This is a genomic window from Polynucleobacter sp. JS-JIR-5-A7, from assembly GCF_018687935.1.
Classification (GTDB): Bacteria; Pseudomonadota; Gammaproteobacteria; order Burkholderiales; family Burkholderiaceae; genus Polynucleobacter.
Genome location: NZ_CP061308.1, coordinates 1,610,592 through 1,724,581 on the forward strand (window position 1 = coordinate 1,610,592; position 113,990 = coordinate 1,724,581).

Below are 113,990 nucleotides of genomic sequence, written 5' to 3' on the forward strand. Positions count from 1 at the left end.
AACACTCAGTTACCAAATTACGATGGTGGCGGTGGGTTGGCATATTTATGAGATTACCAATAGCGTAGTTTCCTTAGGCCTCATTGGTTTAGCTGAATTGGTACCGTACTTTCTGCTGGCACTCTATGCGGGCCATGCGGTAGATCACTACTCTCGCAAACTCATCGCAGCGATTGCCTGTCTCATTCATATTGGGGTCGCTTTATTTCTGACGGCGATTGCGCTTGGCTGGGTTGCACCACCCGTTCCTTTAATTTACACCGCGATTGCCTTGATTGGTGCAGGCCGCGCCTTATTAAGACCCGCCTATACCGCTATCTTTGGACAAATTATTCCTAGAGAGCATTTACCACGCTATACCGCCTACGCATCTTCTGCATTTCAAATTTGCGTAGTCGCTGGTCCTGGCTTAGGCGGTCTGATGATTGGGTTTGCAGGACTAGAGTGGACCTATCTTCTCGCCGGGCTTTGTGGGGCTATTGGTTTGTATGGCATTACCTTCATACATGCACCACAAGAAAAAATGAGCCAGCTCTCAGGACATTTCTTTAAAAGCTTCTTAGAAGGGTTTGATTATGTTCGTAAGCATGAACTCATCTTGAGCATCATGGCATTGGATATGTTTGCCGTATTGTTTGGTGGTGCTGTTTCAATCCTGCCAGCTTTTGTAAAAGAGGTTTTGGATGCGGGACCAGAAGCTTTAGGCATTCTGCGCGCTGCGCCAGCAGCGGGCGCAGTCATTACTGGCATCTACTTAGCTAAGCGGCCATTACTAACAGATTCTGGCAAGCACTTGTTGCTCTCAGTAGGAGGCTTTGGTTTAGCCATTATTGCTTTTGGTCTTTCCAGTGATCTATGTGTTTGTGCCGTCTTCCTATTTATTTCGGGCTGCTGTGATTCAGTCTCGGTCGTGATTCGCGGCAGCATTATGCAACTCACTACTCCGGATCACATGCGCGGTCGAATCAGCGCCATTAATGGGATCTTTATTGGATCCTCAAATGAATTAGGCGCGCTAGAGTCAGGCATCGCAGCGAGCATGATGGGCTTGGTACCATCGGTTGTATTTGGAGGGGTTGCGACCATTGCAATCGTACTGATTACCTATCGACTCGCACCACACCTCAGTAAACTCCATCTCAAAGATATTTCCTAAAGATGGAGTTTGGGTTAGCTAAACTTATTTGATTTCTGGCAAGTCTTTTTGAATAATCTTCAGACCTTCACGCAAGGCATCTTGATATCGCTCACGTTCAGCTTTAATAGATTCAGCAGTCCATGAATAAAAACCTTCACCCGTCTTCATGCCAAACTTTCCACTCTCTACCCGCTCGCTTAAGCACTTAGCAATCGTAGTTGAGTTATTTAGCGTGGGATAAATCGTCGCTCCACCAGCAGCATGAATCTCTAGACCCGCATGGTCTCTTTGCATAGCCGGTCCAGCGGCAATATAACGGAAGCCAAACCCATAGCGTACTGCCTTATCAATATCTTCTGGAGTGCAAATACCAGCATCGACCATCGAAAACGCCTCACGCGACAAAGCATGTTGCAAACGATTTGCTAAGAAGCCAGGCAAATCTTTTTTGACCGTTACAGGCACCATGCCACATGCAGTCATCAAACGAGTCAGGCTATCGCCAACTAGGGGTGAAGTTTTTGCACCGTAGATCACTTCCACGCAAGGAATCAAATGGGCCGGCATAAAAAAATGTAAACCAATCATGCGCGCAGCTGTTTTTAATCCGCTAGCGATTTCGCTAATTGGAAAACTCGTACTATTGCTAGCCAATACTGCTTCTGGCTTTGCGTACTTCTCTAGCTTAGCAAATAATTCACGCTTAATATCTAGACGCTCCGGAACACACTCAATCACCAGGTCAATCTCTGCCCAATCGACCTCTTCCAGAGATCCAGCAACAGACAACAAGTGAATACGATTTTCATAACCCAAATCGGTCATGGTGCTCACAAAGTAATCTGGTAACAGGGCACGACGCTCTGTGGTCGGCTCGACTACTTGCACAGCACAACCACCACGCGCGCAGACTGCGGCGACATCGGCCCCCATCGTTCCGCCGCCGACGACAACTACTTTGGTTTCAGCTGGGGTAAACAACATGACATATTCTCCTAGAGGGGAGGACTTTTCTGCAAAAATCCTCATACAATGGAATCATTATTCCAATAAAAAATAGAGACAGACATGATCCCCGTCAATTCGGTGCTGCAGGTCGGCCATTTTCCTGAGATTATGCAGGCGGAAATCGATCGCCGCTTTACGCCAATCCGACACCCCGATATTAATGCGGCACCCCCCGCTGGAAACTTCGAGGCTATCTTGATTCGGTCTAACACCAAATTACCTGAAGCCCTGGTCAAACAAATTCCCAGTATTAGACTGGTATCCACCTGCGGCGTGGGTTACGACAATCTCCCCCTAGGCTACCTTCAAGCACAGGGAATCAAGGCCACCAATACCCCTGGCGTTCTGAATGATGCCGTTTGTGAGTTGGCAATTGGCATGATGCTCAGCCTCATACGGCGCCTTCCTGAATCCCAAGAGTATGTCAAAAGCAATGCTTGGGCTAAAGCCCCGTTTCGCTTGACCACCACCTTGGCAGGCAAACGGGTTGGGATCGCTGGTATGGGTCGCATCGGCCAAGACCTAGCCAAACGTTTAGAGCCATTTAAGGTCGAGATTGCGTATTCTGGGCCAAATCCAAAGCAGGTTCCTTATACCTATTTCAAAGAGATCACAGATTTAGCTAGGGCTTGTGATGTTCTGTTTTTGGCCTGCCCAGCAACACCTGATACGGATAACTTGGTTGACACTGCCGTTTTAGAAGCGCTTGGACCCTCGTCATACTTAATCAATATCGCTCGCGGAAGCGTGGTTAACGAAGCCGCTCTTTTATATGCACTGCAGCATAAACAAATTGCTGGCGCCGCCCTGGACGTGTTTAATAATGAGCCCTGCCCTAATCCTGCCTTTCTGGATCTGGATAATGTTCTACTGACACCCCATATCGGTAGCGCTACCTTGGAAACACGAGTAGCTATGACTAACTTAGCAGTAGATAATTTAGAAGCTTTCTTTACACAACAACCACTTCTTTCAGAAGTTCATTATTAATTGGAGTCAGCATGACCATTTCTTTACATCCCTCTACTTTGCCAGCGGTGTTATCACCAGTTTTGACGCCATTCAAAGCAGACGGTAGTCCAGATGCCCAGAAATTACTAAAGCAATGTCAATGGTTAGAAACCAATGGCGTAGGTCAAGCCATCTTTGGTACAAACTCAGAAGCAAATTCTATGTCTGCTACGCAAAAGATGAATACGCTCACTGCGCTGATTGAAGGTGGTTTAAATCCAAAGCATATGATGCCCGGTACTGGTTCTACCTCGATCGAGAGTACTTATCGGATGACTGCTCATGCATTGAGCTATCAATGTGCAGGCGTACTAATGTTGCCACCCTTCTATTACAAAGACATCAATGATGATGGTCTGTTTGCTTATTTCTCTGAAGTGATTCAGAAGGTAGGCAGCTCAGGATTACAGATTTACATCTATAACATTCCGCCAGTCACTAAAATCAACTTAAGCTTGTCACTACTCGAGCGCTTGACAAAAGAATATCCAAAGACAGTCGTTGGGATGAAAGATAGCTCGGGCGATTGGGAATATACAGAGTCCGTGATTAAGCTCTTGGCGCCACATGGCTTCCGCGTCTACGCTGGTAGTGAAGTATTCTTAATGCGCACCTTGCGTGCTGGTGGCGTTGGCTGCATCTCTGCTACTGCAAACGTTAATCCACAAGCGATTGCTGACCTTGCCACACATTGGAGAGAATCTAATGCAGATGAACGTCAAGCAGGCTTAGATAAAGTGCGTAGCGTCTTTGCAAAATATCAAATGATTGCCGGTATGAAAACAGCGGTAGCACACTACAGCAACGATCCAGAATGGTTGCGTGTACGCCCACCACTAATGCAATTGAGTGCGGAACAGCAAGCTCAGCTGCTCAGTGAGTTAAAGCAAATTAACTTCAGCATGCCAGGTCTTTAATCAATACCTCTTCATAAGATCAATAGGAGACACCAATGAAATTACTAAAGCTCATTGCCTTATCGCTCAGTTTTATATGGGCTAGCGCATATGCACAAAACATCTCGATTGCAACCGGTGGTACTGGTGGCGTTTACTACCCAATGGGTGGCGGCCTTGCTGCCATGCTCTCAAGCAAAGTACCGGGTATGTCAGTTACGGCGGAAGTCACTGGTGGCTCTGTGGATAACTTAAAACTGGTTGGCACTGGCAAGCCTTACGTTGCCTTCTCTATGGCTGATGCCGCCAAAGATGCATCAGTGGGTGATGATAAATTTAAAGACAAGCCAGTCGATTTACGAACCTTGCTTATACTGTATCCAAACCTCATGCACGTCGCTACCGTTGAGTCTACTGGCATCAAAACTATGAAGGATTTGAAAGGTAAACGCGTTAGTACAGGTGCTCCAGGAAGCGCCACTGAAGTCATGGCCTTCCGCTTGCTAGAGGCTGCAGGTCTAGACAAAGATAAAGATGTAAAACGTGAACGCTTGAGCGTTGCTGAATCTGTCAATGCAGTAAAAGATCGCAAGATTGATGCTTTCTTTTGGGTGGGTGGCTTACCCACTGCAGCTGTTACTGATTTAGCGAATAGCCCAGGCATGAAAATCGTGATGGTTGATACCGCTGCTGAAGTTCCTGCTATGAACAAAAAATATGGCAACCTTTACTTCCCGGCTGTGATTACCAAGCAAACCTACAGTGGTATGGCGAAAGATAATAATGTTGCCGCCGTTGCAAATCTGCTGGTTGTAAACTCATCTATGCCTGATGCAGAGGCATACAAAATCGTCAAGGCTATTTTTGATAATCAACTTGAACTAGTGCGCTCACATGCGGAGTTCAGAAATATTAAATTAGAGAGCCAAAAATCTAATGCAACACCAGTTGCTTATCATCCAGGCGCATTAAAGTACCTCAAAGAAAAAGGTGTCAAGGTAAACTAAGCCATATCGGGGTGAGTTAATCTCACCCCTTCTGCTTTTAAGTGGTACATCAATATAGGTTGAAGCATGAATCAGAACGTCATCGACAATGAAACCCAAGAGAAATTAGACGCTTTTATTAAGCAAGAGGAAGGCGACTCTAATGACTACAAAGGCTTATTGGCCAAGTTCATTACTTTAGTTGCCGTCGGCATGTCTTTGTTTCACCTGTATGCCGCCTACTCGATTGTTCCAACTCAGCAGTTACGGGTTATTCACGTTGCCTTAGTGTTATTCCTGGTGTTCTTAAGTTTTCCGCTGGCAGCTCGCTTTAAAAATAAGTTGATGTTTTGGGATGTATTGTTTGCCCTAGGATCAGTAGCTATTTCTTATTACATCCTGAGTGGGGGTGATGACTTCATGGATCGCAATACCGCCCCAAATCCTACTGACGTCATCATCGGGATTGGCCTCATTCTATTGATCCTAGAAAGTGTGCGCAGAACAAACGGCATGGTTCTAGTGACCGTTACAGTGCTCTTTTTACTTTATGCCCTTTTTGGTAACTACCTGCCTGCACCATGGACACACAAAGGCTATGGCCTCGATCGCTTAGTTGGTTACATGTATATGAGTCTTGAGGGAATCTATGGCACTGCGGTTGATGTCTCTGCAACCCTCATTATTCTCTTTACGATTTTTGGCGCCTTCCTGCAATTTACTGGGGCTGGCAAATTCTTTATCGATTTCTCTTTTGCTGCAATGGGTGGCAAATCCTCTGGTGTAGGCAGAACCATTGTTCTCTCTTCTTTCTTAATGGGTGGTCCATCAGGATCCGGTGTTGCAACTACCGTTACCGTAGGCTCTGTTGCCGCTCCCATGCTGGATAAAGTTGGTTACGAAAAAAATGCTGCTGGGGGACTGTTAGCTGCTGGTGGACTTGGCGCAATCATCTCGCCACCCGTTTTGGGTGCCGCAGCCTTCTTGATTGCAGACTTCCTGAAAATTTCCTATTTGGATGTTTTGCTCATGGCAACCATCCCCACCGTTTTGTTTTATCTTGGTTTATTTGTAATGGTCGAAATTGATGTTCGTAAATATGGCATGAAGAACATTCATTTTGAATCTGCTGAATCTGCTTGGGAATTAACAAAAAAATATTGGTTTCACTTTTTCTCGCTGATCTCGATTGTGGTGTTTATGATGTTTGGCTTCTCACCAGTCATGTCGGTATTTTGGGCGACCGTAGTGTCCGCCTTCTCCAGCATGTTGCGAGAAGATACAGCCATCATTCCTTGGGCTTGGTTTAAAGGCAAGGAACCTATCTTGGCAGGACTGTATAACTCCAACCTCACCAAGGCTCTGGCCTCAGGCTCCACCGGCGTATTGGCCATTGCTGCAACCTGCGCTGGTGCTGGCCTGATTGTAGGTACAGTCACCTTAACGGGTTTAGGACTGAAATTTAGTTCGATTGTGATTCAGTATGCAGGCGGCTCTTTATTGCTCACCGCCATCTTCACCGCCTTAATTGTTTGGATTGTGGGTCTGGCCGTTCCAGTCACTGCTTCTTACATTATTTGTGCAGTGATTGCCGCGCCAGCCTTAATTAATTTAGGGGTGCCTGCATTTGCTGCTCATATGTTCATCTTCTATTACGCTGTTCTCTCTGAGGTGTCTCCTCCAACTGCTTTATCTCCGTTTGCAGCCGCCGCTATTTGCAAAGGCAATCCTTATAAGACGACATTACAAACCTGGAAATATGTTGCGCCAGCCATTCTGGTGCCATTCATGTTTGTTTTAGATAAATCTGGTGTGAGCTTGCTCTTGATGGGATCAAGCAGCGCCCTCGAACAAGCAGACTGGATGCAGATTGCGTGGATTTCTTTCACTGCAGTGGTGGGCATTATCTGTTTAGCTGGTGGCCTACAAGGCTGGTTTATTGAGAAAACCAAATCCTTCGAACGTATCATCATGGTGATCTCTGGCGTGGCTTTAGCTTATCCATCCACTGAGGCAGATCTGATTGGCTTTATTGGTTTTGGCTTGGTCTTGGTTACCCAAATGATGACTTATTACAAGCTCAATCGAAAGCCTTCCTAAACACTGTTGAGCATCAATATGAATTCCCTAGTTTCATTTATAAAGCCCGCAATTGCGGGCTTTATTTTTACTCAGTGTATCTAGCTTACTTTAATGTGACTAAGCTCAAGAGATCTTGGTCCAAGGTGTTTTGCCAGCATACTTCTGAACTGCAGCTTCATCAAACTCAAAACCCAGTCCCGGAGTCTTGTGCAAAATCAAATCGCCATTCTTAAATGTTAATTGCTTATTAATTAAGCGGCGGAAGTTCAGCACTTGATCATCCAAGAAAAACTCAACAAAGCGAGCATTGGGTGTTGCAGCTACAAGAGGAGCATGGAGATCATGCATCCAATGAGGGCAAACAGTGATGCCCTTAACATCGGCATAAGCAGAGATACGGCGCCACTCCGTAATACCGCCACAAACCGCTGCATCAGATTGCAAAATCGCTGCACCACCAGCATCAATCAACTCTCTAAAGCGCCAACGACCTGCCTCCATCTCACCGGTCGCTACATTGATCTTGGTTTGACGTGCTAAAGCAGCATGCAGATCAATCGCGTCAGGTGAAAAAGGCTCTTCAATCCAATAAGGGTTGTAAGCCTCAAAGCGTCTGACATACTCCAACGCAGTAGGCAGATCACGCCAAGCATTATTCGCATCCAAAGTCAGCAGAATGTCGTCTCCAATTGCTTTGCGTGCAGCCTTGACGCGCGCCTCTTCTTCAGCAGGAGAGAGGCGCCCTACTTTCATTTTGACTGCTTTAAAGCCCTGCTTAACGTAGGATTCCATTTCCTTACCAAGCTTGGCAGGGGTCTTACCTTCTAAGTAATAACCGCCGCTGGCATAAGCGGGTACGCGATCATCTACTACTGAGCCAAGATAATGATGCAAAGGCAAACCGGCAGCTCGAGCATTGAGATCCCAAAGTGCCGTATCTAAAATAGAGATCCCGCGCATCACAGCACCAGTGCGTCCCTGCAAAATGGATTCGTTATACATATCCATCCACAGGCCTTCGCTCCGATGACTATTTTGACCAATCAACTTGGGCGCAAGTAATTGCTCAACAGCAATCTTCGCAATATCACCGCCAGCGCTACCAACATAGCAAAAACCAATTCCCTCATTACCATCCTTACCGCGAACTTTAACTAAGCAATAGTGACGCTCAGAGACGGTCCGGGTTGAAAATGAGGTGACTTTATCCAAAGGTACAGCCACTGAGGTGACTTGCACAGACTCGATGATCGGCATCCGAACTCCTTCATAAAAAAAATATTGTAGCCAGTATTGAAATACTGGGTTTACGTCATTTGTGGGGTTAATTTATTGCAGCACAACAAAATTATCAGGGTGGCGGTCCACATTATTAGATAATTGCATAGTGAATAGAAAAGTAACCGCTCATTACCGCCTCGTCAAAGGGATAGCGCTCCTACTGGGAAATGGCTTACTCAGCCTCTCTATTGGATTGAGCTCCATAGCACATGCGCAGACTAGTCAGACCCAAAAGTCAAATCAAAGCCGTACCAAAGTGTATGTTCAAAACACGAAGCAAGTAGGATTTAAAGATAAATCCGCAGGGTCTAGCTCAAAGATCAATAGCATGAGCTTGAATCCATCGGTTATCCAAAGAAAAGATCCTAGTGAACTCATGCTCGATAGCGATGCCAACCTAGACTATCGAGTCATGCAGGGATGTTTGCGACGTAGCTTTAATGATGCTAATTTGCCATCAAGCATCGGTATTGATAATCGCCAATTTTCTGAGTTCTTTAAAAATCAGACTAAAGGATTTTTTGATAAGATGCGGGGCGATTGCATTCCGTATGCAGTGGCATTTACAACGCGCAATCGTTTTGATTCATTAAGCATTATGAATGGTCCTGTACAGGATGATAAAACGGAAGTTTGGACATTTACACCATCTGCTTTTGGTGGATTCTTAGTACAACAAGATCTTCTCAGAAATGAATCCAAAAACCTAACAGAAATTCGGGTGCCTTTAAGAGAAGTTTTATATGACCCACGCAAACTAGGCGATAAATTACCAGTGGAATTAGTCTGGGAGCTGAACTCCATCATCAAGCAGATTTACCCAGAGGACAATAATTCGCTTGAAAATACTAATAGCGTTGTGCGACTCATTATCGACTTTGGCGACCGCGAAAGATGGGCGCAGATTTGGGCTGTTGAGATTATCGATCCGAATAATAAAGAGGTATTTGCTAGCGCCTTTTGGGTCGAACGGAGTGATATACCTGGTGGCTTCTTTACCAGTGGCGGTGAATCCCTTGAGCGCTCTTTCTGGACTAACCCACTAAGCTATCGACGCATCTCCCGCGGGGTGGGTATGGTACGCGCCGGCAAAGCGAAACGCCCCAAGAGTAATACTGCCGTTGTCCAACCAGCACCAGCCAAGCAGCGCTATCGCACCCATATGGGAATTGATTACGCAGCGCCGATTGGCACACCAATCTTCAGTGTAGCCAACGGTAAAGTAGCGCATCTTGGCTATAACGGCGCATTTGGCAATCTGATTGTTTTAGAGCATCCGGGTGGCTATCGCACTTTCTATGCGCACTTAAGTAATTACAATCCAGAACTTGAGTTGGGAAATGAAGTGCGTCGTGGCCTTGAAATTGGCTACGTTGGATCTACCGGGCGATCAACTGGACCCCATCTCCATTTTGAACTGAGAAAAGATGGTGTTTACATCGACCCCTATTCAAGCAAAACACAACTCGATCTATGGTCAATGCGGGATAGCGAAAGTGGACAACTCACAAGAGAGGTTTTACTACTAGGCAGCCCACTTGCTTATCAAGCTAAATAATCCTTAGCTCTGCAAACAAATAGGGTCCAATGGGACCCTATTCTTTTAACAACATTCTGAGTTCTTAACCAAGCACGAGCACAGGCAACTTAGAGTGCACAATGACTTCGTGGGTTTCGCTACCCAATAAAACACCTTTGATACCAGTGCGTTTATGAGAAGCCATCACAATCACATCTGCTTTTGCTTTTTTGGCACCATCTAAAATACCTTCAGCAAGATTTGTATTGGAGATATGCAAGGACTTAGCCTTGATACTTGCGCCAAGGCTGGTAGCTGCCTTTTTGAAAACATCTTTTGCATAAGCTTCACAAACTTTTTGATGCTCTTTTGCAGAGACTCCGTAGCCCATCGAGCTGTCGGAATACACCAAAGGAGGTAATGGATCAGATACGTATACCAAGGTTACGGCAGCGCCATCTGCCTTAGCAAGTTCTGCAACCTTTTTTAAAGACTTTTTGCTGACCTCTGAACCGTCAACCGGTACTAATAAATGCTTAAACATATCTACCCCCTTAAATTGAACTAATAACGTTCTCTTTCTATGATAATACTTATTATTAATCTATAAAAGATCAAAGGGGAACTTAATTGCTCAAGTATCTAGGAATCTACTTTACTTTTTTAATCACCCTCCTTGCGGTGGATTTAACGTGGCTTTTAGGAATCGCAAAGAACCTCTATCGCGAGGAAATGGGCGATCTCATGGCTAGCGAACCCAAGCTCATTGCCGGCTTAGCGTTTTACCTTCTCTATGCTTTAGGCGTCTGTATTTTTGTTATTGCGCCTGCACTCTCAAAACAGTCTCTGATCTATGCACTGCAATATGGTGCCCTCTTTGGATTTTTTTGCTACATGACCTACGACCTGACCAATCTAGCGGTCATTCGAGACTTCCCTACCAAATTAGCATTCGTTGATATTGCCTGGGGATCTGTAGTAACAGGTCTCTCTGCAGGATTGGCGTATTGGGTAGGCGATCGACTGTCTTAAATCAAAGATGTTTTTTCATCCCAGAATCCTAGACTCATTTAAGGGCTATAACAGCACCTTATTTACCAAGGATGTTTTAGCAGGCTTAACGGTAGGTGTCGTAGCGCTGCCTTTGGCTATGGCTTTTGCGATTGCCAGCGGGCTTAAACCCGAAGCGGGAATTTTTACCGCCATTATTGCTGGCGGTCTCATTTCACTATTGGGAGGAAGTCGCGTTCAAATCGGTGGACCAGCCGGTGCATTCATTGTGGTTGTATACGGCATTGTTGAACGCTATGGCATCCCTAATTTATTGCTAGCTACAGCAATGTCTGGGGTGTTCCTTTTATTAATGGGAATATTCAGACTGGGAACTCTGGTGCGATTTATTCCGATTGCTGTCATCATTGGCTTTACAAATGGCATTGCCTGCTTAATCGGTCTATCGCAAATCAAAGATTTCTTTGGTTTAAAGATTGAGAAAATGCCTGCTCAATTTTTTCAGTCGATTCACGCTTTATACAACGCAGCAGATACGGTCAACCCCACTGCACTAAGTTTGGCCTGCGGAAGTCTAGCCATCATTATTGGCTGGAAAAAAATTCAGAAGCATTTAGGCTGGCTCTGCCATCTTCCAGGCACAGTCGTAGCAATGTTTCTAGCTACTCTCATTACCGCTCTCTTTAACTTGCCAGCCGATACGATTGGTAGTCGATTTGGTGGCATCCCTTCGAGTCTCCCCCATTTTGAATGGATCTCAATTGGTTGGGGCACAGCACAATTTATGGTGGTCCCTGCTTTAACACTAGCGCTACTCGGCGCTATTGAGTCTCTACTCTGTGCACGCATTGCCGACAGCTTAATACATGATCGTCACGAATCCAATCAAGAGCTGATGGCACAAGGTATTGCTAATTTAGTGACCCCATTTTTTGGCGGAATGCCCGCAACTGGCACTATTGCCCGGACTGTCACCAACATCGAAAGTGGTGGCAGATCGCCGCTAGCAGGCGTTGTTCATGCGCTTACTTTATTGCTTGTGGTGCTGTTTGCTGCTCCTCTAGCAAAAAATATTCCTTTGGCTAGCTTGGCTGCAATACTAATGTATGTCGCTTGGAATATGGGTGAATGGAAAAAGTTTGTGGACTTAAAACAATTCCGACTACCTTATCAACTCACTATTGTGAGTGTATTTTTGCTCACAGTGATTTTAGATCTTACTGTCGCAGTACAGGTAGGTCTACTCTTTGCCTTTATCACTTTTATCTATCGCATCTCAAGCCTATCACGTTGCGAGCTAGCGGATGCTAGCAACTTCAGTCAACTCGAAAATCAACAGGGTCGTATTGATGCCTATCGAATTTACGGTGCTATCTTTTTTGGAGCAGTCAAATTACTAGAAAAGATTGAAGAAAAATTACCTTCTCAAGTTTTATTAATTGATCTGAAGAATGTAATCTATGTAGATACTTCTGGGATGGAAACTATTACTGAATTAGCGCATCTTTGCAAAATACGTAATATCAAACTGATCATCTGCGGTTTAGAGCATCAGCCTTATGAGATGGCACAGCGTAGTGGTTTCTTACAAACTTTGCCATCAGATTGTCTGTACCCAGATTTACTCTCGGGGATTGCTGCAGCAATACAGCACTAAGCGATATAAATTAATGCCGCCTGCAGTAAATAGTAGTGATAACAAATCGCTTTAATACTGTTTGTCATTACTCATGAACTTGGTTTATCTATCCAGCCATTGCGACGCTCATAAATCACAAAAAGAACTCCCCACATCACAACGGCAACATAAGCCCATACCCAAGCAATTTGAGAAGAACGCGAACCAGAAATATCCAACACAAAACCAAAAATGGCGGGGCCCATTAAGCCACCACCAAATCCCATGAGCGAATGCAATCCCATGGCAGCACCCTTAATATTTTCTTGAGCACTAATGACTAAGCCAGCTGTTAAGGTAGCAGAGTCAGCCATGATAAAAATGGCATGCCCAATTGCTAAAGTCACAATTAACCACCAGGAGTGGCCTGTGGAGGAAGCAAGCGCAACACCCAGCACTGCACTTGTCAGCATCACAATACAAACCCACTTTTGACGCCCCACTCGCAGAGCAATCTCATTACCCAAAATCGAGGAAGGCACCCCAAAGAAATTGATGACTCCAGCTAGGGTAGTGGCAGCTAGAAAAAAGGATTCCCCAGATGCCGCTGTACAAAATGCAAAGAAAGCCACAAGCCAACTTCGAGAGGCAAATAATTCAAGGGAGTGAGCGGTGTAACCAAAGATAAATCCAGAGGCCTTTTTGTTTTGCAGCACTAACTTCCACTTATCCACTGGAAAGATGTCGCGCAAACGGATTTGGATGGGCCCTTTCCATTGCTCATGCGCAAGTGGTGGTATGAGTATCAAGACAACCAGAAATGCAGTAAACGGCCCTAGAGCAATGATGCCAAATACATAGTGCCACCCTAGTGCACTCAATATCCAGCCAGAACATAAATAAGAAAAGCCAGTACCAATTCCAAAGAAGGCCGTATAGAAAGCAATGTGACGTGTCAACTCACCAGACTGAATTCGGTCAGACAAAATTTTAAGGCCTGGCATATAGGTCCCCGCAAGACCTGCACCATTGATTGCCATAAAGAACATCGCTGTCCAAAAATTACTGGCAAAGAGACTCATTCCCAATAAACCAGAGGTCGCAGAAAGACCACCAACCAGATATACCTTACGAGCATCTATGCGATCGGTTAATGCTGTAGCCAGAGGTACGGCAAGCATATAACCAAAGAAGAAAGCGCTGGCAATTAAGCCCGATTGAAGATTACTTAAATGCCATTCCTCTTGCAACGGGGTGAGGATAACGGCATAACAGGCGAAACCCAATAAAGCACAGGTTTGCGCCATAAGCATAAGAGGGGTATAGCCAGCCGATCGAAAGCGCATAAAGTATCAGTAAAAACGTGAACCTATTCTACTCGCCCAAGCCCTCCAAGACCCGCTACACTAATGAAAAGAAGATGGAGACAAGATGAAAAAAATACGGATTCTGAGCGGCTACATTGGTCTTATCCTTGGCTTTACCAGCACTTTAGTATTGGCTGATAACTACCCCTCAAAACCCATTAAGGCTATCGTTCCATTTGCACCCGGTAGTGCTACCGATCAAATTGGACGAGCATTTGCAGCCAAAATGGCCGAGTCTCTCGGACAAGCAGTTGTCATCGAAAATCGCCCTGGAGCAAATGGCATGATTGGGGCAGACGTAGTGGCCAAATCTCCTGCCGATGGATATACCCTTTTATTTGGCACGAATAGCACTAATGCAGCGCTCAAAAGTTTGGTCAAAAATTTACCGTATAACCAAGACACTGCATTTACGCCAATTGGTTACTTTGGTTCAGTGCCACTCATCGTCGCAGTCAATAATGATCTTCCAGTGAAATCTCTCAATGGCTTTGTCTCCCTAGCAAAAGCAGATCCTGGAAAAATGACCTTTGCTTATGCCAGTACATCACAACGGGTTTCATCAGAAATGTTAGCCAATGCTGCTGGCATCAAAATGACTGGCGTCTCTTATAAGGGCGGCCCCAATGCCATGACCGATTTAATTGGTGGTCAAGTCAATATGTTTACTGCTGACTTTGCAGTGACCTTGCCTCAAGTGCAAGCAGGAAAAATTCGTGGTCTAGCAGTGACCTCACTCAAGCGCTCGCCTGCTATTCCAGAGTTACCTACCGTGAACGAAGCATTAGGAATCAAGAACTATGAATTGATTGCTTTCTTTGCAGCCTTTGGTCCTGCCGGCATGCCCAAAGATGCGGTGATGAAGCTCAATAAGGCTATCAATGATGCTGCTAAATCTAAAGATTTAACTGAACGATTTGCTTCGATAGGTTTTGAATCTCAACCTGGAACACCTGAGGCACTCGGTCAAAAAATCAAGTTTGAAACTGCCAAGTGGGCGCAAGCTATTAAAGCAGCTGGCATGGAAGCAGAGTAATTTACTGCTGACTACGATGCGGTGAGTCTTGAAAACCGTTTGATCTATAAGTGAGGACTAAGGTATCGCGATAGCCATAGTCTGCCAGTGGCTGAATTGGCGTGGATTCATGGATCATGCGCTCATCATTCATGAGGAGCAATGACCAGGGTTGCGTCAAAGTAAAGCGTAAACCAGCAGAGCCTTTAGCATCGAATATCCTGGTCTCACCACCTTTGATACCAACCCGATCTAGTAAAAATACAGCGACAAAATCTACGCCATCACGGTGCGCCCCCTCTGGCGTTGGGCGCCCAATTCCATCGGTGGTATCAATCCGAAATTGATGGGCTTCCACAAACCAAGTAGTGACGGGCTTTATGCTACTGAATACATTTGCCAAGCCAAGTAGTACAGCCTGCCATGCTGAATCATCAAGGACATTTGCCTGAATAGGTTCAAACCAACGCTCAAGGCCGCCATGTAATGCGTTGTAGTCAAGCGATTGCCAATGCGCACGATGAGGCACTAAAGTCAGTGCATTATTTTTAATCTCGTAACTGGCGTGACGACGAAAACGATAACGACCGCCATCTTTGAGATAAGGGTCACGTGGCAAGCCTTCCCAATACTGAGTGAGATTCTGTAAATTAACTAAAGGGGCTTTACTAAGCTCTGCAACCGATTCAGCAGATACTACTGCAAAGCCATCATCCCGCAGTGCCTGCGGGATGTCTTTAGCTAGAGTTAACGCAGGAGATAAATGGGCTGAAGTCATCGTTTCATTTTAGGGCAATCAGCCACCAGAGATTAATCCAGCTGCGCACCTGATGCCTTCACGATTTTTGCCCATTTAGCCAACTCCTCCTTGAGCAGGCTACTGAGCTTTGCTGGTGGTACGGGACTTAAATCTAAACCCTGCGCAATCAACTTCTCACGCACATCTGGCTTAGCCATCATCTTATCCATTGCCACCTGAATCTTCTTCACCGCGTCTGCTGGCGCACCAATCGGTGCAAATAAAGCGACCCACACTTCGCCTACGCAATCAGGATAGGTTTCTGCAATGGTTGGAATTTCTGGGGCAGCACTAGAACGTTTAGCTGAACTAATTGCAATAGCTTGCAGCTTGCCCGCCTTGATGTAATTTAAGGCGGATGGCAGGCTAGCAAATGCCAGTGGCACCTGACCTCCTAAGACGTCATTAATTGCCGGTGCTACACCTTTATAAGGAATGTGCTGCATATCCACACCTGCGCTGGTATTGAGCATCGCGCCCAAGAGATGGCTGATAGTTCCATTGCCAGCAGATGCATATGAAAGTTCACCGGGTTTCCTCTTAGCAGCAGAAATCACATCAGCGAGTATTTTGTAAGGAGAGCCAGGTGGTGACACTAAAACGTAAGGCGTAGCCCCAATATAGTAGAGAGGAACAAAATCATTGATCGGATCAAAGCCAGGGTTTTTGTAGAGGGCAGGATTAATCGCTTGTGCACTATTAATCGTGAGCAACAAGGTATAACCGTCTTTTGCTCCACGCGCCACACTTTGCGTACCAATATTACCGCCAGCACCAGGTCTATTTTCAACGACTACTGAAGAGCCAATAGCGTCTCCAAAGGCCGGTGCAATTAAGCGAGCAACAATATCATTCGTGCCGCCAGCCGCCTGTGGCACAACCAATGAGATTGGCTTATTAGGGTAAGGCTGGGCAATCGCCAATGAAGATAGTAAGAGCCCGATGAGCAGGCCTGCTAAAGCAGTGTATTTTTTATACATATTGTCTCCGTTAAGCATATAGCTGTTTTAAGCGAGCTCTGACATCTCCAACATGTCCCTTGAGGTCATACAGCTCTTTTGAATCCATCATAGATACTTTGATGTTACCCACCCGCCTTTCAATTGCCTCAAGATCTTTCATATTTTTATCTTTGAGATCTGGGTTAAAGGCGTTTTTCTCAAGCTCTCGTAGCTCTGCGTAGACTTGCGCGAGCTTCAGTCGTAGTAAAAAGTTTTTAGCTGACGGAATATAAGTAAATAAGGGAATAAAAATCACCAGTAGCGGGATCACAATCTTGACGAAGCGCCCGACCCATACTGCTGTCCAAAATGGGAGATGGCGGTGCAAGAAAGATGGTCCATCTTTTAAGTAAATTTCAGCATCTACATGTAGTGGAAAGTCCATGCCAATACTAGAGGGAAACTCTCCTGGCTTTTGTAAACGTGAATAAGACTTCAAAATATCGTAAGAGGCGCTGAGCAATAGGGAGATCATTGCGGGACTCACATTGTCATGCGCCACTAAAGTGGCTGTCGGAGCTATCACCTGAATCTCCTGGCGAGGGAGATCGTATTCAATACTAAGCAGACCGCGTGGAACACTGACTTTAGATAAATAAGTTAAGTTACGAGTGTATGCATCTGCCTGATCAAAGCTCATTAAACGAATGCCTGGGATTTTGTAAAACTTTTCCAAAATCGGAGCTTCGGCAGCGGCCACAATAAATGCTGCGTCTAGTTCCCCACTATTGAGTTTTGCTAAGGCCTCATCTGGCTTTAATTTTTGCGCAGAAAATTCATTTTCAGAAATGCCGCTAATTTTTAAGAGGGCTGTACTAAGCGCCAGTGTTCCACTACCCTCATTACCGATGGCAACACGCTTACCCTTTAACTGCCCCAAAACCTGCAGTCTTCCGCCATCATTTTTAAATCCTGGCTCCCGGTACCAAACCCAAACAGGTTCATAGAACATTCCTGCGACAGAAACTAAATTGGGATATTTACTAACATCCGCAACACCACCTTGAACCATCGCAAAGTTCACGCCAGACTTGGGGTCACTGAGTAAGGCTAAATTATCGATCGTTCCACCAGTACTTTTGACTTCTAAATTCACACCGTCGGCTGCAAGCTCCTTCTTTAAGCGCTCACCAAACTGGTAATACAAACCCGTTGGAAAACCGGTAGCCATTTCAATTGCTTTGGGTGGCGGCGGCACCAGAATCCACAAGACAGCAAAAATAGAAATCAGCAACACGCAAAAGCCAATGGCAATTGCTACAGGATTGTAAATTTTTTGTTTTAGAGAATTCATAAGGCCTCTATGGTGTATTGCTTGCGGCTAACTGCCACGCTATCAATTTATTGGCGAACTTGATCGACTAATAGCTTAACTTGATTTGATCCGACTTTAACGGTTTGAACTGCAGAGATCAAATCTCCTGCCTCAGCCCTAGCCATGCCCGTTTTAGAAATTCTCACTTCAATAGAAACTTCGGATAACTTTGAGATAGGCGCGCTTGGATTCATGGCCAAGGCATCAGTTAAAGCAAAACTCATCGGAAATTCAGTCACAGGCGCTTTCAGTACGGCAACTGGCATCCGTTCGCCCAATGGGCGTGCGATTACCAGCACTATATCGCCAGGATTCACTTTAGATTTAAGGCCAGCAACGATCTCAATCTTCCCACTAACGCCCTTACTACTAACAACCGCAGTATTAGTACCCACTAAACCACCCTTAGAGCGTGCCTCGCTAATAGAACTTTCAATCGCCCGCGCCTCTTCAGAGCCCGGCGGCAATTGTTGAGCCAGCTTTTCCCAAGTTTGCACTGCCACCTTGTAATTGCCACTAGCAAAGGAGGCTGTTCCCGAAAGCCAAAGTGCTAATAAATTCTTGGGGTCGAGTTTTAAGGCCTGATTGATCAGTTGCAATGGCTTTCCTGAGAAGTTGCCGTTTGCATTGGCTACTAAGGTATCTGCATACTCTGCCAGAAGCTCTGGATCATTATTGATAAAGCTGCCTGCGCGACCATATGCCTTTGCAGCATCCTCATTGCGCCCCAAGATTCGATAGGAACGCCCTAACATTGCCCAACCCTGCAGGTTATCTGGATCTTTTTCCATCTTGAGGGCAAAATCAGCAACCATTTTTTCAACGCCAACCTGGCTCATGGGTTTTTGATCGCCCTGTTGAGCAATACGAACAACATCGCCCAAGGAAAAATACAAGCCAGAAGATAGCAGCACAATAAAGGCGCAAACACCGATGACTACTTTTTTAGTAGAGCCCATGACCGCCTTGTCATCTTCTTCATTGGTATCTTGAAAAAGACGCTGACGCATTTCTGCATGGCTCATCTCGTACTCTTGCGCATTAATCGTTCCAGCAGCTTGCTCAGCCGCTAGTTTATCAAGCTCTTCACGATAAATCGCAGCATTCATCTGGCGGCGAGAGGTGCCCTCATTTTTTCCTGAGAAGATAAATGGTCGCAGCAATAAAAACAATACCAGCGCAAGCAATAAAAAGGCAGGGATGAAGAAACTAGCCATGGATTCCATCCCGATCATTTTTGCCAAGTGTATTTAGTAAGGCATCGATTTTTTGATTATCTGCTTCAGATAGCACCTTAGTCGCAGCCATCGTATTTCGACGACGCAAGTAAAACATTAAGAAGGCGATGCCAATGGCTAAGATCACAAATGGTCCAATCCACAGCAGCCAAGTAATGGGCTTTACCGGTGGGCGATATAAAACAAAATCACCATAGCGCTCAACCATAAAAGCACGAATTTGCTCATCGCTCTTACCCTCTTTAATGAGGGTGCGGATTTCTCTGCGAAGATCATTTGCCAAATCCGAACGGGAGCCAGCTAAAGATTCATTTTGACAAACCAGGCAACGCATTTCTTCAGAGATACTGATAAGACGTTGTTCTGTTACCGGATCATCAGCCAATGGTGCGGCATCATTTGCATAAGCGGCATGCAAATACAACACTGACGCGAGCACTAAAAAAATAGATTTCATGATTTTTTCAGCTCGGCCAATAAAGGGTAAATCTTTTGGTTCAAAATAAGCGGGGTTAGCGGACCAATATGCTTAAAGCGAATTACGCCCGCTTGATCAATCACGTAAGTTTCAGGAACACCATACACACCATAATCAATACCCACTCGGCCGTTGGCATCGAATGCAGAAAGCATATACGGATTACCCTGTCTTTCTAACATCACTAGAGCGTCTTCACGTTTATCTTTGTAATCAAGACCAATCAAGGGTGCCTGTCCAGACTTTGCTAGTTCCACCAAGACAGGATGTTCTTCTCTACAGGCTACACACCAAGAAGCCCAAACATTCAAGATCCAAACTTGACCCTTCATGCTTGCTGGTGAAAATGTTTTATTCGCTTGCGCTAACTGAGCAATGTCAAAAGCGGGCGCAGGCTTATTAATCAAAGGGGAAGGAACTTCATGCGGATCACGATTAAGACCAATAGCCAAAAAGATCACGAGCACCACAAACAGCAATAAAGGTATTAAAAATTTAGCCTTCATGGTGTCGCTCTTTTTAAGCTCATCCGATAGCGCTTATCGGAGATGGCGAGAATGCCGCCTAAAGCCATGAACAAGCAACCACCCCAGATCCAATCTACGAACGGCTTGTAATAGACCCGCACAGCCCAAGCTTGATCGTCTATAGCCTCACCCAAGGAAACATAAATATCTCTGGTTAAACCCACATCAATAGCAGCCTCGGTCATCGGCATCGTAGAGGAAAAATAACTCCGCTTTTCTGGATAGAGGGTTGCTTCAGTGCTACCGTTCTTAGTTAATAAGAATGTGCCACGCATGGCTTGATAATTCGGGCCGGGCACCTTATTAACACCAACGAGCTGAATCTGATAACCGCCCACACTGACAGTATCACCAGCCAGCATGCGTACATCTTTTTCTTCCTGATAGGCACCAACCATCGTGACCCCAATCACAAAGATCGCGATACCCAAGTGAGCAACTTGCATTCCGATAAATGAACGGGTTGGTTTACCCAGCTTTGCTTGTCGAGCGATTTGCATGCACCCAGAAGCAATCACCCAAAAAGCCAACAAGAAACCAAGCCCAGCGAGCCAAGTAAATTCACCCATCATCAAAGGAATACCTAAACCAGCTAGAACTGCAACCAAGCCAGCGAGCCATAAACGCTTGATCACTGTCAGAAGATCAGTATTTTTCCAATGGGTCCACGGGCCAATACCCATGAGCACTAATAGTGGAATCATGATCGGCACAAATACGCTATTGAAATAAGGAGGGCCTACTGAAATCTTTCCCAAGTGGAGAGCATCAATTAATAAAGGATAGAGAGTGCCCAACAATACTGATCCTGCTGAAACCACCAAGAATACATTGCCTAATAAAATAAAGGTTTCTCGAGAACTCAAACTAAATTTGCCGCCCAAGGTATTTTTAGGAGCGCGCCATGCATACAAAGCCAACGAAGAGCCAACGACAAGTGATAAGAAAATCAAAATAAAGATACCGCGCCTTGGATCAGTCGCAAATGCATGAACTGAAGTCAACACGCCTGAGCGCACCAAGAATGTTCCCAACAAGGAGAGTGAGAAAGCAGTAATAGCGAGCAGCACTGTCCAACTCTTAAAGCCACCGCGCTTTTCAGTTACCGCCAAAGAATGCAATAAAGCAGTGCCAACCAGCCATGGAATAAATGAAGCATTTTCCACAGGATCCCAGAACCACCAACCGCCCCAACCTAGTTCGTAATAAGCCCACCAGGAACCCAATGCAATACCAAGCGTCAGAAATACCCATGCAGCAGTTGTCCAAGGGCGTGACCACCGTGCCCATGCGGCATCTAATCTACCGGACAGCAAAGAGGCTATGGCAAAGGCAAACGCTACCGAGAAACCAACATAACCCATATACAACATCGGTGGATGAAACACCAAACCCGGATCTTGTAATAAGGGATTGAGGGAGCGACCGTCTTGAGCTGCAGGCAATAAGCGCTCAAATGGATTAGAGGTAGTTAATACGAACAATAACAATCCACTGGTTACTAAACCTAATACGCCAATCACTCTAGCAACCATGAACTCATCTAAGGCTTTAGAGAGTTGAGCTACTAAAATAGTCCAGGTACTCAATAAGAAGATCCAGAGCAATAAAGAGCCTTCATGACCACCCCATACAGCACCCAAGCGATAGATGACCGGCATTTGCGAATTGGAATGCTCAGCAACATACAGTACTGAAAAGTCATTCGCATAAAAGCTCCATGCCAAAATGACGAAGGCAGTTGCCAAGAGCATGAAGACTGTTTGGGCAGCAGGTCTAGCGAGAACTAAGAATTCTCGGCGACCATAATGAGCGCCTACAAGCGGCAAGACCCCTTGAATGAGGGCGATACATAAAGCCAAAATGAGCGCGTAATGCCCAAACTCAGGAATCATTTATTGCTTCCATTTTTTTGCGCTTGCTCTAGGGCATGCTTTGCTTCGGGAGGCATATAGTTTTCATCATGCTTTGCTAGCACTTCACTAGCAACAAATTCACCATTGGAATTAAGACGACCTTGGATAACTGCGCCCTTACCCTCTTTAAATAAATCTGGCAGGATTCCGGTATATGACACGGGAATATCTTTCACAAGATCAGTAATCACAAAGTGAACTGTCAAGCCATCGCGCTTTACAGAGCCATCCTTAACCATGCCACCAATGCGAAAGGCTTGGCCTTGTGGCGCCTTACCAGCAGCCACTTCGCTTGGGGTGACATAAAGTGCAATATTGCTATTGAGCGCATTCAAAATCAACATTGCAGCGCTGCCAATAACCACTAAGGCAGCAACAATCATGAGTGCACGTTTATATCTAGGCTTCACTGACTACTTTCTTGATCAAACTGTTCTGCTAAACGCTCTTGCTGAAGTCTGCGAATAATTGCTTTTTTGCAGACCCGAATACTCATAGGCTCCCACAATAAAACCGCTGCACAAACACCAAAACTACTCCATACATAGAGTGCGTAGCCACCCATTGCAAAAAACTCTGCTGGACTATTCCACATTAGCTTTTCACCTCTTCTAATTGTCTCACCCAATCCGTATGGGCTTCACGCTCCAGGATAATGGTGCGGACGCGCATTAAGCCTACTGCAATGGAGTACATCCAGAAGCACAGAGTCATTAATAACATTCCTAGCAACATGGTCTGTGCCATGGCTGGAGCCTTAGTCAAAGACACTGAGGCGCCTTGATGGAGGGTATTCCACCATTTCACTGAAAAATAAATAATGGGCACATTGACCACACCGACCAAAGCCAAAATCGCGCCCGCTTTATCTGCTCTGCGCGGATTATCGATTGAAGCCTGTAAGGCAATGAAACCTAAATAGAGGAATAACAAAATCAGCTCTGAAGTGAGGCGGGCATCCCATACCCACCAAGCACCCCACATGGGCTTACCCCAGAATGCACCTGTCCACAAGGATAGAAAAGCCATCCAAGCACCAATGGGTGCTAGCGCTTGTGCCATCATGGCTGATAGGCGAGTATTAAAAATCAGCCCTAAACCTGCCCATGCTGCCATCACTACGTAGATGAACATCGACATCCAAGAAACTGGCACATGAACAAAGATAATTCGATAGCCCTGGCCTTGAACAGCATCCACTGGTGCCACAAAGAAACTGACCCAAAGACCGGCTACCCCAAAGATAGCAGTCAAAACCCAAAAGAGTGGAATCAGCTTTCCCGCTAATGGATAAAAGGTACTGGGGCTTGATAACTTAAACCAGTTCATCAGGCGGTTATTAGAAAAATTATTTGTATCAGTCATTCAATCGCAATCTTTACAGCGGTAGCACTAACCCAAGGGACAAATGCTAAAGCCAAAATCAATAAAGCGCCCAACAAGGAAAAATGTCCAGAAGTCTCTAGTCCCACACTACTGGCATATACTGCCCCAGCGCCAAAAATCAGCACGGGAATATAGAGGGGCAGGATCAACAAACTCATCAATACGCTCCCACCCCGGACACCCAGAGTTAAGGCTGCGCCAATAGAGCCCAATAGTGAGAGTACTGGGGTGCCCAGCAACAAAGTTCCCATTAATACATATAGGGAGCTTGGATCAAGATCAAACTGAATTCCAATCACTGGCGCCAAAATGACCAATGGCAAGCCACAAACAAGCCAGTGCGCAATGATTTTCCCAGCAATCAATAAAGCCATCGGCTGCGGTGAGAGAACGATTTGCTCTAAAGCCCCATCAGCGTAATCGGCCGCAAACATCCGATGCAAGCCCAGTAAGGTGGCCAACAATGCAGCAACCCAGATTACGCCTGGAGCGATTTTGCGAAGGAGCGCGGCATCCGCACCAATGCCTAAAGGAAATAAACTTGTCACCACGACAAAGAAAAATAATGCCGTTAGCACCTCACTCTTGCGACGCATTACCAAGAGCAAATCTCGTTGAATCATGGCAAATAAGGCGCTCATAAATCCAGCACCTTCACATGAGGGAGGTTTATAGTCTGGTGGCTCGTCAGTACTAGCAAGCCACTAGCAGCAAGATGCTCGGCAATCAGGTTCTCTAGTTCAGTAACGGCATTGCTATCTAAGGCATTAAATGGCTCATCCAAAATCCATAGACGCGCTTGACGCGTCAACATCCGCGCCATGACGACTCTGCGCTTTTGTCCTGCTGATAAATAATGCACTGGTAAATTTTCACGGCCACGCAAACCAATACGCCATAAAGCAGCCAATGCCTGATCAAGAGAAAGCTTGACATCATCGAGTGCCGCATACATTTGCAAATTTTCGAGAGCGCTTAACTCCTCTTTGAGCGCATCACGATGACCTAAAAATAATAATTCGCGATGATAGTGAGCTGGCTCAGAAAAGATGGATTGTGTATTCCACAACACTTCACCAGACTCAGGCTTAGATAAGCCAGTCAAGAGACGCAATAGACTCGTTTTACCAACCCCGTTTTCACCACGAACATGCAGGCAGTCACCAGCAACAAGCCGAAAACTCAGACCAGAAAATAAGCTTCTGTCGCCACGCACACAGGCCAAAGCGCGTGCTTCAAGCGCTTGACTAGATTGACTGGAAGTTGGGGAAAGATGGGCTGTCATGAGTGTTTTGGCATGAATCAAACCGCCAAACGCATTGTCCAAGAGCCCCTACAGGCTGTCAAACGTACAGAAAGGGATTTTTGAGAATAATCTCTTTTAATTCAATTGCTTACGAGATTATAAGCGGAGTTTAACGGCAAGTCTCTAAATGCCTAAAACGCTATTCTGGCTTGATACCCGCGCTTTTAATAATTTTCCCCCAGCGGGCTGACTCTTTCTTTTGGAAGACCCCAAATGCCTCAGATGTCATAGCGTAATACTTGGCACCCTCAGACTCCAACTTTTTTTGCACCGCTGGCTGCTGCATAATTTTGCTCACATCATCATGCAGTTTTTTGACGACAGCGGGTGGTGTTCCTACTGGCGCAAATAGACCAATCCAATTTTTAACATCAAAACCGGGAAGGGTTTCGCTAATGCTCGGTAAATCGGGCATCGATGGATCTCTGGTGGCACCAGTCACCGCCAAGCCCCGCAACTTATCACTCTTCACATATGGAAGAATGGTGGGCATGGTTGCAAACATGACTTGAGTTTGCCCACCGATTAAATCGGTAATCGCCAAGGCATTTCCTTTGTACGGAATATGCGTCATGTCCACCTTAGCAGTCATTACAAAAAGTTCACCTGCTAAATGACTAGCAGTTCCAATACCCCCTGAACCATAAGATACTTTTCCTGGGTTCGTTTTTAAATAGGCAATCAGCTCACTCACATTTTTCACCGGAAGACTTGGGTTAACAGCCAATAAACCTTCAGCATCGAGAACAAAAACTACTGGAACAAAATCTTTCAGCGGGTCGTACGGCATATTTTTTACGAGGTAAGGATTAACTGCATGCGTACCGATACTTCCCATAATTAAGGTGTAGCCGTCAGCTGGAGACTTGGCAACAAAGTCAGCGCCAATATTGCCACCGCCACCCGTCTTGTTCTCAACAATTACTGGTTGACCATAAGACTCGCTTAATGCTTGCGCGATGATGCGTGAGAAACCATCGGCGATTCCGCCAGTAGCAAACGGTGAAATAATTTTAATTTGACGATTGGGGTAATTTGCTCCTTGCGCACAAGCAAGTTGAGCGCTCAAAAACGTTAATCCCAGAACACAGGCTAGTGCAATTTTTTTCACGTTCAATTTCTTAAGAAGATTTATTCAGGGGTGCGGGTGCCAAACCCTGTACTTGATATTTCTGAATCAGATCAGCTACCAAACCCGTACTAATAAATTCCTCTACACAGGCAGTTAAAAATTGAACTGCCTCATGATTGGCATTCTGGGTTGCAATCGCTTGTTGGATTCCAGTAAATTGGCCATCGAGAACCCGTGATCCAGGAATTTTGTGAGCAGCAGTTATGAGGCCTGTTTTCAAGCCTGCTAATGCATCGAGCTTTTCATTCACAAATAAATCATTGCTTGCTTGAATGCTGTCAGCATGAACCAAGGTGGCATGTTGCAGATTACGCTGCAGCCAAAGATCGTAGGCGCTCTTAAAAAAAGAGGCGATGCGGATCCCAGGACGGTCTACTTGTGACACATCGTGAAGGGGCGAATTGTCCAATACCAGATAGGTTGCCTCCAACTCAACGTAGGCAGGCGTGAAGGTCACTTTTTTAGCGCGCGCAGGATCTGAGCCCAACAATACAATTCCACACTTTCCACTGGCAGCAGATTCAACCACCTCATCCTGAGTTTCAAGGCCAACGAGTTTGAGCTCAACATCTAAGCGTTTGGCGATCTCACGACAGATATCAGGGGCGATGCCAGTAGGCTCACCCGAAGGTGAGCGCCCAGTCACAAGCAAAAAGTTTCCAAGATAGACTGCGGCCGAGAGAACGCCGTGAGGAGCAAGTTGACTCCTCACTTCAGGTGAGATGAAATTCAAGAAAATCCTATCTGCTATGAATACGATTTAAAACTGGACTGTTTCACCTTCTGTCATCGGAACAATCTTGATATTGCTTCCCTTCATCGCCTCCTGGAATTCAGCAAGCGTGCCTTTTGTCATCGGATTGGAGTTGTAGTGCATTGGAATCACCATCTTAGGTTTGATCCAAGTTTTTAATGCATAAGCCGCATCGTCTGGCGCCATAGTGAAGTTGCCACCAATCGGAATCAACACTAAATCTGGTTTGTAGTGTTCGCTGATGAACTTCATATCGCTAAATAAACCGGTATCGCCCATATGCCAAATCTTGAAACCATTTTCAAGTTCAATAATGTAGCCCATTGCTTCGCCTGCGGGATGTGATTCCATCTTTTCAGTAGCGGGATTTTTCCAGACCAACAAAGAGGAGTGCTCAGCCTGAACTGCAGTTACCTTCACTCCCGGCAAAGGAGTTACGCGACCAGTTTTATTAAAACGCCAGCCGAGATCAGCAGGCAAGATCCCCAATGTAATTAATGGTGTCACCATATCAGCAGGGCCGTACAACTTAGTGTTATTTGCTTTAGCTACTGCGGGTGCATCACCAATATGGTCTACGTGCGCATGAGTTACCAATACCAAATCAATTGGACCAATTGCAGCCAAATCATTTTTGTACTGTGGGGGAGTTTTTGGTCCACCAGTAATCCACGGATCAATCAAAATCATCTTGCCCTGAGGAGACTTAATCCGAAATCCGGCCTGACCGAACCATAAAAGCTCTGCCTTACCTTGTGCGCCTGCGCTTGTAGCAGTTTGAGCCAAAGCAAGGCTGCTGCCAGCCAAAAATATTGGCAGCAATAAAGCATTTGCAATCGTTTTCTTAAATGAAGCGCTTCCCATGGTTTTGTCTCCTAAAATCTTTTATGTGAATAAGAAAACTATATCCGAAATCGGGTATCAGGGCTGAGCAAGCCTCTTATACGGCACTGCACCAATTCTTAGGGCCAAATACTTTGTATTTTTGTGACAAGCGTGCTTTGATACAAATGAAAAGCCCCGTAAGAACGGGGCTTGTGCTAATCAACTTCTACTTCCACTTAAGGAATCATCACAATGGCGCCAGATACTTTTCTGCCTTCAGCGGCACGATGTGCATCAGCCGCCTGCTCTAGTGGGAACTTCGCACCGATCTGCACTTTGACATAACCCTTAGCAATGGCATCGAATACCGCTTTAGCGTTCTCTTGCAACAACGCATGAGTCGCGTTATGAGGAAACACTGATGGTCTTGTTAAGAATAGGCAACCTTTTTTATTAAGAATCTCTGGCTGAATTTCAGGGGCAGGACCGGAAGCGGCACCAAAGAGTGCAAGCGTACCAAAAGGGGCTACGCAATCTAAAGAACCCAAGAACGTATCCTTAGCCACAGAGTCATAAACCACATTGGCTTTTTTGCCACCGGTCGCCTTCAATACTTCCTCCACCCAATTGGCATTGGAGTAATCGACAACAGCATCACATCCCGCTTCCTTAGCTGCAGCAACTTTTGCTTGAGAACCAACTGTGCCGACCACAAAAGCACCCAAACCTTTTGCCCAGCCAGCCAAAATTTGGCCAACACCACCAGCAGCAGCATGTACCAATACGATGTCACCGGATTTCACTTTGTAAGTCTTTTGCACAAGGTATTGGGCAGTCATGGCTTTAAAGAAGACTGCAGCAGCAACTTCATCTGAAACATTGTCGGGCACTGGGACTAACTTATCAGCAGCAACATTACGTGCACTAGCGTACGCACCAATACCTGCATTCATATACATGACACGGTCGCCTACTTTTAAACCAGTGACACCCTCACCCAAAGACTCAACTACACCAACAGCCTCATGACCAAGACCCGTAGGTAATTCAAGCGGGTAGAAACCAGAGCGCTGATAAATGTCGATGAAATTAAATCCAATCGCTGTCTGACGAATCTGCACTTCGCCCTTTGCTGGTGGAGGTAATTCTTTATCAATCACTTGAATGACGTCTGCGCCACCCAGTTTATCCAGACTCACTACTCTTGCTTTTGTCACATGTCACCTATTTGTATTTGTTATGAGAAAAAATATCATACAACAAGGGCGCTTTCTTCTATCACCGCCCAAGTACTGTCTCCCAACTTCTTTACAGCCATGGCATATGTCCAACCATCCGGAATGCCGCAGCTCCACTCTTTAGGTCCATTCTGTATCAAAACGTTCGTTGAATTTCTGCTGTCGTAATACAGGTGGTAAATTTTTCCATGAATGGGATTGAAGCTAAATTTTGCACTGTGCACCATCTCTGTTGCATCGAGCCTTGCCTGCAAGGCCCTCGCCTGCTTCATCAACACCTCAGCCTGCTCCATGATGCGCTCGTACTCTTGCTTGGCATTTTGACGTGCCACATTTACCGCTTTATCTTTTTCTTCGACTACTTTGATAGGGGCGAAAACAGGGGCGCCAACCTCCATTGGGTATTCGATACCCGCGTGTCTTGCTGGGTCGGTGTCTTCGATTCTCATTGCTTGCCCGTGAAATCTGGTTTTACTGCAAAATTGGTTTTAGTCAGCGATATTGACCGAGAAAGTGTGACACAAAAAGGGAAATTTTGCCGAGAGGTAAAGCAAGCTATTGAATACAGCAGCTACAAACACTAATAAGGAAAGAATTAATGAGTAATGATGTCGCCCTTAACGTTTTAGGGCAGCCCTTGGTTCCCTGTTCTTTTGATCCTCTAACCGGATTCTTGAGGGATGGATGTTGCAAAACCAATGCAGAGGATGTGGGTAGTCATCTAGTCTGCGCAATTGTGAATGATGACTTTTTGCAATTTAGCCTCAGCCGTGGCAACGATCTCATTACACCCATGCCTGCATATCGCTTTCCTGGTCTTGTTGCCGGAGACCAATGGTGTCTATGCATCAACCGCTGGCTCGAAGCAGTAGAGGCTCATTGCGCACCGTTAATTAAATTAGAGAGCACCAACATCAAAGCCTTAGAAAAAGTATCCCTAGATTTTCTAGAGCAATACTCCAGCGATATTTAGAGAGTTCTCAGAAAGCGTCTTTGAAAGCTTATTACTCAGACCATTTTGTATTACCACTGCCATCGGGACATCGCTTCCCAATGGAGAAGTATTCCCGCTTGCGGGATTTAGTCGGCTCGCTTGCTAAGCTGGAGTTACTTGAAGCACCTGCCGCAAGCGATACACAACTTCTCTATGCACATGACCCGAGCTATCTTCTGAAAGTCATCGAGGGCAAACTGAGTCCTGAAGAGCAAAGAGAGATTGGCTTTCCTTGGAGCGAAAAAATGGTGGAACGCTCACGACGTTCCGCTGGGGCTACTATCGCTGCAGCTAAGACTGCTATAGGTGAAGGCATATCTGGGAATCTTGCTGGAGGCACACACCACGCCTACCGTAATCTTGGCAGCGGGTTTTGCGTATTTAATGACTCCGCAGTTGCCGCTCGCACACTCCAAAAAGAAATCAGCCCGCACCTCAAGATCGCTATTATTGATTTAGATGTTCATCAGGGTAATGGCACCGCATCTATTCATCAGCACGATGCCTCTATCTTTACTCTCTCGATACATGGTGAAAATAATTTTCCCTTTAAAAAGGAAAGTAGCGATCTTGATCTGGGTCTTGCCGATGGATGCGATGATCAAATTTATCTTCAATCCCTCAATCAATGCCTCGACAAATTAGACTCTCGCTTTAAAGCAGACTTTGTTATTTACCTTGCAGGAGCTGATCCTCATGAAGGAGATCGCTTGGGCAGACTAAAGCTCAGCAAAACAGGTATGCGTCTCAGAGATGAAACGATCTTTCAATACGCCCTAGATAAACAAATACCCCTGGCATTCTCGATGGCTGGTGGTTATGGCAAGGAAATCGAATCTACCGTCGAGATTCATTTTCAAACCATCCAAACCGCACTTCACTTCCAACAGCAATATTAGCGTTAGGGCTGTTTTGAACACCCCTTCTAAGACTTCTTCTTGGAAGCACCTTGAGCAGTCGTCAAACTAGTCATACTCTCGACGCTTTTTTCAAAATGACTAAATGAATCTGCCATAGCAGCACGGACTAATTCGAAGTTTTGCAGAGCGTTATTAAACGAGGTTTTAAATACCGAAACATACGCTTCACTACCAGCGGGTGCATTGTTAGTAGCATCATTCACAAAATGAATGAGGTCCGTCTTGGAATCCTGAATCATCACTTCCGCGATATCTGCCATTTCTTTATTACCACTTCTCAATACATCGAGTAGCTGTTGGTGATAATGGGCCACTTCTTTTGCAGCATCTTGCAATACTTCAGCATGAACAAAGTCAAAAGCTGTTTTAGGATCCTGAGCTTTCATTAACTCAGCAACCCGTTTCTGAATAAGCTCTGCAAACTCTTCAGTAGCCTTTTGATTGATTTGTGCAATTGCTTGCGCACTCTCCATGGCTACGCGACCGACAACCCTAGTTGCATCAATAGCCTTTTGTGGACTTTTGCTCATAACAACCCCTTTCAGTGAGAGAGACGCGATGGATATTGACACCAATCTACTCTCGTTTTGGGGTCTTGCTATAGAGAAATACCAGTAGATCCCAGCATAGGCTTTCGTGCTTATTTTGCTGCGGGGACCTTACTCGTCAGGCTCTTGAGCGTAGCGGCGTCATTCAACTGCTGATCTACTAGATATAAGGTGCCGCCATAGTTAGCCTGCAAGTCATAGCCGGAGAGACCGACTGTATAAAAGGTGATATCTGGGTTGAAAGAGCGAATCGTTCCACCAGAGCCTGCTGAAAAATTAGCATCCACATCGATACCGCCTTTTTGCCCGTCAATCGATGTTAATAAAAATTGGTCAATTGCTGCAGTCGTTTTAAAAACCACAATTTGATATTGATCTTGATAGCCCGCACCCAATCCTTCGCCTGTTTTTAAAGCCTGCATAAATACTGGCTCTTTGCGACGTTTGTCATACAAGACGCCCTCACCCCGCGCCACTACGATCAAGACAACATTCACATTGGTAGTGCTAAAGACGGCATAGCCCGGTGCTTTTTCAATATCTTCTTTTACTTTAGGGTTTTGCTTGATCAAAGCATCCAGACCCGTTTTAGCCATCTGGAGCGTTGCCTGACGTTTCTGAAGAATTTCAGCTTGAGTTAGCGGCTTACCATCCTTACCGGTCGATTGGCAGCCTGATAGCAACAATAAGACACAGGCAATTGCTGAAATAAACCGGATGAAAGCTATAAGTTGAATTGACATGTCGAGAAAGATCTTTCAAAAGGCGTTGAGATAGGCATTTAGGCGCTTAGGATGCCATTATCTGCGCATTGCATTATGGCGATGTTTTATTATCAATAAAATCGATTATTTCTATCTAAATTATTCATTATACAAATATACAGATAGCCCCTAGAATGGACTCCGTTGTCAAAACATTAGCAGTTTGATTAACCCAATTTATTCAACAAGAGGAGCACTATGTCTATTATCAACACCACCGTAGCACCATTTAAAACCGAAGCTTTCCACAACGGTAAGTTTGTCACTATTACTGATGAATCTCTCAAAGGTAAGTGGTCAGTTTTGATTTTCATGCCAGCAGCATTCACATTCAACTGCCCAACAGAAATTGAAGATGCGGCTAATAACTATGCTGAATTCCAAAAATTAGGCGCTGAAGTGTATATCGTTACAACAGATACTCATTTCTCACACAAAGTTTGGCACGAAACTTCTCCAGCAGTTGGTAAAGCCAAGTTCCCCTTGGTTGGTGACCCAACTCACACATTGACCAATGCATTTGGCGTACATATTCCTGAAGCAGGCTTGGCATTGCGCGGCACATTCGTTATCAACCCAGAAGGCGTGATCAAGACTGCTGAAATACATTCCAATGAAATCGCACGTGATGTCTCTGAAACATTGCGCAAGCTCAAAGCTGCTCAATACACAGCGGCTCACCCAGGCGAAGTTTGCCCAGCGAAATGGAAAGAAGGCGCAGCGACTTTGACTCCATCTTTGGACCTCGTAGGCAAGATCTAAATAGATCTCACTCTATAACCAATCAGACTCTCTCCGGAGAGTCTATTGGAGAGGATCAGATCCTGCCCAATAGACTCACTGAAATTGAAATAAAGGATGCACCATGTTAGATGACAATATCAAAACCCAATTAAAAGCATACTTCGAAAAAATCGTTGCTCCAATTACGCTCACAGCCAGCTTAGATGAAAGCCCTGCGGCCGTCCAGATGCTAGAACTTTTAAATGAAGTGGCTGAGCAATCAGACAAAATTACTGTCAAGACGGATGGTAAAGCGGCAAACGTGCCTAGCTTTACTGTCAGTAAGACTGGTGAAGACGCACGCATTACTTTTGCGGGCATCCCAATGGGTCATGAAATGACCTCGTTTATCTTGGCAATTTTGCAAGCCAGTGGCTACCCGCCTAAAGTCGAAGAGGACATCATTGCGCGTGTACGCAAGCTAGATGGAAAGTTCCGCTTCCAGACTTTTATTTCTTTGTCATGCCATAACTGCCCTGACGTGGTTCAGGCCTTGAACTTAATGTCAGCCCTCAATCCTCATGTTGAGCATGAAATGATTGATGGCGCCATCTATCAGAATTTGGTAGATCAATACCAAATCATGGCTGTCCCCACTGTTATCCTCAATGGCGAAGTATTTGGTCAAGGGCGTATGGGCGTAGAAGAGATTATTGCCAAACTCGATACTGGCAGTGCCGAAGAGGATGCAGCCAAACTCAATGCTAAGGATAACTTTGATGTGCTAGTCATCGGTGGCGGCCCAGCTGGTGCTGCTGCTGCAATCTATGCGGCGCGTAAGGGCATCCGCACTGGCATTCTTGCCGAACGATTTGGCGGTCAAGTCATGGATACCTTGGGTATTGAGAACTTTATCTCTGTATCTCATACCGAGGGACCAAAGCTCGTGCAAGCATTAGAGCAGCACGTGAAAGACTATGAAGTGGACATCATGAACTTACAACGTGCTAGCGCTTTGCGTAAGACAGGCGATGGCATTGAAGTAGAGATCGCTAATGGCGCAGTATTGAAAAGCAAATCTGTCATCATCAGCACCGGTGCACGTTGGAGAGAAATGAATGTTCCAGGCGAACAAGAATATCGCAACAAAGGTGTCGCCTACTGCCCACATTGTGATGGCCCTCTATTTAAAGGCAAACGTGTAGCAGTGATTGGCGGTGGCAACTCGGGTGTTGAAGCCGCGATTGACTTAGCTGGTGTTGTAAGTCACGTTACCCTGATTGAGTTTGATAACCAATTGCGGGCTGATGCCGTGTTGCAAAAGAAATTATTTAGCCTGCCTAACGTCTCCGTCATTAAAAGTGCTTTGACAAAAGAAGTGTTGGGTGATGGCAGCAAGGTGAATGGCCTGCGTTATCAGGATCGCATTAGCAATGCTGAGCAAACTCTTGCGCTGGAAGGCATCTTTGTTCAAATCGGCTTGTTGCCAAATAGTGAATGGCTCAAAGGCACAGTCGATCTTTCGCCTCGTGGTGAGATCATCGTGGATGCAAGAGGAGAAACATCAGTACCTGGCGTATTTGCTGCGGGAGATTGCACTACCGTTCCTTATAAGCAAATCATTATCGCCATGGGTGAAGGTGCCAAAGCGTCACTGGGAGCCTTTGACTATCTGATTCGGCACTCCGTTAGTGAAGAGGTACCCAGCAAAATTGCTGCTTAGGTAAATGTAAAGTTCTGAGTCGGCCCGAGCTCAGCAAATAAAAACCCCAGAGCAATTTCTGGGGTTTTGTCTTTCCGGGTGATGAAAAACTTAATTTAGCTTACGAGGCATTCCAAAACGGGGTGCATCTTTATATACAGGAGTTGTGCTCACTGGGCCCATACCCATGATTTGGATCTCTGTAGCCCCCTTCATAGCACCATCAAAATGCACTACACCTGCAGGATGAAACATCATACTGCCTGCTGGCAAGCCAACCGTAGTCGCTGGATCCCAACTAGCATCAGTACCTGCATACCAAGTTCCCTTGATGACTGTAACAAAACGATCTTCAGAATGAGAATGGGGTGAACTCATAATGCCTTCGGGAAAGATATTACGAACAACATACATTCCGGGCTTACTAGGATCACCGAATAACACTGCAGTCTTTACGCCTGCAGGCAAATCGCCCCACATCACTTGATCGGGTTTGACAATCACAAAATTCTTAGCAGCGGCTTGTGCGGAGACATGCAGAGATGCAAAGCTCAGAACCGTCATGGCGAAGATTTGTATTGCTAAAGAAAGTCTTTTCATCTATATCTCCAAAATAATTATTATGTGATGTGAATTACGAGGATTAATCTAGCATGGGCTTATACAGAAGGCTCTAAGGGATTACGCCTAACGTTTATAAAAACTCAGTGTGACTTCGCCTAGATTGATACCAAACTTGCTCATTTGGGCTTTATTAATCATGACTTTTGGTGTTACGAGATACATCCAGTCATCAAACTGAACATGGTAAATGGTGCCATCAACTGGCAAAGCTAAGGTGTATGCCCAGTTGAGAGCATTCCCAGCAGATGAGCCATTGGCCTCACCTACTACGTCATCTGCCTTACCAGTATATTTTCCAGGAGCAACTTCGGTTAGCTTCCAAATGCGTTTCTGCTTTGTGCCATCAGAGTATTCAAAGCTTTCATCTAGAGTACCTACTTTCTTACCATCGACGACCTGCCAGTTCGCTTGAATCAAGACCGTAAAACGTTTGACCACTACTCCGCTGCGATCGGTGAAGATGCCGTAGGCATCAATCGTGCCTGAGAAATACTCACTCAAATCCAATACGGGCTTTTCATTAGCGTATTGAGATACTTTTGGGCCAGCGCAACCCAGCAAGAAGCTGGCACAAAGGATAGCTATACTGAATTTGCTAAAGAATGATTTCATTATGGACAAGCCTCTTGGAAAAGGGGTGGTGGGCAATTCTGCCCAAGTAGTTGCTCACGTAGTTTAGGAGCACTCGTTTTAGGATCTAACCAAATACCAAAAAAAGCTTTAGAAAAATCCGCTCCCGGAATCTGCGCAAGGGGTTTTCCTTCGAAATAAAAAGTAGTTCCCTGGTTGGGTGCATAAATTGCAGTGAGATTTTGACCTGACTCCACGTTTGGCATAAAGGTGGCCAATTGTTTCTCCCAAGCCTGTGCCTGTGTATCTGGTACACCAAGCTTTTTCATCTCATCTGCTGAGCTCTTAGCGATTGCCACACCAGTGAATGATTTTTGATACCGCAAGTCCAGTGCAAATGCTGAAGCATTAGCACTTGCACCTCGATAAAAATTGGCATCATAAATATGAAAGCCCCACCAAGTTAATTTGCCACTGCCCTGAAGTTTGGCAGGATTCAAGGCTTCATTAATATAGGTCAACTCTCGGGCATTACTATTGGCACTGAATAAACAGGCAAGAGTACACAGTTGGATGAATAGGGTTTGGACTTTCATAAGGTGCCTGATACATTCTTACTTTTAGATGTGGCATTGACTAGTTGCAATGCACCTGGACCTAATATTCGTGAAATCGCATGGCGATGCTTAGCAAAAAATTGATAACCTAGGCGCAAGGGAGGTTGTACGATCTTTCTGGAAAACAACCAGGCCAGAAAAGGAAGATTAGCTCTGCGATATGCCTCTGGAAAAACAACCGCGCCACTAATTAATGAGCCGTCAGCATATTGACCATACATAGCAGCTAGTGCTTGTTCACATGACACGCCGAGGGCTGATGGGTCATAGCGATCTGAATTGATGTCGACAAAGCCAAGTAAACCAGCTTGGTTACGCCCATTAAGAAACAATATCTCCGCCTGACACAAAGGGCACGCGCCATCATAAAACAGAGTGAGTTTTTGTAAATCATGAGCCATGAAGCAAGTGTAAGACTTATTGACTAAACTAGCTTACAGCACAGTCGTCATTAAAACCCCTTTGAAAATACTCCCTAATCCCTTTCGCGCTCTGGTCATTGGCTCATCTGGCACGATTGGGTCAGCTTTTGTAGAGCTCTTCAAAAATAACCCCTCATGCTCAGGGGTTGTGGGTATTCACCGTCATTCAGAGCATCCGCTTGATTATCAAAATCCGGTATCTATCGAAGCTTCAGCTAATGCGCTAGCAGCAGCAGGACCCTTTCAACTGATCATCAATACCATTGGTGTATTGCACAGCAAAGACTGGATGCCGGAGAAAAAAATAGATGACCTCAATGCCGAACAATTCATTGAGCTCTTCAAAATCAATACAATTGGTCCCGCCTTAAGCATTCGATATTTCTCCAAACTATTGGATCCAAAAAATTCTATTCTGGTTACCTTATCTGCCAAGGTTGGTAGCATTGAAGATAATCGTCTCGGTGGCTGGTATAGCTATCGAGCCTCTAAAGCAGCCTTGAATATGCTGATTAAAACGGCGTCCATTGAGCTTGCTCGCACCAAGCCCAATGCTGCACTCATTGCTATGCATCCAGGTACTGTCAATTCCAGCCTTTCAAAGCCTTTTCGGGGTGAGCAAATTGGGAGGCCCGCAGAAGATGCGGTGTCCGATATGTTTCGAGTGATGCAAAATCTTGAGAAAGAGGATTCTGGCAGTTTTATTTCTTACTCAGGTGAAAAGCTACCTTGGTAAAAGTCAAAGGTGATCAGGCTCGACTACATCTGACTAATACGCTTGACTACTACACCTGACTTTTAGTTCCCTTTTTTCTACAGGCATCAGAGCAGTATTTCACTGACTCCCAATTTTTTGCCCATGACTTTCTCCAGGTCATTTCCTTTTTGCAAACAACACAGATCTTGCTCGGCAAATAGCTCTTATTTCCTTTAAAGGAAGTGCTCATATCAAACCCTAGAGATCATTCAAGTGATTTAACAACTGCTTTGCATGCTTTGTAATCGAGCTCTGATCTTCATCGCTGATTCTTTTCAGATTCGCTGTCATCAAACGCGTTCGTGGGCTTGCCTCAAACTGAGCGCGATGCTTGATTAAGAAATTCCAGTACAGTGTCGTGACTGGGCAAGCATTGTCTCCAAAGCGAACATCTGGCTTGTATTGACAGGAGCCACAGTAATTACTCATACGCTTGATGTAGGCTCCACTAGCAATATAAGGCTTACTCGTAAAGCGTCCACCGTTAGCAAACAAGGCCATACCAGCAGTGTTCGGTAACTCTACCCATTCTATAGCATCAACATAAATTGCCAAATACCAGTCACAGACTTCTGAGGGCAGGATCTCAGCCAACAGAGCAAAGTTGCCGGTCACCATCAGGCGCTGAATATGATGAGCATATCCATACCTCAAGGTCTGACCAATGGCATCTTTCATACAAGCCATATTGGTTTGGCCAGACCAATACCACTCAGGCAAAGACCTCTGATGCTGGTAATAATTATCCTGAGCCATCTTTGGCATATCTAAGTAATACATCCCTCGAACAAATTCTCGCCACCCCAAAATTTGGCGAATAAAGCCCTCGACCGTAGATAAATCTAGGGAGTACTTTTTCCAAGCATTAATAACAGCTGAAATGACCTCACGGGGATTAAGGAGCTTGAGATTCAGGGAGCTTGAGAGCATAGAATGCCAACCATATGGCGTATCAGTCCACATAGCATCCTGGAAGACACCAAAGTTTCGCAAACGGTAATCTACAAAATAATTCAGCGCTTCTAAAGCTTGCTCTCGAGTTACCGGCCAACGAAATGCCTCCAGTAAGCCAGGATGCTTCGGATAGGTTTTCTTGACGAATGCAATCACCTCTTGAGTGATGGTGTCTGGCTCAAACAGAATGGGTTCCTCAATGATGCCGGGCCCTTTTTTGGGATAGGGCTTACGATTGTCTTGATCAAAGTTCCATTGACCGCCTTCTGGATTACCATCAGCATCCACCAGAATTTGATGGGTCTTCCGCATCAAGCGATAAAAGTACTCGAGCCTCAATTCTTTTTTACCAGCCACCCAATCATTAAACTCTTGATGGGAGCAGAAGAAATGCTCATCCTCACGCATCTCTAATTGCAATCCAAGTTCATTGGCTAATGCTTCAATCTCCTGCTTTAAGCGCCATTCGCCTGGCTCGACGCAAATGAGATGGGTAATTTTCTCTTGCTGTATTTTCTCTTTTAAGGCGTCAACAATAGATAAAGGAGTGCTTTTGATGTAGCTGATTGGGTAATGCAAGCTTTTCAAAGTCTGGGCAAAGTGCCGCATAGCCGATAGAAATAAAGCAATTTTGGCCTGATGCGACCAAACATATTGAGCCTCATGCATAGACTCCACCATGAATACCTCATCGGTTTCATGATGAAAGTTGTGAAGTGCTGCACTCTTTAAATCCAGCTGATCCCCCAGAATCAAGACCAGCCTTTTAGGGGATGTCATTTATTTTTATATTGGGTTGGGCAATAAGCACGGTCCACTAGCTTGCTTCGCAGAGCGACATGTTTTGTAGATCGACCTGTCACGCGCTTACGCCATAGCTCAAATGAAGCTCTCTTGAGTTCGTGTCGCATTAATTGAATTACTTGAGATTCAGAGAGGCCAAATGACTGCTCAATCGCATCAAACGGAGTACGGTCCTCCCAAGCCATCTCAATGAGACGAGATATATCAGGAGCAGAGAGTGTTTTTGGAGAGGATCTTGCCACCGTGCAAGTTTAAGACTTATTTAATAAACTGGCATGACCTCACTAAACCCGAATACTCATGCTTGGAAAAATTCGTCAGAAACTCATTTCTTTAGAGCCCAAGACACTCCCAAAGGTACTGGAAATTATCTGCCCTATTTGTGATCGCCCTATCCCAGAATCACAAAAAGATGCTCATCATCTAGTACCCAAATCGAAGGGCGGTAAGACTACGGAATATCTGCATCGCATTTGTCATCGGCAGATTCATGCTTTATTTACTGAAACTGAGCTAGCCATACAATTCAATACTGCTAGTAATCTACAAGAGCATCCTGAAATGCAGCGATTTATTCGTTGGGTCAAATCCAAGCCCAACCACTTTTATGAGAAAACCCGCAAAAGTACGCGTATTAAAACCTCATAAGAAAAGCTTCAACTAAATTAGCTTTCTTTCATCACCATAGATGATTGAATAGCGGCAATATTAGCGGCACCCATCTGCTGCATGGTTGATTTAAATTCAGTTTGCAAAATTTCCATGACGCGCTCTACGCCGGGTTGTCCAAAAGCACCCAAACCCCAGAGATAAGGACGACCCACACAAACTGCATTCGCTCCTAATGCCATTGCTTTAAATACATCGCTACCTCGACGTACACCACTATCAAATAGAATGGGTACCTTACCTTTTGCCACTCTGACAACTTCAGGCAAACACTCAATCGAACCGCGCCCACCATCTTCACTTCTGCCGCCATGGTTTGATACATGAATTCCATCAACGCCATATTTGAGGCAAAGTTGCGCATCCTCTTCAGTCAAAATTCCCTTGATGATGATTTTCATTTTGGTGGTATCGCGCACCTGCTTAATAAAGTCCCAAGTCATATTAGAAGAGGTCATCCTGACGCCAGTCATATCAATACCATCATAGTTTGGTCTTTCTTGCGCACTGCCAAAGCCATGCACATGGCAGCCTGCACAATTTCGCGGATCCAATTTCTTAAGACGGGCAAAAGTTTCTTGATTTCTTCCGCCATTACGATCAACAGTAATTTCTAAAACAGGTGCTCCAGCTTTTTCAACCCGTCGAATAACTTGCTTAGCGACTGCAGGGCTAGAAGTTGCATATAACTGAAACCAAACCTCACCTTGACGAGCAGCAATGACATCTTCAATTGTGGAGGCTCCAGCATTTGACAGGATATTTAAGAAACCACCCGCTCTCGCTGCTCTCGCAACGGCTACCTCTCCCTCTGGGTTATATGCCTTATTGCCACCAGTTGGGGCAATAATGATGGGAGAGTTCCACTTAGTTCCAAAAAGCGTAATAGAGGTGTCAATTTGACTCACATCGCGTAAACGACGAGGACGTAATTGGTACTTTAGAAATGAAGTGCGATTTGCTCTTAATGTCACCTCATCATCAATGCCTGATGCCATATAAGCAAAGTGTGCTGGAGGCACTTTCGTAAATGCTACTGGTTCAAAATCAAAAACATTGATTGCTTCCTTTGGATTGGATATCAGATCCAAAGGAGTATTTGGCGCCCAAATCATGGGGTCTGGTCGCTTCGTGAAATTTCTGATTAACTCTCTAGGATCTTTTGCTTCTTGAGCAAACAAATCTTGATTAGCGCTAAGGGCAAACAAGGGGCTGGCTGCAAGCCATGTTAAGAGCTGTCTACGTTGTTCATTTCGGTCCTTGCGATTGCTCATGTCTCCTCCATCTTATTTTTTGAGCTACAGGTATTTCAACCACTGTATTACATTACCTCAAAGCCTCTAATACTGCTTTTGCCATAGATGCAGTATTTCCTTTGCCATTGATATCCCCGGTTCTAGCATTTGGATTAGCAAGCGCTACTGTAGTTGCCTCTGACATTGATCTTGCCATCGCTACAGCCTCTGGGATATTCCGGCTATAGCCAAGCCAATCAAACATCATGCGAGTTGATTCAATCATGGAGTATGGATTGGCAATGCCTTTGCCTGCGATATCCGGAGCTGATCCATGAGTGGCCTGTGCCATCACCACATCACCATCACCGATACATAAACCTGGCGCCATTCCCAAACCGCCAACCAGACCTGCAGCTTCGTCTGACAAAATATCGCCAAACATATTCGTAGTCACAATCACATCAAAGTTTTGGGGGTCACGCACTAAGCGCATTGCCATAGTGTCAACGATCACATCATCAACGAGGACATCTGGATATTCTGGTGCTAGTTTTTTACACTCCTCAACAAACATACCGCAACCTAGTTTAAAGACTGTATCTTTATGGACGTAGGTCAAATGCTTCTTGCGTTGACGCGCTAATTCATAAGCTGCTTGGGCAACGCGACGGCTACCAGTTCTGGTAATCACGCGCATAGACAGAGTCATTTCATCGCTTGGACGAAACTCTGCATTGCCTACCAACATATTCCGATCTGGCTGAAAGCCCTCGTTGTTTTCACGAACAATAATTAAATCAATATCATCACGAAGACACCCAATATCTGGGTAAGAACGTGTTGGTCTCACGTTTGCAAACAAATTAAATTGCTTACGCAAAATTGGGTGGGGATTGATGGCGTTAGCCTGCTTTGGATAAGCACGATGACCAATCGGACCCAAGATCCATCCATCCAGAGTATGGAGAGTTTCTAAAGTTTCAGGTGGCAGAGTATGGCCATGAGTATCGAGCGCGCGACGCCCAATGGGTAAAGGTACCCACTCGATATTCACTTGATGCAGTTTTGCAGCTGCTTTGGCAACCTCTACTGCAATCGGCACAATCTCATGACCAATGTCATCGCCTTCTAAAATTCCAACTCTTAATTTCTTCGACATGACCTACTCTTCCAATTGAATATTGCGAGCTTTTGCCAAGGCAGTCCATCGCTTAGTTTCATTTTTAATAAATTGACCGAATTGTTCAGGAGACATCGGCATAGGCTCAACTGCTTCAATTAATAACTTCTCCCGCATCTCCGGTAACTTCAGTGTAGCAATTTGCGTTTCATTTAAACGCTTCACAATATCCGATGGAATTCCAGCAGGGCCTACCGTGCCATACCATTGCATTGCGTCAAAACCCTTAAAACCGAGCTCTTCCATAGTTGGGACGTCTTGTAAGACTGAGCTGCGTTTTGATCCCGTAACCGCTAATGCACGGACTCTGCCTGTTTGTATATATTGCAAAGCCGCAGCTAGGCCTGGGAACATAGTCTGCGTTTGACCGCCTAATAGATCGTTAATCGCTGGGGCAATGCCACGATATGGGATATGCAGAATGTAAAGACCAGTTTCCTGCTTAAATAATTCCATGGTCATATGTGTCAAAGATCCCTGACCAGCAGTACCGTAACTTAACTTCCCTGGGTTCTTGCGCGCATAGTCGATAAATTCTTTCATGTTCTTGACTGGAACCTGACTATTCACAATCAAGACGTTTGGGGTCGCACCAATCATCCCAATCGGCGTGAAATCCTTAATAGGGTCATAAGGAACTTTTCTTGTCGCAGGATTTGTACCATGAGTGGCCACATAACCCTGCATCAAGGTATATCCATCAGGCGGCGCTCTCATGGTGGCCTGAGAGGCAATGACTCCGCCCCCACCACTTTGATTCTCCACTACAAAAGTTTGGCCCAAAACTCGCCCCCAGCGCTCAGTAACGACCCGTGCAATCATATCGTTACCACCACCTGCCGCAACAGGAACGATATAACGAATGGGTTTTGAGGGGTATGCCTGTGCCCTCACAGAAAATGGCAGAGACAGAGCTAGCGATAAACCTAAAAAATTGCGGCGCTTCATATGTGCACTCGTATCTTGATAGAAAATTAGGATAACTGAATTTAGGGCTTGCTGTATATTTAAGTCATCCATTAAGTAAAAAAATATGAGCAAAAATATTCTGGTTGTTGGAGAGTACGGCAAGATCTTCCTTGATCCACTCAGCGCAGTACTTGGAGATCAGTGGGCAATACAACATTGGACTATTGAACAGCCCAAAGCAGAGCTATTTGACTTAGCATCTAAAGCCAGCATTCTGGTAGTAACAGCAGAGCTGACCTATTCAAAAGATAAGCAACTGATTGAAGATCTCATTAGGGCCGGCAAGCAATTACAGTTGATTCAGGTGCCATTTTCTGGAATGGAATGGCTACATCCAGATTGGCTACCAGCGGGCTGCAAGGTCTGCAACACCAACCAACACTCTGAGCCAATCGCTGAATATGTCATGCTCGGCATCTTAGAGTTTGCTGTCAATATGCGCTTAATGGATCGCGAGCTACGTCAAGGTCGCTGGACTTATGGCGGATCGATTGTGCGAGGTAAGAAGCATAGTGAAATTCAGAATAAAACCATTGGTTTTATAGGCTACGGCCACATCGCAAAGCGTGTTACTGAATTAGCCACTCCTTTTGGCATGAAGTTTCTGGCCATTAGTCGTAACCCTAAGCAAGACTCAAGACTGGCATGGTGGAAAGACAGCTCGCATCTTGATGAATTACTTTCTGAGAGCGACTATATCCTCATCACCTCTCCTCTTAGTGACAGTACGAGAGACCTGATTAATGAACGTACGCTAAAAAAGATGAAGCCAACAGGTGTCATCATTAATGTGGCTAGAGGTCCTATTATTAATGAAGAGGCTATTTATCAAGCCCTGAAGCATCGTCAGATTGGTGGTGCTCTTCTTGATGTTTGGTATCAATATGCCAGCACTGAAAACTTAGAGATGCAGCCATCGGCCTTTCCGTTTCATGAACTCGACAATGTCATCATGACGCCACACACTGCCAGCTGGACGGATGATCTCGATGCGAGACGTATCGAATCGGTCACGCAGAATATTCAAAACTTCATCAATCAAAAACCACTAGTAGAGGTTGTGTTCTAGCGGTTTTGAGCTTACTGAGGTACTGGATTAATTTTTGTAGCCAGGATCTAGTTTTTCAACAATACGTAACATGGCAGGCCATTCCATTTCACCAAAAGGCCTTCTGACGTTTGGCTGATAGAGATGATGCGTCTTCTCTATCACCTCTTTTGAGGGCATGGTGAGCTTCACTCCTGAAGAGAGTGCATCCACCTGAGCTTTGCAGGCCATCTCCAACCAATATAAGGTATTAAATGCTTGCGCTACGCTAGGCCCTACTGCTAGCAAACCATGATTCCGCAAGATCATGGCGGTTTGATCGCCCAAGTCCGCCACCAAACGGGTTTGCTCATCAAGATCTATCGCAACACTTTCGTAGTCGTGATAACTAATGCCATGAAAGCGCATGGATGTTTGCGTAATTGGTAAAAGGCCACACTCCATAGCAGAGACTGCCATACCAGCACGTGTATGCGTGTGAATAACGCAGCTGACATTTTCTCTTGCACGGTGCACCGCACTATGAATCACATATCCTGCTTGATTAATACCAAAATCAGGATTGGGGTTATAAATTACTTCGCCATCTAAATTAATCGTGACTAAATTAGAGGCGGTGACTTCGTTGTACATCAATCCATAAGGATTAATCAAAATATGATCGTCTTTACTATCTGGAATTCTGGCAGTGATGTGGTTATAAATCAGATCACTCATTCCAAAATGGGCAACCAGTCTGTAACAAGCGGCTAAATCAACGCGTGCCTGGCGTTCTGCAGCTGAGACAACATAATTACTCTTAGTCATTACTTCATTGCTCCATTGGTTTGATATTGAAATCACGGATCAGCTTACCGGTATTTTCATTATCATTTTTTATGAATAGAGCAAACTCACCCGAGTTAGTTGACATCCGCACCTCAGCGCCACTCTTAGCTAACTTGGCACGAGTTTCAGGCTCTTGTAAGATTGCGTTGATTTCATTGAGTAAGGTTTTTTGAATCGCAGGCGGCAAGCCTAGCGGACCAAAGAGGCCGAGCCAAGCACCAATTTCAAAGCCCGGAAAGCCCTGCTCTACTACTGTCGGTATTTCCGGAGCAAGTTCTGTCCTCTTCAGAGTCGCTACAGCAAGAGGCTTTAACTTACCAGCCCTCACCATTGCAATGCTAGAAGAAAGCGTATCAAAGGTCACAGGTAATTGGCCACCAATCACATCTGCTTGCGCTTGGCTACTTCCTTTATAAGGAATCTGAGTCATTTCAACGCCAGCTCGTTTAGCTAAAACTGACATCACTAAATTACTAGTTGCGCCATTACCAGTTGAGCCATAACTCACTGGAGTTGAACTCTTTTGCGCATTTGCCAAAAATTGCTGCAAGGTATTGGCAGGATCATTGGGGTTGACCACCATCAGATACGGCAACCATACCAACATGCCAATCGGCGTGAAATCAGTCAGCGGGTTATAAGTCAGATTCTTATAGATATGTGGATTAATTGACATGGGTGCAGATGCACTCACCAATAGGGTGTAGCCGTCTGGTTTCGCTTTCGCTGCAATGCCCGCACCAATACTGCCAGCAACACCTACTTTGTTATCCACCAAAAACTGTTGACCCATACGCTGAGAGAGTCGATCAGCCATGATGCGAGTCACAGTGTCTGTCCCTGTGCCCGGCGGAAAGCCAATGATGATCGTTACGGGTCTATCAGGATAGGCGGCAAATATTGATACAGAACTGCTTAATAGGAAAGCTATCCCAAAAAACTTCATAAAGAGTTTCAGTTTCACAAGATCTCCAGATATTTTTATAAACAACAATGAACCAAATATTAGTTCAATAAGGCATCAGTAGCCAAATGGGGCAACAAAAGGCCTGCCAAAAGGCCTTCCCGCCCGAATAGTTTGCACCGGCACCAAGCTATACATTCCTGGCCGTTTATTACCCCGTGTATCCAACCATTCCACTGGCTTTTCGACTAGATCTAATATAGAAATATCTGCTGAGGCATTTTTCTTAAGCGTACCTAATAATGGATCCCGATTGATGATCGCTGCAGGCCTATTAGTGGACATAGCGATTACCTGATTTAAGCTAAAGCCTAAAGTTAAAAATTTACTCATGACGTTTGGTAAATAGGGAATACTAGGAGAGTTTCCGCTAAAGGCATGCAAATCACTGGAAATCGTATCTGGCACTAAACCCTGTTGAATTGCGGGCTCAGCAACTGTGAAATCAAAGCTTCCACCGCCATGACCAACGTCAATAATGACGCCACGTTTTTTAGCCTCTAAGGCTGCAGCAATCAGTTTACCGTTTTGCACCGTATTGTTGCCAGCGCCGCTATAAGCATGGGTCAGGATATCGCCAGGACGAAGAAGATCTAGCAACTTACTAAGATCGCCAGGTGCGTTACCAATATGACACATCACTCGCGCACCTTTCAACCCAGAGCGCTCAGCAGCCTCTCTTGCTCTACGCAGAGGCTCGATACCATTCTCTCCGACTACATCTAATGTTTCTCTAACTTTAATTCCAAGAACGAGATCAGGGTTCTCATTGACTACTCTTGCAGCTAAATCAATATTAGCGTAATCAATATTTCTCATCTCACCAACTGGATAACCAGCCAAACCAATTGAAGAAATATGCACAAAGGCAAACATACGGCTACGTGCTTGAGCCTGAATGTAATGCTTAAAGGCTGAGAAATTATTTCCTCCAGCATCGCCAGCACTGACATAGGTGGTTGTCGCGGTAAAGGGAACTAGCTCATCAGCGGGCAAACCAATTGCTGAGGCCTGAGGATAGGTATGGGCATGTAGATCGACTAGTCCAGGAGTAATAATTTTTCCAGAAGCATTTATTTGCTGTGCAGCTTTATCTCTTAGTAACTCTTTTTGAATATCTACAATACGACCATTTCGAATGCCAATGTCCATAACAGCATCGAGATTTTGCGATGGATCAATCACTCTCGCACCAGTTACCAATAAGTCATATCCCCCTGGGGCAGATAAGCCCTGCTGAGCGAGACTTGATCCAACGCCCCCAATAACTGGAAGGGCTGCAGCCCCAAGGGTGTATTGCAATAACTTGCGTCTTTGGTGATCCATGTTTATCTCCTAAAGTCTTTTTTATAGTGCCGCTTAGATGATTCTTTATTGCTATCGCTTATATCCAGCCTTTGATCCAAAGATCTTTTCTCGTTGAGACCAATCATGAGTCTCATTCCACAATGCCAACACTTTAGGTGCCTCGATCTCAAATAATGGATACATAGATGTATCGCAAGTATCTGCCGTTAACTCTAAACGATGCCCAGATGGGTCAAAGAAATAAATAGAGCTAATGAAATCATCATGATTGGTGGGTCCTAAAACTTCAACACCTTTTTTTTCTAAATCTTTTTTAGCTTGCAGCAATACCTCTAGACTTTCAACCTTAAATGCAAAATGTTGTATCCAGTCAGGCGATTCTTTATCTTTGATACTTCCAGGATCTTTTGGACACTCAAAAAAAGCAATGCAACTACCATCTTCCATCTGAAAGAAAATATGGATATGTGGGCTATACAAACCAGTAGAAGGAACATGATCTTCTCCCATCGCATGAGAGAACTTTAAGCCTAATATCTCGGTATAAAACTGAACCGTCTCTTTAGCATCAAGACAGCGATAAGCAGCGTGATGAAGTCTTTTACAAAGCATTTGAGCCCCTCTATATATCTACTGTTTAGGAATGTTAGCCATAGCTAATACCTTTTTCCATTTTGCAATCTGAGTGGCTACATATTGCTTCATTTGTGCCCCCGAAGATGAAGGGGTCACTAGACCACCCGTATTCTCAAGCTTTGTAATGACCTCGGGGTCTGATAGGACCTTGAGAAGGGCTGCATGTATTCGCTTAAGTACTTCTGGATTCGTTCCTTTCGGGGCAGCAACTCCAGTCCAAGAAGTTACTTCATAGCCAGGTATAGCATCAGCAACCGGAGCAACACCAGACAATAACTTATAAGGTTTCAATGAAGTAACCCCAAGAGCTCTCAACTTTCCTGACTCCATTTGAGCTTTTGTAACAGTGATCGAATCAAACATGACATCCACCCTACCACCCAGAACATCCTGCAATGGACCTGCGCCACCTTTATAGGGAACATGCATCATCTTGATGCCAGCCATAGAGGCAAACAACTCGCCAGACAAGTGTTGAGTAGATCCGATGCCAACGGAGGTATAAGAAATGGAATCAGGCATTGCTTTGGCTGCCTTTATAACGTCTACAAGAGACTTGAATTTACTTTCTTCACTCACAGAAACCGCAAATGGAAACTGAGTTACCAAAGAAATCCAGTCAAAATCCTCAATGGGATTAAAGCTCAGCTGGTTATATAAAGCAGCAGATACCGCATGACCACCCGTCAACAAAATCAAAGTATTGCCATCTGGCGGCGCCTTTGCAACTGCTGCACTAGCAATATTTCCGCCCGCCCCAGTCTTTGCTTCGACAATCACTTGCTGACCTAGCTCCTTGGATAAACCAGGAGCAATAATGCGAGCTATTGTGTCAGAGTTACCGCCAGTGCCAAAACCTTGTACCAAAGTAATTGGCTTATCAGGCGATCCAGTTTGCGCACATACCGATCCCACCATCAATACTGATATCAAAAGAGTTTTAATTAGCATAGGAATTTATAGAGTTTTAATTTTTTGACGAATTGCACCAAAGATCGATTGACCATGATCATCAAACATGTCTATATACACTTCATCTCCATTCTTTAAAAAAGGAGTGCTGGCTTTCCCATGAACCATTTGCTCATGAATACGGGCTTCGGCTACACAACCAAATCCACTGGCCTCATCCTGATTCGTTACTGATCCAGCCCCAATAATAGTACCGGCACTTAAAGATCTAGTACGACATGCATGCTCAATCAAATCAAGATAAGTAAAGAACATATCCTTACCAGTATTTGGTTGACCCATGCGTTTGCCATTGATGCCAGAAATTAAAGGGAGATGTAATTTTTCACCATCCCACTTATCTCCTAGCTCATCCAAAGTAACTGCTACCGGTGAAAATGCACTCGTAGGTTTAGCTTGCATAAACCCAAACCCTTTTGGGAGCTCTGTTTTAGTTAGAGATCGCAAAGTGTAGTCATTTAATAGCATCACCAATTTGATATGTTTACCAGCATCAGCCTTGGATGTACCCATGGGCACATCGCCAACAACAATAGCCACTTCAGCCTCATAGTCTGGCTCCAAAGTAGCATCTGGAAACACCATAGTTTCTGTTGGGCCACAGAAGCGATCTGATAAGCCCTGATACATTAAAGGCTCAGTTTTGTAATTAGGGGGCATTTCAGCTCCCCTTGCCTTACGGGCTTTTTCCATATGATGGAGATATACAGAGCCATCTAAAAACTGATAGCTTCTGGGGAATGGGCTCTCCAACCTCGCAACATCAAACTCAAAAGCATCATTCAATGTATTAGCATTCAACTGCTCATAGACCACCTCAAGGTTTGGTTTAATAGAAGCCCAATTTTCAATTGCTTCTTGCATAGTTTTTGCAATCTTCGTGACTAGGACTGCGCGGGTCAAATCCTTGGACACCATCAGCAAAGCTCCATCACGGCCGCCGGTCTTCAGGCTAGCTAATTTCATTCCATCCCCCAAACTCTTTTAATGTGTAGTCTTATTTTTCTGGCTTAAATGTACTATCCAAAAACTCCTGGACACCAGTAAACATCAACATGCGATTCTTTTCCATAATGATGGTGTGAGTACCTTCGCTGATTTGCAACATGATTTTATATGGTGCATTTTCTAGCTTAGTAAAGTACTCATACATCATGTAGCTTGGCAAGTCCGCATCCCACTCTGCGTGAACCAGCATGACTGGCACACGAATATCTTTAGGCTCATAAACCGGTATGCCTGCTGTCCAGAACTCACGTGCATCCTGAATGGTTCCATTAGGTGCACGCAGTTTTTTAGGGCTCTGTGTTTTTCCCCAAGGATCGGTTTCAAAGGTGGCTACAGCCCACTTCTCAAACCAGCCATCGGGAATCAATGTGGCTTTGGCACTCTCTGGCACACCAGTCAACCAACGATTCTTGGCATCGGCAACCGAAGCGACACGATATGCGCCTAAAGGACCGCCTTTGTCTGTTAATGGCGCACCGCCTTGACGTAACCATTGCGGTGCATACAGCACTAACTTGTTAACCTTTTGATTATTTTCAGCTGTGTACTTACCCATGATGGTGGTACCCCATGACCATCCAAGTAAATTCAACTTATTAATGTTGCGCTTCTTCAAGATGTAATCTACGGCACTGGATACATCACTTACGGCAACATTGGTACGGACTATCGGTGGATTTTGCTCAGCAGGTTGATCCATCTCTGGTGGACGGGTCGATTTGCCATAGCCACGCAAATCAACTAGCCAAACGTCATACCCCCTAGCAGCGATGTATTCCATCCATGATGTGCCACCTAAAGATAAGTCAAACGCTGTCTCTGCGGGATAAGTTGAGCCATGTACATAAAGCAATGTTTTTTCAGGGGAAAACTTTTTCATTCCCGCTAAATGCTTATTGCGGACATACAGAGAAATACCAGGGGTATCACTCTGAATCATGTATTCATTCATCTCGATTTTGCCAGCAGCAAAAGCCTGAGAAAAACCCAAAAAAGCGAGTAGACCAAGGAATAACTGTTTACTTGATTTCATTACGTCTCCTGATACTTTTTATTGATATGTTTTATACGATGCCATGACCCTCGGCTTCTGACAAGCAGGGCTTTCACCATATTTTGACTATACCTTAGCTCAGGATAGTGGACTCAGAGTCCATGAGCACCACCTATACCGACAAGTGAGTGCAACGTAGTAGATATTTGGTGGAGTAGATTGGCAATAAAAAACCCGCCGAAGCGAGTTTTTCATCAAAGCAAATGTGACTAATTAACTCACTTACTCACAATCAATCTTCGCATCTTTAGCCTGAAGACTATTTAACAACAGCAGATGAAACAAGCTGCTTGATCATGCGGCGATAGTACGGACGAATTGGGCCTGGAACCTGACTCATGACAACTACTGCCATTTGTTCTTTGGGATCAATCCAAAAGAAGGTGCCCGCTGCTCCAGCCCACATATATTCACCTGCAGAACCATCAACCGATGCTAAACCTTGTCCCTGGCGAACCATAAACCCCAAACCGAATGTGTAACCATCCACACCCATCAGTAATTGGCCAGGAGCTAGTGGAACAGTTGATCTGTTACCCAACATATCTGATGCCATCAAATTAACAGTCATGGGTGACAAAATTCTTTGGCCATTTAACTCGCCACCATTGAGCATCATGCTAGCAAAGTTTAAATAGTCGCCAGCCGTACCTGCAGCGCCGGCCCCACCTGAGTCATTATTAGGCTTGATGGTGACATCCAATAATTTATTTGGCGCCTTAGTAAATGGGTCTATTGGAAATGGTTCAGCAATTCTTGATTTTTTATCCGCAGATACAGAAAAGGTGGTGTCCTTCATTTGCAAAGGTGTAAATAAACGCTCTTGTAAAAAATCCCCTAAACGCTTGCCTGAAACAACTTCAACCACGCGACCAAGTAAATCTACTGACATACCGTATTCCCAGTTTGTTCCTGGCTGGGTATTTAGGGGGGACTTTGCTATTCCAGAAATCATTTCCTGTGGAGTAACACGACGCTGATCATAGTCAGTACCACCGGCTACATAAAGACCTGCATCGGTATAAGCTTTTTTGATATTTGGATTAGCAGTAATTTCTGGATAGCCAATGCCAGAAGTATGACGCAACAAATCTTGCACAGTAATTGGCTTACTTGCAGGCACTAAGGTGTATTCAACATTACCACTGCTGTCTTTGGTTGCCACGCTCACTTGCATATTGGCAAACTCAGGCATGAATTTGGAAATGGGGTCGGCTAATTGCATCTTTCCATCTTCCACCAAAATCATAGCTGCAACAGAAGCAAGTGGCTTAGTCATCGAGTAGATTCTAAAAATAGAATCTTTGCTCATAGGCTTATTAATACCTTTATCTTGATAACCTACTACCTCTGAATACACTAATTTACCTTTACGGTTAATCATGACTACCGCACCAGGGATATTGCCTTTATCTACCTCTGCCTGTAGCGATGCCTTAATATTTTTCAATCTTGCAGATGACATACCAACATCCTCAGGTTTTGCCGTTGGAATATTTTGGGCAATAGCTAGACTACTAATAAAAAAGCTTGCTACTAATAGCGTATTCATAAGATTTTTTTGGTATTTCATTTCAACCCCTTCGTAATATTTATTTTGATAAAAATCATACTTAGCTTATGAGTCTTTATACGGCAATTTGATGCACTATATGAAAATATTCAGCTTGATTTGATTATTCAGCGCTTATTTTCGCCGAACGTACAACTACACCCCATTTTTTAATTTCTGATTTTAGAAACCGGTCGGCATCGTCTGGTGAATTGCCAATCACCTCCGATCCGCCATCGATCAAGCGCTGACGAACCTCCGGCGTATTTAAGATTTTTACAATCTCGATATTTAATTTATTAACAATATCTTTGGGCGTCCCTGGCGGGGCAACAATCCCAAACCACGCAACAGCCTCAAACCCTTTTACCCCAGCCTCAGACAGGGTTGGAACATCTGGTAACTGTGGGTGGCGCTTGGATGTAGTAACAGCAATAGGAATCAATTTTCCACTTTTAAAATGCGGCATCAGTGCGACTAAATTATCAAACATAGCCTGAATTTGTCCACCCATAAGATCTAGATGCGCTGGTCCAGAGCCCTTGTAGGGCACGTGAACCATATTAATGCCGGCATCTAACTTCAACTTCTCAGCAGTGACGTGATGAGAGGTGCCCATACCTAGTGACCCAAAGTTTATTTTTCCTGGATTAGCTTTTGCATACTCAATAAACTCTCGGGCATTTTTTGCAGGAAAGTCTGGGTTTACTGCCAGGGCTAGAGCGGAGTTTGTAAAAACGGTAATTGAAGTAAAGGCTGCCGTGTCATACTTCAAATTTGGATATGCACTAGCGCCAATTGGTAATGCTGCTGTAGAGATCAGGAGGGTATAACCATCGGGAGCGGCCTTAGCTACATAATCATTAGCGATAGTACTTCCAGCCCCAGCACGATTTTCAACTAGGAATGGCTGCCCCATAGCAAGCGTTAATTTATCAGCAACACTTCGAGCTACCGTATCCGAAGCGGATCCAGGAGCAAATGGAACAATCATCTTTACGGGTCTGGATGGATATACATCCGCAAAAGATGAATGTGAATAAATGAAAGTAATTACAAGAAGTGTCTTCAATATAGTTGACATAGAGATTACACTTTTCATGATTCAGCAGTCGCAGTCATTAATTCTCGCTCCAGAGTTGTCGTTCTTCTTAAATCTCTTCGAATGGATAAATCATAGCGAGTACCGCGGTGAAGAGTAGCCCTGTTATCCCAAATTACATAATCTCCAGGACGCCAGTCATGCGCATAGACATACTTCGCTTGAGTTGCATGCTCAATCAATTCCGCTACCAATAATCTACCTTCAGGAACAGACATACCACTCACCTCGGATATATGAACACTAGGAAAGAGAACTTTTCTACCAGAACCAGGATGAGTACAAACCAAGGGGCGCTCAACTGGTGGAAATTTAGAAAGTTGCTCTGGTGTGTAATCCTTATCACCCAAGAGAATTCGTGAATGAAAAGCAGAATGCCATCCCGTTCTTTTTTCTACATGTCGTTTGGTTGATTCGGGCAAATCATCCCAAGCAGCCCTGAGGTCTGCCCACTGCGTTTGCCCTCCCTCATCAGGAACGACTACGGCTGATAGCATTGAATATTTCACTGGCAGGTCTTGAAATGAACTATCGCTATGCCATAGCTGGTTTGCAAGAACGCCAATGAGTTTTTTATTATCTTTATCAGCAACAGAACCATCCATTGCAACATTGCCGATATCAATGAGCTGATCATACTTAAAGCGCGTTGGCGCTCCAGTAGCCTTGCGCAGTCCTGAGTCAAGAGGCCCAAACTGGATCGAGAAATCAATCTGCTCATCTTGTGTTAGCGGTTGATCTCTAAAAACCAATACTGCATATTGATTCATACCATCATCAATAGCTTTGATAGTTTGCTCATCCAAAGGGCGTCTCAAATCTATTCCACTGACCACACCAACAAAATTTGGATTTGTAGGATTTTGGGGATTTATCACCAGGCTCATTTTGTCTCCATTTTTACCGCTTCACGAGTAAAGAATAGTTAATTATTAACTTCTCAAGATCAAATGTAGCAAGGCCCATCAATTAATGGGTGATCTTTTACAAAATCTAGGTTTATCTTCATCCCGATTCCTATGCCCTCATATGGTTTCACATATCCCTCTGAATCAAGCTCATAGGCAGCTTTATCCATCATCTCATCTCTAAAGGGGTTTAGTGAAGTGACGTCTCCCTCAAAATATCCAGGATTATCAATAGCGGATAGAAAATGAATGGTCGTCCCCATATTGATTGCGGTAGCAGAAGTATGGGGATTAATGGTTAATTTGTTAGCACTCGCCATAGCGGCAATTCTCATGGACTCAGTCACACCGCCCGTTTTTGATAAATCCGGTTGAATAAACTGCACGTCGCCATCGTCCAATAGCGTTGAGAAATCGTAGCGGGTGTAGTGATTTTCTCCAGCCGCAAATGGGACTCGACCTAAACTACGCGCCATGCGATAGGCTTTTCTGTCCTGCGGCGGAAATGGTTCCTCCAACCAACTCACTCCAGCCTCATCAAATACAGGCATCACTCTGCGTACATCTGCCAATGTGTAATTAGTATTAGCATCAACCAGTAAATCAATATTACTGCCTACCGCTTTACGAACAGCCAGGACTCTTGCAATATCTTTCTCTGCGGTATCTCCCACTCGCAACTTCAATGCGCGGTATCCTGTCGCCACATGCTCTTGCGCCTCCTTAGCCAAGGATGCTGGCTCTTGCCAGCCCAATGCAATGCCACCTGCATAGACTTTAATCTTTTTAGAGGCGCCGCCTAACATCCGATACAAAGGTTGTTGCATGATTTGAGCGCGTATATCCCAGAGTGCAATATCAATACCACTCAAGGCCAATACCGCAGCTGCGCCCATCCCATGGCTAGAGATTTGCATTTTATAAACTCGGGCCCAGATGCCATTAATATCCATCGCATCACTATTGAGAACCAGCTCCCGCATCGTTGTATCAATCAGCTTAGCAATTGCGCCTGGAGCACGTCCATGATGCGCCTCACCCCAGCCAATATGGCCATCTTCAGTTTCGATGCGAACAAGTACTGAGTCACGTTTTACACATTTACCAATACCGAGTCGCACAGACTTATTTTCGGGGACAGGAAAAGAAATGGCTACAGCCTCTAACTTAACGATACGCATTGGATTACTTGTCATAATTTTCTCAATGAAGGAAATACTTCTGGGTTAACAACATTATCGGGACGATGTCCATTCAGAATAGCAAGAATTGTCTTAACAGAGCCCTCGCTCATGCCGCGCATGCTACTAGCAGTAATTGAAGCTATATGGGGAGTGAGCAATAAATTTGGACAATCAAAGACAGCCTCCTCTCCAGACAGGGGCTGCTGATCATGTACATCCATCGCCGCACCCGCAATTGCATTCGTTCTGAGTGCATTGATGATCGCCTGCGTATCCACCACTGGACCACGAGCAATGTTAATGAGAATAGCGTTAGACTTCATCATAGAAATTGAAATTTGATCCACCAGTCCACGCGTTTCTTCATTTAAGGGGCAGCAGACTACTATCACGTCCGATTGGGAAAATAGCTCCGCTTTTGTAGCTGAGCGAACTTCACTTGGTAGCGCCTCTGGTCGTCTAGTAAGTGCAATGGTTTTCATTTGTAAACTAGTTGCTGCATTTGCTAATTTGCTACCTATAGCCCCAAAGCCAATAATTCCTAAGGTTGTATTCGCTATCTCGGTTGAAGGATCTGCTAGCGGACGCGCTTTTGCCCATCCCTGACTACGTAACTGGGAATCAATGAAATCTAGGCGACGACGGAAATGAAAAATGACGGCCAGGCAATACTCAACAACCGCATTTGTATTGGAACCTGGCAAGTTGGCAACCAGTATCCCTTTCTTAGTGGCGGCATCAACTGGAATGAAATCTAATCCTACGCCATGGCGCACTACTACTTTTAGTTGCTGCGCATGATCAAAAATATCTTGAGGTAACTGACTACGAACAATTAAGCCATCACACTCCAATATCAGCCCTTTTAATGTCTCGGGCTTTGCGTCTGGAGCCACGACTACATCACATTCTTGGATGAGCGACTGATGGCACTCAGGATGTATTGGGTTGGTTAAAAGAACCTTAAATCTTTTACTCAAGAAATGGCACTCCCTTTTTAATTGGATTATTCAGTACTCCTAAGCCCTCAAGCTCTATATGGACAGTTTGCCCAGGTTCAAGCCATGCAGTTGGCTGATGCACCATCGCCAATCCTGCTGGAGTTCCTGTTGCGATGATATCCCCAGGCTCTAGTGGCATTTGCTTAGAAATATAAGAAATTAATTCTGCGATTTTGAAAAGCATCGTGCCGGTTGTTCCATTCTGTAACAACCTACCATCCACATCCAATTTAATTTGAATACCATAAGGATTTGTTACCTCATCAGCCGTAACTAGAAAGGGTCCAAAAGGAGCAGAAGCGGGCATATTCTTACCCCTAACAAAGTTACCGTTATCTTGCTTGATCATGCCACTACCGCTGATATCGTTATGTACTGTATAACCCACCACACAAGCCATCGCATCTTTTGGCTCTATGAACAAAGCCCGTTTACCAATAATGACGGCCAACTCCGCTTCGTAACCTACGTTACCAACATCCGGCGGAATCAAGATGGGATCATTGGGTCCTATAACGGTATTTCCAGAGCGAATGAAAATAACAGGCTCAGTTGGATAAGGCATTGAACGCTCATCTAATGCATCGGTAAAGTTATATGCGGCACCAACAATCTTTCCTGGGTTAGGAATTGGAGAGCATATCGAAATGGAATCCATATTCACCACGGCATCCTGGTCATACCGACCACTCTCAATTTTGTTGGTGATTTTCTTGGTGATCGATGGCAAGCCTGCCTTGACCATCTCGAGCAAACTAAGGCTGACTCCCCCCACAATGTCACTGCAACTTGCATGTGAAAGATCAAGAACACGCAAAGAGTCCTTCAGCAGAACACCTACTTTGGGTGCTTGACCATTTGCTATAAATGTTAAGTAACGCATAACAGGGGCCTAGGCTACTCGATATTGATCAAGAATATGACGATTGATTTCAATACCAAGACCCGGGCCCTTAGGTACGCTTACCTTGCCATTGTGCTGAACAATAGGATCAACTGATAATAGATCACGGAATGGATTTTCACATTGCTCAAACTCGAATAATGGCGGGTTGCCTTTAAAGCTAGGGGGCTGATCTGGAAGCGCTGCCAAGAAATGTAAAGTGGCAGCCACCCCAATCACCGATCCCCAGGCATGCGGAACGCACTCCACTCCATGCGCACTCGCAAGGGTTGCAATCTTGCGACACTCACTGATACCGCCGGCAGCACAAACATCTGGCTGCACAATATCCATCGCCTTGCGTACAACAATATCTCTAAATCCCCAACGGGTAAATTCATTTTCACCCCCCGCTACAGCCATATCAAGGGCACGAGTAACTTCGACATAACCATCTAAATCCTCAGGAGAGATGGGCTCCTCAAACCATTCAATATCTAACTTCTCAAGCTCTCGACCAATCTTGATGGCTTGGGGTACGGTAAAACAGTGATTAGCGTCAACCATGAGTCGCATATCATCTCCTACTGCTTTTCGAACCGCCTCTACTCGTCTGATATCTAGCTTTATGTCACCTAAACCAATTTTCATCTTGATAGCAGTAAAGCCATTGTGCTTAAATTCAATCGCCTCTTCCACTGCCTCTTCGATCAAGCGATCCATATCAATAAAATATAGACCTGTAGCATAAGGTGTTACCTCATCACGATAAGAGCCGCCAATTAACTTATGAATTGGCTTTCCGCAAGACTTGCCAATAATGTCCCATAGGGCAATATCAATTCCGCTAATAGCCGAAATTGCCATACCGGTAGTGCCGTAATCTTTAATGCGGTTATAGAGATCTTCCCAGATCACTTCGACGTCAAAAGGATCTCTGCCGATAATGCGAGGACCAAACTGAGTATCAATAAATGCTTTTGATACAGCAGACGGCCCATAACACTCTCCCCAGCCCACTATGCCATCGCTTGTTTCAATCTCAACAATGCACGATCCCCTGGCTTTATAAATCCAACCTCTAGAGGAGGTAAAAGGCTTTTCTACTGGAGCGGAAACAACATGACAGCTTACTTTTTTAATTTGACTCATCAAGCTTCTTTCAATTTCAGATCATTATTTTTTTTCAGAAAATACTTTTTTTCCAACTTCAGCCAAAGTATTTGTCACGGCAGTAATTTCAGCGCCCAAAGCTTTCCCAGTAAGGCTGTCGACTCGCGCACCACCATCTTCAGATGCCGCCTTAAAACGGGGATCCTGAATCGCCTTATTAAAAATAGCAATTAATTTTTCTTGAATTTCTGGTGGAGTCTTTGCAGGAGCTACAAGATATGCCATTTGCACTAATGGTCCATATGGAAAAACGTTATAACCCTTCTCCTTAAAGGTAGGAACATTGGGCATTGATTTAATTCGCTCATTTGCAAATACACCTAAAGGTATCACCATATTGGAGTCAATCTGCGCTTTACTTTCAGACGGTTTTAATACTGCTGCATCCAGTTGTTTACCAGCTAAATCAATAATGACTTTAGCGCCACCGGTATAGGGAACGGTAATAATTTCTGAGTTGACAACATTTCCCGTCATCACTGCAAATATATGATTTAAATTATTACTACCAGGTGTGCCAATCGATATCTTCCCCGGTTTCTTTTTAACCATTGCCTCAAAACTATTCAAGTCTTTAGTTGGGCTATCTTTAGGAACAAGCAGTAGCAATTGATCTGTGGTCACTCGCGCTATTGGTGAAAATTGCTCGTTTTTCAGCGGCGTTAAGCCCTGCGCAATCATTGCCATCGTAGAGCTAGTGCCCATGCCGATGGTGTAGCCATCAGGTTCTGCATTGGCAACTTTAGTCATGCCGATAGTGCCAGTTGCACCGGCAACGTTGTCCACGACTACTGTGATTCCCTCATCAGCCATAATTTTTGAAATCAGTCGGGCAGAAATATCGTTTGAACCCCCAACATTCCAGGGCACCACTAACTTTATCTCCCTAGCCGGGAAATCAGCAGCCATGGCAGATCCAAAAGCTGCAAAAACACCCAAAGTAGATGCCACCATTGCACTGAAAACGGTTTTAAATGCCTTCATATTCACTCCTTTCGCTTCGCAATATGTCAATGTTATAACAAATAACATTCATGAGGGGAAAACACTATTAACCCTTATTTAAACAACGGAACTAATCTAGCAAATTACAGATATCCAGTCGAGCACTATCAATATCAGCACGAATAGCTTGGGCAACCCCAACACCATCACCCTTTTTTAGCGCATTTAGAGCAGCCAAATGATGTTTGTGTCTTTTTTGACCGGGCTTATACTCCGGTAGCGCAAGATTTAAGGTAGGCCCACAGCGCAGCCAAGCGCCTTCGATTGCCTGCAAAAGGATAGATTGCTTGGCTAACTTATAAATCCCAAAATGAAACTTGTAGTGAGCATCCAAATAAGAGGCTAGATTTCCGGTTTCAGCCAAATCTCTCATTTGAGTCAATAGTTTTGAAATTTCAGCAATTTCAGCTTTGCTTGCATTTTTTGCAGCTGCTTCAGCTGCCAAGGGCTCTAAGCTACTGCGTATCGACATCAGTTGATCAAACTCATTGGCATTCAAGAGGGGTACTGATGCACCCCCACCTTGGCCAACCCCACCTCTTTCAAGTACATTTTCAGCAGCCAAGCGATTCACGGCATCACGAACAGGCGTAAGACTAATACCGAGATCCTGAGCCACCTTTCTCAAAATGATGCGCTCTCCAGGAACAAACTTACCAGCTAACAATGCACTTCGTAAAGACAAATAAGCCTTATCCCAAAGAGTATCTTTGTTGATTAATTTAAGGCCGCCCTTTGAGTCACTTGGCATGAGGAGTTTTTTCGAAGAAATAGAGGTAAGGGTTAATATAAATCAAAATCTCAACGTTATTTAAAGTAATCCACTAAAAACATCCAAAAGGGTTAGCATAAACCCAGAACTAAAACAGGGAAGATACCAATACAAAATACTGCTACAACATCTAATATCAAATAGCTAAAAAATAAATGGGAGACAACATGAATAAAAAAACAATCTTCAGAAATCTGGCGCTTACAACAACAAGTTTAGTAGTGACAACCAGCGCTTATTGCGCAACTTATGTTTACATTTCCAATATTGAGGATGCTGACATCACAGCATATGAACTCACGGCTGGGGTAAGCCCCCACTTAACTTCAGTCGGTCGTTTCCCCGCTGGAAAATTTGTGATGCCAATGGCGGTGACACCAGATAATAAAAATTTGTATGCCTCCGTGCGCTCCAAGCCCTTTTCTTTATACATGTATCAAATTGATCAAGCCAATGGACAGCTGAAATGGACTGGTGCAATCCCATTGCCCGATAGCATGGTTAGCGTCTCGACTGATAAAACCGGCAAATGGTTATTGGCTACCTCTTTTGGAGGCCACAACAATAGCGTTAACCAAATTCAAGCAAATGGTTACGTCAATCCCGTTCCAGCTGAGGCCTTCCCAAGTGGTGGAAAGAATCCGCATGCGATCGTATTTGATCAGTCCAATAAGTTTGTTTATGTTCCACAACTAGGTACCGATGAGATCAAAATTCATAGCTTTAATGCCTCTCAAGCAAAGCCCTTATCAGAGACAGCCAGCTCAGTAGCACTTCAAAAACAACAGGGGCCAAGACATATCGTCATTTCGACAGATAATAAATTCGCCTATGTCATTACCGAGATGACTGGTGAAGTAGTTGTTTTCTCTAGAGATATCAAGACAGGAGCCTTAACTCAAATTCAGGCTGTATCCAGTCTGCCAAGTGATAGCAAGTTAGTGCCAGGTAGACCAAGGCCTCCTACCGGATCCCCAGAAGCCACTGCTTTTGATGACTCTAATATGATCTTCTGTGCCGAAATTAAACTGACACCTAACGGTAAATTTCTCTACACATCAGAGAGAACAAAAAGCACTTTAAGCGGCTTTGAAGTGGACACCCAAACTGGCAAAGTAAAGTATCTATTTACCACCCCGACAGAGGAAATGCCTAGAGGATTTAATGTTGATCCGAGCGGACAATTTTTGGTTGCTACAGGCCAGAAATCTGACAAGGTTTCCCTTTACTCTATTAACCAATCTTCAGGGGAACTGGCTCTGATCGAGAGAGTTCCTGGAGGCAAAGGGGCGAACTGGGTCACTTTTGTAAAAACAAAATAAGCTTCAGAATTCTTTTTTTGATTGAGACTAAATACCGCCTGCAGGCGGTATTTTCATAAGACTAAAGGTGACATCATGAAAGTGATAAACAATAGAAAACGTCAATTTTTACAATATGGGGCTAGCCTGATAGGTACCTCGGCTGTGAGTATTATCAGCCAACCCGCGTACTCTCAAGGGGCAAAATGGGTAGGCTCGCAGTACCATAATCAACCTGCAGTCAGCCACCAACATTCTTTTTTGGTGGATATGTGGTCTGCTGTCGCTCGTGAAACCAATGGGCAATTACAAATTACAGTTTATGCCCAGAACAATCAAATTTCAGGATCAGACCCTCAGGCCTTAGATATGCTGCAGCGTGGAGATCTGGAGTTCTTTACTCTCATGGGCGGAATCTTAGGAAAAGTAGTGCCCATTGCAGAGATCCAAGGCATCCCCTTCGCTTTCCAAAATAACGCTCAGGTCTATGCTGCTAATGACGGATCCCTAGGTGAATACATCGCAAAAGAATGTGCAGCAAAAGGAATCTATCGATTTCAATACGGACTACTAGAAAATGGATTTAGGCAAATTGGAATGATTGATAAGGCAATCTATACTCCAGCCGATTTATCTGGAATGCGCATTAGAGTTCCCGATGGTGAAATGTTTCGCGATCTATTTAGCTCTCTTGGGGCAACACCTGTCACCGTAAATATTCGAGAACTCTATGAATCAATGAAGACTCGTAAGGTTGATGGACAGGAAAATCCTCTCGTCATCACTGAAGTCAATAAGCTGTATGAGGTCAGCAACAATCAATCTATTACAAATCACATGTGGTCTGGATTTAATCTCTTGGCAAATCAGAAATTCTGGAAATCGCTGCCAGGTGACGTTCAAGAAGTAGTTCTCAGGAATGTCAAAAAATATGTGTCCCTACAAAGAACCTATACCAATAATTTAAACAAGCAACTTGAGGTCACTCTTACAGAGCGCGGTCAAAAATTCAATCAAGCCAATATCCAAAGCTTTAAAGATAAGCTAGGCGATGGCTTCTACGGAAGATGGCGGGAGCATTTTGGAAAAACGGGTTGGAACCTATTAGAACAATCTGTTGGAAAGTTATGAATAGGCTCTAAACTCTAAAATAGTTTGTTAGCAGCTTTCAGTTGAATGATTTCATGCTTTAGCTGATGACTGCTCCTTCATTGCGGTCTTGACCGACTCTGGCGTAAATGGAATCGTTCTCAGTCTCACACCTACCGCATCAAATACTGCATTAGCAATGGCTGCAGGAACGGTTGTTGGGGTTTGCTCTCCCGCGCCCCATGAAGGTGTACCAGGTTGGTCAATCAACACGGTATGGATCTTAGGAACTTCATTGAAGCGAATAATTGGGTAAGAGGCCCAGTCAACACTCTCAATATCGCTGCCCTTCCACTTCACTTCCTCCATTAATACACGGCTGACCGTTTGTATTGCACCACCCTGAATTTGATTTTGCACACCATCAGGATTAATGATTTGACCGCAATCATGTGCAACATACAAATTCTTCACCAAAATCTTGCCAGTCTCTCGATTAACCTCTACATCAGCAACTGTAGCAACATAGGTAATAGCGTTGTTATATCTCACATAAGCAATGCCACGACCCTTAGCGATATTGCTGGCTTGATTAGACTTATATGCTGGATCCCGACTTTGCCAGCCCGAAGACTTCATCGCCGCACGAATCACTGCAATGGCTCTAGGATCCGTTAAATTCTTGATACGATACTCCGCAGGATCAGCATTACTAGAGATAGCGAGCTCATCAATAAAAGATTCATTACCAAAGCTATTCTCAATTCTTCCGGGGCTTCTGAGATGGGAAGATCTTAAGAAAGTTTGCGCAATATGTTTGGTATTGACTGAAATATTAGGTACTGCATAGGGTGCCCCAGTATTTTGAAAGAGGAAGCCTACCCAATTTCCAGGACGAGGAACTCCCGTATCGGTAGCAGCAAGCAATGGAAAATCTAAAGGCTTCATAAACGCAATGTGATTCAGGGCGATATAAAAATCACTCTTCCAGCCAATAATATTTCCCTTGCTATCCAAACTGGCTTCAAAGTCCATCGTTCTTGGTGGGCTCTTTGGTGCGAGCGCAGTTTCATCATGACGCATCCACTGCATGCGCACTGGCTTACCTAGCGCAATAGCAGCTAAGGCAGCATCGGCAGTAGCATCTTCATGCCCATTGCGACCGTAACAACCAGAACCATCTAGATAGATCAGGCGAATTGAATCCTTTGGTAAACCAGTAATGACTGCTAACTCATGCTGCATCGAATGGGTTGCCTGAGAGGCGCTCCATACCGTCAGTTTTCCATTCCGATAATCAGCTACCGCACAAGATGGGCCAATTGAGGCGTGTGTCTGCACAGGAAAATTGTAGGTAGCTTTGATATTTTTAGCGCCTGAACCAATCACGCTATTAACATCTCCCACCTTCTGAGTTACCTCTTCCTTTGCAAGCGGCATTTGTCGCCACTCTTGAAAGATAGTTTCTTTCTTTGGTAAATCGGGTCCCTTTTTCCAAGATACCTTGAGATCGCGAGCCGCCTTGACAGCACCCCACTCTGTGGTCGATATCACAGCGAGGTAATCGCCTTTGCGGACTGTTTGGACATAGCCTTTAATGTTCTTCAAGGATGCGTCGTCATAGCTTTCTAATTTAGCGCCAATCGAGTCTGGACGAATAACGCGAGCATGCAGCATGCCAGGCAACCTGAAATCATGCATATATACATATTCGCCGGTGACCTTGCTCGGAATATCAACGCGTGGAATAGATTTACCCACAACTCGGTATTCAGTATATTTTTTCAAGGGAACTTTAGTGTCAACCTTAATCTTGAATCCCTCACCAATCAGACTACCGTAAGTCGCCTTTTGACCTGGATTGCTGATGGGGAAAATAACGCCATCTCTCACCATTAATTCTGAAACGGGTATTTGCCATTTAGCAGCAGCTCTCTCTAACAGAGCTTGTCTCGCATTAGCAGCAGCTTGACGCAATTCAGTGCCGCCCTGAGAAATAGAAATCGCACCACCCGTAATCCATTGATCTGGAGTGGTGGCTGTATCACCCATCACCATTTCAATACTACCAAATGGAACATAGAGCTCATCCGCCGCCATTTGCGCTAGAGCAGTCTTCACACCAGTCCCTAAATCAACTTTGCCAGAAAAAATAGTGATCTTGCCTTTTTGATCAATGCTCAACCAAGAGTCAACGGCCTCTCTACTGACTTCTTTAGGATCTCTTAAACCATACTGATTCGTCGGAGCAGCCTCTAAACTCAAGGAGAAGCTGACCATCAATACACCAGCACTGCTGGTCTTTAAAAATTCACGGCGTGTAAATGTATTCATATAAATACCTGATCTCAAGGAATTGAGGAAATTAAGCTGCTAAATAGCGCTTCACGGCTGCAACAATGCGCTGATGGGTACCACATCGACATAAATTACCGGACATCGCTTCGGTAATCTGCGCATCGCTGGGGTTTTTATTTTTGGCCAAAAAGGCTGAGGCCGTCATAATCATGCCATTCAGACAGTAGCCGCACTGTGCTGCCTGCTCATCAATAAAAGCCTGTTGAAGTTTGCTGGGTTTTTGAGTGCTACCTAAGCCCTCAAGCGTGGTGATTTTTTTGCCGCTCACACTCTTGGCGGGAGTAACGCAGGACCTCACCGCCTGCCCGTCTACCTGCACCGTACAAGCTCCGCACTGACCTAAGCCACAACCAAATTTGGGGCCCTTCATACCAAGGTCGTCACGTAATGCATATAACAATGGAATGTCATCATCTACATTAATAGATTTACTCTTTCCATTCACTAGTAAAGTAATTTGTGTCATGTGCTTCATTTCCCATGATGAAATTTTAAAAAACAGAATGCCTCACGTCCTCCTAGATCGCTCAGAATCAAGTCTAGGTTTTTTTCTAATTAGCATCAATTTATACAATAAAGAGGATGGGGTATCACTAGTAAATACCCGCACTCAGCGAGACGATGCTGTTTGAATACATCAGAAAACTACCCGCCATTCAATAAATGGTCTTTTTAGGTATTTTTAAAGTCTCACTTCTTGAGTGCCGAAATGAGGCATTTAGATAATTGTTCATAGTGGTTATCTGCTTTGGCCGTTAAGTGAACGAGCTTTCTACGGCCATCCTCTTTATCTTCAAGTAGACGTATATAGCCTTTTCTAACTAAATTCTTTAGGCGACCATGTAAGGTGGCTTGCGATCCAAATTGCTTTAATAAAATTATCTGACCTACTAACAAACGTTCGCCTCTGGCAGTAGCAAGAAAGATGTAATTTAACAATTGCTCTTCAAGCCAATCTAATCTGGTACTAGGACTATTAGTAGGTAAGGAGGTAACCGCATTTAAAAAACAGGCAATGGGTGTGGAGTGAATTAATTTCATTAGGAGGGTGCTTATGCTTTCTATCCCATAACAGATCATCACCAAAAGGATGAAAACCACTTTGAACGGGGATTACGTCAATAAGCACTCTCAGTATCAGAAAGCTTCTAGTTATTAGCAAGAATATAAAGATGCTTAAAAAAGCTTTTAAATTAAAAGCTTTTTTCACTACCAATTAAGGGTTATTAGCCTTAGAGTAAGGTATGTTCAGTAAAAACCATCCACTTCTGATCGAGTCTATCTTTAGATTGCGGAAGTGGGTCCAAGAAAATCTTCCGATTGAAAATTCTTTGATTGCCTATGATCTGATTTTGCTACTCTCGATTCATAACTATGCCAATGGGCATATTACGATTAAGCAGCTCTTTGCATCTCTGCCTCATTCTTCGACAGCAGTTAGATCTCACTACCAACGCTTTATCGATGATGGCTGGATCGAGCATTACCCTGATCTACTGGATAAACGGATCAAATACGTTAAACCGACCAAAAAATTTATCGACATTATTAATGCCTTTACTGAAACCACGGAAGAGATTTTTATCGTTAAAGATAAAGAAAAAGTATGAGGTAGCTTGTATTTTTGATGTTAATCTCTAGCAGCGATTAAAAAGCACCCCGGAGAGCGCCATGAATCAAAGTCTTGAACAGGTTTATCAAAAATTAGAAACAATGCAAGCAGATTTAGAAGATCTGCGTAATACCTATAAAGGCGTGAGCAAAAACTATCAGGAGGCGCTCTCATCCCTTAAAGAGCTCACCTTGCAATCTGCAGAGGCATCTAAGCGAGCTGCCAAAGCAGCTGAGCAATCCAGACTAGCCGCTTTAAATGCCATGAATGCTGCAGAACTCGCCTCTAAAGACAAATCCTTTTTGGCGGTAGTGGAGTCTTCAGTTAAAGCAGCAGTATCTGCCGCAATAGCGGCGATCGAGTCAGCTGGAGCAGCTGCAGCCGCTGCGGCAGCTGCAGCTGCTGCGGTTTCTCAACACGCTGAAGAAGCGCTTCTCAAAGCCTCGAGTGAAGCAGCTGATGCCTCTCGGTTGGCAGCTGATTCAGCAGCAGAAGCGGTCAAACTATCGAATCAAGCTCGCGAGATCAGTGATTTGATGAAGAAAAGTGTTTAAGAATTACCAACAGCAATACTTGTTGGCCTAATGATTCTTTTCGAACGCTGCTAATTTTTCTTTGAGCTTGCGCTCTTCTTGGAATCGTTCTGTTTCATCGCGAATAATGGCTGCAATCGCCATAGGCTGATACTGATCATCAAAAATCATCGTGACTGAAAAGGCAATTGAAATAGATCTGCCATCTTTATGCACTGCTGGAACCCGCAGCAAAGTATTGCCATACTTCGTTTTGCCCGTTTCCATGGTATGAAAGTAGCCCTTAGAATGACGCTCTCTAAAACGCTCAGGTGTAATGATGTTGAGTGTTTTTCCTAAAGCCTCTGCTTGGCTATAGCCAAAAATTCGTTCAGCGGAAGCATTCCAGAACAAGATATTTTCATCTCGATCCGAAATAATCACTGCTTCACCAATATGGCTCACCAGTGCCTTGAAATCAATCCCATCTGACATGCGTAATCTCTATTGTTAAGTCATTTCTTACTAAGAATACTCCAATAAAAAAGCCACCCGAAGGTGGCTAACTAAGAGACTAGCTTGATTAGTAAGTCTTATAAGAAAGGTACTTACCTGATAGCACTACCTGCACACGATCACCTTTAGGATCTGGTTCGCGTTGGATATCCATTGAGAAATCAATCGCACTCATAATCCCATCGCCAAACTCTTCATGAATCAACTCTTTAATAGTGGTGCCATATACACTCACAATCTCATACCAACGATAGATCAGTGGATCGGTTGGCACTGCAGTTGGTAAAGAGCCTTTATAAGGAACAATTTGCAACCAAGCCATTTCTTCATCAGTCAAGTCAAATAACTTACCAGCAGCTTCAGCCTGTGCTTTAGTAAAGGTCATTTGGCCCAAGCAGCCTGCAGTAACCCATTCCTTTGACTCGCCAATAGCTTTGGCAATATCACTCCACTTCATGCCTTTGCGAACTTTGGCTTCGATAATTTTCTGTGTCACTACTGAACGATCCATCTTTTTCTCCTAAGTTTTAAGTTTGAATTTATTGAGTCACTGGGGTTTGTAGACCTGGGCATACCAAGATTGGCTGGTAGCCGTCTAAACCTCCAGCAGATCCTTTAGCCTGCAAATCCTTAGAACGATTGACTAAAAAATCAACCAAGTGATTTCGCATGGGGTAATACATCGGATCATGGTGCAAGCTTGCCCTCTTTCGATCCTTAGGCAATGTATTGATGACGATTTCGGCAATCCGTGCATTCGGCCCATTACTCATCAACATAATTTTGTCGGAGAGCAAAATCGCTTCGTCCACATCATGCGTAATCATGAAGACTGTTTGCTTAGTTTCGCTACAAATTTTGAGCAACTCATCCTGAATCACCCCACGCGTCAGGGCATCCAATGCACCAAAGGGCTCATCTAATAAAAGCATTTTTGGTTCAATTGCAAAAGCCCTGGCGATACCAACCCTTTGTTTCATGCCGCCAGACAACTCAGAAGGCTTCTTATTTTCAGCATTAACGAGCCCAACCATTGCCAAGTACTTTTTAGAGTGCTCTGAAATCTGCTGCTTTGACCAATCTGGATACTTAGACTTCACCGCGAAAGCAACATTTTGCAAGACCGTCATCCAAGGCATTAATGCGTGCCCCTGGAATACAACGCCACGATCAAGGCTTGGGCCATTAATTTCTCGACCCAGCATATAAGCATAACCACTGCTAGCATCTTCAAGACCAGCCAGCACGTTCAAAATCGTTGTCTTGCCACAGCCCGAATGGCCAATGATGCAAACAAACTCTCCGCGCTCAATTTCAAAATTGATACCCTCGAATACTGGTGGCGCATCCGTCTTGTATGACTTACTTAGACTCTCAACTTTTAAAAATGAATTTTCATTCTGCATAAGAAACTGCCTTCTGTAATCTTGCAAATGCCATATCTAAAATCATCCCAACTAGTCCAATCATCACAATGGCAAAAATTACGCTGGAGATAGATAGGTTGTTCCATTCATTCCATAAGAAATAGCCAATTCCGGTGCCACCAACAAGCATCTCTGCGGCAACAATCACCAGCCATGCAATGCCCATTGAGATTCGCATTCCAGTCAAAATCGTTGGTGCAGCTGCTGGCAAGATCACTAAAAAAGCTTTTCGGAAAGGAGAAACTTCCAGAGTCTTAGTGACGTTTAATAATTCTTTGCGAACATTGGCCACACCAAATGCTGTATTGAGCAGCATGGGCCATACTGAACAAATAAAGATCACAAAGATGCCGGAGATGGATGAATCTTTAATCGTATACAGCGCTATTGGCATCCACGCTAAGGGAGAAATAGGCTTTAGGATTTGGATAAACGGATTAAATGCCTCATATGCCAATGGCGACATCCCAATTAAGAAGCCGAAAGGAATAGCTACTAACATTGCAAGCAAAAAGCCAAGCCCAACTCGAGCTAAGGAATATGCAAGCTGAATACCAATCCCCTTGTCGTTAGGACCATTGTCATAAAAAGGGCTTGAAAGTTGCTTATAAAAGGTTTCTCCCATTTGGGTTAGCGTTGGAAATCCAGACTTCTCCACAGAAACCCCGCCACCCTGCCCCATCAGGGCTTGATACTCACTGGTGCCTGTACTGACTACTGGAGTAGAAACTACTTTTGGGGCAGTTGCGATATGCCAAAGCAATAATGCAAAAACCAAAATGGCAACCGAAAGTATGGCTCCACGAACTTTGATAGAAAGCTTATTCATGTTTATCTCTGACTCACTGGAAAGATTTCAAATAAGCAGCAGGCTGACTTGGATCAAACTCTTTGCCCATGATCTTGTCTTTTTTATAACCTGCTTTTGCCAGAGCTGGAACAGCAATGCCAGTCTCCCCCATATACTTTTTAGCATCGGTCAGCAGGAATACTTTTTCAGAGATGTCCTTGTAATTGACATCTCCCTTGACATAACCCCAGCGCTGCATTTGGGTCAGCATCCAAGTCGCCATTGAGTACCAGGGAATTGGGTTGAAATCAATTCGGTCAGGAACGTTTTGAACATTGCCAAGACCATCAGCAAATTTTCCGGTTAACACTTGCATCACAACTGTTTCTGGTTGATTTAAGTAGTTGGCTGGCGAAATCACTTTTGCAATGAGCGGTCTGTTAGCGGGATCGCGCGCCATGGTTGAGGCATTCAATACAGCACGATAGAGCGCTGCAAAGGTATTTGGATTTTTCTTAATGAAATCTTCAGATGTTCCAAATGCACAGCAAGGGTGTCCATCCCAGATTTCTTTAGTCAAGATGTGGATGAAGCCAACCTCGTCATAAACAGCACGTTGATTAAATGGATCAGGTCCCAAGAATCCATCAATATTGCCAGCACGTAAGTTGGCAACCATTTCTGGAGGTGGGGTAACGCGAATCTGGATATCTTTATCAGGATCTAATCCAGCTTGAGATACGTAGTACCGCAACAAGAAGTTATGCATCGAATATTCAAATGGAACAGCAAATTTCATACCCTTCCATTTTTTTGGATCACGATTATCTTTGTGCTTATTCGCCAAAGTAATAGCCTGGCCATTCACGTTCTGAATAGTCGCCACCCGCATTTGAGTGGGATCAGAACCTAATCCCATAGACATTGCAATGGGCATTGGTGATAAAAAGTGAGAGGCATCATGCTCTTTGTTCAGCATCTTGTCTCGAATTAACGCCCAGCCAGCCGTTTTATTCAGTGTGACATTGAGACCCTGCTTCTTATAAAAACCTAGGGGATCGGCCATGATAAGAGGGGTGGCACAGGTGATCGCAATAAAACCAATTTTGAGATCAGGCTTTTCTAATGGGGCTTTTTCTTGAGCCATCGCCTGCAAGGTACCTACAGGCAAGAATCCAGATAAGGCACTCATTGCACCGCCAGCACCAACCGCTTTTAGAAATGCACGGCGGCGACTCTCTTGCGGGAACAATGCCTTGACAAGACTTGCCTCCACAAAATCAGCACTCATTTTCTCTTCGTCGACTCTCGCAGACAAATCAAGGGCATGCTCAGCATCGGATGCATGACGACCACAACTACAACGACTACTAAATAACGGCCTATCAGGATCAAAGGGGCGATATGAATTCATTTGAATCTCCTAGAGGTTTTAGTCATTAAAAATAAGCAAAAAAGTTAATAAGTCATTTTTAACCTGCCAAAATCACACGGAGATACAGCAACGCACCAAACCACTTCCCATGAAAATGATTCGCACCAAAATGGTGATTATTGAATTGGGATCAGAATTTTAAGGAATGGGACTCAAAACATGCAGCAATGCATATTGAGTCCAAGGAAGGCATTTAACTCATGCCCCAAAATTGTGCGGAAGATGAAATTTATTCAAATACTCAAAGAATTTTGGGCATGCTGGCTACATTAATTCAATTTAAAAATACGGGGAAAAGAGTGGCTAGTTATTAGCGTCATGTCAGTAACTATGCAGTGAAATTTCACATCTTTTAAGAAATGCTTTCTCACTCTTTAGTTCTGCTTTAGGCAGCACTGACTTACCAAGCACTTCACTACCAATAGGCTTGTAGAATCAAATGATGAAACCAACCATCAAAATTGATTATGTATCTGATATCGCCTGCCCATGGTGCGCAGTCGGTCTAGGCAATCTAAATCAAGCGATTGATCAGCTTAGTGATCAGGCAAATTTTGAGGTGCATTTTCGCCCCTTCGAACTCAACCCTAATATGCCTAAAGGCGGCCAAGATGCTATAGAACATCTCACTGAAAAATATGGTTTAACTGCAGAGCAGGTCAAAACCAATCAGGCCAATATTCGAGCCAAAGCTTTAGAGGCAGGATTTGAATTTCATCCAGAAGGTCGCAAAAAGGTTTACAACACGTTTGACGCTCATCGTCTTCTGCATTGGGCAGGTCAAGAGTTTGGGCTGGAGAAGCAAGCAATCCTCAAGAAAGAATTGCTCAATACTTACTTTTGCTTAGCAGTGAATTTAGATGATCAACATAATCTACTAGATGCAGTGACTCATTCTGGCCTAGATCAAGATAGAGCTCTAGAGGTTCTCAAGAATAATGAATTTGCCAAAGAAGTCCGCACAGAAGAAGCTACTTATACAAATGCGGGAATTAACTCTGTTCCTGCGATCATTCTGAACGATCAGTATCTTATGCAAGGAGCTCAGCCTCCTGAGTCATTCGTAAATGCATTCGCACAACTGATTGAGCAAAGTTAAAGAAAAACTGTAGACCCCATCGAAACTTGAATAGATCAAGCGGGTGCTAGCCGGCATTCCTCAAAGCAATTAACAACGGATGGCCCGCTGGAAAATCAATATCCTCAATAGCGGCACTCACTTCTGGCAGAGTTTTAGCAATCTCTTCGCTACCTTGAAATACCATCGTCCATTTGCTAAAGCTACGCTCACTGATGGGCTTAGATTCTATTAGGCGGACATTTTTATGCCGGCCGTCTTTTTGAATCTTTTGCCATAAGGCTTCAATATCTTTTTCAGGCCCCTCAATCACTTGGCCGAATTTATTGTCCTCATAGATGAGCGCCCCAGTAATGCCCAATGCTTGATTATTTGAATAGGAGTGATACAAGAGTCTCATCAAGCCCAAAAAAGACATACTTTGAGCCGGCTCACTCACATAAGTTAGTTCGATTAGCTTAGACATATACCCATACTAGATAGCTCGAAAAATAATTACTCTAGGCGTTTACCCCAGCATCACCCAAAGCAATGCTTAAGTAAAAAACATTACAGCTGAATCACTTGATTTTTAATCAAAAGAATATGAGAGCAGACGTCCAAAGAAAAGTACTAGGATTTCTAGAGGTTAAGTCGCCTATTTATCAGTATGTGAGTTTTTTGCATGGCTAATTTAACGTGGCCACCAAAAATACTACATCACTCTTTGGTTTTCAAAATCAAAAACTTTGGAACAATGACCTAAACACATGTCGCACTCGTAGGATGTTTTAATTTTTTTGCGCGTGTTCTATTTTGCTAAGAGCTTCCGCTGGATTGCCCGATAAGTTCGCTTTAAGAAATCCTGGTGTTTCTGGCAAAGCGATTACCAGATTGTCTGCGTCCATGACTTGCAATTTTAGATTCTGTGCCTGAATACCTAGTACGTGACCACCATGCTGATGATCATCAGAGAGAAAATGTAGATGATAGCCTGGAATATTCAAGGTTGACGCATAAGAGGGTGACCAAAAGCCAAGCAAGGTTCCAGAGATATTTGAAAACTTAAAGTTCGCCTGATGACTTGTCGCAGTGACAAGATCGGTGCCGGGTGCAGATTTACATGCAACTCGGTATTGGATTTCATCAAAGATTCCATCGATACGAATCGCAGTAAAGAGATTATCCGAGCGGCGCAGGGCATCAATATGAGTACAAAGCCCTGCCCAATCGCCAACAGAGTCAATCATTGCATTTCGATCAGCCTCAAACTCAGCACTCACCCAAAAAGGAGCGGAGGCAGAATCAGGGGGCTCAATAACAGAACCATCTCCCAATGCCTGGTAAACGTGTCCATCAAGCATAAGACCTTCACCATTAAGGGCATCGTAAGTGCCTAGGCCAAAATTACCATGCGCTTTAATCGTACCCACCGTTACACAACCCTGATAAACACCCTGCACCAAAGCATTTGAAGTTGATGCCTGATATAGCGTGTGATGCTCTACACCAAGCGCCTTTGCTAAGGAATCTTGGACCAAATGATCAATAGTCTCGCCAGTCCCAAGACAGCGCTCTTGTAAAGCGTTGTAGAGCGATCCAGACATATTAATATTGAAAGTCTGGCTGCCTGGTATGTTTGACTTTGACATGATAGTTAGTTGACAAAGCTCTGAACAACATTTTCAAAGAGAAGATCATTCAGACTGTAATCAACTGGTACGTGGATAAGAACGGGCACGTCTGATTTAAAAGCCTCTTCAAAAATACCTGGAAGCTCGTCTGCAGATTTAACACTGTAACCCTTGCAACCAAAAGATTCTGCAAACTTCACTGGATCATAATGGCCAAGCTTAATACCTGCGGTTTCGCCGTACTGCGCCCTCTCCTCAAAACCAACCATATCAAAGGAACCGCTATCCCAAATAACATGGACAAACTTGGCGCCAATACGCACAGCAGTAGCTAACTCGGTTCCAGTAAATAAGAAGCCACCATCGCCAGATGTAGAGAGAATTCTTTCACCAGGATAAAGAAGGCTCATAGCAATCGCCCAAGGAATGGAGACACCCAGTGTTTGCTGACCATTACTCACTAAAAAACTACGTGCGTGGTCAGCAACTGAATAACGATTCATCCAAATATAGTTTGAGCCTACATCCAGAGCCACGTGAGTATCAGGCGTCATTTGCTTTTGTAGCTCATAGACAAGACGAAGAGGTTCTACTGGGAAGTTATTCATTGACTTGCCCTCATCGATAGTGTCCTTAAGTGCTTTGACAGCAGCCTGAGCATCCAACATAAATGTCGGATCAATTTGTGTCGTAACTCCAACTGTGAGTGCGCTCAAAGACTCGCCAATGTCACCAATTAATTCTGTAGAAGGTAAGAACGCATTATCTTGGTATGAGGGAATCACATCTAGGCATATAACTGGACGACTCGAGTTAGTATTCCAAATAGAAGGATCATATTCAATTGGATCATAACCAATAGTGAGTATTGCATCGGCTTGATTCAGTAATTTATCTGCAGGCTGATTTCGAAATAAACCAATACGCCCTGCGTAAGTTGCTCCACTAGACTCAGCAACCCAAGCACCTGCACCCTGAAAGGTTGAAACATATGGGATCCCAGATTTCTTGAAGAAATTGATGAGCGCATCAGATGTATTCTGAGCAGATGACTGCATGCCAAGAATAGCAATAGGACGCTTACTCGCTTTTAGAATATTGAGAGCTTCGTTGATGGTTGACTTTGCTGCAGAACCCATTGGAAGTTTCTTACCCCAAATGGCATCAATATCACCAGGATAGTCTGCCAAACTTACATCTTTGGGGAGCGATAAAAATACAGCTCCAGGACGTCCACTTTCAGCAACTCGGATAGCATTACCCATCAACTCGCCCACCTGATCAGGAGTTACTATCTCTACCGAGAGCTTGGTTGCTTCTTTCATTAAATCTGTGGAATCAAGTGACTGATGCGTTTTCTTTAAACGCTCGTCAACAGGTACCTCGCCACCAATAGCTAAGACAGGATCACCCTCGCTTGTAGCTGTCGCCAGTCCAGTCGTAAGATTAGTAGTGCCTGGTCCAGATGTTGCGATACAGACGCCCACTTTACCGGTCAAACGCCCAAATGCTGCTGCCATGAAAGCTGCATTTTGCTCGTGCTGGCAAACAATTAATTTAATTTTAGAATAATTAAGAGCAAGGAAGAGGCTATCAATTTTTGTACCGGGAATACCAAATACATGAGTAACTCCATGATTTTCAAGAATCTTTACTATTGCATTAGCGCAGTTTTTGGGATTATTAGGGTAAGTTGTCATATTGGTTGAAACTTTGATTTGGCAGGAGATATTAATTAATGTTGTAATTAATAAAGCTAACCATACTTATCTCAAGCTAAGTGATCAAGGCGAATCAACTCTTATTTAAATATTGAATATTTATTACTTATATAAAAAGTAATACTATTATCGGATTGGTAATGTGGATAATGAGAGAACTTGAGAAAATGCTATTAGCCGGAAGCAGCCCGACAACCGTTACTTTAAGTAACGCTCAAAAGACAAAACCCCCACCATTGCTGATGAGGGTTTGCTTTTCTGGTGGGCCCACCAGGACTTGAACCTGGGACCAAAGGATTATGAGCTAAATCTTATTTTTGCAAGATGATTCTCAGTTAGTTCACCACCATTTTTGACTCTTTGACCAAAATAGCCGCTGAATCCATCTCTGTTTTAACCATCTGATCAAATTTTTCAGGGCTCATCACCATTGACTCTGCACCAAGTCTATGTAGTTGCTCAACCACAGCAGGCTCTTGCATTACCTTAATGATGGCAGCATTCATTCGATTGATGATCTTTGTAGGCGTTTTAGAAGGAGCAAAAATGCCTACCCAAAAAATATAAGAGGAATTAGGAGCGCCAGATTCAATCGTAGTAGGCACATTAGGCAATACTATGGAGCGCTTAGAGGTGCCAACAGCCAATGCCTGAAGTTTGCCATCCTTGATTAAGGGTAAAGCAGAAACAATGGGTGAAAAAAACCAATCCACCCTACCGGCCATCGTATCTGTAATAGCATCTGGTGTTCCTTTGTAGGGAATATGGTTTGCGTTAATTTTTGCAGCGATTCTGAATTTTTCCGCATTCATATGCGTGGCTGATCCATTGCCAGCAGAAGCGTAATTTTTAGAGCCTGGATTAGCTTGAGCCTTAGCAATCAAATCCGCAACTGAAGTGTAACCAGCATTTGGTGATGTCACCATGACATTTGGGAGTTGCACCAAGGAAGTAACAGCAGCAAAATCTTTCAAAGTATCGTAAGGTAAGCCGCTATAGATAAATGGATTAACTACATGACCAGAAGATTGAATTAAAAATGTATATCCATCGGGCGCAGATTTGGCAACCAGTGCTGCGCCGATAGTACCGCCAGCACCAGGCTTATTCTCGATAAAAATTGATGTGCCAAGACTATCTGCCACCTTGTTAGCAATAAGACGAGCAATCACATCGGTTCCACTGCCAGGAGTAAACGGCACAATAAAACGTATAGTTTGGGCGTTAGGCCAAGCCGTTTGGGCAAAAGAATTACCAATACCAACCATTGAAATCGTAAGCATCACGATTAGCTTAGCAAGTAAGGATTTCACATTAAATTGAACTTGTTTCATGATGATTGATTTTCCATTAAATGATGTAGTTGAAACATTTGATCAGAATTTAATTTGATGCCATGATTAAAATGACCTTCGCAATGTGATTGCTTAAATTTTTTAGCTGCCTTTTCTCGCCTGCTAAAAAGACACAAGAATCATTCTTACGTAAAATACCTTCTGACTTGAGGCCATCCTCAGACTCGCAAAATACTGCCACTTCTCCCTCTACAACAAAATAGATCTTTTCCAATGTTGAGCCATCAAGTGCGGTTTGACCTCCAGGCTCAAAAACACTCATGCCCATCCACATTGAATTACACGGACTCGCCTCTTTGCCCTGAAGGCGATAGCAAGTCATATCATCATGATTCGGGGCTTGATAAGTGTTGGCCGCTTCAAATCTCGTAATGTGCATAAATTGCTCTATCTATAAATTAAACACAACTCGTTTTGGGGAGCCGCTTAAAACAAGTTTATAAGCCTCAAGAGCATGATCAATCGCAAAATTCTGATCCACATGAAATGCTTTCAGTTGATTAGATTCAAAACCAGACTTCAATTGATTTAATAGTTTGATTGACTCAATGCAGTCTAGCGCTAAGGTATCGATTCCAACAAAGGTATGCATGCCGCGATAAAAAGTAAAAATATCAAATGGCACAGCTCTATCTTGCGTTGCTATAAAAATCTGAGTGCCACCCTTTGCCAAAGATTTATTGGCAGCTTCAAAATAAGCACTTCCAACGGTGTTGTAGATAATATTTGCCCCCTTACCATTGCTTAGTTGCTGAACTTGCTCTGCAATTTGCTCTGCTCCTAAGTCTTTAGCATTAATCACACTTACATCGCTACATGCAAAGGCACTAAAGGAGTCAGAACGTTGAACGGCAATTACTTGAGCCCCATTCATAGCAGCAATTTGTACGGCAGCTTGACCTACTTTTCCATTGGCGCCCATAACTACAACAATTTGACCAGGCTTAGGCAATCCACTCCTTCGAAATCCCTCGTAAGCAGTAACAAATGGCACACCAACCGAGCCCGCCTCTTCAAAGCTTAAATTTTGTGGTTTTTCATAAAGGGCCTGCTCAGGCAGAACCAACCAACCCGCATGCGAACCGTTGCGGGTTATACCTATATCGCCACCAGATCCCCACACTGCTTTACCAAGCCATGCGCTAGAACCATCCACTACTACACCAGCAAAATCGCGACCTGGAATACGCGGAAAGATTGCTTTAGGCATAATTCCTAATGCTGCCTTAACATCACTGGGATTTACGCCTGCACTGACTACACGCACCAAAGCCTCGCCCTGATTTAAGGTGGGGAGTTGTTGCATCTCAATCAAAGGTGAGAGCTCGTCAATTGACGATACTTTTGCATTCAAACGTATTGCACGCAAATTCTCTTTTTGCATTGTCATTTCTTTATACCGATTCTTATGATGATTTAATTGGTAAATTAAGCATTGCACGAGCTTCTTGTGAACTAGCTAACTCGCCACCTAAGTCATTGATGATGCGTTTGGCTTTAGCAACCAACTCAGCATTACTTTTTGCCAGCACGCCCTTTTCCAAATAGAGGTTGTCTTCCATACCAACCCGCACATGACCGCCGGCAAGCCAAGCCTGCGCAACCATTGGAAATTCAAAACGTCCGATACCAAACCCTGACCAAATTGCACCAGAAGGTAAAAGACTACGGGCATATAACAAGGTTTCAGGGGAAGAGGAAAAACCATATTTCACGCCAGTCACAAAAGACCACAAGCCTGGCCCTTCAAGTGTTCCATCGTTAATAAGATCTCGCGCTAAATGTATATCACCCGAATCAAAAATTTCTAATTCAGGCTTCACACCGGCTGCTCGCATGATATCTGACATAATTCGCACATTACGCGGCGTATTGATCACAACATCAGCACCGGAATTCATTGTATTTAGATCTAATGTACAGATATCAGGTCTAAGAGCAGTAATGTGCGTTACCCGTTTTTCAGGTTGCATCAAGCTTGAACCAGGGGCCGCAATACGCGGATCTTCAATACTTGGTATGAAACGGCCGCCAGGGCCAGTAGTGAGATTGATGATTAATTGTGGATTGACATTACGAATCTGATCAAACACCTCGCGATAGAGATCTAATTCCATTGAGGGCTTACCAGTCTGAGGATCACGAACATGAATATGGACAGCGGCGGCCCCCACTTCTGCTGAGGCCAGGCACTCATCAGCAATTTGATTTGGCGTAATAGGTAAATATGGGGTCTGATCAGGTGTGGTCAGATTGCCGGTCACAGCGCAGGTAAGGAAGGTTTTTTGACTCATATCTAATTCTTTTTTTAAAGATGGCGACCGCCATCAACCACAATTCGAGTTCCGGTTGAAAAACGCAGGCGAGTAGCACAAGCTTCGATAGCTGAGGCGACATCATCGGGAGTGCCGATTCGTTTAAGTGGCGTTGTAGCTGCAGTCTTATCATTGAAGTCATCTCCACGACCAGGAACAAAGGCTGAATCAACTACGCCAGGAGAAACACAAAGAACGCGAATGTCTGGCGCAAGGACTTTTGCAAGTGAATCACTCACAATATCTAAGCTCGCCTTTGCTGCCACATAAGCAAGATTGCTCCCAACCCCAGTAAAACCAGCAATGGATGAAACATTCACAATCAGACCATCTCTATTTGCTTTTAGCAATACTTGAAAAGCCCGAATAGATGCAAACACTCCACGGAAATTTGTCTTCAAGATATCATCAATCAGATCGTCGGTAAGTGCATCTAAATTTGCAGCCGGCACAGGCTTAGTAAAGCCGGCAGAGTTCACTAAAATATCGCATCGACCTAGCCGTAACTCAACTTCTTTAGCAGCAGCTACCAGGCTTTCTGAATCAATAATGGAAGCATTCAAGCAAAAATGCTTTCCTGCTGGCAACTGATTGATCTGCTCTACACTTTTTTCAATTGCGTTGCGTCCAACCAAGACACAGGTAGCACCTAAACTAGCTAGTCTCTTTGCTGTAGCAAAGCCAACGGCACCGCTGCCGCCAATAATGACGGCAACTTTATTATTTAAATCATCTACAGATTGAAATGTATTCATAAAATCCTAAGGGATAGGTGGGGCCGGGAAAACCATTTCACCAGCTTGTAATACAAAAGAATGATTTAGCTTGCAAGCTCCAGTAGCTGCATCAGTTAAATACTCTCCAACTAATTGTTTGGAGACACCAAATACAGGATCACTTTCCAAGTTTTCATCTGTTGAATCAAAAACCTGGGTGATTAAAACCTTATAGCCAGGTTTTGAAATCATAAAATGAATATGGGCAGGTCTATTTGGATGTCTTTTTTGTGCGCGCAATAATTCACCACACGGACCATTGGTTGGCACGGGGTATCCAGCTGGGCGGATAGTAGTAAAAAAGAATTCGCCATTTTCATTGGTCTCAAAGCGACCACGCAAATTCATATCTGCTTGCTGCTCATCTTGGTTTTCATAAAATCCGACAGGTGAAGAATGCCAAACATCTACAACTGCGCCAATCACGGCCTGCTTTGATTCATCAACAATGCGACCACGCACCTCCATTGCTTGGCCAGCCAGCTCAGTTCTGGAGATATTCTCCCCCCAAGAACACAAGGGGGCATTTTTTCGCCAAAACGGACCAAGCAAAGCAGCGTAAGAGCCACCATCTAAATCTAAATTATTGATTGTAGATACTAAAGAGGAGACGCCTAATATATCTGCCGCCAAAACAACCTCGTTAGTATTTTTTCCAGTTGCCTGACCAATGCCAACAATGAATTGGAGCGCCTTTTCGAACTCGAGCTCAGTTAGTCGATTCTCCAATACAAATTGATGCAAATGTTTGGTTAATGAGACTACTAAAGTTTTAAGTCTCTGATCCTCCGTACTTTGCATCGCCGCAATGGTGATGTCCAGTATAGATTCAGGACTAGTTATAAGCGCCATATTTAAACCCCAGATCTCTCTTTCGTCCACCTTTGGTTAGGGGAATATTGAATTTAATTAGGAAACTTGCGAGGTGCTAATTTCTACAATTATCGAAAATTAGTTTATAGCAAATTAAAAAATACAGTATTGCTAGAGCCAGCTCCATAAATAGTACTTTGCCCTACCGGCATAGCTGCATATTTATTAGGGTTGCATTGGAAGATTTGTGGAGATTACTTAAATACTGAGCGGCATAAATAGAAAAACGACTTAGGAATTTCTCCCTAAGTCGTTGATTTCATTGGTGGGCCCACCAGGACTTGAACCTGGGACCAAAGGATTATGAGAGCAGACATCCAAATAAAACCACTAGGATTTCAAGAGGTTACGTCGCCTGTTTATCAGTGTGTGAGCTGTTGTGTGACTAGATTAACAAGATCGCAAGATGCAATACCTCGCTCTTTGGTTTTCAAAACCACAGGATTTTTGGAGCAACCATCTAATACCTCGTTGCTCCAAACTGTTTTTTGCATGTGGTTGATAAGCGTTACTTAAAGTAACGCTTATATAGCGAGGGGCTGCTAACGACCTTGATTTCAACCCGTTCATGCCACCGGGATCAGTTTAATTTGCCTCTGATAGCATTCTGCAGTACTCTAACAAGAAGTTTAATTGCACAATTCCGCATATCCTTTAGCTACCAAAGGTGACATCTCCAGGGCTACACTCTCAATACCAAATTGCTTACTTGCTGTTTAATAATTTATGCCAAAAATAGTTCACCATCTTTTTAACTCCGATGAAAAACATCTTGAGCAGATAAAAGAAAGCCTCTTATTAGGCGCCTCTGATTTGGCTAAAAATACTAGCGTTGAAAATATTAAAATAGATGACTTGGTTAATAAGGCTGAAGTCTCTCGCAGTACCTTTTATAAAGTATTTCATTCCGTTGATAGCCTTTTTAAAGAGCTGGGCAAAAAATTATCAAATGAAATCACGGAATATACTTTATCTCACTCCCCTGCAATTCCAGACGCAGCTGCTCGCGTGGCAATAAAAACTAAACGAGCGCTACTGTTTATTACTAAGGCCCCATTTCTGGCTTCCTTGCTATTAAAAGAGGAATGGCCTAGCTCTGATCCAAATCACATGATGTACAAAGATATAGAGAAAGACTTTATGGACGGGAAAGCCCAAGGCTACTTTTCTGATATGCCTGCATCGATTGGCACAAATCTGATCCTTGGTTGCTTAAGAGGTGCCGCTAAAGATATTCTTGAAACTAAACAGCCTGACGATTATATAGATAAGGTTATCTATCAAATTCTCATCAGTTTGGGGGTGGACCAAAAAATTGCTGCTGAGTTATCCAAGAATCCTGCTTCGGCCCTCTCGGTCCCTCCAACGGGTGTAGCTTCGAATATAGCGTCATTGCAAAATCATACAAAAGCTAATTGAAGCATTAGGCAATACCATCCCCTACGCTGGTACTACTGTTACCCGCTGAACCATCCCTAAATCAGAATATTGCAACATTTGGCTGTGCAGAATGTAAGGTCCTACGAAGTCTTTAAAACGCATCCGAAATGTAACTGAAGTCGGCATTTCTGGAGTCCCGCCAGCTGGTAGGGCTACCGTATCGCACCAATAAGGATTGATTGATTCGCCGTTAATCTTGATGATGTACATTGGATTGACGTGAATGTGAAATGAATGGGCAATGCTGTTGCAATTAAAAATAGTCCACTCCTCTATGGAGCCTAGGATCACATTCTGAATGATGGTATTTGCAGGCTGTAACTGGTAATCATAGGTCGGGAAAACAAATGGCAGAAAGTATTTAGAGCCTTCGATGGGCTTTCCAGTGACCTTAGAAATACCCTCTTTTGCAAGGGCAATATTTTTCTTCACAAACTCTGTAATTTCTGATGCTGCAGTCTCTGCGCTAGCCATTGTCTGATTAATCAGCGATGGAGAATTTCGAGAGGGATCTAGACTTTCATTGCCAATCATATTGAGAATGATGCTGCGCTTTTTACCACCAGCGCAAGCTAACTCTTGATCAGTGATGGGCTTTAAGAAGTTGCATACTGGCAATGGCGTAGCTGGTAATGCCATTACTTTTTGAGAATCCAACACTACAATCTTTGCTAAAACATCTCCCGGCAAAATAGCAGTTTGCAGGCCTTTTGCAATTTTGACAGGCAGCGATCTCAGCAGATAAGTGCCTGGCTCTCCAGCTTGAATCACAACTGAAGAACGATTACCTGCTGCCAACAAAATACCCCCGCCATTCTTTTTTCGTGCATCAGGATATTCTTGATAGGTACTACTGCCCCATCCATCTATTGTGTATTGATTTAGAGTATGCCCATCTAAACTCAGATTAAGGTAGTTAAATACTTGGGTATTAATGAAGCGCCATCTCTGCACTTCCCCACTTTGCATAACGATTGTTGGCTGACGCACACCATTAATCAAAACAGGCTGACTGTCTACGTCATCTTGTTTAGAGCTATGAATTCCATGACCTGTGGGGTGATTAGCTATTTGGGCGAACTTCTCTAGCAAGCCATCCTTTACGCCGTAGTTATTACTAGTTTGGCTACTCGCAAAATAAGGCGCCTGAAATAGAAAAATCAATTCTTCTGCTTGAGCCATCTCTGGCAAATCATCGGCAGGGCCGCGTACCATGATTGCCCCAGACATAAGACTAGCTACCTGAATTGCACTACTGCCATGGTATTGAGGATGGTAATAAAACGGCCCTTCAGGGTGATCTTTAGGAATCTGATAAACGTACTGTCTTGAATCTCCATTTGGCAAAACTCCACCACTGTTGGGATCAACTACATAATCACCATACTCCAGCGACTTCCGATCTGAATCCATCCCTGGGTATACATGTAAGCCGTGAGTATGCAAATTAGTAGTGTTGGGCTTCATGTAATTAGTGGGATCTCGGAAAGCCGCAAACGGAGGATTTACAGGTAAGTTGTTGACCAACTTAATTCGCAATTGATCCCCGCCCCTCACTACCAATGTTGGTCCAGAATAACTAGGGCCTTGATTATCAAAGCCATAAGCACGTAAGGACACGGGATATTTTTTGCTTGGATCATCCCCAGCCAACTTTGTATCAAAGTAAGACGCTGTTAAAGTCACATCTAGCAAACCATTTTTAGACTCAAGCAAGGTGGGCTGTACAAAAGTTTGTTTAGGAGTGGCTAGTGATACCCCTTCTTCACGGCTGCAAGCAGTAAAACTTGCTGGAACTACTACGCCCGAAGCGAGTGTCGCACTCAAGCGCAAGAAATGACGGCGATCGATTCCCATAACTATCCTAGGCAATCGCCAAGAAAGCGTTTGGGGTCAATTGCTTTATTACTGCCTTGCCTAATTGACCTGATTCATTACTGCCCCAGCCTAGAAGTTGGTCTTTACCAATCGCTAATGTGTGCGCTTCTCCAGCGGCAATCCTTCTCACCCCCGATAACTTAGGAATAAGTGTAGGAGCACTTCGAGACAGAAGATCGCCATGTCCCAGCTGACCAAACCCATTCCAACCCCAAGAGTAAACTTTTCCACTTACTGATAAGGCAATCGAATAGTGCATGCCACCAGCAACTGATGTGATCTTTTCTGGAAAAGGAATCAGCTGTGGTCGATCAATATAAGATTGGGGGCCACCCCCAACCTGCCCGAAGTGGTTGCTACCCAAACCATATACCTTGCCCTCATTAGTAACAACGAGAACGTGAGTAGAGCCTACAGCGATGTTACTAATTTTCCCTGGGAACGGAATCAGCTCAGGCATATATACGGCATTAAGATGCCCAAGCCCCAGCTGACCTGCAGAATTACTTCCCCACCCATATACTCTTTGGTCTTTGGTGAGCGCAAGGATAAAGTTGTCACCAATTGCAATATCTTGAGTCTCAGGAAGTCCGGCAATCAACCCTGGTGATGCATTGATTTGGGATTGTGTGCGCCCTAAGGCACCATCCGCATTCAATCCCCATGTATACACTTTCCCCGCTTGATCAATTGCAGCGTATAGAAATTGTCCAGCCGAAACCTTGATTGCATCAGCAATATCATCAATAAGAGCAGGCTCCTCCGAAAATGAAGCCTTTCCACCAACACCAAGTTGACAAAAGCCCCAGATATAAACTTTTAGGCGCTCCGAGATCCCTAAGCTAGCGCCGTATCCTGCAGATGCATTAGAAAATTTAGTAGGGTAACTAATAAATACCGGCTTACTATCCGTATTTTTTTGGGAGCTACAAATATCAATATAAGGCGAGGTAATACGGCCACTTCCAGCACCACCCCAACCCAGCACCTCACCAGACTTCAATAAAACTAAAGTTTGGTCTTTACCTCCAGCGATAGCAGTAACTTCAAATAATTCACCGTGAATTCTAGCCACAAAAGTGCCCGCTAAATATTAATAGATTTATGGGGTAGGATAAAAAGTTGGCGGATAAGGAATGCCTTCTTTCATGTAATTATTTTGTCCTGTAGGTCCAAGTGCTTGGTCATAATTCACCAACCCCCTAAAGCAACCAACTGAATAAGGATATTCTCTGTTGAGTACATAGTGATAAGTATTCTTACTTGTGCCATCAGGCATTGTGATTAGAGATGTCGTCCCATGGCATATATCAAGCTCTGCATTAGTTATGTTATGTCCATCTGCTGCTCGAGGACCCGTAATCGGAAAACCATCTAAGGCGAAACCAAATACTGGTGATTGGCCGGTTGTTCCTTGATTAGGAAAGCATTTCCAAGAATAACCATGAAGATGATATTGTTGGTTATATGGATGGCCAAAACATGCATCCAAAGGCAATGCATTAACCGGGTTGTAATAATTACCACTTGAATCATTGGCTTTTTCAACATGCCATACCGCACCAGTAAGAGTAATGCCCACTATTAAAGAATCAATTGGGTAGGCGCCGCTTACAACAGGATTTAAAGGAACAACACTACTTAAGGGGTAAGGCGAAATTCCAATCTCAGCAGCATTATTATAGTGCTGACCTGTAGCCGGATTAGTCCCGCCGGGTAAGGCCGCATAGTATGAATAAGCAGCCGTTCCAGACTGGACTGGAAAAGTTCCCATCTTCGTACTTGGTAAGCCATTTCCCGAAAAAGTTCTACTACCAGTGGTGCTATATCCAGTCAGTTGGGCAGTCTGATCTACGGTCATTGCAAAAACACTCCCAGCCGCATCATAGTAAGTTGCACTATTTGAACCATCAACATAAGGAATTTGTGAAAGCGTAATGATGTTTGTATTTGTATTTGTCCATGATGTACTGAGAATACTCAGCGTATCTGGTATAGAACCTATAGTCCTAAATGCGGCACCAATACATTGACCATTTGTAGCGCAAGCCACGTTACTTGATCCACTGGCAGCTGTTACTAATGTTGTAATCTCAGTCGATGACGAGGAACCGTTATCGCTTCCACTACCACCTCCGCAAGCCAACAGAATCACTGCTGACATTAGAAGCGCACCAAAGGCTAATCCGGACTTCTGGAGCCCTTTTAATTTATTCCACCTGCTAAGCATTTCAGAGCCCTTTAATGTCTAAATATACATGGCGTCATTTTGACATAAATCAACTCTGAGTCAAGCAAAAAAGGTAGAATCTTCCAATGGCAAAAGCTTTAGATCACCGAGTAAGGGTTGCAGCACTCCGCCGCGAGGAGATGCAGTTGCACCTCCTGTTTTCCGGACTCACCCTAGCCTCTACGAACTCTATCTATAAACTAGAGGTTGAAGATGTCATTAAGCAAGCCGAAGTCTCAAGAGGTAGTTTTTATAACTACTTTCCATCACTTCCCGCTTTATACGATGGTCTAGCAAAACAGCTCATGGAAGAATTTGATGGCCTAATTAATGTATCGATGCCCCAGAACTTTGATACAACGACACGCTTAGCCTCAACAATGAGAATATTGATGCGCTTGGTAGTCGACTTTCCGATGCTCGGCAGATTTTTAACTCAAATTCAATGGCCGAATCAAAATCCTGACGCAGAGATCTTTCAAAATATGATTCGCGATATTCATCTGGGTATTAAAGAAGGAAGTTTTACCGATATGCCAGCCTCTATCGGTGCCAATATTGCCATTGGTAGCCTGATTGGAGGTATCCACACCATGCTCCTTAAGCGCCCCGCCAAAGGCTTTGAAGATCAAGTTACCAATCAAGTACTAATAGGCTTGGGTATAGATGCAAAAGTGGCCAGCAAAATTTCTCAAATGCCATTGCCTGCTAAATATCAGCTCCCTGAAACCGGCATCTTTGGAAAGTTGGTTGAAATGGGTGCTTTAGCTAAAAAGTAAGCATTAGCAACTAGAGAGCATCAACGATTTTGACCAAGTACTATCCCATTACGAAGTATCTCGTAATGCACATGGGGGCCGGTTGATCTGCCGGTCGATCCCACTTTAGCAATCACTTGAGATTTCTTCACATCATCACCAAGCTTTACTAATAATTCTTGTGCGTGAGCGTATCGAGTGATTACCCCATTCTTATGGGCAAGCTCAATGAGGTTTCCATACTCACTATCCCACCCTGCGCGGATCACCTTTCCTTCGGCGGTCGCCAGAATCGGAGTGCCAAAAGCTGCAGGGTAATCAGTGCCGTCATGCCAAGCAATTTGACGAGTAAAAGGGTCAAGGCGATAACCTAAGCCACTAGTGGGTTGGGTTGAGGCAACCAAGGGCAATCCTGAAGGTACTGAATTGGCGACATCCCAAGTGCGGGTCAATGAGCTCTGAATTTCATTCAATCTGGCATGCATGGCAAAAGTATCCTGCAAAGTTTGATCTAAACGAACGCCATATTGCTCATCTGTATTACCGAGATAATGAGCTGTGCTTGCAGGCCTCAGAGGGCCACCCTGAGCATTAAGTAATTCAGAATCACTTAACTGACTATGGCTAAGATTCAGCTTTCCATTTGAACGCAAGAGTTGGAACCGCAGAGCATCGAGCTGATCTAATTTACGTTGAGCCTCATCTAAACGGGTTTGTAATTCAATTAACTTAATCTCATAATCATTTTTAGAGTCGATTACAAGTCGCTTTTCTGAGAGCTGCCTTGTATTCATTGAGAGAAAAATGTCACTCGCACTATTACTAAATGAGTTGAGTGCCCAAATCAAGATCAATATTGTTGGGAGGCCAAGAATTCCACCAAGCAAAAAATGCCTCATGGTGAGATGAATTTCTCTTGTGCGACTATGGGGCCCTAGCATGATGATGATTTGCATATGCCCTACCTTATTCCTGAATTCATTTGCAATATTGGCTGCATTACTGCCATGACAATTCCTAGTACTAGAAGGCCCATCAATAAGATGAGGACTGGCTCCAATAAACTCGTGAATATTTTTGTTTTTTGTTCTGCTTCAAGTTCAGCATTCTCTGCGCCGTATTTGAGCATTTCAGCTAACTGGCCAGATGCCTCTCCCGAACGAATGAGGTGAATCAGAATTGGAGAAAATACCCCTTGACTGCCCAATGCACGAGATAGGCTAGCACCCTCTCGAAGGCCAATCTCAGTTGAATCAATTGCTTTTTTCAAGAGATGGTTACTTAAAGTATTTTTAGAGCTTTGTAAGGCTACCAATATTGGCACATTCGCACTCACGAGCATTGCCATCGTATTGGCAAACCGAGCAGTCTCAAAACCCAAAAACAATGGCCCAATAACAGGTAAATCCAAATAGTAAGTATCAAAGCGCAGACGAAGATCAGGCCTCTTAAGCATTCTTTTAGCAAGATAAATCACTACTACAGTAACTATGACGAGCAGCCAACTCCAATCCACTAAAAAATGAGAGAGCCCCAATACAAAGCGTGTGGATAAGGGGAGTACTTGTTTGGTAGTTTCAAATACTCTAGCAATCTGAGGCACAACATAGGTCATTAAAAATAAAATGACCATGAATGAAACGCCTGTCAACATGGCTGGGTAAACTAAAGCAGCTAAGGCTTTTTGCTTTAAGGCTTGCCGCTTTTCTAAGAACTCCGCTAACTGGGATAGGACTTGCCCCATTTTTCCAGATTGCTCGGCAGCTGCAACTACTCCTTGATATAAAGAATCAAAACTGCTTGCTTGAGTTGCTATTGCGCCAGATAAAGACAGGCCGGCTCGTAATTCATTGACGATTGACTGCAGGGTAGCTTTGATATTTTTTTTAGAGCTTTCCTCAGACAAAATGATCAGGGCTTCGTCGATCTGAACCCCTGATCGCACTAGTAATGCAAATTGCTTAGTTAAGATAGCCAGGTCACTTCGAGAGAGGGGCTTATTTTCAGAGAAGTAGTGCTCCCAGAATGCTGTTTTTGTCCACTTTGCCTCAGGTTCGACACTAACTGGAACGAGCTGTTTTGACAGTAACTGCTGGCGGATGGCGCGAGCGCTCTCGCCTTCAGCGATTCCGCGTTCACTTCTGCCGCCATAGGTGAGTGCTTCAAAGCGATAGCGCGTCATATTGAATACCTATCAGTCAACTACAACCGCGCCAGTAACACGCATCATTTCTTCGACAGTAGATTGCCCTGAATCAATCCATCTTTGACAGTCATCTGCCAGACTTCGCATACCATTATTTACTGCCTGCTTACGAATCTCACTTTCAGCGGAACGGTTATGAATTAGCTCTTTAATGGATTCTGTTGCCATCATGAGTTCATAAATCCCCGCTCTACCGCTATAACCAGATTCACTACATTCCTTGCAGCCCTTACCAAGACATGATCGACATTGCAGACGAATGAGTCTTTGGCCCAAGACACCCAATAGTGTTGATGAAAGTAAAAAGGGTTCAATGCCCATATCAATGAGACGAGTCACTGCTGATGGAGCATCATTAGTATGTAGAGTCGCTAACACCAAATGACCTGTCAAGGAAGCTTGCACAGCAATCTGAGCAGTCTCTAAGTCTCGAATTTCCCCAATCATTACAATGTCTGGGTCTTGGCGCAGAATCGCTCGCAACGCCCTTGCAAAATTCATATCGATCCGTGGGTTGACCTGAGTTTGGCCAATGCCATCGAGGTTGTATTCGATAGGATCTTCCACAGTCATGATGTTGTTTGTTTTATTCCGTAGACGCAGCAAAGCACCGTAGAGCGTAGTCGTTTTACCGCTGCCAGTAGGCCCTGTTACCAAAACAATTCCATGAGGCTTATGAATTAACCGATCAAAACTTGCAAAAGTATCATCAGCCATGCCCAAAGTCTTCAAGTCCAAACGCTCATAGTTCTTTTCTAGCAAGCGCATCACAACACGCTCACCATGAGCAGTTGGCAAAGTAGATACGCGCACATCAATCGCTTTTCCACCAATTCGTAATGAAATTCTGCCGTCCTGTGGCATCCGCTTTTCAGCAATATCTAAGGAAGCCATGATTTTTATTCGAGATACTAGAGCTGCATGCAAGTCTTTACGCATATCAACAATGTCACGCAAATTACCATCCACCCTAAATCTAACAACGGATTTACGTTCAAAAGCCTCCAAATGAATATCAGATGCTTCACCATGAATGGCTTGCTTTAAAACACTATTAATCATCCGGATGACTGGTGCATCATCGTTTGCCTCCAATAAGTCTGTCGAGACTGGCATTTCCTGCAGAAGGCGAGATAGGTCTACTGCGTCCTCAACCTCATCAAGCACCTGAGATGCATCAGAATCTCCTTGTGCATAAAAAGCATGAATCATTTCTATGACTTCAGCGCTTGGTTTCTCTATACGCGTCACAGCGCCAACTGAGCGGCAAATTTCATGAACAACTGATAAATCGGTTGCAGGACTGTGTATTAGGGTGAAGGTCTCAGCATCGCCACCGACTAGCTCATTAGCGACCACCCTCTTTAGTAAGACCTGATGATCCCTAGAGTAGGCAAAAGGAATGCGTTGCATAACTAATTTGCTGAAGAATTGTTAGTAGGTAGTACGGGAGCATTACCAGAAGCCTCAGGGGGAAGCGATCTAGTTACTACTGGCTTCGTATTAATGCTGTTGGCTGGCAACCTAGGGGTCATGATGGGCTCCGCAGAATTTTCTACGCTAGGCAAACCAGTTTCTTTAGGCAGCAACATTGGTAACTGCTTAAATTGATCTTCTTTGCCTTGCATCAGGCTTAGACGATTGCTGGTAATCTCATCTGCCTGGTTCTTATCTCGCAGAACGTAGGGGCGCATAAATACCAAAAGATTACGCTTTACCCGATTCTTGTTGTCATAACGAAATAGTTGACCAATCAAAGGGATACTGCTTAAAAATGGAACGCCGCTAGATCCATCTGCATACTCATCAGAAATTAACCCGCCCAGAACCACCATTTGCCCATCATCGACTAAAACATTGGATTCAATGTTGCGCTTATTCAAAACAATTCCAGAAGTTGTTTGTGCAGCTACTGAAGATACCTCTTGGTAGATCTGCATTTTGACGATGCCGTTATCAGAAATTTGCGGCCTAACTCTCAATAAAATTCCCACATCCTGCCGAACGTAAGTCTGGAAAGGTGTCACGGTCGATGTAGAGCCAGTTGTTGAGTAAGAGCCAGTCAGAATCGGAACGTTCTGCCCAACAATGATGCGTGCCTCTTCATTGTCTAAAGTAATCAAATTCGGGGTTGATAAAATATTGGTACCAGTTGCCGTCTGAAGCGCTCTCACTAAGGCAGACATGGCATAGGTACCATTGAATCGACTAATCAAACCTAAATTCAAACCTGGGGCAGGCGCAACTGGAACACCGCCTGTACTAGCTCCACCATTGACAAGGTTATTTACATTTTGATTGAGCCCAAAAATATTCCCTCCTACGCCTTGATTTTGACCAGGGGGTCCGTAATTCGTACTGCCAAATCCAACGTTTTGGTTGCCAGATCCTATGAGGAAGTTCCACTGAATTCCTAGCTCTGCAGCAGTTTCATTACTCACTTCTACAATCAGGGATTCGATATAGACCTGATTGCGGCGCAAATCTAACTGCTCGATGACCTGTCTAAGGCTTCGATATAAGGGCTCACTACCAGTAATTAGAATTGAGTTAGTTGCAGGCTCAGCTTGAATAAAGCCGCCAATATTAGGATTACTTGAGCTCGTTAATGCTGAGGTAGCTAAGTTTATTCCTGCGGCAGAGGATGCTGCAGATTGCGTTGCCCCTAGGGTATTTTGCTGAGGAGCGCTAGCAAGTGTGGAAGGGGCATTGCTTGAACTAGCGACTTGTGCAGATAAGGCTGCATCCGCTGCCACCAAGGCACGCAAGGTAACAGCCAGCTTACTAGCCTCAGCATTTTTTAGTGGTACCACCCAAATATTGCCATTCTTATTTCCAGGAGTATCAAGCTTGGCTACCAAGATACGCACTTGCCTAACTCGCTCAGGACTAGAGCTGCGAACCAAAATTGAATTACTCCGAGGCTCAGCCAAAATCATCGTCTTTAATGCTGGGTCAGCAGTTGCAGTCGCGCCGTTATCAAGTACTTTCGTTAAGATTGATGCCACATCACTTGCAAAAGCGTATTGCAATTTAATGGTCTGCACATCAGTAGATGTGGGAGCATCTATAGAATCAATCAAAGTAGCAATTCTCTGAATATTGCTAGCGTAGTCCGTTACCACGATGGTGTTATTGCCAGGGTAGGCATTAATCGTATTGTTTGGCGAAACTAATGGGCGCAATACTGGCAATAAGCTGTTGGCTGACTCGTAATTGAGCTTAAAGACCCGAGTAATAATTTGATCACCCTCTTGCTTTACCTTGCCAGTTGTAACCGAGGTACTTACCAACTTAGCATCTGCTTGGGTAACGACCCGATAAATACCATTAGTCTCAACCAAAGCAAATCCAGAAGTACGCAATGCAGTGGAAAAAGAATCTAGTGCTTTTGTTTTGGTAACTGGTTTATTACTAATCAGCGTAATGGTGCCTTTCACTTGCGGGTCAACCAATATAGTTTGACCCGTCGTTTTTGCAACTACGCTGGCTACTGATTCAATATCAGCATTATTAAACGATAGCGTAATAGTTGCAGATTCAGTAGGGGAATTATTTTGTGCAGACACAATTGGCATAAATGCCATCTGATTACACAGAAGGCATAGCAAAATCTTTAGAAAGAAATGTCTCTTATTAATATTCATTTGGTATGAATTACTGTCTTGTTCTTAATACTGCATACGATAAATATCGCCATCTTTTTTCCCCAACAAAGATAGCAAACCAATTAAAGAGTCTTCTGCCTCAGGTGCTGCATGAGCGCTGCCCAAAAAATGCACACCTGAACTATCTTTAGCGCCAAGCTCTCCTTTGCCGTTAAGCAAGAGAGGGCCTGCAGTGGTATCAATAGCAAAAGAGGTTCCTGCTTGACCCAAATTAGCTTTGATTTCATAACTGCCCAATGGCTTTACTACACTAATAGGGCTACTTACATTATTCATATGCAGTCGAATAACTCCCGTAGTATCGGCGCCCTTTTGAAGATCGCCCCATTGTGCTAAGAGCTGACCACGAGGACGCAGCGTGCTCCAAGGATTACCAAAGGCTTCAAGGATAGAAGCAGGCAATGTCATTTCACCAGCGGTAACTTTAATTTGATTAAGGCCAATGGTAATCAGTAATGGCTTATCAAGTGATACAAAATTGATTTCAACCAGACACTGGCCATTCACCACGCTGCATTGAGTATTCCAAGTCAATCTTTCTGTTAAGGCAACTGGCGCTCGGCAAGAACCGCTCGCTAAGTCTGGCTCAGAGAAACCGAGTGCGGCACTTCCATTCCAAATAGTTCCAATGGGTTGGTGCAAAACCACGCGGCAATCCGATTGGCGATCGATTGTGCTAGCTAAAGTCGAGGCAGGAGTCTGCGATATGAGGATCGCCAATATCACTGATAGCGCAATCATCCAGAATACTTTAGAAATACTTTTAGCAGATGAATTTAAGAAAAGATTCATCTTGATTGCTCGGCTGCAATATTAGGAAAATTTGTAGCACCAATCAGCACACCCATTTGTTTCAATTTGGCACTGAGATTCACTACAGATAATTTAGGGGTTGAACTCACTTCAATATAATCTGGGTATAGGCTCCACGTTTTTCTCATCTCCTCCAGGGCATCGACTGCACTAGAAAATGAGACATCGCTCATTTGAAGTTCAACCCGAGGTGGATTTTCTGTATTCAGCCTTAATACCGCTGGCTTAATACCTTTTGCCACCAAGATCATTCGAATTCTTTGAAGCTCTGCCTCATCCATGGGCTCGATGCTGCTTACTTGTGATGTATTTGCCTTAGATAATCTAATGAGATTTTCTAATTGCGCCCATTGTGCTGGCCGCAATGCGACCCTAGACTCCATATCATTGACGGCTGGCAAGATCCAATAGTTAAGACATAAGAATATGAAGGCGATAGCCAAGACTGCCCAGAGAAATGGAGACGGCTTTCTCTGAAAATGGCGAGCCTGAATTGAACTTAGCTTTTCCAGAATTTGGGAAAGGAAGCCAATTGTGGGTAATGAGCCCCACCGGGAGAATACCTTTGCCATAGTCAAGGGTGGAAATTTCACGAAATGCCTCATCCAGATCTGTAAATAGGGTCTTGAGGGTCACCTCATAATGACACCATGTATAGTACTATATCCGAATATAGAGCAAGGCTAGAGCTAGGCTTAACTAGGTTTTAGTGTCAAAAATGGCATTTTTGGGAATATGCCGCAATAAACCACTAGAAGGTGAATTTTTGAAACGAATACAAACGCTTATTCTCAGCAAGTTAAGCGACACCAGAGCGAATCTGGATTGGCATATTCGTCAATCAAAAAAATTACTGGGAAAGAATTCCTTAGCCTCCGCTTACCTGACTCCAATTCGGGTGAGTCAATTGATTTCCTATGTCTTTATTCTGCTAACGCTAGTCTCTTCAACTTACTGGCTCATTCATATCCTACAAATTCCAAGTCCTGCAGAAATTCTTCCAAAGAACTTCAAAGGGATCACTCTGCACACCAATCAAGATATTGGGACGAGTTACATGCTGTTTGGCAGCAAACCCCTTGCCGCAGAAAATATTGTCTTACGTGTGCTGGTGGTAACTGGCAAGAATGAGGCCGGACTTAACCAAGGATTCGCTCTTTTTGATATCGACGGCAAATCCACTGGAGCGATTGCGGTTGGCGAGCAAATGAACAGAGGAATGATGCTGCAATCCATCAATCCTGATTCAGCTACCCTACTCTATCAAGGCAAGGAGTTGAGCTTTGCTTTACAAAAAAGCAAAAATTCAAGCAGCTCTAACGATAGGCCATCACAAGTTAGAAAAAACTAAATCAATACCATGCTCAATCTTCTTAATACAGTAAAAAAGCGGACCAAAAACAAAGTCAGTAATGGTGAAGCTGGATTTACCTTAATTGAAATGATGGTGGTACTTGCCATCATTGGAATCTTGGCCGCCTTAATCGTGCCAAGGATCATGGGGCGCCCTGATGAAGCTCGCATAACAGCGGCTAAGCAAGATATCGGCACCATCAATCAGGCCCTCAAGCTCTATCGCCTAGATATTGGGCGCTACCCAACGGCGGAGCAAGGGCTTAATGCTTTGGTTACACGACCTAGCGCTGAACCTATTCCACAAAACTGGAAGACAGGCGGGTACTTAGACGCACTCCCGAACGACCCTTGGGGCAATCCATATCAATATACCAATCCAGGCACTAAGGCAGAAGTTGATGTCTTTAGCTACGGGGCCGATAAGAAACCAGGTGGAACTGGTACTGATGCTGACATTGGAATCTGACAAAGAGAGATCTTCCCTTTGCCCGCCTAAATCATCAGACGGAGGATTTACTTTAATTGAAATGTTATTGGCTTTAACGATCGTGGCGATCTTGTTAGGTGTTGCAGTACTAGCCATTCCAAACCACGATGAACGCTATTGGCGCAACAATTTAGACCAGCTAGTGAGCACCCTAAATGCCGCACAAGATGAGAGCCAAAGCAGCGGGATTCCAGTGAGCGTTGCTATCAACCAGTTGGGTTGGCGTTTTAGCAAGCCGACTCGAACTGGGCAAGTTCAAGACCCCGCCCTAACAAATACATTCATTCCCGAGGCATATAAACCTCACTTATGGTTTAAGCCTGTGAACGTAGAGCCTATTCAATTCAATTTAGGCACTGAATATGTGAATGAGGAATTGCGAATCCCTCTTGAGCAGGAAAAAAGATTGGCAATACTCATTCGCTCAAATGATGGTCGCTTTTATTGGGAAAGCCAATGAGAGGAAAACTACGGGGCGACGAGGGCTTCATGCTTATCGAAGTATTGGTTGGTTTAGCCATTCTAAGCATCACCTTAATTGCTGCTCTACGGGCTATCTCTCTGGCAGCAGATACACAACTTGCCGTATCAGAACGCACTATGGCCCTATGGAGCGCCGACAATACTTTGAATGACATTCGGATGAAAAAGGTTTGGCCAGAAATTGGGACCAATACTTTTAGCTGTCCGCAGGGAACTTTATTACTAGTATGTCAGCGCAAAGTTAGTCCGATGCCCAATCCAAACTTTAGACGTGTTGAGGTAACTGTTTTTTTAGGCAGTCAAGCCAATAGCACCGACATTAATGGGCCACGTCTTGCATGGCTGGTAACTGTAACCCCAAATCTCAATGCGGGGGCACTATGAACGATATGGTGAAAACCCCATCAGAGGCTGGCTTTACGCTCATTGAAGTCCTGGTTGCTTTGATAGTCATCTCCATAGTTGGGCTGATGGCTTGGCGTGGAATGGATGCCATGATGCGTGGGCAAGAAAATATTGAAGGTAGAGTGAAGCAAGATGCAGTCTACATCCAGCTTATTCGGCAATTTGAACGGGACTGTCAAGAAATCATGCCTAGCTCCACTCTTGATATTCCATCATATTCAGTAGGTGAGAAAAATATCTGGTGGGTCAGACGTTATGAGCAAGCGAATCAGATCCATTGGGTGATTGTGGGATATGGGATTTCTGCTAACGGACTACGACGCTTGATAAGTCGGCCACTTGCCAATAAAACAGAGATCCTTGGGCTATGGCAAGCTGTACTTCGTGACCCCGATCTTGTCTCGAGCAATATGAAAACTTCGCTTGAGATTCCGGAAATCATTTATCAAGAGGCTAACGCCACCAGTAATGCTCCTGGTCAAGGGTCAATTAGCGCTCAATTAGCAGGATTCAATATGCGTTGGGGAATCAAAAATATTACGTTTCCAATTAGTCGATCTTGTTTAGCAGGAACGAGTTTATAAGATGCTCCATTCAAAATCCAACCAGCGCTATCACCGAGAAAACGGGTCAGCCACCATCACTGCTCTTATTGTGGTTGGTGTTGCTGCTGCGGTGATTAGTGGCTTGGTCTGGCGCCAACAGCTGCAGATCCGAAATATTGAAAATATTCGTGATCGCACCCAGGCCCATTGGCTTCAACATGGAATGATCGACTTTGCCAGACTCGTATTAACTCAAGATATGCGCACCAGTCAATCCGACCATTTAGGTGAGGCATGGGCGCTACCGCTGAACGATAGCAAGGTTGCAGACTTTTTAAAAAATGCAGATATTCCCGATGAAATCAAGAGTGTTTCAGTCAATGGCGCAATCACCGATGCTCAAAGCTTGTTTAATCTCAATAATGTATCTACCACCAATGGTGTGTTGATTTTCTCGCGGCTATTAACAACCATAGGACTAAACCCCAACCTTGCTCAACAAACGGCTCAAGCGCTACAGGAAAGGCAGATCGTCTTTAGTGATGTATATGATCTGATTGGTATACCGGGCTATAACGAATCCATGGTTGAGGTCTTACGTCCCTTCGTCATTGCCCTGCCGACGACCAGCACAATCAATTTCAATACTGCCCCAGCAGAAGTTCTGATGGCGGTTTTTCCTACGCTAACACGATCTACCGCAAATAACCTGGTACAACAGCGTACAAATACACCGGCAAAAGATTTGAATGAAATCAGCACTATTTTGGCTCGCTCAGGCGCAGGCATCAATGTCATCGTGGATACAAGCCTAATCAATGTCAGCTCTCAGTTCTGGCTTACAAATTCAGAAGTCAAGATTGGCAATGGCGTCTTTATGAATACAAGCCTCATACAACGCTCTCTAACACCCTTAACCTCGGGAAGCTACACGCAAGTTATTTGGAATAAAACCAATAGGATGCTATCAGAATGAACTTTTTAATTATTCATTGCCCACACAAGCCGTTTTCAGAGACAGCCTTGACTAATGGTGAGCTAGCCTCTCTCAAGGAGAGTTTTGAGTGGTGCCTATGTGAAACCAATTCTATTTATGCTCAATATCAATCTAGTGGAATTGGCAGCATTGATGCAATGCCTTACGCAGATGAGGTATTAGTTTTAATGCCCACCCTGGATATACGTCTCATTGAGATTAAAGTACCTTTAGTGAAGTCCAAAAAACTACAGCAAGTTTTACCTAGCCTTGTTGAAGATGAAGTCTTAGATAGTATCGACAATTCTCTGGTTTATGCTCTACCGCCGTTACCTGGCCAACTTGGATCCCAAAGAACTATTGCCATCACCAATCGTCAGTGGCTCTATTGGATAGCCAATCAACTGAAGGGCATTCTGACAAGCCGCATCCGCCTCATACCTGATTGCATGATTCTGCCGCTGGAAAGTGAGAGCAGCAATGTCAATGGGGTAATAAGCCCCTGCCTTGCGTACAAGCAAAACGACGTGGCAATCATTTATACATGGCACAAATCTACACAATTGGGTATTTCTTGGGTTGAGCACTCGGATACAAAGCAATTGCCTAGTGCTTTACAAAAAATTAAGCCTGCAGAATGGTCGTGGGACTGGATGGTAAATAACGCATTTAACTTTAGTCGCCGAACCGATGTAGGTGTAGCAGGTATCAATCTACTGCTAGCGATGCCAACACCAAAAAAATCAATTAAAAAACTCTCTTTTGAATGGCTCAAAAATCCAGTTCCTGCATTAATTGACTCTTCGAGCACTAAAACTTCATGGATGTATCGAAACATATGGGCACTTCCTGCTCGCTGGGCAATCTATGCAATGAGCAGCATCATATTGGGCTTGGGAATTTATACCTCTTGGCTTGCTATAGATAACTGGCGTTGGAAGCGCAATATGGATCTGAGCGTTGCTCAATTCTTAGCGCCAGAGACCATTGCCTTACTCACACAGAGCAAAGGGAATACTTCTATTTCGGAGGTTTTTGTCAAACAAGCGACTCAAGAGGCGCGCAATAAAGGCCTAGCTACAGATGCTGATTTCATTGCAATGACTGGCAAACTTCAACAGCTGAAAACTGCCCTAGGTAAAGAATCAATTAATAGCATGGAATACAACGGCTACTGCATTGATTTTGAATTTAAACCTGAGGGGGAACCGCTTAGCGCCAGGCAAGTAGTTGGAAAAGCTGAGTCACTAGGCTTGATGGTTACAGACCTTGGGAACAACCGTTACCGACTTCAACCCTATTCTGGATTGGGTCAAATTTAAGCCGAATATCTAAAGCTCACTGGACATTTTTGCTAGATTTCACCCACCAAAAATATATATGGATACTGTGAATATTCGCGTTAAATTCTATCTGTCGGTGCTAAAACGGCTCTTCTAATCCGTTGGTCGCGAGCTCGAATCTCGCCCCACCACCACAATCTACAAGTAGTTCATTGCTCCAATGGCAGACCTATATGTTTATTGGGGTTGCACTGGAAGATGTGTGGGAATTGCTTACACATTTTGTGGCACAAATAGAAAAACGACTTAGGAATTTCTCCCTAAGTCGTTGATTTCATTGGTGGGCCCACCAGGACTTGAACCTGGGACCAAAGGATTATGAGAGCAGACACCCAAGATAGAGCCTTATAAACAGGGGGTCTGCGGGTGGTCAGTGTCGGTGTGTAAGCAAATGTGTAAGCAAATTCGTGGATTTAAAGGAAGTGATCTCTCACTCTTTGGTTTTCATAACCACAGGATTTTTGGAACAACCATCTAGCACTTCGTTGCTCCAAAGTGGTTTTGACTTGTAGATGGTGGCCGTTACTTTAAGTAACGCTTAAGAGGTTTGTGGCCCCGGCGCTGCACTAGGGCCTTGGATAACTAATCCTGCTCCGCCACTATTACATCTTCACAATATGCCAAGCACCATTTAAGAAGCCATCGCCAGTTTTATCTCCAGGCTTAGTGTCTTTAACCCAGAAATACAAAGGCATACCCTTAAATGCTAATTGCTTCTTGCCATCATCGCGAGTGATTACAGAATAGTTGCCAGAAACCACCGTATTACCATCCACTAATAATGGAGGCCAATTTGCAGCACATGGGCCATTACAAGCAGATTTTCCTGAGCCAGATACATCTTTGGCAAAGGTATACAGAGTCATATTATTGCTACCTACTAAAATCCCATCATTAACCTTTGTATACGGAGCCATCGCCCCGCCACTCATCGAAGCACACGCGGCTAACGTAGCTGAAGCAATAAAGCCAATTAATATACTTTTAATACGATTCATTTGGATCTCCCTTGAAGGTTACAAATCAACTCTACGCCTAATTTACGTTTATCGCATTACGTTTTTAGAAACGGGTGGGCTAATAATGAAAAAACCACCGTAAGGTGGTTTTAATGTCTCCTCCAGCCAATAACAATCTAGGCATAGAATTAATGGCACAAATGTAACACCTATTAATAGGCTCTGTATTGTCATTTACCCTTGATTACCAGTATTTAAAGCGGGATCTCTCAACATCCACATCTGGACCTATAGCTCGCATCTTCATCTGACAATGTGGGCAAGTAAGCCCATCCCACTCTGCCAAATGTTTACTAGAGAGGCAACTTGTACAAGCAGGTGAGGTACTAATTTCTGTGTTGATACTGCCTGGGTGGGCAATCGTATATACATCAATGATTGAACAAGATTTACAGGCCATTACCACTTTAGATGATTGAATTCCGACCTCTCTACCTATGCCACTGATGCATTCAAAACTACAAGAGCGGCATGTAAATTTATATCTAGCCATAAATCTATCGCACTAATTCTTTTTAGATTGGAGTGCCAGTTTTTTCATATGAGCATCTTGAGTGAGTAGTTGCCTTTCTTGATTGGCTATACCAATGGTGATCTTTTTAGCAATAAGATCGGCATACACGCCATCAATCTTTTTAAAGAAATCCTCATAGACCGCTTTCTTTTCGGTGCTTAAACCCTCCAAAGCAATTGGCCGACACGAATTAGCTTCAGCCAAATAATTCTTCAATGCCACAGCTTGCTGATCCGTCAATTTATCTGGCGAACTAAAGAGGGCTTTGGCATGAGGATTATTTCTGGTAACAGCGATGATTTGACTATCTACCAACAATGCATCAGCACTTTGATTGCTACGGATGATGCAATCATTCAGTCGTTTGGCTACAGCCCCTGAGTGATCAGGGGCCGGGGCTGTCATTGGCGACGGAACTTTAGCAACTTGCACTGGGTTATTGGGTGCAACGTTTGTCGCGCATCCACTTAGGAAAGCAATCCCCATCAAACTGAGTTTGAATATGTTTTTCATTAAATAGCCTTAGATGTTTAGCGATACACAAAATCAGCACGGCGGTTTTCTTTAAATGCCGCTTCTGTCTGAGCTGGGTCAGCTGGCTTTTCTTTTCCAAAACTCACCGCTTCCAACTGAGATTCGCTAACACCTTGAGCAACTAGAGCTTTCTTAACAGCTTCGGATCGCTTTTGACCTAAGGCTAGGTTGTACTCTGCAGTTCCACGATCGTCGGTATTGCCTTGAATGATCACGGAGGCTTTTTGCTTTTGAAACGATTTTAAGTAAGAGGCATGGGCAGAAATGGTTGAAACATATTTTGGATCTACGGTATAGCTATCAAACTCAAAATAGATTGAACGCTTGCCATATACACTAGACTTGGGATCACTAATGGGATCGTAAGTCATTGAGCCGCCAGCATTAACCTCAGCCACACCATTAGCGTCATCTAACTTCACGCTACTACATGCGGATACAAACAAAACCAATAATGCCAATGGCAATACTTTTACAAATTTATACATGATGATATTTCCCAAATATGGCTACACATCGGTCGCCAAAAAACGAAGGGGTATGCCTATAGAGCACGTCCGGCCTAAGAAGATTAGGCTATTACTTTGGGTGGTTTAAAGGCTGAGTCAGGAAAGTTTTGCGTAAACAAAACTTCATTTGCAATAGAAAACATAGATACTGAAATCGGTGGAGAAAAAACAGTAATCCCAATTTCGGTAATATTTGCAGTTACATGGCTCATGAGGTACATAGTGTGAACCGGCTCTTTGTCATTTGCTGATTCTGCAATGTTTTGTGCTTGCATCACTATTGAACCGTTGGCGTAACTATTAGCAAGCTCTGCCCGCTCAATTGCGGCTTGAATAAAAATACTTCCAGCGGCCGCCTTAAATGCAATCAAGAAGAGGCATATCAATAGAGCGAGTGTTTTACTACGAAGCAACATGAGTCAAATTCTATACTTAATTAGTGATTTTGTCGTTTAAAACACCACTACATCGGCTTGCTTAGCGTCCTAAGCATCAGATTAAGAGTATGACCATGGGAAGTAAAGATTGTTTCAGATAGGAGTAAAGGGTAATTTAGCACCTAATGGCAGTTATTAATGAATTCACAGGTACTCAGCCACTTCTACTAAATTACCATCCGGGTCGCGCAAATAAACCGATCGGATTGGCCCCAACGCACCTCTTCTGGGAACTGGGCCTACGTCAGCAGTTACCCCAATATTTTTAAGGTGGAAAATGAAATCATCTAATGGCCCCGTAGCTATAAGACAAAAATCGCCCGAACCTATCATCGGAACCCTTGCCTTAGTTGGCGTTTCAGTTGCTTTATCTTGCAGATTAATTTTGAGCTCACCAAATCGCAATGCATATCGTGGCTGCCCTTCTGGCCCCTTAAAAAACTCTCTCTCAAAGCCCAGCACCTTCTCATACCATTGTGTTGTGAGCTCTATATCTGTAACAGTTAAAACAATATGATCAATACGATCAATGATTTTAATCACCAAATTTCCCTTAAAAATATGCCGCTAAAGTCAGCGGCATTTAAACTTCACTTGTAAGATTTTATATAAGTTACTTTGCCAAGAATCCTGCTTCAGCCATTAACTGCTTATGCAAAGCTTCATTCAATGTGAGCCAGTTTCTGAACTCTTTACCAGTCATGAATGTCTGATTGAATGCGCCATCAGCCATAAACTTTTTCCACTCTGGTGTAGCGCGAACTTTCTTGAATAAGTCGATATAGAAATCAACCTGTTCTTGAGTTACGCCAGGAGCCATGAAAATACCGCGCAACATGACGTAGTCAGTAGATACTCCAGCCTCTTTACAGGTTGGTACGTCATACCAAGACTGAGTATCAGTAACCTTCTCTTTGTATGGCATACGTGTGTCATCAAATACGCACAATGCACGTAATTTATTTGCACGCCATTGAGCCACTGCTTCAATTGGATTATTCACAGAAGAATCAATGTGATTACCAACGAGCTGAACAGCAACGTCGCCACCCCCTTTAAATGGGATGTAAGTGAACTTCGCGCCCGTAGCCTTCTCTAGGGCTACTGTAATGATCTGATCTTCTTGCTTAGATCCGGTACCACCCATTTTGAACTTGCCAGGACCAGCTGCTTTAGCTGCATCGATGTATTCCTTGGCTGTCTTGTAAGGCTTTTCAGCGTTATCCCACAACACAAATTGGTCCAATGCCAACATGGCTACTGGAGTAATGTCCTGCCAGTTAAATGGAACGCCTGTTGCTAATGGAGTAGTAAATAAGTTCGAGAGAGTGATGATGATCTTATTAGGATCACCTTTAGCTTCTTTCATTGCCAAGAAGCCTTCAGCGCCAGCGCCAGCGCCCTTATTCACAGGAATAATGGCCTGCTTCATAAGGTTATTTTTAGTGACAATGCCTTGGATCATCCGCGCCATTTGATCAGCGCCACCACCAGGGCCGGCAGGAATAATGAATTCAACGGGTTTATTTGGTTCCCATGCTGCAAACGCAGTTGAAGTACCAGTGAAGCCGAGGGCTAATGCGGTAGAAATCAAAGCACCTTTTAACAAGTATTTCACGTTAAATCTCCTATGATTAGTGGCTAGCTGAAAATCTAGTTTGGAATGCCAACTATTGATTCTTATCTTTAAGATCGATAAATGACTCGGTATTTACCCTTAACATAGGGTAAACCTGCAGGCATTAACACAAAAAGCAAAAGATCATCTGAGAATCATAACTATTTCAATAGAACGAGACATGAAAAAACATACATTAATTCAAAGTGGTATCTCATTGATAGCGCTATTTTCGATGGCATTTAGCACCGCGTCCCAGGCTCAATCAAATTACCCTACAAAACCAATATCACTCATTGTTCCTTTCGCGGCTGGAGGCCCAACTGATGCGGTAGCAAGGCTGCTCGCAGTCCCCATGGGTAAGGCACTTGGTCAAACTGTGGTTGTTGAAAACGTGGTTGGAGCCGGTGGAACAATCGCCGCAACCAAGGTGGCAAGATCAACACCAGATGGCTACACCCTATTTCTGCATCACATGGGAATGGCAACTGCCCCTGCACTCTATGATTCGTTACCTTACGATCCAATGAAGGATTTTGACTATGTTGGACAAGTCGTTGATGTTCCGATGCTCATGCTAGGTCGCAAAGATTTCCCTCCAAAGAACTTTAAAGAGCTTGAGGCATATATCAAAGCAAATAAAGAAAAAGTGACTATGGCTAATGCTGGGCCCGGAGCTGTTTCGCAACTTTGTGGATTAATTTTTATGAGCCGCGAAGGCGTCAAGTTAACAACTATTCCATATAAAGGTACTGGACCAGCCCTTACTGATTTGATGGGTGGTCAAGTTGATCTACTGTGTGACCAAACAACTCAAACTATCCCATACGTAAAAGATGGGCGAGTACAGGTTTATGGGGTTACAACACCAAAGAGATTAGCGGCCTTACCAAACGTCCCAACACTTGATGAGCAAGGATTAAAGGGTTTTGATGTAAAGGTATGGCATGGGCTTTACCTTGCTAAAGGCACCCCAACCCCAATATTAGAAAAGATTAATGCAGCACTTAAAAAGGCGCTAAATGATCCAGACGTAAAGGCGCGCCTCAATGACTCGAATATTGATATTGTCGCGATGAATAAAGTAAGCCCCGAAGCATTGAAATCGCATCTAGAAGCGGAAATCAATAAGTGGGGCCCTATCATCCGTAAATCTAAAATCTCAGACTAATACAGGACCTATCAATGAAAAACTACACAAATCAAAAGAAGCGAGTTCTTTTAAAGGTATGTTTATTTGCTGGAAACATCCTTTTACTCGGATCAATGCCATCAATGGTCCTGGCTCAAGAATGGCCGAATAAAAATATTACTTTTATCAACCCTTTTCCTGCTGGCGGCGGGACAGACGCCTTTGCAAGGCCTCTTGCTGCGCAGCTCACAGAGCAATTAGGCAAGCAAGTCATTATCGATAATCGAGGCGGTGCTGGTGGTACTGTTGGGGCCTCAGTAGCTGCAAAAGCAGCTCCAGATGGTTATACCTGGTTCATTGGCGCCTCACACCACACTATTGCGCCTTCAATGTATAAAAATCTTGATTACGATATTGAGAAGAGCTTTATCCCAGTGGCGATGTTGGCAAACGTTCCTCAGGTATTGGTGGTTAACCCACAACGTGTGAGTGCTCGCAATGCTAAAGAATTCATTGAACTCATGAAGAAAAATCCTGGCAAATATAACTTTGCTAGTGCTGGAAGCGGTACTGTCCACCATTTGGCTGGTGAACTCTTCAAGATTCAAACGGGTACCTTCATTACTCACATCCCCTATCGTGGCGCTGGTCCCGCAATGAATGATTTGCTTGCAGGCCAGATTGACTTAGAGTTTGATGGTTTAGCGACATCAGCACCACAAATCAACGCTGGGAAATTAGTAGCAATCGCTGTTGCCTCAACTAAGCGATCCTCTGCAATTCCAAATGTGCAAACATTCCAAGAGGCTGGCTTGCCTGATTACGTCGTATCTACTTGGTACTCCATGTTTGCACCGGCAGGCACTCCAAAGCCTATCGTAGACAAAATGATTGCCGAAGTCCAAAAGGCGCTTAACAATCCAAAGCTCAAATCAATTTGGGAGAAAAATGGTTCTGATACCCCGAACCTCTATGGTGAAGCTTTTGGTAAGCAGGTAAGTGCTGACGTTGTTCGGTGGACTTCGGTAGTTAAGAAATCCGGCGCTCAGTTAGATTAATGGCATTAAAAAACATTTGATTGCTAAAAATGAAACTACTTAAAGTTATTGCACTATCACTCAGCTTTTTATGGGCGAGTGCACAAGCCCAGAATCTGTCGATCGCAACCGGTGGAACTGGTGGTGTTTACTATCCAATGGGTGGCGGTCTTGCTGCAGTTCTCTCAAGCAAAGTGGCCTGGAATGTCGGCTACCGCTGAAGTAACTGGCGGATCCATAGATAACTTAAAGCTAGTAGGTACTGGCAAGCCATACGTTGGTTTTTCGATGGCGGACGCAGCAAAAGATGCTCAATCTGGCGCTGATAAGTTCAAAGATAAACCGGTTGATGTTCGCGCCCTACTTATCCTCTATCCAAATCTCATGCACGTTGCTACAGTTGAATCTACTGGCATCAAAACAATGGCAGACCTAAAAGGTAAGCGCATCAGTACAGGCGCCCCTGGAAGTGCTACAGAAGTAATGGCGTTTCGTCTACTTGAGGCAGCCGGTATAGATCCCAATAAAGATGTGAAGCGCGAGCGTTTAAGTGTTGCTGAATCTGTAAACGCTGTAAAAGACCGCAAGATTGATGCATTTTTCTGGGTGGGTGGCTTACCTACTGCAGCAGTAACGGATTTAGCAAACAGCCCAGGCATGAAAATTGTTATGGTTGATACTTCCGCTGAAGTACCGTCCATGAACAAAAAGTACGGTAACTTGTATTTCCCATCTGTCATTACCAAGCAAACCTATAGCGGCATGGCTAAAGACAACAATGTTGCTGCTGTTGCAAACTTATTAGTGGTTAACGCTACTATGTCTGATGATGAGGCATACAAGATTGTGAAAGCAATCTTTGACAATCAACTGGAACTTGTTCGCTCTCATGCTGAATATAGGAACGTGAAGTTAGATGCTCAAAAAGCCAATGCGACGCCAGTTGCATACCATCCAGGCGCCTTAAAGTACTTCAAGGAAAAAGGGATCAAAGTAAATTGAAAGATCGATCTCAGAGTAAGCTGGAATTTGTGCTGAAATTAATTTATATGCCTGGTATGAGCTAAGGAGAAATCATGAATCGTCGGCTAATTCTCAAGGCTCTAGCTGCCTCAAGCGTAATTGGAGTGCCAAGTTTTTTGTTTGCACAAAATAGCAAATCAGCACAAATCACAATTATTTACGATGCGTTCGGAAAACCCTCCGATCTGGGTCGCGGCTGGGGTTATGCCGCATTAATTGAGTATGGTGGAAAACGAATACTTTTTGATACAGGCGGACAATATAAGGTCTTTGCAGACAACGTTAAAAAGCTAAAAATTAATCTTAAGAACTTAGACTTTGTTGTGCTCTCACACCGTCATGGTGACCATACCTCTGGCTTACAGTTTGTTTTAGAGCAAAACCCTAAAGTTCAGTTTTACGCCCCTACCGAGCCAGGTTCATTTGGCAATCCCATTAATGGGGCTAGCCCACTTGGTAAGCTTATCTCTAGAAAAGTTGATGATGTTCCGCATGATCTTCATTACTTTGATGGTAAGTATGAAGATAAGTACAAAGTTGACTCGGCTTGGCCGACAGCAAACATCACATTGATTGATAAACCTACAGAAGTATTGCCTGGTTTTTATCTATTTAAAACCATATCTGAAAATAAAGGGACAATGGAATTAAATGAACTTTCGTTAGCCATTAAGACTCCTAAAGGTCTCGCTGTTATCGTTGGCTGCTCTCACCCTGGCGTTGAAAAGATATTAGCCGCTGCTGCCGAAATTGATCCAAAAATTTACACCCTAGCTGGTGGACTACATCTTGTAGACGTAAGCGACCAACAAATCACTCAGATTGTTTCAAACTTCAAAAACAAATGGGCTATTGAAAGGGTTGCTGCTGGTCACTGCTCTGGAGAATTTGCTCAGGCTGAATTTAGTCGTAGTTATGGGGATAAACATGATCATTCTGGCGTAGGAGAGATAATTCTTCTGCCTAAATGATCAATGAACCCGGCTTTTGTATTGGGCATAAAAAAACCAACCTTTTCGGGTTGGTTTTTTTATTTTCAGTTAAACCACTAACAATACAAACCAGGATTAATTAAATATCTGTATGTTTGCATATATACGTATATGCGTATATGCGTATATATGTTTAATCGTATTTAATACAAAATTCCCATTAGCATATTGAAAATAGAGTAGTTGATCTCAACTGCAATTTGTTCCGGTATTTACTCCTAACAATGTGTAAGCCGGGCAGAATTTAAATAACCCAGTTGCTAGCGGCACAACACCAATCCAACCCCATACACCAACAGTTCCGGTTACGGCTAGACCAATTAATACCAAGCCAACCACCATACGTAACATACGATCAACACCACCGACATTGCATTTCATATTAAGATCCCTTTTGGTTATTTACTGCAGTAATTTTGATAAAGCACATTCATCACCTCTAAAGCAATCCGATTAGAAAGTGAATAGTAGATTTGCTTACCATCTCTTCTGGTTTGAACCAGCTCTTCATTTCTAAGAACGGTGAGTTGCTGAGATAAGGTAGGCTGATGAATATCAAGACATTCCTCGAGCTCACCAACGCACATCTCCCTCTGACTTATCTGGCACAGCAACAGCATACGATCTCTATTTGAGAGCACCTTCATCAAACGACAAGCATCGTCTGCTGATGACTGCATCTTCTCTAGATTAATACTGTCCTTAAGCACTGGCATGATTTGAGCTCTTAGTTCAGTGGAACGCCGACCAATGGACGACCTTCAAGCGTCCAAAGATACAAAGAGCCATCGTATAACTTAGTAGATTTATTGCCCACTAGCTCTGACATCACAAACCAACCGCCAGCAGCCAAATGTCCAGTATTGCAATAGGCGATTGTTGGGCCTTTGTTACTTAAACCATTAGCAGCCAGAAGTGCGTCATAAGTTTTCTTTTGCCAGAAATACAAAGCGCCATTACTTGGCTTTGCTAATAACTCTGGGGCCAATTCTTTAGAGCCTGCAATATGGCCAAAGGTCAGCACATCAGGACGTTTTGCAAGACCTAAGTATTGAGCAGGCTGGCGAGCATCCAATAACTGTGGCTTGCCACTTTTTGATGCTGCAGCTACATCATCAGAACTAGCGACTAGCTCCTTACGCTCAGCTTTTGCAGCCCAATTACCTGCGGCCTTTGGAGAATTAGCTGTAGTGAATTCACGGCCCTCACTCAGCCAGCCAGCAATTCCGCCGTCCAATACTGCAACTTGATCCTCGCCATATACTTTGAATGACCAATAAGTTCGTAATGCTTCATCTATATCAGACATATCCTGTCCAATAGGAACGAGAACAATTGGTTTATCAGAATTAATTCCTAAGGATTGAACCAACTTCTCAAAATCTGCTTTTTCAGGAATCAAAAATTTAATCTTCTTACCATCTACTAAGCGCTCAACACGAACTTTCTTAAAATCTAGGAGTGTTGAATTAGCAATATGGCCGCCCACTTCTACCAGGAATTTCTTACCAGTTTTTTTATCTGTATCAAATTCCGGGTTCCTAAGATAACTTGCCAAATCTGTTCTCACTTCAATTACTTGAACATCAGATAGATTATTGGACAACCAATCAGCACTGACTACAGGACCAGGCAAAGTGATTGCCTGAACTAGGCTCACCAAGCCGGTTAAGGCAAATGCTAAAAGCCATTGAATTTTTTTCATCTCTACTCCCCTATTAATTTACAACTAACAAATGGTCTGAGAGACGTCCCATCAGATCAATTTTGCATTCGGTCAATACATGATGCTTTTTTGAATTCAGCACAAGCCCTCGATTGCCCTGCTTACCCACTAGCTGCACAATCTTTTGATCTCGCTCCAAAATCAAATCTTCAATCTCTGTAGTAAATAATTTGATTAAAGCGCTAATCCACTTAGTTACTAGAGCCATGCGACCTTTTGTAACCATTTCAAATCCCTGAATGGACCTCACCACTATTGTTGAATCTGCCATCTCTTCACCTGTCACCCACTGATTAGTAGTAAACAGACGGGTTGGCAACCCCTTTGGGTTTAATGCAATCCCAATCAGGTGATGAAAGCTCTTTGTATCACGCTTAATCACATGAAAATGACCATGCTCCCCATTGGGCATCTCATCAGCAGAATGTGCATGGTAATAAAACTCATATCCACTCACTTCATCTACCAAGTCATTTGTGGGGTAATGTTGCCATTCAACAAATTCCTTGGCACCGCATAAAGCAGCTTCACTTAAAGTACGCCCAGACTCCGCGTACTTCATTTGAATACTTGCTAGCTCTTGAGCAGCCAACCAAAGATTAGATTGAATTAGCATTTTTACAATTACTCTGTAGCTTTACGCTTTTTAGGGCCACAAGGATTGGCTGGACCGCATGGATTGGCTGCTTTTTTCTTTGCAGGACCGCATGGGTTAGCCGCCTCTTTTTTTGGTCCACAAGGATTCTTTTGCTCTGCGCCTGCTGGTGTTGTCGGTGCGTCAGCAGAGTGTGCTAGCGGAGCTGCCGCTAAACCAGCTAAGGCCATTGCTAATGCTGCTACAGTAGATTTCTTAGACATATATTTCCTTTTAAATAATTAAACTTGTGAACTCACAGGGCCTTTGGATTTACTTTCCATCCAAGAGCCCAATACAAATACACCAACTGCTGCAATGACCATGCCAATATCGATTGATAAACCTGAGATATTGAAGGCCTCTGGTAATGCGTCGGCTTTTGCGTATTCACCTAGGGTGGTTAAGAATTCAATACTGGGATAAATGCCCGCAAACAATACTGTGCCAAGCATTAAGCCGAGCAAGAATATAGCCGCATCAATACGCCCAGACATCAAGCCCACTACTGATGTACCTGGGCAATATCCGCCAATCGCAAAGCCAGCACCGACTAAAGCCCCACCTAGTGCTGCTGCACCTAAAAATGCTGGCGGCACAAATAAGCTACCTGCATCTACCAGTCCAACATTTTCTAGAATTAATAGGCCTACTGCAGCAAACACAATGGCTGTGAACATCACTTTAAATACAGACCAATCTGTTAAACGGAACTGGCCAGTTAATTTATTGGGGTTACCAAATCCAGCACGTTCCAACACAAACCCAAAGCCTGCACCTAAAAGAAGGCCCGATAGAATTTCACTCATCTCATTTCTCCTCTTTCAAGAATCGACTAGCTATTAAACCTACTGCGAAGAATGTCCCCAAAAAGGTAAATCCCGCCAAACTCAGTACCGCTGCCCCAGACAAACCAAGACCGCTAGTACAACCTGCAGCTACTCGTGCTCCAAAGCCCGCCAAGATGCCGCCAACTAAAGCAGTCATTGGACGCTTAGAGCCACCTAGAAATTTTTTCCCATCTAATTGAATATGAATTCTTTTAGCTAAAAATGCCGATAGCAATGCGCCGATGGCGACACCAATCACTTGCCAAGTAATCCAGGCATTAAGTGGCTTACCCTCTTCTACCATTCCACCTAAGTAATCATTTGAATTGGTAGCTACTGGAACAACATACATACCGATCCAGGCAGTAAGGCGTGTAGTAAAACCTGTAGCCCCAAGGCCATGACCCGTGACCACAAAGGTGATTAGCAGAACCATACCCAGAAGAATTCCGGCTAACAAGGGATTCATATAGGGCGCCGGCCTATCTAGCTTAGTGTTTTCAACCATCTTGGCTTCTCTCATTTAATAAAATAATAATATATAATTTAATATATTATTGAATACGCAGCCAAAGTCAAGTTAATTTACAAAAAATTAGCAAGATTTTTGATCTACATCAAACTAACTGATTATTAGAGATACATACATGTGTATATACGTATGTATGAGTAGGATTGATTTGACACCTATTTGCCTTAACGAGGCTTCCATTCATCTAAAACTCTATAAGTAAGGCTGCGCTCCTAATGGGGAGTTAGATACCATTAATGGGGATCTTTAGATAGGAAACACCATTTGATTCTTTTGGAGGAAATTCACCAGCCCGAATATTGACTTGAATTGCTGGAAGAATAAGGACTGGCATTTCCAAAGTCACATCACGTTTTGTACGCATTTCAATGAACTGATCCTCAGAAATTCCGTCATGCATATGAATGTTGGATTTTTTTTCTTCCGCAACGGTAGTTTCAAATTGAACTGGGCGGCCATTAGGAGGATAGTCATGACACATAAATAAACGTGTCTGCGGGGGATAACTCAAAATCTTTTTCATGGATTGATACAAGACGTGTGCATCTCCCCCAGGAAAATCGCAACGAGCAGTACCAACATCTGGCATAAACATCGTATCGCCAACGAAAATAGCGTCGCCAACCTGATATGCCATACATGCGGGTGTATGCCCCGGAACAAATAACGCCTTTAAGCTTAGGTTGCCAAAATGAATCTCTTCACCATCCTTTAGCAAATGGTCAAATTGTGATCCATCGATCGCAAATGAATTTTCCAAATTAAATATATCTTTGAATACCCCTTGCACTATTGAAATATGATCGCCTATTGCTACCCTACCCCCTAATTTAGACTTCAAATATGGAGCGGCAGTAACGTGGTCAGCATGTGCATGGGTTTCTAAAATCCATTCCGTCTTGAGGTCGTTCTTTTTAATGAACTCAATAACCTCGTCCGCCATTTTGGTATGTGTACGCCCTGATTTTGGGTCATAGCTCAAAACCGAATCAATGATGATGCAAGCAGTACCTGGTTTTTCATAAACAACATAAGTCACGGTCCAGGTATCTTTATCAAAAAAGCCTTTTACAACAGGGTTCATCTCTATCTCGCCTAAGTGAAATTTCTAGGTGCAATTATTTAATAATGCTGGTAAAAATATGATAATAACTAATCATTATATACATATAACTTTAAGTAATATAAGCAGTATCCCTTTATAACCATTGGCCAAGGAAGTACGCAAAGATGAGTAATCAACATCAAAATATAGAATATGACGTGTTAATTGCAGGTGGTGGTGCGGCAGGCTTGGGTCTGGCTGCAAGCCTAAAAAACCGAGATCAAACACTAAAAATTGGTGTTATTGAGCCATCAGAGCATCACTACTACCAACCCTCCTGGACTCTGGT

125 protein-coding genes (2 of these 125 cut by a window edge) are annotated in these 113,990 nt (G+C 44.0%); 36 read left to right on the forward strand and 89 right to left on the reverse strand.

Features of this window, described 5'->3' with window-relative positions; genetic code table 11:
- A protein-coding gene (locus AOC29_RS08420) for an MFS transporter (protein WP_215295525.1) crosses the window boundary here: on the forward strand, positions 1-1,156 show its 3' portion. 50 nt of this gene lie to the left of the window's left edge; only the last 1,156 of its 1,206 coding nucleotides appear in the window; its start codon lies off the left edge, out of view; the stop codon is at positions 1,154-1,156.
- A 24-nt stretch (positions 1,157-1,180) separates the two neighbouring features.
- Here AOC29_RS08420 and AOC29_RS08425 read toward each other — a convergent pair whose 3' ends face one another.
- Positions 1,181-2,122 (reverse strand): 3-hydroxyacyl-CoA dehydrogenase family protein, encoded by a 942-nt coding sequence (locus AOC29_RS08425; protein ID WP_215295527.1) that lies wholly within the window; start codon positions 2,120-2,122, stop codon positions 1,181-1,183.
- Between the two features lie 84 nt (positions 2,123-2,206).
- On the opposite strand from AOC29_RS08425, the gene AOC29_RS08430 reads away from it, so the two are divergent.
- The 4 genes from AOC29_RS08430 (at position 2,207) to AOC29_RS08445 (ending at position 7,139) form a co-directional block, all read left to right on the forward strand.
- Positions 2,207-3,136 (forward strand): 2-hydroxyacid dehydrogenase, encoded by a 930-nt coding sequence (locus AOC29_RS08430; RefSeq protein WP_215295529.1) that lies wholly within the window; start codon positions 2,207-2,209, stop codon positions 3,134-3,136.
- Positions 3,137-3,147: 11 nt separating this feature from the next.
- Positions 3,148-4,074: a dihydrodipicolinate synthase family protein gene (locus AOC29_RS08435; protein WP_215295531.1), complete on the forward strand. Its 927-nt coding sequence runs from the start codon at positions 3,148-3,150 to the stop codon at positions 4,072-4,074.
- Between the two features lie 35 nt (positions 4,075-4,109).
- On the forward strand, positions 4,110-5,060 hold the full coding sequence (locus tag AOC29_RS08440) for a TAXI family TRAP transporter solute-binding subunit (RefSeq protein ID WP_215295533.1): 951 nt from the start codon (positions 4,110-4,112) through the stop codon (positions 5,058-5,060).
- Between the two features lie 66 nt (positions 5,061-5,126).
- Positions 5,127-7,139: a TRAP transporter fused permease subunit gene (locus tag AOC29_RS08445; protein ID WP_215295535.1), complete on the forward strand. Its 2,013-nt coding sequence runs from the start codon at positions 5,127-5,129 to the stop codon at positions 7,137-7,139.
- 105 nt (positions 7,140-7,244) lie between these two features.
- Here the strand turns inward: AOC29_RS08445 and AOC29_RS08450 are convergent, their stop codons facing one another.
- The gene (locus AOC29_RS08450; protein ID WP_215295536.1) at positions 7,245-8,378 is read right to left on the reverse strand and encodes a mandelate racemase/muconate lactonizing enzyme family protein; all 1,134 of its coding nucleotides are present in this window, start codon (positions 8,376-8,378) and stop codon (positions 7,245-7,247) included.
- A gap of 352 nt (positions 8,379-8,730) precedes the next feature.
- Between AOC29_RS08450 and AOC29_RS08455 the strand changes: the two genes are divergently transcribed.
- Positions 8,731-9,960, forward strand: coding sequence for a M23 family metallopeptidase (locus AOC29_RS08455; protein ID WP_251369969.1), 1,230 nt, complete (start codon positions 8,731-8,733; stop codon positions 9,958-9,960).
- Between the two features lie 64 nt (positions 9,961-10,024).
- Here the strand turns inward: AOC29_RS08455 and AOC29_RS08460 are convergent, their stop codons facing one another.
- Positions 10,025-10,465 carry a universal stress protein gene (locus AOC29_RS08460; protein ID WP_215295537.1) on the reverse strand — a complete coding sequence of 147 codons (441 nt, stop codon included), beginning with the start codon at positions 10,463-10,465 and terminating at the stop codon, positions 10,025-10,027.
- Positions 10,466-10,551: 86 nt separating this feature from the next.
- Here AOC29_RS08460 and AOC29_RS08465 point away from each other — a divergent pair, with 86 nt between their 5' ends.
- Both AOC29_RS08465 and AOC29_RS08470 read left to right on the forward strand, forming a co-directional pair.
- Positions 10,552-10,953 carry a DUF2177 family protein gene (locus AOC29_RS08465; RefSeq protein WP_215295539.1) on the forward strand — a complete coding sequence of 134 codons (402 nt, stop codon included), beginning with the start codon at positions 10,552-10,554 and terminating at the stop codon, positions 10,951-10,953.
- Positions 10,954-10,960: 7 nt separating this feature from the next.
- Positions 10,961-12,589, forward strand: coding sequence for a SulP family inorganic anion transporter (locus tag AOC29_RS08470; RefSeq protein ID WP_215295540.1), 1,629 nt, complete (start codon positions 10,961-10,963; stop codon positions 12,587-12,589).
- A gap of 71 nt (positions 12,590-12,660) precedes the next feature.
- Here the strand turns inward: AOC29_RS08470 and AOC29_RS08475 are convergent, their stop codons facing one another.
- Positions 12,661-13,863 (reverse strand): MFS transporter, encoded by a 1,203-nt coding sequence (locus AOC29_RS08475; protein ID WP_251369970.1) that lies wholly within the window; start codon positions 13,861-13,863, stop codon positions 12,661-12,663.
- 118 nt (positions 13,864-13,981) lie between these two features.
- Between AOC29_RS08475 and AOC29_RS08480 the strand changes: the two genes are divergently transcribed.
- A complete protein-coding gene (locus AOC29_RS08480) occupies positions 13,982-14,953 on the forward strand; it encodes a tripartite tricarboxylate transporter substrate binding protein (protein ID WP_215295542.1) in 972 nt (323 codons plus the stop codon).
- A gap of 1 nt (position 14,954) precedes the next feature.
- Here AOC29_RS08480 and AOC29_RS08485 read toward each other — a convergent pair whose 3' ends face one another.
- The 17 genes from AOC29_RS08485 to AOC29_RS08565 form a co-directional block, all read right to left on the reverse strand.
- Complete coding sequence (locus tag AOC29_RS08485) at positions 14,955-15,710, reverse strand: 2OG-Fe dioxygenase family protein (RefSeq protein WP_215295543.1); 756 nt, start codon at positions 15,708-15,710, stop codon at positions 14,955-14,957.
- 32 nt (positions 15,711-15,742) lie between these two features.
- The gene (locus tag AOC29_RS08490) at positions 15,743-16,711 is read right to left on the reverse strand and encodes a tripartite tricarboxylate transporter substrate binding protein (RefSeq protein ID WP_215295545.1); all 969 of its coding nucleotides are present in this window, start codon (positions 16,709-16,711) and stop codon (positions 15,743-15,745) included.
- A gap of 10 nt (positions 16,712-16,721) precedes the next feature.
- Positions 16,722-18,026: a TAXI family TRAP transporter solute-binding subunit gene (locus tag AOC29_RS08495; RefSeq protein WP_215295547.1), complete on the reverse strand. Its 1,305-nt coding sequence runs from the start codon at positions 18,024-18,026 to the stop codon at positions 16,722-16,724.
- 47 nt (positions 18,027-18,073) lie between these two features.
- On the reverse strand, positions 18,074-19,264 hold the full coding sequence (gene ccmI / locus AOC29_RS08500; protein ID WP_215295549.1) for a c-type cytochrome biogenesis protein CcmI: 1,191 nt from the start codon (positions 19,262-19,264) through the stop codon (positions 18,074-18,076).
- A complete protein-coding gene (locus tag AOC29_RS08505; RefSeq protein ID WP_215295550.1) occupies positions 19,257-19,742 on the reverse strand; it encodes a cytochrome c-type biogenesis protein in 486 nt (161 codons plus the stop codon). Before AOC29_RS08505 ends, ccmI begins: the two co-directional genes overlap by 8 nt.
- Positions 19,739-20,269, reverse strand: coding sequence for a DsbE family thiol:disulfide interchange protein (locus tag AOC29_RS08510; protein WP_215295551.1), 531 nt, complete (start codon positions 20,267-20,269; stop codon positions 19,739-19,741). The genes AOC29_RS08505 and AOC29_RS08510 overlap by 4 nt, the downstream gene beginning before the upstream one ends.
- On the reverse strand, positions 20,266-22,185 hold the full coding sequence (locus AOC29_RS08515) for a heme lyase CcmF/NrfE family subunit (protein ID WP_215295552.1): 1,920 nt from the start codon (positions 22,183-22,185) through the stop codon (positions 20,266-20,268). The genes AOC29_RS08510 and AOC29_RS08515 overlap by 4 nt, the downstream gene beginning before the upstream one ends.
- Entirely contained in the window at positions 22,182-22,616 is a 435-nt protein-coding gene (ccmE, locus tag AOC29_RS08520; RefSeq protein ID WP_215295553.1) for a cytochrome c maturation protein CcmE, read from the reverse strand. Before ccmE ends, AOC29_RS08515 begins: the two co-directional genes overlap by 4 nt.
- Positions 22,613-22,801: a heme exporter protein CcmD gene (ccmD, locus tag AOC29_RS08525; RefSeq protein ID WP_215295554.1), complete on the reverse strand. Its 189-nt coding sequence runs from the start codon at positions 22,799-22,801 to the stop codon at positions 22,613-22,615. Before ccmD ends, ccmE begins: the two co-directional genes overlap by 4 nt.
- Complete coding sequence (gene ccmC / locus AOC29_RS08530) at positions 22,801-23,571, reverse strand: heme ABC transporter permease CcmC (protein WP_215295555.1); 771 nt, start codon at positions 23,569-23,571, stop codon at positions 22,801-22,803. The genes ccmD and ccmC overlap by 1 nt, the downstream gene beginning before the upstream one ends.
- Entirely contained in the window at positions 23,568-24,233 is a 666-nt protein-coding gene (gene ccmB / locus AOC29_RS08535; RefSeq protein WP_215295556.1) for a heme exporter protein CcmB, read from the reverse strand. Before ccmB ends, ccmC begins: the two co-directional genes overlap by 4 nt.
- Positions 24,230-24,919, reverse strand: a complete 690-nt coding sequence (gene ccmA / locus AOC29_RS08540) for a cytochrome c biogenesis heme-transporting ATPase CcmA (RefSeq protein ID WP_251369971.1) — start codon at positions 24,917-24,919, stop codon at positions 24,230-24,232. The genes ccmB and ccmA overlap by 4 nt, the downstream gene beginning before the upstream one ends.
- Positions 24,920-25,037: 118 nt before the next feature.
- Positions 25,038-25,967 carry a tripartite tricarboxylate transporter substrate binding protein gene (locus tag AOC29_RS08545; RefSeq protein WP_251369972.1) on the reverse strand — a complete coding sequence of 310 codons (930 nt, stop codon included), beginning with the start codon at positions 25,965-25,967 and terminating at the stop codon, positions 25,038-25,040.
- 52 nt (positions 25,968-26,019) lie between these two features.
- Positions 26,020-26,763: a transporter substrate-binding domain-containing protein gene (locus AOC29_RS08550; protein WP_215295557.1), complete on the reverse strand. Its 744-nt coding sequence runs from the start codon at positions 26,761-26,763 to the stop codon at positions 26,020-26,022.
- Positions 26,764-26,790: 27 nt separating this feature from the next.
- Positions 26,791-27,648 carry a metal-dependent hydrolase gene (locus AOC29_RS08555; protein ID WP_215295558.1) on the reverse strand — a complete coding sequence of 286 codons (858 nt, stop codon included), beginning with the start codon at positions 27,646-27,648 and terminating at the stop codon, positions 26,791-26,793.
- A 197-nt stretch (positions 27,649-27,845) separates the two neighbouring features.
- The gene (locus AOC29_RS08560) at positions 27,846-28,826 is read right to left on the reverse strand and encodes a quinone oxidoreductase (protein WP_215295559.1); all 981 of its coding nucleotides are present in this window, start codon (positions 28,824-28,826) and stop codon (positions 27,846-27,848) included.
- 35 nt (positions 28,827-28,861) lie between these two features.
- Positions 28,862-29,296, reverse strand: coding sequence for a DUF2452 domain-containing protein (locus AOC29_RS08565; RefSeq protein WP_215295560.1), 435 nt, complete (start codon positions 29,294-29,296; stop codon positions 28,862-28,864).
- A 149-nt stretch (positions 29,297-29,445) separates the two neighbouring features.
- On the opposite strand from AOC29_RS08565, the gene AOC29_RS08570 reads away from it, so the two are divergent.
- Both AOC29_RS08570 and AOC29_RS08575 read left to right on the forward strand, forming a co-directional pair.
- Positions 29,446-29,820, forward strand: a complete 375-nt coding sequence (locus AOC29_RS08570; protein WP_215295561.1) for a DUF2237 family protein — start codon at positions 29,446-29,448, stop codon at positions 29,818-29,820.
- A 20-nt stretch (positions 29,821-29,840) separates the two neighbouring features.
- Positions 29,841-30,740, forward strand: coding sequence for a histone deacetylase (locus tag AOC29_RS08575; protein WP_215295562.1), 900 nt, complete (start codon positions 29,841-29,843; stop codon positions 30,738-30,740).
- Between the two features lie 26 nt (positions 30,741-30,766).
- Here AOC29_RS08575 and AOC29_RS08580 read toward each other — a convergent pair whose 3' ends face one another.
- The gene (locus AOC29_RS08580) at positions 30,767-31,291 is read right to left on the reverse strand and encodes a phasin family protein (protein ID WP_215295563.1); all 525 of its coding nucleotides are present in this window, start codon (positions 31,289-31,291) and stop codon (positions 30,767-30,769) included.
- Between the two features lie 110 nt (positions 31,292-31,401).
- Positions 31,402-32,052, reverse strand: coding sequence for a hypothetical protein (locus tag AOC29_RS08585; protein WP_215295564.1), 651 nt, complete (start codon positions 32,050-32,052; stop codon positions 31,402-31,404).
- A gap of 219 nt (positions 32,053-32,271) precedes the next feature.
- On the opposite strand from AOC29_RS08585, the gene ahpC reads away from it, so the two are divergent.
- A complete protein-coding gene (gene ahpC, locus AOC29_RS08590) occupies positions 32,272-32,835 on the forward strand; it encodes an alkyl hydroperoxide reductase subunit C (protein WP_215295565.1) in 564 nt (187 codons plus the stop codon).
- Positions 32,836-32,938: 103 nt separating this feature from the next.
- On the forward strand, positions 32,939-34,519 hold the full coding sequence (gene ahpF / locus AOC29_RS08595) for an alkyl hydroperoxide reductase subunit F (RefSeq protein ID WP_215295566.1): 1,581 nt from the start codon (positions 32,939-32,941) through the stop codon (positions 34,517-34,519).
- A 90-nt stretch (positions 34,520-34,609) separates the two neighbouring features.
- On the opposite strand, the gene AOC29_RS08600 is transcribed toward ahpF, so the two are convergent.
- The 4 genes from AOC29_RS08600 to AOC29_RS08615 all read right to left on the reverse strand — a co-directional run bounded on the left by AOC29_RS08600 (position 34,610) and on the right by AOC29_RS08615 (position 36,710).
- Entirely contained in the window at positions 34,610-35,098 is a 489-nt protein-coding gene (locus AOC29_RS08600; RefSeq protein WP_215295567.1) for a cupin domain-containing protein, read from the reverse strand.
- 87 nt (positions 35,099-35,185) lie between these two features.
- Positions 35,186-35,734, reverse strand: coding sequence for a DUF3833 domain-containing protein (locus tag AOC29_RS08605; protein ID WP_215295568.1), 549 nt, complete (start codon positions 35,732-35,734; stop codon positions 35,186-35,188).
- A complete protein-coding gene (locus AOC29_RS08610) occupies positions 35,734-36,288 on the reverse strand; it encodes a chalcone isomerase family protein (protein ID WP_215295569.1) in 555 nt (184 codons plus the stop codon). The genes AOC29_RS08605 and AOC29_RS08610 overlap by 1 nt, the downstream gene beginning before the upstream one ends.
- Positions 36,285-36,710, reverse strand: coding sequence for a thiol-disulfide oxidoreductase DCC family protein (locus tag AOC29_RS08615; protein ID WP_215295570.1), 426 nt, complete (start codon positions 36,708-36,710; stop codon positions 36,285-36,287). Before AOC29_RS08615 ends, AOC29_RS08610 begins: the two co-directional genes overlap by 4 nt.
- A gap of 19 nt (positions 36,711-36,729) precedes the next feature.
- On the opposite strand from AOC29_RS08615, the gene AOC29_RS08620 reads away from it, so the two are divergent.
- On the forward strand, positions 36,730-37,467 hold the full coding sequence (locus AOC29_RS08620; RefSeq protein ID WP_251369973.1) for an SDR family NAD(P)-dependent oxidoreductase: 738 nt from the start codon (positions 36,730-36,732) through the stop codon (positions 37,465-37,467).
- Positions 37,468-37,516: 49 nt separating this feature from the next.
- On the opposite strand, the gene AOC29_RS08625 is transcribed toward AOC29_RS08620, so the two are convergent.
- From AOC29_RS08625 to AOC29_RS08635, 3 genes are read right to left on the reverse strand one after another with little or no spacing between them, the layout of a single operon-like run.
- The gene (locus AOC29_RS08625) at positions 37,517-37,678 is read right to left on the reverse strand and encodes a DUF2256 domain-containing protein (protein WP_215295571.1); all 162 of its coding nucleotides are present in this window, start codon (positions 37,676-37,678) and stop codon (positions 37,517-37,519) included.
- 8 nt (positions 37,679-37,686) lie between these two features.
- A complete protein-coding gene (locus tag AOC29_RS08630) occupies positions 37,687-39,222 on the reverse strand; it encodes a cryptochrome/photolyase family protein (protein WP_215295572.1) in 1,536 nt (511 codons plus the stop codon).
- Entirely contained in the window at positions 39,219-39,488 is a 270-nt protein-coding gene (locus AOC29_RS08635; protein ID WP_215295573.1) for a TIGR03643 family protein, read from the reverse strand. Before AOC29_RS08635 ends, AOC29_RS08630 begins: the two co-directional genes overlap by 4 nt.
- Before the next feature lie 58 nt (positions 39,489-39,546).
- Between AOC29_RS08635 and AOC29_RS08640 the strand changes: the two genes are divergently transcribed.
- Positions 39,547-39,894: an HNH endonuclease gene (locus tag AOC29_RS08640; RefSeq protein ID WP_215295574.1), complete on the forward strand. Its 348-nt coding sequence runs from the start codon at positions 39,547-39,549 to the stop codon at positions 39,892-39,894.
- A 17-nt stretch (positions 39,895-39,911) separates the two neighbouring features.
- Here the strand turns inward: AOC29_RS08640 and AOC29_RS08645 are convergent, their stop codons facing one another.
- The 3 genes from AOC29_RS08645 to AOC29_RS08655 are packed head-to-tail and all read right to left on the reverse strand — an operon-like array spanning position 39,912 to position 43,281.
- On the reverse strand, positions 39,912-41,189 hold the full coding sequence (locus AOC29_RS08645; RefSeq protein WP_215295575.1) for an alpha-hydroxy acid oxidase: 1,278 nt from the start codon (positions 41,187-41,189) through the stop codon (positions 39,912-39,914).
- Between the two features lie 52 nt (positions 41,190-41,241).
- Positions 41,242-42,312: an isocitrate/isopropylmalate dehydrogenase family protein gene (locus AOC29_RS08650; RefSeq protein ID WP_215295576.1), complete on the reverse strand. Its 1,071-nt coding sequence runs from the start codon at positions 42,310-42,312 to the stop codon at positions 41,242-41,244.
- A 3-nt stretch (positions 42,313-42,315) separates the two neighbouring features.
- Positions 42,316-43,281: a tripartite tricarboxylate transporter substrate binding protein gene (locus AOC29_RS08655; RefSeq protein WP_215295577.1), complete on the reverse strand. Its 966-nt coding sequence runs from the start codon at positions 43,279-43,281 to the stop codon at positions 42,316-42,318.
- A gap of 85 nt (positions 43,282-43,366) precedes the next feature.
- Between AOC29_RS08655 and AOC29_RS08660 the strand changes: the two genes are divergently transcribed.
- Positions 43,367-44,371, forward strand: a complete 1,005-nt coding sequence (locus AOC29_RS08660; RefSeq protein WP_215295578.1) for a 2-hydroxyacid dehydrogenase — start codon at positions 43,367-43,369, stop codon at positions 44,369-44,371.
- A gap of 27 nt (positions 44,372-44,398) precedes the next feature.
- Here AOC29_RS08660 and AOC29_RS08665 read toward each other — a convergent pair whose 3' ends face one another.
- From AOC29_RS08665 to AOC29_RS08740, 16 genes are all read right to left on the reverse strand, one after another.
- Positions 44,399-45,157: a class II aldolase/adducin family protein gene (locus tag AOC29_RS08665; RefSeq protein ID WP_215295579.1), complete on the reverse strand. Its 759-nt coding sequence runs from the start codon at positions 45,155-45,157 to the stop codon at positions 44,399-44,401.
- A 4-nt stretch (positions 45,158-45,161) separates the two neighbouring features.
- Complete coding sequence (locus AOC29_RS08670) at positions 45,162-46,142, reverse strand: tripartite tricarboxylate transporter substrate binding protein (RefSeq protein ID WP_215295580.1); 981 nt, start codon at positions 46,140-46,142, stop codon at positions 45,162-45,164.
- 57 nt (positions 46,143-46,199) lie between these two features.
- Entirely contained in the window at positions 46,200-47,468 is a 1,269-nt protein-coding gene (locus tag AOC29_RS08675) for an amidohydrolase family protein (RefSeq protein WP_215295581.1), read from the reverse strand.
- Positions 47,469-47,519: 51 nt separating this feature from the next.
- On the reverse strand, positions 47,520-48,062 hold the full coding sequence (locus AOC29_RS08680; protein WP_215295582.1) for a VOC family protein: 543 nt from the start codon (positions 48,060-48,062) through the stop codon (positions 47,520-47,522).
- Positions 48,063-48,080: 18 nt separating this feature from the next.
- Positions 48,081-49,037 carry a tripartite tricarboxylate transporter substrate binding protein gene (locus tag AOC29_RS08685; protein ID WP_215295583.1) on the reverse strand — a complete coding sequence of 319 codons (957 nt, stop codon included), beginning with the start codon at positions 49,035-49,037 and terminating at the stop codon, positions 48,081-48,083.
- A gap of 6 nt (positions 49,038-49,043) precedes the next feature.
- Positions 49,044-50,024 (reverse strand): fumarylacetoacetate hydrolase family protein, encoded by a 981-nt coding sequence (locus tag AOC29_RS08690; protein WP_215295584.1) that lies wholly within the window; start codon positions 50,022-50,024, stop codon positions 49,044-49,046.
- 31 nt (positions 50,025-50,055) lie between these two features.
- Entirely contained in the window at positions 50,056-51,099 is a 1,044-nt protein-coding gene (locus tag AOC29_RS08695) for an alpha/beta hydrolase (RefSeq protein ID WP_215295585.1), read from the reverse strand.
- A gap of 280 nt (positions 51,100-51,379) precedes the next feature.
- Entirely contained in the window at positions 51,380-52,693 is a 1,314-nt protein-coding gene (locus AOC29_RS08700) for a serine hydrolase (protein WP_215295586.1), read from the reverse strand.
- A 103-nt stretch (positions 52,694-52,796) separates the two neighbouring features.
- Positions 52,797-53,756, reverse strand: a complete 960-nt coding sequence (locus tag AOC29_RS08705) for a tripartite tricarboxylate transporter substrate binding protein (RefSeq protein ID WP_215295587.1) — start codon at positions 53,754-53,756, stop codon at positions 52,797-52,799.
- Between the two features lie 14 nt (positions 53,757-53,770).
- Positions 53,771-54,661 carry a TauD/TfdA family dioxygenase gene (locus tag AOC29_RS08710; RefSeq protein ID WP_215295588.1) on the reverse strand — a complete coding sequence of 297 codons (891 nt, stop codon included), beginning with the start codon at positions 54,659-54,661 and terminating at the stop codon, positions 53,771-53,773.
- 59 nt (positions 54,662-54,720) lie between these two features.
- Complete coding sequence (locus AOC29_RS08715; RefSeq protein WP_251369974.1) at positions 54,721-55,878, reverse strand: mandelate racemase/muconate lactonizing enzyme family protein; 1,158 nt, start codon at positions 55,876-55,878, stop codon at positions 54,721-54,723.
- Positions 55,875-56,846, reverse strand: a complete 972-nt coding sequence (locus AOC29_RS08720; RefSeq protein ID WP_215295589.1) for an NAD(P)-dependent oxidoreductase — start codon at positions 56,844-56,846, stop codon at positions 55,875-55,877. The genes AOC29_RS08715 and AOC29_RS08720 overlap by 4 nt, the downstream gene beginning before the upstream one ends.
- Complete coding sequence (locus AOC29_RS08725) at positions 56,839-57,750, reverse strand: fumarylacetoacetate hydrolase family protein (RefSeq protein ID WP_251369975.1); 912 nt, start codon at positions 57,748-57,750, stop codon at positions 56,839-56,841. Before AOC29_RS08725 ends, AOC29_RS08720 begins: the two co-directional genes overlap by 8 nt.
- A gap of 9 nt (positions 57,751-57,759) precedes the next feature.
- The gene (locus tag AOC29_RS08730; RefSeq protein WP_215295591.1) at positions 57,760-58,902 is read right to left on the reverse strand and encodes a mandelate racemase/muconate lactonizing enzyme family protein; all 1,143 of its coding nucleotides are present in this window, start codon (positions 58,900-58,902) and stop codon (positions 57,760-57,762) included.
- Positions 58,903-58,926: 24 nt separating this feature from the next.
- Complete coding sequence (locus tag AOC29_RS08735) at positions 58,927-59,907, reverse strand: tripartite tricarboxylate transporter substrate binding protein (protein ID WP_251369976.1); 981 nt, start codon at positions 59,905-59,907, stop codon at positions 58,927-58,929.
- 91 nt (positions 59,908-59,998) lie between these two features.
- A complete protein-coding gene (locus tag AOC29_RS08740; protein WP_215295593.1) occupies positions 59,999-60,679 on the reverse strand; it encodes a GntR family transcriptional regulator in 681 nt (226 codons plus the stop codon).
- 188 nt (positions 60,680-60,867) lie between these two features.
- Between AOC29_RS08740 and AOC29_RS08745 the strand changes: the two genes are divergently transcribed.
- Positions 60,868-62,022 carry a beta-propeller fold lactonase family protein gene (locus AOC29_RS08745; RefSeq protein ID WP_215295595.1) on the forward strand — a complete coding sequence of 385 codons (1,155 nt, stop codon included), beginning with the start codon at positions 60,868-60,870 and terminating at the stop codon, positions 62,020-62,022.
- 75 nt (positions 62,023-62,097) lie between these two features.
- Positions 62,098-63,132 (forward strand): TRAP transporter substrate-binding protein, encoded by a 1,035-nt coding sequence (locus tag AOC29_RS08750; protein ID WP_256441759.1) that lies wholly within the window; start codon positions 62,098-62,100, stop codon positions 63,130-63,132.
- Between the two features lie 51 nt (positions 63,133-63,183).
- Here AOC29_RS08750 and AOC29_RS08755 read toward each other — a convergent pair whose 3' ends face one another.
- The 3 genes from AOC29_RS08755 to AOC29_RS08765 all read right to left on the reverse strand — a co-directional run bounded on the left by AOC29_RS08755 (position 63,184) and on the right by AOC29_RS08765 (position 66,489).
- A complete protein-coding gene (locus AOC29_RS08755; RefSeq protein ID WP_215295598.1) occupies positions 63,184-65,424 on the reverse strand; it encodes a xanthine dehydrogenase family protein molybdopterin-binding subunit in 2,241 nt (746 codons plus the stop codon).
- Positions 65,425-65,455: 31 nt separating this feature from the next.
- Positions 65,456-65,914 (reverse strand): (2Fe-2S)-binding protein, encoded by a 459-nt coding sequence (locus AOC29_RS08760; protein WP_215295600.1) that lies wholly within the window; start codon positions 65,912-65,914, stop codon positions 65,456-65,458.
- A 224-nt stretch (positions 65,915-66,138) separates the two neighbouring features.
- On the reverse strand, positions 66,139-66,489 hold the full coding sequence (locus AOC29_RS08765) for a winged helix DNA-binding protein (RefSeq protein ID WP_215295602.1): 351 nt from the start codon (positions 66,487-66,489) through the stop codon (positions 66,139-66,141).
- A 203-nt stretch (positions 66,490-66,692) separates the two neighbouring features.
- On the opposite strand from AOC29_RS08765, the gene AOC29_RS08770 reads away from it, so the two are divergent.
- Together AOC29_RS08770 and AOC29_RS08775 are read left to right on the forward strand one after the other, a co-directional pair.
- Entirely contained in the window at positions 66,693-67,058 is a 366-nt protein-coding gene (locus AOC29_RS08770; protein ID WP_215295604.1) for a hypothetical protein, read from the forward strand.
- Positions 67,059-67,119: 61 nt separating this feature from the next.
- Complete coding sequence (locus AOC29_RS08775; RefSeq protein WP_215295606.1) at positions 67,120-67,614, forward strand: hypothetical protein; 495 nt, start codon at positions 67,120-67,122, stop codon at positions 67,612-67,614.
- 27 nt (positions 67,615-67,641) lie between these two features.
- Here the strand turns inward: AOC29_RS08775 and AOC29_RS08780 are convergent, their stop codons facing one another.
- The 5 genes from AOC29_RS08780 to AOC29_RS08800 all read right to left on the reverse strand — a co-directional run bounded on the left by AOC29_RS08780 (position 67,642) and on the right by AOC29_RS08800 (position 71,719).
- Complete coding sequence (locus tag AOC29_RS08780) at positions 67,642-68,067, reverse strand: PAS domain S-box protein (protein WP_215295608.1); 426 nt, start codon at positions 68,065-68,067, stop codon at positions 67,642-67,644.
- 88 nt (positions 68,068-68,155) lie between these two features.
- Positions 68,156-68,599 (reverse strand): cyanase, encoded by a 444-nt coding sequence (cynS, locus tag AOC29_RS08785; protein WP_215295609.1) that lies wholly within the window; start codon positions 68,597-68,599, stop codon positions 68,156-68,158.
- A gap of 28 nt (positions 68,600-68,627) precedes the next feature.
- Positions 68,628-69,494: an ABC transporter ATP-binding protein gene (locus AOC29_RS08790; RefSeq protein ID WP_215295611.1), complete on the reverse strand. Its 867-nt coding sequence runs from the start codon at positions 69,492-69,494 to the stop codon at positions 68,628-68,630.
- On the reverse strand, positions 69,484-70,344 hold the full coding sequence (gene ntrB, locus AOC29_RS08795) for a nitrate ABC transporter permease (RefSeq protein WP_215295613.1): 861 nt from the start codon (positions 70,342-70,344) through the stop codon (positions 69,484-69,486). The genes AOC29_RS08790 and ntrB overlap by 11 nt, the downstream gene beginning before the upstream one ends.
- 13 nt (positions 70,345-70,357) lie before the next feature.
- Positions 70,358-71,719, reverse strand: a complete 1,362-nt coding sequence (locus AOC29_RS08800) for a CmpA/NrtA family ABC transporter substrate-binding protein (protein ID WP_215295615.1) — start codon at positions 71,717-71,719, stop codon at positions 70,358-70,360.
- 463 nt (positions 71,720-72,182) lie between these two features.
- On the opposite strand from AOC29_RS08800, the gene AOC29_RS08805 reads away from it, so the two are divergent.
- The gene (locus AOC29_RS08805; protein ID WP_215297477.1) at positions 72,183-72,839 is read left to right on the forward strand and encodes a DsbA family oxidoreductase; all 657 of its coding nucleotides are present in this window, start codon (positions 72,183-72,185) and stop codon (positions 72,837-72,839) included.
- A 46-nt stretch (positions 72,840-72,885) separates the two neighbouring features.
- On the opposite strand, the gene AOC29_RS08810 is transcribed toward AOC29_RS08805, so the two are convergent.
- From AOC29_RS08810 to AOC29_RS08850, 9 genes are all read right to left on the reverse strand, one after another.
- Positions 72,886-73,284 (reverse strand): BLUF domain-containing protein, encoded by a 399-nt coding sequence (locus AOC29_RS08810; protein WP_215295617.1) that lies wholly within the window; start codon positions 73,282-73,284, stop codon positions 72,886-72,888.
- Between the two features lie 304 nt (positions 73,285-73,588).
- Complete coding sequence (gene budA / locus AOC29_RS08815; protein ID WP_215295618.1) at positions 73,589-74,404, reverse strand: acetolactate decarboxylase; 816 nt, start codon at positions 74,402-74,404, stop codon at positions 73,589-73,591.
- Between the two features lie 50 nt (positions 74,405-74,454).
- Positions 74,455-76,131, reverse strand: coding sequence for an acetolactate synthase AlsS (alsS, locus tag AOC29_RS08820; RefSeq protein ID WP_215295620.1), 1,677 nt, complete (start codon positions 76,129-76,131; stop codon positions 74,455-74,457).
- 356 nt (positions 76,132-76,487) lie between these two features.
- Positions 76,488-77,486 carry a tripartite tricarboxylate transporter substrate binding protein gene (locus AOC29_RS08825; protein ID WP_251369978.1) on the reverse strand — a complete coding sequence of 333 codons (999 nt, stop codon included), beginning with the start codon at positions 77,484-77,486 and terminating at the stop codon, positions 76,488-76,490.
- Between the two features lie 49 nt (positions 77,487-77,535).
- Positions 77,536-77,886: a cupin domain-containing protein gene (locus AOC29_RS08830; RefSeq protein ID WP_215295622.1), complete on the reverse strand. Its 351-nt coding sequence runs from the start codon at positions 77,884-77,886 to the stop codon at positions 77,536-77,538.
- 12 nt (positions 77,887-77,898) lie between these two features.
- Positions 77,899-78,891 (reverse strand): zinc-binding alcohol dehydrogenase family protein, encoded by a 993-nt coding sequence (locus tag AOC29_RS08835; RefSeq protein ID WP_215295623.1) that lies wholly within the window; start codon positions 78,889-78,891, stop codon positions 77,899-77,901.
- Between the two features lie 22 nt (positions 78,892-78,913).
- Positions 78,914-79,801, reverse strand: coding sequence for a 3-keto-5-aminohexanoate cleavage protein (locus AOC29_RS08840; RefSeq protein ID WP_215295624.1), 888 nt, complete (start codon positions 79,799-79,801; stop codon positions 78,914-78,916).
- Positions 79,802-79,815: 14 nt separating this feature from the next.
- Positions 79,816-80,577, reverse strand: a complete 762-nt coding sequence (locus AOC29_RS08845) for an SDR family NAD(P)-dependent oxidoreductase (protein WP_215295626.1) — start codon at positions 80,575-80,577, stop codon at positions 79,816-79,818.
- A gap of 6 nt (positions 80,578-80,583) precedes the next feature.
- A complete protein-coding gene (locus AOC29_RS08850; RefSeq protein ID WP_215295628.1) occupies positions 80,584-81,450 on the reverse strand; it encodes a dioxygenase in 867 nt (288 codons plus the stop codon).
- 747 nt (positions 81,451-82,197) lie between these two features.
- Between AOC29_RS08850 and AOC29_RS08855 the strand changes: the two genes are divergently transcribed.
- Positions 82,198-82,890: a TetR/AcrR family transcriptional regulator gene (locus AOC29_RS08855; RefSeq protein ID WP_215295630.1), complete on the forward strand. Its 693-nt coding sequence runs from the start codon at positions 82,198-82,200 to the stop codon at positions 82,888-82,890.
- A 21-nt stretch (positions 82,891-82,911) separates the two neighbouring features.
- Here the strand turns inward: AOC29_RS08855 and AOC29_RS08860 are convergent, their stop codons facing one another.
- Genes AOC29_RS08860 through AOC29_RS08870 form a run of 3 tightly spaced genes read right to left on the reverse strand, consistent with a single transcriptional unit; the run spans position 82,912 to position 86,953 of the window.
- Entirely contained in the window at positions 82,912-84,768 is a 1,857-nt protein-coding gene (locus AOC29_RS08860; RefSeq protein ID WP_215295632.1) for a multicopper oxidase family protein, read from the reverse strand.
- A 7-nt stretch (positions 84,769-84,775) separates the two neighbouring features.
- Complete coding sequence (locus AOC29_RS08865) at positions 84,776-85,864, reverse strand: hypothetical protein (RefSeq protein WP_215295634.1); 1,089 nt, start codon at positions 85,862-85,864, stop codon at positions 84,776-84,778.
- Between the two features lie 27 nt (positions 85,865-85,891).
- Positions 85,892-86,953 carry a YHYH protein gene (locus AOC29_RS08870; RefSeq protein WP_215295636.1) on the reverse strand — a complete coding sequence of 354 codons (1,062 nt, stop codon included), beginning with the start codon at positions 86,951-86,953 and terminating at the stop codon, positions 85,892-85,894.
- 152 nt (positions 86,954-87,105) lie between these two features.
- On the opposite strand from AOC29_RS08870, the gene AOC29_RS08875 reads away from it, so the two are divergent.
- Positions 87,106-87,798 (forward strand): TetR/AcrR family transcriptional regulator, encoded by a 693-nt coding sequence (locus tag AOC29_RS08875; RefSeq protein WP_215295638.1) that lies wholly within the window; start codon positions 87,106-87,108, stop codon positions 87,796-87,798.
- 20 nt (positions 87,799-87,818) lie between these two features.
- Here AOC29_RS08875 and AOC29_RS08880 read toward each other — a convergent pair whose 3' ends face one another.
- The 6 genes from AOC29_RS08880 to AOC29_RS08905 all read right to left on the reverse strand — a co-directional run bounded on the left by AOC29_RS08880 (position 87,819) and on the right by AOC29_RS08905 (position 94,865).
- Entirely contained in the window at positions 87,819-88,571 is a 753-nt protein-coding gene (locus tag AOC29_RS08880) for a M23 family metallopeptidase (protein ID WP_215295639.1), read from the reverse strand.
- Between the two features lie 167 nt (positions 88,572-88,738).
- On the reverse strand, positions 88,739-89,959 hold the full coding sequence (gspF, locus tag AOC29_RS08885) for a type II secretion system inner membrane protein GspF (RefSeq protein WP_215295641.1): 1,221 nt from the start codon (positions 89,957-89,959) through the stop codon (positions 88,739-88,741).
- Positions 89,960-89,971: 12 nt separating this feature from the next.
- The gene (locus tag AOC29_RS08890) at positions 89,972-91,396 is read right to left on the reverse strand and encodes a GspE/PulE family protein (protein WP_215295643.1); all 1,425 of its coding nucleotides are present in this window, start codon (positions 91,394-91,396) and stop codon (positions 89,972-89,974) included.
- Positions 91,397-91,398: 2 nt separating this feature from the next.
- Positions 91,399-93,570 carry a type II secretion system secretin GspD gene (gene gspD / locus AOC29_RS08895; RefSeq protein WP_215295645.1) on the reverse strand — a complete coding sequence of 724 codons (2,172 nt, stop codon included), beginning with the start codon at positions 93,568-93,570 and terminating at the stop codon, positions 91,399-91,401.
- An 84-nt stretch (positions 93,571-93,654) separates the two neighbouring features.
- Entirely contained in the window at positions 93,655-94,443 is a 789-nt protein-coding gene (gene gspN / locus AOC29_RS08900; protein ID WP_112238649.1) for a type II secretion system protein N, read from the reverse strand.
- A complete protein-coding gene (locus AOC29_RS08905; RefSeq protein ID WP_215275628.1) occupies positions 94,440-94,865 on the reverse strand; it encodes a hypothetical protein in 426 nt (141 codons plus the stop codon). The genes gspN and AOC29_RS08905 overlap by 4 nt, the downstream gene beginning before the upstream one ends.
- A gap of 365 nt (positions 94,866-95,230) precedes the next feature.
- On the opposite strand from AOC29_RS08905, the gene AOC29_RS08910 reads away from it, so the two are divergent.
- From AOC29_RS08910 to AOC29_RS08940, 7 genes are read left to right on the forward strand one after another with little or no spacing between them, the layout of a single operon-like run.
- Positions 95,231-95,815: a hypothetical protein gene (locus AOC29_RS08910; protein ID WP_133256496.1), complete on the forward strand. Its 585-nt coding sequence runs from the start codon at positions 95,231-95,233 to the stop codon at positions 95,813-95,815.
- A 9-nt stretch (positions 95,816-95,824) separates the two neighbouring features.
- Complete coding sequence (gene gspG / locus AOC29_RS08915; protein WP_112238655.1) at positions 95,825-96,286, forward strand: type II secretion system major pseudopilin GspG; 462 nt, start codon at positions 95,825-95,827, stop codon at positions 96,284-96,286.
- Positions 96,267-96,767, forward strand: a complete 501-nt coding sequence (locus AOC29_RS08920) for a Tfp pilus assembly protein FimT/FimU (protein WP_161951854.1) — start codon at positions 96,267-96,269, stop codon at positions 96,765-96,767. Before gspG ends, AOC29_RS08920 begins: the two co-directional genes overlap by 20 nt.
- Positions 96,764-97,174, forward strand: coding sequence for a type II secretion system minor pseudopilin GspI (gene gspI, locus AOC29_RS08925; RefSeq protein WP_215295647.1), 411 nt, complete (start codon positions 96,764-96,766; stop codon positions 97,172-97,174). Before AOC29_RS08920 ends, gspI begins: the two co-directional genes overlap by 4 nt.
- Positions 97,171-97,779, forward strand: coding sequence for a type II secretion system protein J (locus AOC29_RS08930; RefSeq protein WP_215295649.1), 609 nt, complete (start codon positions 97,171-97,173; stop codon positions 97,777-97,779). Before gspI ends, AOC29_RS08930 begins: the two co-directional genes overlap by 4 nt.
- A 1-nt stretch (position 97,780) precedes the next feature.
- The gene (gene gspK / locus AOC29_RS08935) at positions 97,781-98,716 is read left to right on the forward strand and encodes a type II secretion system minor pseudopilin GspK (protein ID WP_215295650.1); all 936 of its coding nucleotides are present in this window, start codon (positions 97,781-97,783) and stop codon (positions 98,714-98,716) included.
- A complete protein-coding gene (locus AOC29_RS08940) occupies positions 98,713-100,038 on the forward strand; it encodes a type II secretion system protein GspL (protein WP_215295652.1) in 1,326 nt (441 codons plus the stop codon). The genes gspK and AOC29_RS08940 overlap by 4 nt, the downstream gene beginning before the upstream one ends.
- 623 nt (positions 100,039-100,661) lie before the next feature.
- On the opposite strand, the gene AOC29_RS08945 is transcribed toward AOC29_RS08940, so the two are convergent.
- From AOC29_RS08945 to AOC29_RS08970, 6 genes are all read right to left on the reverse strand, one after another.
- Positions 100,662-101,057 carry a hypothetical protein gene (locus tag AOC29_RS08945; protein WP_215295653.1) on the reverse strand — a complete coding sequence of 132 codons (396 nt, stop codon included), beginning with the start codon at positions 101,055-101,057 and terminating at the stop codon, positions 100,662-100,664.
- 526 nt (positions 101,058-101,583) lie between these two features.
- Positions 101,584-102,105: a hypothetical protein gene (locus AOC29_RS08950; protein ID WP_215295655.1), complete on the reverse strand. Its 522-nt coding sequence runs from the start codon at positions 102,103-102,105 to the stop codon at positions 101,584-101,586.
- 17 nt (positions 102,106-102,122) lie between these two features.
- Positions 102,123-102,614 carry a peptidoglycan-associated lipoprotein Pal gene (gene pal, locus AOC29_RS08955; protein ID WP_215295657.1) on the reverse strand — a complete coding sequence of 164 codons (492 nt, stop codon included), beginning with the start codon at positions 102,612-102,614 and terminating at the stop codon, positions 102,123-102,125.
- An 83-nt stretch (positions 102,615-102,697) separates the two neighbouring features.
- Entirely contained in the window at positions 102,698-103,051 is a 354-nt protein-coding gene (locus tag AOC29_RS08960; protein ID WP_215295658.1) for a hypothetical protein, read from the reverse strand.
- Positions 103,052-103,216: 165 nt separating this feature from the next.
- A complete protein-coding gene (locus AOC29_RS08965) occupies positions 103,217-103,615 on the reverse strand; it encodes a VOC family protein (protein WP_371819521.1) in 399 nt (132 codons plus the stop codon).
- Positions 103,616-103,685: 70 nt separating this feature from the next.
- Positions 103,686-104,666 (reverse strand): tripartite tricarboxylate transporter substrate binding protein, encoded by a 981-nt coding sequence (locus AOC29_RS08970; RefSeq protein ID WP_251370112.1) that lies wholly within the window; start codon positions 104,664-104,666, stop codon positions 103,686-103,688.
- 205 nt (positions 104,667-104,871) lie between these two features.
- Between AOC29_RS08970 and AOC29_RS08975 the strand changes: the two genes are divergently transcribed.
- The 5 genes from AOC29_RS08975 to AOC29_RS08990 all read left to right on the forward strand — a co-directional run bounded on the left by AOC29_RS08975 (position 104,872) and on the right by AOC29_RS08990 (position 108,853).
- Complete coding sequence (locus AOC29_RS08975) at positions 104,872-105,861, forward strand: tripartite tricarboxylate transporter substrate-binding protein (protein ID WP_215295659.1); 990 nt, start codon at positions 104,872-104,874, stop codon at positions 105,859-105,861.
- 14 nt (positions 105,862-105,875) lie between these two features.
- Complete coding sequence (locus AOC29_RS08980; protein WP_215295660.1) at positions 105,876-106,880, forward strand: tripartite tricarboxylate transporter substrate binding protein; 1,005 nt, start codon at positions 105,876-105,878, stop codon at positions 106,878-106,880.
- Positions 106,881-106,909: 29 nt separating this feature from the next.
- Entirely contained in the window at positions 106,910-107,080 is a 171-nt protein-coding gene (locus AOC29_RS11365) for a hypothetical protein (RefSeq protein ID WP_251369979.1), read from the forward strand.
- The gene (locus tag AOC29_RS08985; protein ID WP_251369980.1) at positions 107,064-107,861 is read left to right on the forward strand and encodes a TAXI family TRAP transporter solute-binding subunit; all 798 of its coding nucleotides are present in this window, start codon (positions 107,064-107,066) and stop codon (positions 107,859-107,861) included. The genes AOC29_RS11365 and AOC29_RS08985 overlap by 17 nt, the downstream gene beginning before the upstream one ends.
- A gap of 74 nt (positions 107,862-107,935) precedes the next feature.
- Positions 107,936-108,853 (forward strand): MBL fold metallo-hydrolase, encoded by a 918-nt coding sequence (locus AOC29_RS08990; RefSeq protein WP_215295661.1) that lies wholly within the window; start codon positions 107,936-107,938, stop codon positions 108,851-108,853.
- 210 nt (positions 108,854-109,063) lie between these two features.
- Here the strand turns inward: AOC29_RS08990 and AOC29_RS08995 are convergent, their stop codons facing one another.
- The 8 genes from AOC29_RS08995 to AOC29_RS09030 form a co-directional block, all read right to left on the reverse strand.
- Positions 109,064-109,255, reverse strand: coding sequence for a DUF2892 domain-containing protein (locus tag AOC29_RS08995; protein WP_215295662.1), 192 nt, complete (start codon positions 109,253-109,255; stop codon positions 109,064-109,066).
- 17 nt (positions 109,256-109,272) lie between these two features.
- Positions 109,273-109,590, reverse strand: a complete 318-nt coding sequence (locus tag AOC29_RS09000; RefSeq protein ID WP_215295663.1) for a metalloregulator ArsR/SmtB family transcription factor — start codon at positions 109,588-109,590, stop codon at positions 109,273-109,275.
- 11 nt (positions 109,591-109,601) lie between these two features.
- Positions 109,602-110,579 carry a sulfurtransferase gene (locus AOC29_RS09005; RefSeq protein WP_215295664.1) on the reverse strand — a complete coding sequence of 326 codons (978 nt, stop codon included), beginning with the start codon at positions 110,577-110,579 and terminating at the stop codon, positions 109,602-109,604.
- Positions 110,580-110,592: 13 nt separating this feature from the next.
- On the reverse strand, positions 110,593-111,216 hold the full coding sequence (locus AOC29_RS09010) for a hypothetical protein (RefSeq protein WP_215295665.1): 624 nt from the start codon (positions 111,214-111,216) through the stop codon (positions 110,593-110,595).
- An 8-nt stretch (positions 111,217-111,224) separates the two neighbouring features.
- Complete coding sequence (locus AOC29_RS09015; RefSeq protein WP_215295666.1) at positions 111,225-111,458, reverse strand: hypothetical protein; 234 nt, start codon at positions 111,456-111,458, stop codon at positions 111,225-111,227.
- A gap of 18 nt (positions 111,459-111,476) precedes the next feature.
- Positions 111,477-112,043, reverse strand: coding sequence for a YeeE/YedE thiosulfate transporter family protein (locus AOC29_RS09020; protein WP_215295667.1), 567 nt, complete (start codon positions 112,041-112,043; stop codon positions 111,477-111,479).
- 1 nt (position 112,044) lies between these two features.
- A complete protein-coding gene (locus AOC29_RS09025; protein WP_215295668.1) occupies positions 112,045-112,572 on the reverse strand; it encodes a YeeE/YedE thiosulfate transporter family protein in 528 nt (175 codons plus the stop codon).
- Between the two features lie 247 nt (positions 112,573-112,819).
- Complete coding sequence (locus AOC29_RS09030) at positions 112,820-113,680, reverse strand: MBL fold metallo-hydrolase (protein ID WP_215295669.1); 861 nt, start codon at positions 113,678-113,680, stop codon at positions 112,820-112,822.
- A 146-nt stretch (positions 113,681-113,826) separates the two neighbouring features.
- Between AOC29_RS09030 and AOC29_RS09035 the strand changes: the two genes are divergently transcribed.
- Positions 113,827-113,990, forward strand: partial view of an FAD/NAD(P)-binding oxidoreductase gene (locus AOC29_RS09035; RefSeq protein ID WP_215295670.1) — the start only. The gene runs 1,078 nt beyond the window's last position; 164 of the gene's 1,242 nt are visible here — the first part of the coding sequence; the start codon lies at positions 113,827-113,829; its stop codon lies off the right edge, out of view.

Excerpts from the sequence above, each read along its gene's own strand:
- AOC29_RS08640 (WP_215295574.1), top strand. The coding sequence starts at position 39,547 with ATGCTTGGAAAAATTCGTCAGAAACTCATTTCTTTAGAGCCCAAGACA.
- gspI (WP_215295647.1), top strand. The coding sequence starts at position 96,764 with ATGAGAGGAAAACTACGGGGCGACGAGGGCTTCATGCTTATCGAAGTA.
- AOC29_RS08570 (WP_215295561.1), top strand. The coding sequence starts at position 29,446 with ATGAGTAATGATGTCGCCCTTAACGTTTTAGGGCAGCCCTTGGTTCCC.
- AOC29_RS08680 (WP_215295582.1), bottom strand. The coding sequence starts at position 48,062 with ATGCTTTGTAAAAGACTTCATCACGCTGCTTATCGCTGTCTTGATGCT.
- AOC29_RS08510 (WP_215295551.1), bottom strand. The coding sequence starts at position 20,269 with ATGAAGGCTAAATTTTTAATACCTTTATTGCTGTTTGTGGTGCTCGTG.
- AOC29_RS08835 (WP_215295623.1), bottom strand. The coding sequence starts at position 78,891 with ATGCAAAAAGAGAATTTGCGTGCAATACGTTTGAATGCAAAAGTATCG.
- AOC29_RS08890 (WP_215295643.1), bottom strand. The coding sequence starts at position 91,396 with ATGCAACGCATTCCTTTTGCCTACTCTAGGGATCATCAGGTCTTACTA.
- AOC29_RS08880 (WP_215295639.1), bottom strand. The coding sequence starts at position 88,571 with ATGAATACAAGGCAGCTCTCAGAAAAGCGACTTGTAATCGACTCTAAA.
- AOC29_RS09010 (WP_215295665.1), bottom strand. The coding sequence starts at position 111,216 with ATGCTAATTCAATCTAATCTTTGGTTGGCTGCTCAAGAGCTAGCAAGT.
- cynS (WP_215295609.1), bottom strand. The coding sequence starts at position 68,599 with ATGGATCGTTCAGTAGTGACACAGAAAATTATCGAAGCCAAAGTTCGC.
- AOC29_RS08940 (WP_215295652.1), top strand. The coding sequence starts at position 98,713 with ATGAACTTTTTAATTATTCATTGCCCACACAAGCCGTTTTCAGAGACA.
- AOC29_RS08810 (WP_215295617.1), bottom strand. The coding sequence starts at position 73,284 with ATGTCTAAGCTAATCGAACTAACTTATGTGAGTGAGCCGGCTCAAAGT.
- ccmB (WP_215295556.1), bottom strand. The coding sequence starts at position 24,233 with ATGAGCGCCTTATTTGCCATGATTCAACGAGATTTGCTCTTGGTAATG.
- AOC29_RS08515 (WP_215295552.1), bottom strand. The coding sequence starts at position 22,185 with ATGATTCCTGAGTTTGGGCATTACGCGCTCATTTTGGCTTTATGTATC.
- AOC29_RS08630 (WP_215295572.1), bottom strand. The coding sequence starts at position 39,222 with ATGACATCCCCTAAAAGGCTGGTCTTGATTCTGGGGGATCAGCTGGAT.
- ccmC (WP_215295555.1), bottom strand. The coding sequence starts at position 23,571 with ATGACTGATACAAATAATTTTTCTAATAACCGCCTGATGAACTGGTTT.
- ccmI (WP_215295549.1), bottom strand. The coding sequence starts at position 19,264 with ATGGCTAGTTTCTTCATCCCTGCCTTTTTATTGCTTGCGCTGGTATTG.
- AOC29_RS09005 (WP_215295664.1), bottom strand. The coding sequence starts at position 110,579 with ATGAAAAAAATTCAATGGCTTTTAGCATTTGCCTTAACCGGCTTGGTG.
- AOC29_RS08585 (WP_215295564.1), bottom strand. The coding sequence starts at position 32,052 with ATGTCAATTCAACTTATAGCTTTCATCCGGTTTATTTCAGCAATTGCC.
- ahpC (WP_215295565.1), top strand. The coding sequence starts at position 32,272 with ATGTCTATTATCAACACCACCGTAGCACCATTTAAAACCGAAGCTTTC.
- AOC29_RS08610 (WP_215295569.1), bottom strand. The coding sequence starts at position 36,288 with ATGAAAGTCCAAACCCTATTCATCCAACTGTGTACTCTTGCCTGTTTA.
- AOC29_RS08735 (WP_251369976.1), bottom strand. The coding sequence starts at position 59,907 with ATGAAGGCATTTAAAACCGTTTTCAGTGCAATGGTGGCATCTACTTTG.
- AOC29_RS09030 (WP_215295669.1), bottom strand. The coding sequence starts at position 113,680 with ATGAACCCTGTTGTAAAAGGCTTTTTTGATAAAGATACCTGGACCGTG.
- AOC29_RS11365 (WP_251369979.1), top strand. The coding sequence starts at position 106,910 with ATGAAACTACTTAAAGTTATTGCACTATCACTCAGCTTTTTATGGGCG.
- AOC29_RS09025 (WP_215295668.1), bottom strand. The coding sequence starts at position 112,572 with ATGGTTGAAAACACTAAGCTAGATAGGCCGGCGCCCTATATGAATCCC.
- AOC29_RS08690 (WP_215295584.1), bottom strand. The coding sequence starts at position 50,024 with ATGAAATTAGCTAGCCTGAAGACCGGCGGCCGTGATGGAGCTTTGCTG.
- AOC29_RS08985 (WP_251369980.1), top strand. The coding sequence starts at position 107,064 with ATGTCGGCTACCGCTGAAGTAACTGGCGGATCCATAGATAACTTAAAG.
- AOC29_RS09020 (WP_215295667.1), bottom strand. The coding sequence starts at position 112,043 with ATGAGTGAAATTCTATCGGGCCTTCTTTTAGGTGCAGGCTTTGGGTTT.
- AOC29_RS08860 (WP_215295632.1), bottom strand. The coding sequence starts at position 84,768 with ATGGGAATCGATCGCCGTCATTTCTTGCGCTTGAGTGCGACACTCGCT.
- AOC29_RS08475 (WP_251369970.1), bottom strand. The coding sequence starts at position 13,863 with ATGCTTATGGCGCAAACCTGTGCTTTATTGGGTTTCGCCTGTTATGCC.
- AOC29_RS08825 (WP_251369978.1), bottom strand. The coding sequence starts at position 77,486 with ATGAAACAAGTTCAATTTAATGTGAAATCCTTACTTGCTAAGCTAATC.
- AOC29_RS08780 (WP_215295608.1), bottom strand. The coding sequence starts at position 68,067 with ATGTCAGATGGGATTGATTTCAAGGCACTGGTGAGCCATATTGGTGAA.
- AOC29_RS08435 (WP_215295531.1), top strand. The coding sequence starts at position 3,148 with ATGACCATTTCTTTACATCCCTCTACTTTGCCAGCGGTGTTATCACCA.
- AOC29_RS08980 (WP_215295660.1), top strand. The coding sequence starts at position 105,876 with ATGAAAAACTACACAAATCAAAAGAAGCGAGTTCTTTTAAAGGTATGT.
- gspD (WP_215295645.1), bottom strand. The coding sequence starts at position 93,570 with ATGGCATTTATGCCAATTGTGTCTGCACAAAATAATTCCCCTACTGAA.
- AOC29_RS09000 (WP_215295663.1), bottom strand. The coding sequence starts at position 109,590 with ATGCCAGTGCTTAAGGACAGTATTAATCTAGAGAAGATGCAGTCATCA.
- AOC29_RS08745 (WP_215295595.1), top strand. The coding sequence starts at position 60,868 with ATGAATAAAAAAACAATCTTCAGAAATCTGGCGCTTACAACAACAAGT.
- AOC29_RS08675 (WP_215295581.1), bottom strand. The coding sequence starts at position 47,468 with ATGGATCACCAAAGACGCAAGTTATTGCAATACACCCTTGGGGCTGCA.
- AOC29_RS08755 (WP_215295598.1), bottom strand. The coding sequence starts at position 65,424 with ATGAATACATTTACACGCCGTGAATTTTTAAAGACCAGCAGTGCTGGT.
- AOC29_RS08685 (WP_215295583.1), bottom strand. The coding sequence starts at position 49,037 with ATGCTAATTAAAACTCTTTTGATATCAGTATTGATGGTGGGATCGGTA.
- AOC29_RS08495 (WP_215295547.1), bottom strand. The coding sequence starts at position 18,026 with ATGAATTCTCTAAAACAAAAAATTTACAATCCTGTAGCAATTGCCATT.
- AOC29_RS08615 (WP_215295570.1), bottom strand. The coding sequence starts at position 36,710 with ATGGCTCATGATTTACAAAAACTCACTCTGTTTTATGATGGCGCGTGC.
- alsS (WP_215295620.1), bottom strand. The coding sequence starts at position 76,131 with ATGACAACTTACCCTAATAATCCCAAAAACTGCGCTAATGCAATAGTA.
- AOC29_RS08480 (WP_215295542.1), top strand. The coding sequence starts at position 13,982 with ATGAAAAAAATACGGATTCTGAGCGGCTACATTGGTCTTATCCTTGGC.
- AOC29_RS08840 (WP_215295624.1), bottom strand. The coding sequence starts at position 79,801 with ATGAGTCAAAAAACCTTCCTTACCTGCGCTGTGACCGGCAATCTGACC.
- ahpF (WP_215295566.1), top strand. The coding sequence starts at position 32,939 with ATGTTAGATGACAATATCAAAACCCAATTAAAAGCATACTTCGAAAAA.
- AOC29_RS08645 (WP_215295575.1), bottom strand. The coding sequence starts at position 41,189 with ATGAGCAATCGCAAGGACCGAAATGAACAACGTAGACAGCTCTTAACA.
- AOC29_RS08660 (WP_215295578.1), top strand. The coding sequence starts at position 43,367 with ATGAGCAAAAATATTCTGGTTGTTGGAGAGTACGGCAAGATCTTCCTT.
- ntrB (WP_215295613.1), bottom strand. The coding sequence starts at position 70,344 with ATGAATAAGCTTTCTATCAAAGTTCGTGGAGCCATACTTTCGGTTGCC.
- AOC29_RS08960 (WP_215295658.1), bottom strand. The coding sequence starts at position 103,051 with ATGTTGCTTCGTAGTAAAACACTCGCTCTATTGATATGCCTCTTCTTG.
- gspK (WP_215295650.1), top strand. The coding sequence starts at position 97,781 with ATGCTCCATTCAAAATCCAACCAGCGCTATCACCGAGAAAACGGGTCA.
- AOC29_RS08760 (WP_215295600.1), bottom strand. The coding sequence starts at position 65,914 with ATGACACAAATTACTTTACTAGTGAATGGAAAGAGTAAATCTATTAAT.
- AOC29_RS08800 (WP_215295615.1), bottom strand. The coding sequence starts at position 71,719 with ATGAATTCATATCGCCCCTTTGATCCTGATAGGCCGTTATTTAGTAGT.
- AOC29_RS08930 (WP_215295649.1), top strand. The coding sequence starts at position 97,171 with ATGAACGATATGGTGAAAACCCCATCAGAGGCTGGCTTTACGCTCATT.
- gspF (WP_215295641.1), bottom strand. The coding sequence starts at position 89,959 with ATGACGCGCTATCGCTTTGAAGCACTCACCTATGGCGGCAGAAGTGAA.
- AOC29_RS08580 (WP_215295563.1), bottom strand. The coding sequence starts at position 31,291 with ATGAGCAAAAGTCCACAAAAGGCTATTGATGCAACTAGGGTTGTCGGT.
- AOC29_RS08945 (WP_215295653.1), bottom strand. The coding sequence starts at position 101,057 with ATGAATCGTATTAAAAGTATATTAATTGGCTTTATTGCTTCAGCTACG.
- AOC29_RS08460 (WP_215295537.1), bottom strand. The coding sequence starts at position 10,465 with ATGTTTAAGCATTTATTAGTACCGGTTGACGGTTCAGAGGTCAGCAAA.
- AOC29_RS08665 (WP_215295579.1), bottom strand. The coding sequence starts at position 45,157 with ATGACTAAGAGTAATTATGTTGTCTCAGCTGCAGAACGCCAGGCACGC.
- AOC29_RS08605 (WP_215295568.1), bottom strand. The coding sequence starts at position 35,734 with ATGAAATCATTCTTTAGCAAATTCAGTATAGCTATCCTTTGTGCCAGC.
- AOC29_RS08700 (WP_215295586.1), bottom strand. The coding sequence starts at position 52,693 with ATGAAATACCAAAAAAATCTTATGAATACGCTATTAGTAGCAAGCTTT.
- AOC29_RS08455 (WP_251369969.1), top strand. The coding sequence starts at position 8,731 with ATGAGCTTGAATCCATCGGTTATCCAAAGAAAAGATCCTAGTGAACTC.
- AOC29_RS08710 (WP_215295588.1), bottom strand. The coding sequence starts at position 54,661 with ATGAGCCTGGTGATAAATCCCCAAAATCCTACAAATCCAAATTTTGTT.
- AOC29_RS08855 (WP_215295630.1), top strand. The coding sequence starts at position 82,198 with ATGCCAAAAATAGTTCACCATCTTTTTAACTCCGATGAAAAACATCTT.
- AOC29_RS08505 (WP_215295550.1), bottom strand. The coding sequence starts at position 19,742 with ATGAAATCTATTTTTTTAGTGCTCGCGTCAGTGTTGTATTTGCATGCC.
- AOC29_RS08425 (WP_215295527.1), bottom strand. The coding sequence starts at position 2,122 with ATGTTGTTTACCCCAGCTGAAACCAAAGTAGTTGTCGTCGGCGGCGGA.
- AOC29_RS08990 (WP_215295661.1), top strand. The coding sequence starts at position 107,936 with ATGAATCGTCGGCTAATTCTCAAGGCTCTAGCTGCCTCAAGCGTAATT.
- pal (WP_215295657.1), bottom strand. The coding sequence starts at position 102,614 with ATGTATAAATTTGTAAAAGTATTGCCATTGGCATTATTGGTTTTGTTT.
- budA (WP_215295618.1), bottom strand. The coding sequence starts at position 74,404 with ATGTCTGGATCGCTCTACAACGCTTTACAAGAGCGCTGTCTTGGGACT.
- AOC29_RS08625 (WP_215295571.1), bottom strand. The coding sequence starts at position 37,678 with ATGAGCACTTCCTTTAAAGGAAATAAGAGCTATTTGCCGAGCAAGATC.
- AOC29_RS08440 (WP_215295533.1), top strand. The coding sequence starts at position 4,110 with ATGAAATTACTAAAGCTCATTGCCTTATCGCTCAGTTTTATATGGGCT.
- AOC29_RS08775 (WP_215295606.1), top strand. The coding sequence starts at position 67,120 with ATGAATCAAAGTCTTGAACAGGTTTATCAAAAATTAGAAACAATGCAA.
- AOC29_RS08715 (WP_251369974.1), bottom strand. The coding sequence starts at position 55,878 with ATGACAAGTAATCCAATGCGTATCGTTAAGTTAGAGGCTGTAGCCATT.
- AOC29_RS08740 (WP_215295593.1), bottom strand. The coding sequence starts at position 60,679 with ATGCCAAGTGACTCAAAGGGCGGCCTTAAATTAATCAACAAAGATACT.
- AOC29_RS08995 (WP_215295662.1), bottom strand. The coding sequence starts at position 109,255 with ATGAAATGCAATGTCGGTGGTGTTGATCGTATGTTACGTATGGTGGTT.
- ccmD (WP_215295554.1), bottom strand. The coding sequence starts at position 22,801 with ATGTGGAATAGTCCAGCAGAGTTTTTTGCAATGGGTGGCTACGCACTC.
- AOC29_RS08805 (WP_215297477.1), top strand. The coding sequence starts at position 72,183 with ATGAAACCAACCATCAAAATTGATTATGTATCTGATATCGCCTGCCCA.
- AOC29_RS08450 (WP_215295536.1), bottom strand. The coding sequence starts at position 8,378 with ATGCCGATCATCGAGTCTGTGCAAGTCACCTCAGTGGCTGTACCTTTG.
- AOC29_RS08470 (WP_215295540.1), top strand. The coding sequence starts at position 10,961 with ATGTTTTTTCATCCCAGAATCCTAGACTCATTTAAGGGCTATAACAGC.
- AOC29_RS08770 (WP_215295604.1), top strand. The coding sequence starts at position 66,693 with ATGTTCAGTAAAAACCATCCACTTCTGATCGAGTCTATCTTTAGATTG.
- AOC29_RS08790 (WP_215295611.1), bottom strand. The coding sequence starts at position 69,494 with ATGCAGAATGAAAATTCATTTTTAAAAGTTGAGAGTCTAAGTAAGTCA.
- AOC29_RS08725 (WP_251369975.1), bottom strand. The coding sequence starts at position 57,750 with ATGCGTTACTTAACATTTATAGCAAATGGTCAAGCACCCAAAGTAGGT.
- AOC29_RS08555 (WP_215295558.1), bottom strand. The coding sequence starts at position 27,648 with ATGGGAAGCGCTTCATTTAAGAAAACGATTGCAAATGCTTTATTGCTG.
- gspG (WP_112238655.1), top strand. The coding sequence starts at position 95,825 with ATGCTCAATCTTCTTAATACAGTAAAAAAGCGGACCAAAAACAAAGTC.
- AOC29_RS08445 (WP_215295535.1), top strand. The coding sequence starts at position 5,127 with ATGAATCAGAACGTCATCGACAATGAAACCCAAGAGAAATTAGACGCT.
- AOC29_RS08845 (WP_215295626.1), bottom strand. The coding sequence starts at position 80,577 with ATGAATACATTTCAATCTGTAGATGATTTAAATAATAAAGTTGCCGTC.
- AOC29_RS08655 (WP_215295577.1), bottom strand. The coding sequence starts at position 43,281 with ATGAAGCGCCGCAATTTTTTAGGTTTATCGCTAGCTCTGTCTCTGCCA.
- AOC29_RS08485 (WP_215295543.1), bottom strand. The coding sequence starts at position 15,710 with ATGACTTCAGCCCATTTATCTCCTGCGTTAACTCTAGCTAAAGACATC.
- AOC29_RS08870 (WP_215295636.1), bottom strand. The coding sequence starts at position 86,953 with ATGTCAGCAGTGATTCTGTTGGCTTGCGGAGGTGGTAGTGGAAGCGAT.
- AOC29_RS08695 (WP_215295585.1), bottom strand. The coding sequence starts at position 51,099 with ATGAAATCAAGTAAACAGTTATTCCTTGGTCTACTCGCTTTTTTGGGT.
- AOC29_RS08650 (WP_215295576.1), bottom strand. The coding sequence starts at position 42,312 with ATGTCGAAGAAATTAAGAGTTGGAATTTTAGAAGGCGATGACATTGGT.
- AOC29_RS08850 (WP_215295628.1), bottom strand. The coding sequence starts at position 81,450 with ATGGCGCTTATAACTAGTCCTGAATCTATACTGGACATCACCATTGCG.
- AOC29_RS09015 (WP_215295666.1), bottom strand. The coding sequence starts at position 111,458 with ATGTCTAAGAAATCTACTGTAGCAGCATTAGCAATGGCCTTAGCTGGT.
- AOC29_RS08565 (WP_215295560.1), bottom strand. The coding sequence starts at position 29,296 with ATGAGAATCGAAGACACCGACCCAGCAAGACACGCGGGTATCGAATAC.
- AOC29_RS08975 (WP_215295659.1), top strand. The coding sequence starts at position 104,872 with ATGAAAAAACATACATTAATTCAAAGTGGTATCTCATTGATAGCGCTA.
- AOC29_RS08490 (WP_215295545.1), bottom strand. The coding sequence starts at position 16,711 with ATGTATAAAAAATACACTGCTTTAGCAGGCCTGCTCATCGGGCTCTTA.
- AOC29_RS08765 (WP_215295602.1), bottom strand. The coding sequence starts at position 66,489 with ATGAAATTAATTCACTCCACACCCATTGCCTGTTTTTTAAATGCGGTT.
- AOC29_RS08950 (WP_215295655.1), bottom strand. The coding sequence starts at position 102,105 with ATGAAAAACATATTCAAACTCAGTTTGATGGGGATTGCTTTCCTAAGT.
- AOC29_RS08750 (WP_256441759.1), top strand. The coding sequence starts at position 62,098 with ATGAAAGTGATAAACAATAGAAAACGTCAATTTTTACAATATGGGGCT.
- gspN (WP_112238649.1), bottom strand. The coding sequence starts at position 94,443 with ATGAATCTTTTCTTAAATTCATCTGCTAAAAGTATTTCTAAAGTATTC.
- AOC29_RS08600 (WP_215295567.1), bottom strand. The coding sequence starts at position 35,098 with ATGAAAAGACTTTCTTTAGCAATACAAATCTTCGCCATGACGGTTCTG.
- AOC29_RS08705 (WP_215295587.1), bottom strand. The coding sequence starts at position 53,756 with ATGTCAACTATATTGAAGACACTTCTTGTAATTACTTTCATTTATTCA.
- AOC29_RS08875 (WP_215295638.1), top strand. The coding sequence starts at position 87,106 with ATGGCAAAAGCTTTAGATCACCGAGTAAGGGTTGCAGCACTCCGCCGC.
- AOC29_RS08830 (WP_215295622.1), bottom strand. The coding sequence starts at position 77,886 with ATGCACATTACGAGATTTGAAGCGGCCAACACTTATCAAGCCCCGAAT.
- AOC29_RS08430 (WP_215295529.1), top strand. The coding sequence starts at position 2,207 with ATGATCCCCGTCAATTCGGTGCTGCAGGTCGGCCATTTTCCTGAGATT.
- AOC29_RS08730 (WP_215295591.1), bottom strand. The coding sequence starts at position 58,902 with ATGAGTCAAATTAAAAAAGTAAGCTGTCATGTTGTTTCCGCTCCAGTA.
- AOC29_RS08920 (WP_161951854.1), top strand. The coding sequence starts at position 96,267 with ATGCTGACATTGGAATCTGACAAAGAGAGATCTTCCCTTTGCCCGCCT.